The organism is Lysobacter sp. Root690 (genome assembly GCF_001427785.1).
GTDB lineage: Bacteria > Pseudomonadota > Gammaproteobacteria > Xanthomonadales > Xanthomonadaceae > Lysobacter.
Genome location: NZ_LMHM01000016.1, coordinates 74,652 through 158,967, shown reverse-complemented (window position 1 = coordinate 158,967; position 84,316 = coordinate 74,652). Strand labels below are relative to the sequence as shown.

At 66.7% G+C, this 84,316-nt stretch carries 59 protein-coding genes; 28 read left to right on the top strand and 31 right to left on the bottom strand.

Annotated features, from left to right (window positions below; translation table 11 throughout):
• Positions 1-413 precede the first annotated feature (413 nt).
• The 3 genes from ASD86_RS18370 to ASD86_RS18365 all read right to left on the bottom strand — a co-directional run bounded on the left by ASD86_RS18370 (position 414) and on the right by ASD86_RS18365 (position 2,649).
• The gene (locus ASD86_RS18370; RefSeq protein ID WP_056113905.1) at positions 414-593 is read right to left on the bottom strand and encodes a hypothetical protein; all 180 of its coding nucleotides are present in this window, start codon (positions 591-593) and stop codon (positions 414-416) included.
• A gap of 146 nt (positions 594-739) precedes the next feature.
• A complete protein-coding gene (locus tag ASD86_RS26930) occupies positions 740-970 on the bottom strand; it encodes a hypothetical protein (protein ID WP_157476828.1) in 231 nt (76 codons plus the stop codon).
• Positions 971-1,158: 188 nt separating this feature from the next.
• Positions 1,159-2,649, bottom strand: a complete 1,491-nt coding sequence (locus ASD86_RS18365; protein ID WP_082578483.1) for a class II fumarate hydratase — start codon at positions 2,647-2,649, stop codon at positions 1,159-1,161.
• 366 nt (positions 2,650-3,015) lie between these two features.
• On the opposite strand from ASD86_RS18365, the gene purB reads away from it, so the two are divergent.
• The 3 genes from purB to ASD86_RS18350 all read left to right on the top strand — a co-directional run bounded on the left by purB (position 3,016) and on the right by ASD86_RS18350 (position 6,185).
• On the top strand, positions 3,016-4,392 hold the full coding sequence (gene purB, locus ASD86_RS18360; protein WP_056113902.1) for an adenylosuccinate lyase: 1,377 nt from the start codon (positions 3,016-3,018) through the stop codon (positions 4,390-4,392).
• A 375-nt stretch (positions 4,393-4,767) separates the two neighbouring features.
• Positions 4,768-5,718 carry a subclass B3 metallo-beta-lactamase gene (gene bla, locus ASD86_RS18355; RefSeq protein WP_056113899.1) on the top strand — a complete coding sequence of 317 codons (951 nt, stop codon included), beginning with the start codon at positions 4,768-4,770 and terminating at the stop codon, positions 5,716-5,718.
• A 68-nt stretch (positions 5,719-5,786) separates the two neighbouring features.
• A complete protein-coding gene (locus ASD86_RS18350) occupies positions 5,787-6,185 on the top strand; it encodes a VOC family protein (RefSeq protein WP_056113896.1) in 399 nt (132 codons plus the stop codon).
• A 13-nt stretch (positions 6,186-6,198) separates the two neighbouring features.
• On the opposite strand, the gene ASD86_RS18345 is transcribed toward ASD86_RS18350, so the two are convergent.
• On the bottom strand, positions 6,199-6,879 hold the full coding sequence (locus ASD86_RS18345) for a YoaK family protein (RefSeq protein WP_056113893.1): 681 nt from the start codon (positions 6,877-6,879) through the stop codon (positions 6,199-6,201).
• 285 nt (positions 6,880-7,164) lie between these two features.
• On the opposite strand from ASD86_RS18345, the gene ASD86_RS18340 reads away from it, so the two are divergent.
• The 9 genes from ASD86_RS18340 to ASD86_RS18300 all read left to right on the top strand — a co-directional run bounded on the left by ASD86_RS18340 (position 7,165) and on the right by ASD86_RS18300 (position 18,935).
• Positions 7,165-8,436 (top strand): cupin domain-containing protein, encoded by a 1,272-nt coding sequence (locus tag ASD86_RS18340; protein ID WP_056113890.1) that lies wholly within the window; start codon positions 7,165-7,167, stop codon positions 8,434-8,436.
• A complete protein-coding gene (locus tag ASD86_RS18335) occupies positions 8,433-9,335 on the top strand; it encodes a GNAT family N-acetyltransferase (RefSeq protein WP_056113888.1) in 903 nt (300 codons plus the stop codon). The genes ASD86_RS18340 and ASD86_RS18335 overlap by 4 nt, the downstream gene beginning before the upstream one ends.
• A 477-nt stretch (positions 9,336-9,812) precedes the next feature.
• Positions 9,813-12,647, top strand: coding sequence for a 2-oxoglutarate dehydrogenase E1 component (locus ASD86_RS18330; protein WP_056113885.1), 2,835 nt, complete (start codon positions 9,813-9,815; stop codon positions 12,645-12,647).
• 65 nt (positions 12,648-12,712) lie between these two features.
• A complete protein-coding gene (sucB, locus tag ASD86_RS18325; RefSeq protein WP_056113882.1) occupies positions 12,713-13,936 on the top strand; it encodes a dihydrolipoyllysine-residue succinyltransferase in 1,224 nt (407 codons plus the stop codon).
• Between the two features lie 120 nt (positions 13,937-14,056).
• A complete protein-coding gene (gene lpdA / locus ASD86_RS18320) occupies positions 14,057-15,481 on the top strand; it encodes a dihydrolipoyl dehydrogenase (RefSeq protein WP_056113879.1) in 1,425 nt (474 codons plus the stop codon).
• Between the two features lie 154 nt (positions 15,482-15,635).
• The gene (locus ASD86_RS18315) at positions 15,636-16,229 is read left to right on the top strand and encodes a TIGR00730 family Rossman fold protein (RefSeq protein WP_056113876.1); all 594 of its coding nucleotides are present in this window, start codon (positions 15,636-15,638) and stop codon (positions 16,227-16,229) included.
• Between the two features lie 137 nt (positions 16,230-16,366).
• Positions 16,367-17,353 (top strand): hypothetical protein, encoded by a 987-nt coding sequence (locus ASD86_RS18310; protein WP_056113871.1) that lies wholly within the window; start codon positions 16,367-16,369, stop codon positions 17,351-17,353.
• A gap of 157 nt (positions 17,354-17,510) precedes the next feature.
• A complete protein-coding gene (locus ASD86_RS18305; RefSeq protein ID WP_056113869.1) occupies positions 17,511-18,503 on the top strand; it encodes a YhdH/YhfP family quinone oxidoreductase in 993 nt (330 codons plus the stop codon).
• A gap of 60 nt (positions 18,504-18,563) precedes the next feature.
• Positions 18,564-18,935, top strand: coding sequence for a response regulator (locus tag ASD86_RS18300; protein ID WP_036104242.1), 372 nt, complete (start codon positions 18,564-18,566; stop codon positions 18,933-18,935).
• A gap of 987 nt (positions 18,936-19,922) precedes the next feature.
• Here the strand turns inward: ASD86_RS18300 and ASD86_RS18295 are convergent.
• On the bottom strand, positions 19,923-20,831 hold the full coding sequence (locus tag ASD86_RS18295; RefSeq protein WP_056115128.1) for a DnaJ C-terminal domain-containing protein: 909 nt from the start codon (positions 20,829-20,831) through the stop codon (positions 19,923-19,925).
• A 161-nt stretch (positions 20,832-20,992) separates the two neighbouring features.
• On the opposite strand from ASD86_RS18295, the gene ASD86_RS18290 reads away from it, so the two are divergent.
• Both ASD86_RS18290 and ASD86_RS18285 read left to right on the top strand, forming a co-directional pair.
• Complete coding sequence (locus ASD86_RS18290) at positions 20,993-21,469, top strand: peroxiredoxin (RefSeq protein WP_056113867.1); 477 nt, start codon at positions 20,993-20,995, stop codon at positions 21,467-21,469.
• A 109-nt stretch (positions 21,470-21,578) separates the two neighbouring features.
• Entirely contained in the window at positions 21,579-22,166 is a 588-nt protein-coding gene (locus ASD86_RS18285) for a ferritin-like domain-containing protein (RefSeq protein ID WP_056113864.1), read from the top strand.
• A 104-nt stretch (positions 22,167-22,270) separates the two neighbouring features.
• On the opposite strand, the gene ASD86_RS18280 is transcribed toward ASD86_RS18285, so the two are convergent.
• A complete protein-coding gene (locus ASD86_RS18280; protein ID WP_235567810.1) occupies positions 22,271-23,323 on the bottom strand; it encodes an adenosine deaminase in 1,053 nt (350 codons plus the stop codon).
• A gap of 236 nt (positions 23,324-23,559) precedes the next feature.
• Here ASD86_RS18280 and ASD86_RS18275 point away from each other — a divergent pair, with 236 nt between their 5' ends.
• Positions 23,560-24,228 carry a hypothetical protein gene (locus ASD86_RS18275; RefSeq protein WP_056113861.1) on the top strand — a complete coding sequence of 223 codons (669 nt, stop codon included), beginning with the start codon at positions 23,560-23,562 and terminating at the stop codon, positions 24,226-24,228.
• A 40-nt stretch (positions 24,229-24,268) separates the two neighbouring features.
• Here ASD86_RS18275 and pbpC read toward each other — a convergent pair whose 3' ends face one another.
• From pbpC to ASD86_RS18255, 4 genes are all read right to left on the bottom strand, one after another.
• A complete protein-coding gene (gene pbpC, locus ASD86_RS18270; RefSeq protein ID WP_056113858.1) occupies positions 24,269-26,662 on the bottom strand; it encodes a penicillin-binding protein 1C in 2,394 nt (797 codons plus the stop codon).
• Between the two features lie 175 nt (positions 26,663-26,837).
• Positions 26,838-27,842, bottom strand: a complete 1,005-nt coding sequence (locus tag ASD86_RS18265) for a hypothetical protein (protein WP_056113855.1) — start codon at positions 27,840-27,842, stop codon at positions 26,838-26,840.
• Positions 27,843-27,951: 109 nt separating this feature from the next.
• Entirely contained in the window at positions 27,952-29,037 is a 1,086-nt protein-coding gene (locus ASD86_RS18260; protein WP_157476826.1) for a hypothetical protein, read from the bottom strand.
• A 5-nt stretch (positions 29,038-29,042) separates the two neighbouring features.
• Positions 29,043-33,956, bottom strand: a complete 4,914-nt coding sequence (locus ASD86_RS18255; RefSeq protein WP_056115123.1) for an alpha-2-macroglobulin — start codon at positions 33,954-33,956, stop codon at positions 29,043-29,045.
• Between the two features lie 1,096 nt (positions 33,957-35,052).
• On the opposite strand from ASD86_RS18255, the gene ASD86_RS18250 reads away from it, so the two are divergent.
• Positions 35,053-36,975 carry a M4 family metallopeptidase gene (locus ASD86_RS18250; protein ID WP_082578480.1) on the top strand — a complete coding sequence of 641 codons (1,923 nt, stop codon included), beginning with the start codon at positions 35,053-35,055 and terminating at the stop codon, positions 36,973-36,975.
• Here the strand turns inward: ASD86_RS18250 and ASD86_RS26925 are convergent.
• A complete protein-coding gene (locus tag ASD86_RS26925; RefSeq protein WP_157476824.1) occupies positions 36,965-37,285 on the bottom strand; it encodes a hypothetical protein in 321 nt (106 codons plus the stop codon). The genes ASD86_RS18250 and ASD86_RS26925 overlap by 11 nt on opposite strands.
• A 434-nt stretch (positions 37,286-37,719) precedes the next feature.
• Here ASD86_RS26925 and ASD86_RS18245 point away from each other — a divergent pair, with 434 nt between their 5' ends.
• The 3 genes from ASD86_RS18245 to ASD86_RS18235 all read left to right on the top strand — a co-directional run bounded on the left by ASD86_RS18245 (position 37,720) and on the right by ASD86_RS18235 (position 42,684).
• Positions 37,720-39,270, top strand: a complete 1,551-nt coding sequence (locus ASD86_RS18245) for a M4 family metallopeptidase (RefSeq protein ID WP_056113849.1) — start codon at positions 37,720-37,722, stop codon at positions 39,268-39,270.
• Between the two features lie 801 nt (positions 39,271-40,071).
• A complete protein-coding gene (locus ASD86_RS18240) occupies positions 40,072-41,964 on the top strand; it encodes a M4 family metallopeptidase (RefSeq protein ID WP_082578479.1) in 1,893 nt (630 codons plus the stop codon).
• Positions 41,965-42,339: 375 nt separating this feature from the next.
• On the top strand, positions 42,340-42,684 hold the full coding sequence (locus tag ASD86_RS18235) for a hypothetical protein (RefSeq protein WP_056113847.1): 345 nt from the start codon (positions 42,340-42,342) through the stop codon (positions 42,682-42,684).
• Positions 42,685-42,828: 144 nt separating this feature from the next.
• Here ASD86_RS18235 and ASD86_RS18230 read toward each other — a convergent pair whose 3' ends face one another.
• Together ASD86_RS18230 and ASD86_RS18225 are read right to left on the bottom strand one after the other, a co-directional pair.
• Positions 42,829-43,182 carry a DUF1428 domain-containing protein gene (locus tag ASD86_RS18230; protein WP_056113844.1) on the bottom strand — a complete coding sequence of 118 codons (354 nt, stop codon included), beginning with the start codon at positions 43,180-43,182 and terminating at the stop codon, positions 42,829-42,831.
• Positions 43,183-43,248: 66 nt separating this feature from the next.
• Positions 43,249-44,715 carry a DHA2 family efflux MFS transporter permease subunit gene (locus tag ASD86_RS18225; RefSeq protein ID WP_056113841.1) on the bottom strand — a complete coding sequence of 489 codons (1,467 nt, stop codon included), beginning with the start codon at positions 44,713-44,715 and terminating at the stop codon, positions 43,249-43,251.
• A 381-nt stretch (positions 44,716-45,096) separates the two neighbouring features.
• Here ASD86_RS18225 and ASD86_RS26920 point away from each other — a divergent pair, with 381 nt between their 5' ends.
• Together ASD86_RS26920 and ASD86_RS26105 are read left to right on the top strand one after the other, a co-directional pair.
• On the top strand, positions 45,097-45,336 hold the full coding sequence (locus tag ASD86_RS26920) for a hypothetical protein (protein WP_157476822.1): 240 nt from the start codon (positions 45,097-45,099) through the stop codon (positions 45,334-45,336).
• A 101-nt stretch (positions 45,337-45,437) separates the two neighbouring features.
• Complete coding sequence (locus tag ASD86_RS26105) at positions 45,438-47,648, top strand: S8 family serine peptidase (protein ID WP_082578478.1); 2,211 nt, start codon at positions 45,438-45,440, stop codon at positions 47,646-47,648.
• Positions 47,649-47,828: 180 nt separating this feature from the next.
• Here ASD86_RS26105 and ASD86_RS18215 read toward each other — a convergent pair whose 3' ends face one another.
• From ASD86_RS18215 to ASD86_RS18170, 10 genes are all read right to left on the bottom strand, one after another.
• Complete coding sequence (locus ASD86_RS18215; protein WP_056113839.1) at positions 47,829-48,410, bottom strand: YceI family protein; 582 nt, start codon at positions 48,408-48,410, stop codon at positions 47,829-47,831.
• Between the two features lie 385 nt (positions 48,411-48,795).
• Positions 48,796-50,106, bottom strand: coding sequence for a carbohydrate porin (locus ASD86_RS18210; protein ID WP_157476820.1), 1,311 nt, complete (start codon positions 50,104-50,106; stop codon positions 48,796-48,798).
• Positions 50,107-50,191: 85 nt separating this feature from the next.
• Positions 50,192-51,715, bottom strand: coding sequence for a CoA-acylating methylmalonate-semialdehyde dehydrogenase (locus ASD86_RS18205; RefSeq protein WP_082578477.1), 1,524 nt, complete (start codon positions 51,713-51,715; stop codon positions 50,192-50,194).
• Positions 51,716-51,741: 26 nt separating this feature from the next.
• Positions 51,742-52,539: a 5-deoxy-glucuronate isomerase gene (iolB, locus tag ASD86_RS18200; protein ID WP_056113833.1), complete on the bottom strand. Its 798-nt coding sequence runs from the start codon at positions 52,537-52,539 to the stop codon at positions 51,742-51,744.
• Positions 52,536-53,453 (bottom strand): myo-inosose-2 dehydratase, encoded by a 918-nt coding sequence (gene iolE, locus ASD86_RS18195; RefSeq protein ID WP_056113831.1) that lies wholly within the window; start codon positions 53,451-53,453, stop codon positions 52,536-52,538. Before iolE ends, iolB begins: the two co-directional genes overlap by 4 nt.
• Positions 53,446-55,389, bottom strand: a complete 1,944-nt coding sequence (iolD, locus tag ASD86_RS18190) for a 3D-(3,5/4)-trihydroxycyclohexane-1,2-dione acylhydrolase (decyclizing) (RefSeq protein ID WP_056113829.1) — start codon at positions 55,387-55,389, stop codon at positions 53,446-53,448. Before iolD ends, iolE begins: the two co-directional genes overlap by 8 nt.
• The gene (gene iolC, locus ASD86_RS18185; RefSeq protein WP_056113826.1) at positions 55,386-57,341 is read right to left on the bottom strand and encodes a 5-dehydro-2-deoxygluconokinase; all 1,956 of its coding nucleotides are present in this window, start codon (positions 57,339-57,341) and stop codon (positions 55,386-55,388) included. Before iolC ends, iolD begins: the two co-directional genes overlap by 4 nt.
• 40 nt (positions 57,342-57,381) lie before the next feature.
• Entirely contained in the window at positions 57,382-58,173 is a 792-nt protein-coding gene (locus tag ASD86_RS18180; protein WP_056113823.1) for an ATP-binding cassette domain-containing protein, read from the bottom strand.
• 10 nt (positions 58,174-58,183) lie between these two features.
• On the bottom strand, positions 58,184-59,293 hold the full coding sequence (locus ASD86_RS18175) for an ABC transporter permease (protein ID WP_200957263.1): 1,110 nt from the start codon (positions 59,291-59,293) through the stop codon (positions 58,184-58,186).
• Between the two features lie 171 nt (positions 59,294-59,464).
• The gene (locus ASD86_RS18170; protein ID WP_200957262.1) at positions 59,465-60,544 is read right to left on the bottom strand and encodes a sugar ABC transporter substrate-binding protein; all 1,080 of its coding nucleotides are present in this window, start codon (positions 60,542-60,544) and stop codon (positions 59,465-59,467) included.
• Between the two features lie 217 nt (positions 60,545-60,761).
• Here ASD86_RS18170 and ASD86_RS18165 point away from each other — a divergent pair, with 217 nt between their 5' ends.
• The 3 genes from ASD86_RS18165 (at position 60,762) to ASD86_RS18155 (ending at position 63,704) form a co-directional block, all read left to right on the top strand.
• Positions 60,762-61,628, top strand: coding sequence for a MurR/RpiR family transcriptional regulator (locus ASD86_RS18165; protein WP_036104288.1), 867 nt, complete (start codon positions 60,762-60,764; stop codon positions 61,626-61,628).
• Positions 61,621-62,613 (top strand): inositol 2-dehydrogenase, encoded by a 993-nt coding sequence (gene iolG / locus ASD86_RS18160; protein ID WP_056113814.1) that lies wholly within the window; start codon positions 61,621-61,623, stop codon positions 62,611-62,613. Before ASD86_RS18165 ends, iolG begins: the two co-directional genes overlap by 8 nt.
• Before the next feature lie 68 nt (positions 62,614-62,681).
• Positions 62,682-63,704 (top strand): Gfo/Idh/MocA family oxidoreductase, encoded by a 1,023-nt coding sequence (locus ASD86_RS18155; protein ID WP_056113811.1) that lies wholly within the window; start codon positions 62,682-62,684, stop codon positions 63,702-63,704.
• A gap of 127 nt (positions 63,705-63,831) precedes the next feature.
• On the opposite strand, the gene gyrA is transcribed toward ASD86_RS18155, so the two are convergent.
• The 8 genes from gyrA to smc form a co-directional block, all read right to left on the bottom strand.
• Positions 63,832-66,600, bottom strand: a complete 2,769-nt coding sequence (gene gyrA / locus ASD86_RS18150) for a DNA gyrase subunit A (protein WP_056113808.1) — start codon at positions 66,598-66,600, stop codon at positions 63,832-63,834.
• A gap of 850 nt (positions 66,601-67,450) precedes the next feature.
• Positions 67,451-68,509: an S-methyl-5-thioribose-1-phosphate isomerase gene (gene mtnA / locus ASD86_RS18145; protein WP_056113806.1), complete on the bottom strand. Its 1,059-nt coding sequence runs from the start codon at positions 68,507-68,509 to the stop codon at positions 67,451-67,453.
• A gap of 160 nt (positions 68,510-68,669) precedes the next feature.
• A complete protein-coding gene (locus tag ASD86_RS18140) occupies positions 68,670-69,437 on the bottom strand; it encodes a DUF3011 domain-containing protein (RefSeq protein ID WP_056113801.1) in 768 nt (255 codons plus the stop codon).
• A gap of 200 nt (positions 69,438-69,637) precedes the next feature.
• On the bottom strand, positions 69,638-70,366 hold the full coding sequence (locus ASD86_RS18135; RefSeq protein ID WP_056113797.1) for a DUF3011 domain-containing protein: 729 nt from the start codon (positions 70,364-70,366) through the stop codon (positions 69,638-69,640).
• Positions 70,367-70,470: 104 nt separating this feature from the next.
• Positions 70,471-71,469: an EF-P lysine aminoacylase EpmA gene (gene epmA, locus ASD86_RS18130; protein ID WP_056113795.1), complete on the bottom strand. Its 999-nt coding sequence runs from the start codon at positions 71,467-71,469 to the stop codon at positions 70,471-70,473.
• Positions 71,466-73,829 carry an NAD-dependent DNA ligase LigA gene (ligA, locus tag ASD86_RS18125; RefSeq protein WP_056113792.1) on the bottom strand — a complete coding sequence of 788 codons (2,364 nt, stop codon included), beginning with the start codon at positions 73,827-73,829 and terminating at the stop codon, positions 71,466-71,468. Before ligA ends, epmA begins: the two co-directional genes overlap by 4 nt.
• 651 nt (positions 73,830-74,480) lie before the next feature.
• On the bottom strand, positions 74,481-75,251 hold the full coding sequence (gene zipA / locus ASD86_RS18120; RefSeq protein WP_056113789.1) for a cell division protein ZipA: 771 nt from the start codon (positions 75,249-75,251) through the stop codon (positions 74,481-74,483).
• A 244-nt stretch (positions 75,252-75,495) separates the two neighbouring features.
• Positions 75,496-78,999, bottom strand: a complete 3,504-nt coding sequence (smc, locus tag ASD86_RS18115; protein WP_056113788.1) for a chromosome segregation protein SMC — start codon at positions 78,997-78,999, stop codon at positions 75,496-75,498.
• A gap of 326 nt (positions 79,000-79,325) precedes the next feature.
• On the opposite strand from smc, the gene ASD86_RS18110 reads away from it, so the two are divergent.
• The 4 genes from ASD86_RS18110 to ASD86_RS18095 all read left to right on the top strand — a co-directional run bounded on the left by ASD86_RS18110 (position 79,326) and on the right by ASD86_RS18095 (position 84,134).
• The gene (locus tag ASD86_RS18110; protein WP_056113785.1) at positions 79,326-79,718 is read left to right on the top strand and encodes a BlaI/MecI/CopY family transcriptional regulator; all 393 of its coding nucleotides are present in this window, start codon (positions 79,326-79,328) and stop codon (positions 79,716-79,718) included.
• Positions 79,719-79,729: 11 nt separating this feature from the next.
• Positions 79,730-81,265 carry a M56 family metallopeptidase gene (locus ASD86_RS18105; RefSeq protein WP_162253693.1) on the top strand — a complete coding sequence of 512 codons (1,536 nt, stop codon included), beginning with the start codon at positions 79,730-79,732 and terminating at the stop codon, positions 81,263-81,265.
• Positions 81,266-81,382: 117 nt separating this feature from the next.
• Positions 81,383-82,951, top strand: coding sequence for a serine hydrolase (locus ASD86_RS18100; RefSeq protein ID WP_056115116.1), 1,569 nt, complete (start codon positions 81,383-81,385; stop codon positions 82,949-82,951).
• 169 nt (positions 82,952-83,120) lie between these two features.
• Entirely contained in the window at positions 83,121-84,134 is a 1,014-nt protein-coding gene (locus ASD86_RS18095) for a LacI family DNA-binding transcriptional regulator (RefSeq protein ID WP_056113779.1), read from the top strand.
• Positions 84,135-84,316 lie beyond the last annotated feature (182 nt).

Below are 84,316 nucleotides of genomic sequence, written 5' to 3'. Positions count from 1 at the left end.
CCCTGCCGATAACCATGAATCGCTGTCGCCTATGCACAGCGCTGCCCCCGGCGCTGAAAACGCGAGGCAAATGGCGAATGGCAAACAACCGGCAGCCTAGGGTTATCCCTGATTCGTCGTGATCTGCCGAATCGATAAGCGCCGCTGCGGAACCGATCGAACCGCAGCGAGTTACGAACGGCGACCGGCAACCGCCGCGCGATGCGCGCGGCGAAGTCAACGCTGAAAAATTGCGCCCGCAACGGGCGTCTTGGGCGGCCGCGACGATTGCGAAATCGCAATGCGGGCGCGCTCAGGCTTGCACTTCATCGACACCGCAGACCGAGGGTCTGCGATGGCGGGGCTGTCCGAATCCGCCGACAGGCGGAACCGGTCCCCGGGCCAGGCGTGCCCCCGGGCCCGGGGCGGGTGGATCAGTGCGCCGGCTTGACGCTGGCGACGGCGGCCTGGGCCGCGTCGGCGGCGACCGGGGCGACCTGGGAGGCCACATCGGCCTTTATGTCTTCGCCGATCGGCACGTCCTGCGGCGCGCAGGCGGCACAGGCGAACAGCGACAGGACGGCGGCGTACCGAAAGAAAGTCTTGGACATCATGAGCGAGGCTCCATGGTGATGGCTGACCGGATCGGGGCGATCCGGGGTTCGGGGGAAAAACACGTTGCACGGACGCATCCGGCGGCTCGAGCAACGATGCACATAAAACCGCAAACATAACCCTGGCATTACGGACCGATTACCGCTCAATAACCGCCCATCGCTACCCGGCGTTCGCGGACCTGCCCGGCGGCCTGAGCCGCCGGATTCGCGATAAACCCGCGCAACGCGGGCCTGTCGCGAAATCGGTCACGCGCGGGAAAGACATCGAAACCCGAGAGTTTCTTGGTGCGCCGCCCGCTTTCGCACGCCGCGCCGCCGCTTTCCCGCCGCAGCGGGAGATTATCGCGCACTAACGCGCGAATATCCCCGAACACGCCCCGAGCATATCCAAGCGCCAGCGCCTGAAAACCCCACCCCGGTCGCGAAACTAAATCCTGGAACAATTCGATCCACCGGGGCCGCGGGCCGTCCCTTCCCCAAGGCACGGCCGCGACGACGGCATCCGGAGCCAGACTTTAATCACACTCTGACATGAATTGAAGCGGGCGACGTTCACTCAGGCTCAACCGCCCCCGCCGCCGGCCCCGCCGGCCTGGATGCCGCCGCGGGTCAGCCGGGTCGGATCGAGCAGCCGGCGCAGTTGTTTTTCCGGCAGCCCGGTGACCTCGATCGCCACCTCCAGCACCGGCCGGCCCTCCTTATAGGCCTGCTTGGCGATCGCCGCGGCCTTCTCGTAACCGATCAGCGGATTGAGCGCGGTGACGAGGATCGGATTGCGGTCGAGCGCCTCGCGCACATGCGCCTCGCGCGCGCGCAAGCCGGCGATCGCGCTGTCGGCGAGCAGGCGCATGGCGTTACCGAGCAGGCGGATCGAATCGAGCAGGTCGTAGGCGATCAGAGGCAGCATCACGTTGAGCTGGAAATTGCCGCTCTGCCCGGCCACGGTGATCGCCGCGTGGTGACCGATCACCTGCGCGCAGACCATCGCCATCGCCTCGGGAATCACCGGGTTGACCTTGCCGGGCATGATCGAACTGCCCGGCTGCAGCGCCGGCAACTCGATCTCGCCCAGGCCGGCCAGCGGGCCGGAATTCATCCAGCGCAGATCGTTGGCGATCTTGGTCAGGGCCACCGCAAGGGCGCTGAGCTGGCCGGACAGTTCGACCGCATCGTCTTGCGCGGCCAGGCCTTCGAATTTGTTCGCCGCCGATTCGAAGCGCGTGCCGGTCGCGGCCGACAGCGCCTTCGCCATCGCCTTGCCGAAGCGCGGGTCGGCGTTGATGCCGGTGCCGATCGCGGTGCCGCCGATCGGCAGCCGGCGCAGGCGCTTGAGGCTGTCTTCGATGCGCTGCTGAGCCGAATCGAGCTGCGCGGCCCAGGTGTCGAACTCCTGTCCGAACGTCAGCGGCATGGCGTCCATGAGATGGGTGCGGCCGGTCTTGGTGGTCTTGGCCAGTTCCTTGGCGCGGCGCTGAATGGTCTTGCGCAGATGCGCGAGCGACGGCAGCAGGGATTCCACTACCGCCAACTGCGCCGACACCCGGATCGTGGTCGGAATCACGTCGTTCGAGCTCTGGCCCAGATTGACGTGATCGTTCGGATGAATGGTGTGCTTGCCCGCGCGCGAAGCCAGGGTCGCGATGACCTCGTTGGCGTTCATATTGCTCGAGGTGCCCGAGCCGGTCTGATAGACGTCGATCGGGAAATGCGCGTCGAAGCGGCCGTCGGCGACCTGCGCCGCGGCGGCGCCGATCGCCTTGGCCACGCCGGCGTCGAGCAGGCCGAGCCCACCGTTGACCTGGGCCGCAGCAGCCTTGACCAGCGCCAGCGCGCGGATGAATTCGCGCGGCATCGGCACCCCCGAGATCGGGAAGTTCTGCACCGCGCGCTGGGTCTGCGCGCCCCATAAGGCGTCGATGGGGACGCTGAGCTCGCCCATGCTGTCGTGTTCGCGGCGGAAACCCGGGGCGGCCGGGGCTTGCGCGGGCTTGGCCGAGGTGCGGGTCGGGGGTTTGCCCGGAGTCTTCGCCGGATTCTTTGATTTGGACGCCATTGCCAACTCCATTGAGTCGTGGGGGAGACGCGCGGCGCAGGGGCCGTGCATCACATCGAGAGGTCGGGACGCGGCCGAGCTTCGCAAGAGCGAAGGACCGCGCCGTGCTGGCATTACGATTCCGCTGGCGGACGTCATGATCGCCGTGGTCGCACCGCGCGTCGAGTGCACGCGGGCGTTTCGCCCGATCCGGCGAGGTCGGACTCACGCAAAGCTTCCTGTAGCAGCGGCNNNNCGCGGAGTGACAAGTTTGCGCCGCGACCCTGCAACCCCGCGGTCGCGGCTCGCGCCGCTCCTACAGGGAGCGCCCGGCACGCCACGGACCGTAAGGTAGAATGGCGGACTGTTTCCTGCCCTGCGTGTGCCATGTCCGCCGACCCCCAGACCGCTCTGCTCGCCCTGTCCCCGCTCGATGGCCGCTACGCCGGCAAGGTCGATGCGCTGCGGCCGATCTTTTCCGAATTCGGCCTGATCAAGGCCCGCGTCAAGGTCGAGGTCGAGTGGCTGCTGGCGCTGGCCAACGAGCCGGGCATCGTCGAGCTCAAGCCGTTCTCCGACGCGGCCGCGGCGCGCCTGCGCGCGCTGGCCGACGGGTTGTCGGTCGAGGATGCGGCGCGGGTCAAGGAGATCGAGCGCACCACCAATCACGACGTCAAGGCGGTCGAGTACCTGATCAAGGAACGGCTCAAGGACGACGCCGAGCTGGGGCCGGCGCTGGAGTTCGTGCATTTCGCCTGCACCAGCGAGGACATCAACAACCTCAGCTACGCGCTGATGCTCAACCAGGCCCGCCAGCATGTGCTGCTGCCGCGGCTGGACGAGCTGATCCAGGCCCTGCGCGCTATGGCCCATGCCCACGCCGCGCTGCCGATGCTGTCGCGCACCCACGGCCAGACCGCGTCGCCGACCACGGTCGGCAAGGAATTGGCCAACGTGGTCGCGCGTCTGCAACGCCAGGGCGAGACCCTGGCCGGCGCGCAGATGCCGGGCAAGATCAACGGCGCGGTCGGCAATTACAACGCCCACGTCTCGGCTTATCCGGACATCGACTGGCCGGTGTTCTGCGAGCGTTTCGTCGCCTCGCTGGGCCTGGACTGGCAGCCCTACACCACTCAGATCGAGCCGCACGACGGCATCGCCGAGCTGTGCGACGCGCAGCGCCGGATCGATACGATCTGCATCGACCTGTGCCGCGACGTGTGGGGCTACATCTCGCTGGGGTATTTCAAGCAGGCGGTCAAGGCCGGCGAAATCGGCAGCTCGACCATGCCGCACAAGGTCAACCCGATCGATTTCGAAAACGCCGAAGGCAACTTCGGCATCGCCAACGCTTTGTTCGAACATTTCGCCGCCAAGCTGCCGATCAGCCGCTGGCAGCGCGACCTGACCGACTCGACCGTGCTGCGCGCGCTCGGCACCGCGTTCGGCCACGCCTTGATCGGCATCGACGCGCTGATGCGCGGCCTGGGCAAGCTCAGCGTCAATCCCGAGCGTCTGGCCGCCGATCTCGACGCGTCCTGGGAAGTGCTGGCCGAAGCGGTACAGACGGTGATGCGCCGCCATGGCCTGCCGAACCCGTACGAACAGCTCAAGGCGCTGACCCGCGGCCAGGGCATCAACGAAGCCTCGATGCGCGAGTTCATCGCCTCGCTGGAACTGCCGGCCGAGGACAAGCAGCGGTTGCTGGCGATGACCCCGGGCAGCTACACCGGCCTGGCCGAGCGGTTGGCACGCGAGATCTGATCCGGCGCGCGTAACTTGCGCCGCTTCGCAGGTGAGTTCCTCGCTGTAGGAGCTGCGCAAGCCGCAATCGCGAATACTCAAGTACGACGAAACGTGCGTCGCAACCGCAGTTTCGTGGTCGCGNGCCGCTCCTACAGTCGCTCGGACGTGGCTACGTTTCTCACTGTAGGAGCGGCGCGAGCCGCGACAGCGAATACTCAACTACGGCGAAACTTGCGTCGCAAACGCAGTGCCGCGGTCGCAGTTCCAGCCACTCCAAAAGTCACTGCGACACAGAAACAAAAATTCCTCTTTCTGCTGCCACAATTTCTTTTTGCTTCGCGGGGCATCCGAATCGGAGATAGTGATCGCCACTGTTCCGCAAGGGTTTCGCACATGCGTTTTCGCACCGGCGTATTGGCCGCTTCGCTCATCTCATCGATTCTCGCCGCCTGCGCAAGCGCGCCGCGCGCCGACAATGACCGCATCGCGAACGTCGCTGCGCCCGCGCCCTGCTCCGCCGATCCGAGCTGGGACGAGCCGACCGCGCCGCGCCATATTTACGCCAACACCTGGTACGTAGGCACCTGCGCGATCAGCGCGATCCTGATCACCTCCGACGCCGGCCACATCCTCATTGACGGCGTTACCGACAAGGCCGCGCCGCGAATCGAAGCCAACATCCGCGCGCTCGGCTTCGAGCCGAAGGACGTGCGCTACATCGTCAGTTCGCACGAACATATCGATCACGTCGGCGGCATCGCGCGCCTGCAGCGCGACACCGGCGCGCGCGTGGTCGCGCGCGAACCCGCCGCGACCGCGCTGGAACGCGGCCACAGCGATCGCGGCGATCCACAGTTCCTGAGCGTGGCGAAGTTTCCGCCGGTGGTTTCGGTGCAGCGCATCGGCGACGGCGAGACTCTGCGCGTCGGGACGGTCGTGCTGACCGCCCACGCCACGCCCGGCCATACCGCTGGCGGCACCAGTTGGACCTGGTCCTCGTGCGATGGCGCGACCTGCCGCGCGACGGTCTATGCCGACAGCGTCACTCCGTTCTCCGACAAGGTGTATCGCTACAGCGACAACGCCGAGATGGTCGCGGCCTTCCGCAACAGCCTGGCTTCCATCGCCGGACTGCCCTGCGAGATCCTGCTGACGCCGCATCCGAGCGCGAGCCGATTACTCGAACGCCTGGATCCGGCCTCCGGCATCGCTCTGGTCGATATCGGCGCGTGCCGCGCCTACGCCGCGACCGGCACCGAGAAGCTCGACGCGCGCCTGAGCAAGGAACGGGCCGACCGGCCCGGCAACGTCCCGAGCCATGAAGAGCCTGCGCCCACTCATTGAAACGCGCCGCCACATCGCCTTAGCGCGAACCGCGCGACACTCCGCCCTCGATCCCCCGGAGCGTGACGATGCAGCAGCTGATCAATATCGACGTCCCCGACCTTGACGCGGCCACGCGTTTCTACACCCACGCGTTCGGCTTGCACGTCGGGCGCAGACTGGGCGTGGAGGTGATCGAACTGCTCGGCGGACAGGCGCCGATCTATCTGTTGCGCAAACCCGAGGGCTCCGCGGCCGCGGGCGACGACATCCGCCGCTACGCGCGGCATTGGTCGCCGCTGCATCTGGATGTGGTGGTCGACGACCTCGACGCGACCCTGCGCAGTGCATTGACCGCCGGCGCGCAACAGGAAGGCGCGATCCGCAGCGCGAACTGGGGCCGGATCGTGCAGATCGCCGATCCGTTCGGGCATGGCTGGTGCCTGCTGCAATTCCTGGGACGCGGCTACGACGAGATCGCCGACTGAAACTCGCCCGGCCTCATCCGTCTCGCACGGGCCTGCGCAGCGCCCAGTGCCGATACAACGCGTACGACACCCCGGTGATGCCGGTCAGCATCGCCGGGACATACAAGGCCCGATAACTCCATGCCTGAAACAACACCGCGCCGATCGCCCCGCCGGCCAGGAAGCCGCAGATCACCACCAGGCACAGCCACACCCGCCGCGTGCCGACCGGAAGCCCGCGCAGCCAATGGCCGAGCGCGACGCCGACGTCGGTGAACAAGCCAGTCAGATGGGTGGTCCGGATCAGCGCGCCGCTGTAGGTCGTGGCCATCGCGTTCTGCAGGCCGCAGGCGACCGCGGCGAGCATCACCCCGGCATGCACGTCGCGTTCCATCAACGGCACCGCCGCGAACAGACAGGCCGCCTCCACGGCCAGCACCACGCCATAGCGACGCCCCAGCTTCAAAGTGCTGTCCTGGATGATCAGGCCGCTCAGCACCGCGCCGAACACGAACGACAATCCGACCAGGGCCAGATCGATCGCCACTCGGCCCTGGCCGTGAGCGAGCGCGATCCCGAGCAGGGTCGTGGTGCCGGTCAGATGCGTGACCGCCTGATGCTCATAGCCGAGATAGCCGATGGCATTGATCATGCCGGCGATCGCGGCCAGGCAGGCCGTGCCGATCCAGACCCATCGCGGCAGTACGATTCCCATTGCGTCTCCCTGGTTGTCGGCAGTCTAGCCGCCACGGTTGGCGTTCGAGCCTTGGCGTCGCCTTCGTTCGGATTGGATCGGATCGGGCCGACCCACGTCCGGGCAGGCACGAACACGCAACAGCCGGCCGGCAAAGTCCGAACGGCGGCGAATCGCGATCACCGCGCAGGCCGATTCAAAGCGGCCGAACGGACCGGTTCGGTGACGCACGCGCCTCACCACGCATCGTCACATCGGCGACAATGGCGTTATCCGCGCGAACCGAGCGCGATCCGATCTGTACCCATGGCAAAGAAACCCGTCGCAAGCCCCGCCCGCAGCCAGACCTCCGCTCCGGCGATCGAGGTCGACGCCGCCACCCATCCGCCGCTGGGCATGAGCCCGGCCGTGTTCCTGCGCGACTACTGGCAAAAGCGCCCGCTGCTCATCCGCAACGCCTTCCCCGGCCTGCAATCGCCGATCCAGCCCGAGGATCTCGCCGGTCTGGCCTGCGAGGAAGGCGTGCTGGCGCGGGTGATCGAGCACGATCGCGACAGTGATGTGTATGCATTGCGGCACGGGCCGTTCGAAGAATCCTTTTTCCCCGGCCTGCCGCGACAGGACTGGACGCTGTTGGTGCAGGACGTCGACAAATGGGACGCCGACGTCGCCGCGCTGCTGCCGGCGTTCGATTTCCTGCCGCGCTGGCGCATCGACGACATCATGGTCTCGTTCGCCGCGCCGGGCGGCTCGGTCGGCGCGCACGTCGACCAGTACGACGTGTTCCTGCTGCAGGCCCAGGGCCACCGGCGCTGGCAGATCGACGCGCGCCCCGATGCGCCGCAGGATTTCCGCCCCGACGCCGACCTGAAACTGCTGCGCGAATTCGACCCCAGCCACGACTGGGTGCTCGGCCCCGGCGACATGCTGTACCTGCCGCCGGGCGTGCCGCACCACGGCGTCGCCGAAGACGCCTGCCTGACCTTCTCGGTCGGCATGCGCGCGCCGTCGGCGGCCGAGCTGATGGGCGATTACATCGACACCCTGGCCGGCGAGGCCGACGACAGCCTGCGCTACCGCGACCCCGACCTGAGCCCGCCGCGCGATCCCAACGAGATCGACGCGACCGCGATGGGCCGGGTGGTCGAGGCCTTGAACGCGATGCGCATGAACGATCCCGATCGCCTCGGCGACTGGTTCGGCCGCTTCATTACTGTGTACCGCGCCGCGGGCGAGGTCAGCGCCGGCAATGAGGAGCCGCGCTCGCGGATCGAGATCGAATGGGACCTGGAACGCGGCGCCTCGCTGTGGCGGCACCCGTGGTCGCGGATGGCCTGGCGCAAGGCCCACGCCAAGGGCAAGGCGGCGCGGCTGTACGTCAGTGGCCAGGAATTCGCCCTGCCCGCGCGCGACGCCCAGACCATCGCCGCGGCGGTGGAGATCGATGCCGAAACCTATTCGGCGCTGTCGGAGACCGGCCGCGCCTGCGTGCAGGAACTGATCGCCGGCGGCCACTACCGCCTCGGCCTGGACGATGACGGCGACGACGACAGCGAGGACGCGGGAGACGAGGCATGAGCGCGGGGTTCCAGGTGGTCGCGGTGCTCGATTACGCCGCCGCCCTGCCGGCGCTGCGGCAGGTGCGCGAGACCGTGTTCGTGCAGGAACAGAACGTCCCGGCCGAACTGGAACTCGACGCCCACGACCCGTTATGCCAGCACGTGCTGGCCTTCGCCGACGACGGCACCCCGATCGGCACCGGCCGGCTGACCCCGGACCGGCGCATCGGCCGCATGGCCGTGCTCGCTGCGTGGCGCGGCCGCGGCGTCGGCGAGGCTCTGCTCGCGGCGCTGCTGCAACGGGCCGGTGAGCTGGGTTGGCGCGAAATCACCCTGCACGCGCAACTGCCGGCGCAACGGCTCTACGCGCGTCACGGTTTTCTGCCGTACGGCGAGCGCTTCTTCGAGGCCGGGATCGAACACCGCTCGATGCGCTTGCTGCTGGGCGCAGCCAACCCGGTCGAAACCCGCGACGCCGCTCTGGCGGCCATGCTCGGGGTGATCGCCGGCGCCCGCCGCGGCCTGTCGATCTATAGCCGCGAGCTCGACCCGGGCCTGCTCGACCGTAGCGACGTCACCACCGCGCTGCGCCGGTTCGCCACCGGCGGCGGCGTCACCCGCATCGTGCTGCACGAACCGGCCGCGCCGCAGCGCGCCCTGGCGCCGCTGATCGGGCTGGCCCAGCGCCTGCCGAGCGCCTTCGCGTTCCGCGCGATCGAGGAGCCGGTCGACCAGACCTATGCCTCGGCCTATGCGGTCAACGACCGCGACGGCTGGTACTACCGCACCCTGGGCAACCGTTTCGACGGCGAGACCCGGCTCGACGGCGGGCCGCGCGCGCGCCAGCTGCGAGCGCACTTCGATCCGGTGTGGGAACGCGCGCGGCCGTGCAGCGAGTACCGGGCGCTGGGCATCTGAGCAACCTAAGCCGGCTGACCTCAGCTCCCGCGCATGAACAAGGCCGCCTGGAACGGACAGGGCCACTTTCGCGAAAACGACCTCCACCTCAACGGACCACGTCGCCCCGCGCGCGGCCACGGCATCGCGGACCGGCCCGTGTCGGCGAACGGCCTGCTACAGAAAACCTCCGCGGCTTGGTCGAGAGATATCGTTTTCATCGACCTGCCCCGAGGCTCGCAGACCTGCCCGCCCTACCCTCGGCGCTTGAAACGCCGCCGCCCCGGCCCAAGACCTGAGCGGCATTGCCGGAACGGTCCGAATCGCGCTTATCGGCCCCGCGATCGACGAAATCGAACCGAATCGGCCACTTAGACATAAGTAGTTATGCCGCTGGGCTTAACACTACCGCTATAATTCTCAGCCTTGTCCGCGCCCAGCGCCTCCGTGCGCCCGCGCGACGCCACTTCCGCCCCCAAGAGTTTCCCGATAGCCATCGTGGACAGCCTCCTCAAGCAGTTTTCGCAATCCTCGCAACTCGGCGCCAACGCCGCCTTCATCGAAGACCTGTACGAGCAGTACCTGGTCGATCCCGACAGCGTCGGGGCCAAGTGGAAAAGCTACTTCGACGGCTTCAAGGGCCGCGAAGCCGGCGATGTTCCGCATTCGGCCGCGATCGAGAGCATCGCCCAGGCCGGCAAAGCCGCCGCCCGCGGCGCGATCGCCTCCCCGGCCGGCGGACCGAGCGGCAGCGACGAGCGCGAACGCGCCGTCGGCAAGGTCATCACCGCCTACCGTTCGCGCGGCCACCTGGCCGCCGACATCGACCCGCTGGGCCTGCTGGCCAAGCCCGACGCGCCGGACCTGGCGCTGGGCTTCCACCGCCTGTCCGAGAGCGACCAATCGGTCGAGTTCTCGACCGGCGGCGTGGCCGGCCAGGAGCGGATGAAGCTCGGCGACCTGCTCGCCCTGCTCAAGGCGACCTACACCGGCCCGATCGGCGCGGAGTTCATGCACATCGCCGACGCCGAACAGCGTCGCTGGATGTACGAGCGCCTGGAAACCGCGGCCGGCAAGTACGGCCGCAGCGCCGAAGACAAGAAGCGCATCCTCGAGCGGCTTACCGCCGCCGACGGCCTGGAGCGCTACCTCGGCACCAAGTACGTCGGCCAGAAGCGCTTCTCGCTGGAAGGCGGCGACGCGCTGATCCCGCTGATGGACGTGACCATCCGCCGCGCCGGCGAACAAGGCGTGCAGGACGTGGTGATCGGCATGGCCCACCGCGGCCGCCTCAACGTCCTGGTCAACACCCTGGGCAAGCCGCCGCGCAAGCTGTTCGACGAGTTCGAAGGCAAGTTCGAGCACGACGAGCACGCCCACACCGGCGATGTGAAGTACCACATGGGCTTCAGCGCCGACGTCGCCACCCCCGGCGGCCCGGTCCATCTGGCGCTGGCGTTCAACCCCTCGCATCTTGAGATCGTCAACCCGGTGGTCGCCGGCAGCGTGCGTTCGCGCCAGACCCGCCGCGGCGACAAGGGCCGCGCCCAGGTGCTGCCGATCCTGCTGCACGGCGATGCCGCGTTCGCCGGTCAAGGCGTGGGCATGGAGCTGTTCCAGATGTCGCAGGCGCGCGGGTTCGCGGTCGGCGGCACGGTCCACATCGTCATCAACAACCAGGTCGGCTTCACCACCAGCGAGCGCCAGGACGCCCGGTCCACGCTGTACTGCACCGACGTGGCCAAGATGGTCGGCGCGCCGATCCTGCACGTGAACTCCGATCACCCCGAAGCGGTGGTGTTCTGCGCCGAGCTGGCGCTGGACTTCCGCCAGCGCTTCGGCCGCGACGTGGTCATCGACCTGGTCTGCTACCGCCGCCACGGCCACAACGAGGCCGACGAGCCGGCCGCGACCCAGCCGCTGATGTATCAGGTGATCCGCAAGCACAAGACCCCGCGCGAGCTCTACGCCGAACAACTGGTCGGCGAAGGCACGCTCAAGGCCGAGGACGCGCAGGCGCTGGTCGACCAGTACCGCGACAAACTCGACGCCGGCGCGGTCACCACCGAATTGGTCGAGGTCAAGCCGGACGAATTCACCATCGACTGGTCCAAGTACCTGTCGGGCAAGCTCAGCGATCCGGTCGACACCACCTTCGATCGCGCCAAGCTCGACGCGCTCGCGACCCAGATCAACGCCGTCGCCGACACGGTCAAGCTGCACCCGCGCGTGGCCAAGATCTACGAAGACCGCCGCAAGATGGCCGCCGGCGAGCTGCCGGGCGACTGGGGCTTCGCCGAGAACCTGGCCTACGCCAGCCTGATCAGCGAAGGCTACAAGCTGCGCCTTGTCGGCCAGGACAGCGGCCGCGGCACCTTCTTCCACCGTCACGCGATCCAGCACGAGCAGACCAGCGACGAGTACATCCTGCCGCTGCGCCAGCTGGTCAAGAACCCGTCCGACGTCACCATCATCGACTCGCTGCTCAGCGAAGAAGCGGTGATGGCGTTCGAATACGGCTACTCGACCGCCGATCCCATGACCCTGGACATCTGGGAAGCGCAGTTCGGCGATTTCGCCAACGGCGCCCAGGTCGTCATCGATCAGTTCCTGTCCTCCGGCGAAGCCAAGTGGGGCCGTCTGTGCGGCTTGGTGCTGCTGCTGCCGCACGGCTACGAAGGCCAGGGCCCCGAGCACAGCTCGGCGCGCCTGGAGCGCTTCCTGCAGCTGTGCGCGCTTGAGAACATGCTGGTCTGCGTGCCGACCACCCCGGCCCAGGCCTACCACATGATCCGCCGGCAGATGCGCATGAGCACGCGCAAGCCGCTGGTGGTGATGACGCCCAAGTCGCTGCTGCGCCACAAGCTCGCGGTGTCGTCCCTGGAGGAACTGGCCGAGGGCGAGTTCCAACACCTGATCCCCGACGCCGCGGCCAACGTCAAGAAGGTCAAGCGCGTGGTGCTGTGCTCGGGCAAGGTCTATTTCGACCTGTACGAGCAAGCGCAGAAGGATGGGCTGAACGATGTGGCGATCGTGCGCATCGAACAGCTGTATCCGTTCCCGCGCGAAGCCCTCGCCGCCGAGCTCAAGCGTTTCGGCACGGCCACCGACGTGGTGTGGTGTCAGGAAGAGCCGCAGAACCAGGGCGCCTGGTACCAGATCCGCCATCACCTGACCGCCTGCCTGGGGCCGAAGCAAGCGCTGCATTACGTCGGACGCGCGCGTTCGCCGTCGCCGGCCGCCGGCCACCTGGCCGACCATATCGCCGAGCAGACCAAGCTGGTCGCCGACGCGCTGGTCAATTCGCTGCACGGAGAGTCCAGCGCCGAATAAGGCGCTGGTGCTTCGACGACCCCACTACGCATACCCACATTCAAGCACTCCAGGATGCCTGCCCCATGAGCACCGAGATCAAAGTCCCCGTTCTGCCCGAGTCGGTCTCCGACGCCACCATTGCCACCTGGCATAAGAAAGTCGGCGATGCGGTCAAGCGCGACGAGAACCTGGTCGACCTGGAAACCGACAAGGTCGTGCTCGAAGTGCCCTCGCCGGTCGACGGCGTGCTCAAGGAAATCAAGTTCGAGGAAGGCGCGACCGTGACCAGCTCGCAGCTGCTCGCGATCGTCGAAGCCGGCGCCGCCGCCAGCGCGCCCGCGGCCGAAGCCGCTCCGGCCGCGGCCAAGGTCGACGCGACCCCGGCCGCCGGCGCGCAGCCGATCACGCCCAAGGCCAATGCCGCCGAGGCGCCGAAGGCCGCCGCCCCGACCTCCAACGACCAACTGCCCCCGGGCGCGCGCTTCACCGCGAACAAGGAAGGCATCGACGCTTCGCAGGTCGAAGGCACCGGCCGCAAGGGCGCGGTGACCAAGGAAGACATCCTCAATTACGCCAAGAACGGCGGCGTCGGCAACGCCGCCGGCGCGCGTCCGGAAGAACGCGTGCCGATGACCCGCATGCGCGCGCGAATCGCCGAGCGCCTGATGCAGTCGAAGAACTCGATCGCGATGCTGACCTCGTTCAACGAAGTCAACCTCGGCAAGGTCATGGCCATGCGCAAGGAGCTGGGCGAGTCGTTCGAGAAGGCCAACGGCGTCAAGCTGGGCTTCATGAGCTTCTTCGCCAAGGCCGCGGCCAACGCGCTGCAGCGTCACCCGGTGGTCAACGCCTCGGTCGACGGCAACGACGTGGTCTATCACGGCTACGCCGACATCTCGATCGCGGTGTCGACCGAGAAGGGTCTGGTCACGCCGGTGCTGCGCAATGTCGAGCGCATGGGCTTCGCCGACGTCGAGAAGGCCATCGGCGACTACGCCAAGAAGGCGCGCGACGGCAAGCTGGCGCTGGAAGACCTGCAGGGCGGCACCTTCACCATCACCAACGGCGGCACCTTCGGCTCGCTGATGTCGACCCCGATCGTCAACCCGCCGCAGTCGGCCATCCTCGGCATGCACGCGATCAAGGAACGCGCGATCGTCGAGAACGGCGCCGTGGTCGCCGCGCCGATGATGTACATCGCGCTGAGCTACGACCACCGCATCATCGACGGCAAGGACGCGGTGCTGTTCCTGGTCGACATCAAGAACCAGCTGGAAAATCCGCATCGCATGCTGCTGGGCATGTAATGCCACGAGCCCCTCTCCCNTGAGGGCCTTCCGCAGCAGCGACGCCCTCCCCGCCCCCTCATCCGCCCTTCGGGCACCTTCTCCCGCCAGCGGGAGAAGGGAAAAGGAAAGGAATATCTGATGTCTGAACAATTCGACGTAGTCGTCATCGGCGCCGGCCCCGCCGGCTATCACGCCGCCATCCGCGCCGCCCAGCTCGGTCTTAAGACCGCCTGCATCGACGCGGCACTCGGCAAGGACGGCAAGCCCGCCCTCGGCGGCACCTGCCTGCGCGTGGGCTGCATTCCGTCCAAGGCGCTGCTCGACAGTTCGCGCCAGTTCTGGAACCTGCAGCACCTGTTCGGCGAACACGGCATCAGCGCCGACAACGCCAAGATCGACGTCGCCACCATGGTCGGTCGCAAGGACAAGATCGTGAAGCAGTTCACCGGCGGCATCGCGATGCTGTTCAAGGCGAACAAGATCACCCCGTACTACGGCTTCGGCGTCCTGCACCCGGGCAACATCGTCAAGGTCAAGCAGCACGACGGTTCCGAGGTCGAGCTCAAGGGCACCAACGTCATCATCGCCGCCGGTTCGGATTCGATCGAACTGCCGTTCGCGAAGTTCGACGGCGACAAGATCGTCGACAACGTCGGCGCGCTGGATTTCACCGAAGTGCCCAAGCGTCTTGGCGTGATCGGCGCCGGCGTGATCGGCCTGGAACTGGGCAGCGTGTGGAAGCGCCTGGGTTCGGAAGTCACCATCCTTGAAGCGCTGCCCGAGTTCCTCGCCGCCGCCGATGCCGAGGTCGCCAAGACCGCTGCCAAGGAATTCAAGAAGCAGGGCCTGGAGATCAAGCTCGGCGCGAAGGTCAGCAAGGCCGACATCCAGAAGGACGGCGTGCACCTGACCTACAACGATGGCAAGTCCGATCAGGAACTGGTCGTCGATAAGCTGCTGGTGGCCGTGGGCCGTCGCGCGGCGTCGAAGGGTCTGCTCGCGGAAGGCACCGGCGTCAAGATCAACGAGCGCGGTCAGATCGAAGTCGACGAACACTGCCACACCGGCGTCGACGGCGTGTGGGCGGTCGGCGACTGCGTGCGCGGGCCGATGCTCGCGCACAAGGGTTTCGAAGAAGGCATCGCGGTCGCCGAACTCATCGCCGGCCTGCCGGGTCACGTCAACCTCGACACCGTGCCGTGGGTGATCTACACCGAGCCGGAAATCGCCTGGGTCGGCAAGACCGAGCAGCAGCTCAAGGCCGAGAACATCCCGTACAAGACCGGCAGCTTCCCGTTCGCGGCGATCGGCCGCGCGGTGGCGATGGGCGAGCCGGCCGGCTTCGTCAAGGTCATCGCGCACGCCGAGACCGATCGCGTGCTGGGCCTGCACCTGGTCGGCGTCGGCGTGTCCGAACTCGTCCACGAAGGCGTGCTGACCATGGAGTTCAACGGCTCCGCCGACGACCTCGCGCGCATCTGTCACGCCCATCCGACCTTGTCGGAAGCGATCCACGATGCGGCGATGGCGGTGGACAAGCGCGCGATTCACAAGGCGAATTAAGCCGGGAATCGGGAATGGAGAATCGGGAATCGGAAGAGCGCAACGCGCCCGTCCGGTTCCCGATTCGCTTTTGGGCCTCCCGAAACCTGCCTCGCCGCTCTTGCCGTTCCGTTTTTTTCCTATTCCCCATTCCCCATTCCCGATTCCCGTCCCCATGAAAAGCATCTGCATCTACTGCGGCTCCAACGCCGGCGCCAAGCCGATCTATACCGAACGCGCGATGGCGCTCGGCAATCGCCTGGCCAAGGACGGCATCGCCCTGGTCTACGGCGGCGGCAACGTCGGCCTGATGGGCGTGGTCGCCGACGCCGTGCTCGAGGGCGGCGGCGAAGTGATCGGGGTGATCCCCGAGCAACTGGTCAACTGGGAAGTCGCCCATCGCGGCCTGAGCAAGCTCGAAATCGTCGGCTCGATGCACGAGCGCAAGGCGCGCATGTTCGACCTGGCCGACGGCTTCGTCGCCCTGCCCGGCGGCTTCGGCACGCTCGACGAAATGTTCGAGATGCTGACCTGGCGCCAGCTCGGCATCGGCAACAAGCCCTGCGCGTTTCTCGACATCGACGGCTTCTACGCGCCGCTGATGACGATGCTCGATCGCATGGTCGCCGAGCGCTTCGTGCATGCCGATCAACGCAACGACCTGTGGCACGGCGACGACATCGACGCGATGCTCGGCTGGATGCAGGGCTACACCCCGGCTGCGGCCTCCAAGTGGCTGGACGAGAAGCGCCGCAACGCCTTGCGCTGACGGCACGACCGCGTCGACGGCGTTCGCGCCGTCGCTGCGGATGCGTTCGATCATGAGTTGCGCATCCGCGATCGGCGCCCTCGGCAGTTCGCCGGGCGACCCCGTATAGTCGGCCCAACCCCAGAAAGGATTCGAGGATGGCCTTCACCACCCGCCGCGGACTGCTGGCCGCCTGCCTCGTCCTGGCGTTGCTGCCGACCGCCTCGCTCGCGGCCGAGCCGTCCAAACCGGCCGCGCGCGGCGGCGATTGCGACCTGGCCAAGGAACTGCCCGCCGATGCCGACGCGCGCAGCCGCCGCATCGCCTGCGACATCCCGCTCAAGTACCAGAGCGACGTGCTGATCGCCGAGAACGTCGGCAGCCTGATCCGCCGCCACGACATGGCCGCGTGGCTGACCAGCGGCGAGTTGCTCAAGATCGGTGCCTTGAAGGATTTCCCCGGTTCGCCCAAGGGCTGGTTGACCGATGACCGCGGCGACCGCGTCGATGTGAACTACTTCAGCCAGGACGGCGACACACTGATCTCGTTCGCGCAGTCCAGCCTGCACATGCAGCCGTTCGGCGTGCGCGGCACCAAGCGCCTGGACCCGCCGCGCCCGGCCAATCCGCGCGAACAAAAGCTGATGGCCGCGCAGACCCTGGCGCGCACGCAAAAACCGCTGTACTGCAGCGACACCCCGCCCAACCTCGTCGTGTTCGACGTCGAAGAAGACCACAAGCCGCAGATTTTCGTGTTCATGATGCCGCCGTGGCAGGACGACGACGTGCCGATGGGCGGCTACACCATGTTCCGCATGGACGAACGCGGCGAACGCATCCTCGATCACTACGAGCAGACCCGCAGTTGCCTCAACTACGACGGCAAGCAGTTGAAGAAGGCCGAGGCGTTCTACGTCAGCCACCTGACCTCGGCCGCGCCGACCATGTTCCACGTGTTCATGAGTCTGCAATACCGCAAGCCGCTGATCGTGTTCACCACCCAGAACCAGTTGCTGTGGAAGGTCGAACTGGGCCGCATCCAGTTGCTCGACAGCGACGACAAGGAATACAAGCGCGCCCGGAAATGGTCCAAGCGGATCAAGTCCGAGCGCGAGGTGGTGCCTACTTCCAGCGATATTGGTTGAGGGCCGGGATTCGGGATTCGGGATTGGGGATTGGCAAAATCAAAGTGCTGTCGCACTCGCAACTCCGCCTCCCGCTGTGCTTTCACTAATCCCGAATCCCCAATCCCGAATCCCGGCCCTCAGCTATCATCGCGCCGTACACCACGAGTCCGCGCCGATGACCACGCCCAGCACCTTCAACGCCTTCCGCATCCACAACGACGACGCCGGTTATCGCAGCGGCATCGAGCAGGTGACGCTGGACGATCTCGCACCGGGCGAGGTGGTGATCAAGACCGCGTTCTCCTCGGTCAACTTCAAGGACGCGCTGGCCGGCACCGGCGAGGGCAAGATCCTGCGCAGATTTCCGCTGGTCGGCGGCATCGACGTCGCCGGGCATGTGGTCGCCTCGCGCGATGCGGGCTTCAAGGAGGGCGATGCGGTCCTGGTCACCGGTTGCGGCCTCAGCGAGACCCGCGACGGCGGCTACAGCGAGTACGCGCGCCTGCAGGCGCAGTGGGTGATCCCGCTGCCGGCCGGCCTGAGCCTGCGCGAGAGCATGATCCTGGGTACCGCCGGTTTCACCGCCGCGCTCGCGCTGCATCGGCTGCTCGACAACCGGCAGACGCCCGAGCACGGCCCGCTCGCGGTCACCGGCGCCACCGGCGGCGTGGGCTCGCTGGCGCTGGACATCTTCAGCCGCGCCGGTTTCGAAGTGCACGCGATCAGCGGCAAGGCCGATCAGGCCGATTATCTGCGCTCGATCGGCGCCAGCCAGGTGCTCGACCGCGACGCGCTGGCGACCGCGCGGCCGATGGAATCGGTGCGTTTCGGCGGCGGCCTGGACAACGTCGGCGGGCCGATGCTGGCCAGCCTGCTCGCGCAGACCGCGCCCTACGGCAACGTCGCCACCGCCGGGCTGGCCGCCAGCGCGGAACTGGACAGCACGGTCATGCCGTTCATCATCCGCGGCGTGTCCCTGCTCGGGATCGCCTCGGCCGGCACCGCGCGCGACATCCGCGACCGCGTCTGGCAGCGCCTGGGCAGCGACTGGAAACCCGCGCACTTGGACCGGATATGCACCCGCGAGGTCGGTTTGGCACAGTTGCCGCAGGTGTTTGGTGGCATGCTGGCAGGCGGTTCGGTGGGCCGAACCCTGGTCGTGATCTAGTTGGCATTGCAGCCGCGCGCCGCGTCGCTACAATCGGCCGCAGATCCTTGGGGGAAACACATGGCGCGTATTTTGATCGTCGACGATTCGCCGTCCCAGTTGATGGGCATCCGTCGCATCGTCGAGAAATTGGGGCACGAAGCACTGACCGCGGAAGACGGCGCCGCCGGCGTCGAGGCGGCCAAGCGCGAGCTGCCCGACATGATCCTGATGGACGTGGTCATGCCGAACCTCAACGGCTTCCAGGCCACCCGCTCGATCTGCCGCGAGGCAACGACCAAGCACATCCCGATCGTGCTGGTCACGACCAAGGACCAGGACACCGACCGCGTCTGGGGCATGCGTCAGGGCGCCAAGGCCTACATCACCAAGCCGTTCAGCGAGACCGACCTGTCCGAGATCATCGGCCAGTTGTTGCCCTCGGCGGGCTGAATGGGCGAAGCGGGCGATCCGCGCGGCTTTGGGTAGAGACGATCCCGGCTTCGGCCGGGATTATTTTTGCGTGGTCGTGTGCTGGGCCAGGACTCTGTGGGTGGTTCTGTGCCCGGTCGGGATTGTTTTCGGTCGGGATTGTTTTGATTGGTGCCGGGCGACGCTGCGTGCCTGGGGCGCTATGCGCCCAAGAGCAAGTGCCGCGCAGTGCGCGGCTTCATCTGGCCGGCGTACTACCCAACCGTCATCCCCGCGAAGGCGGGGATCCAGGGCCTCACCGCGACATGTCTCTGAAGTCTCTGGATCCCCGCCTTCGCGGGGATGACGAGCAAGAGCAACTGCCGCGCAGTGCGCGGCTTCATCTGGCCGGCGTACTACCCAACCGTCATTCCCGCGAAGANNNNGGGCTTCACCGCGACATGACTCTGAAGTCTCTGGATCCCCGCCTTCGCGGGGATGACGAGCAAGAGCAACGGCCGCGCAGTTCGCGACTTCATCTGGCCGGCGCACTACCCAGCCGTCATTCCCGCGAACGCGGGAATCCATGGCTTCACCGAAGCAGGACTCTGAAGTCTCTGGATCCCCGCCTTCGCGGGGATGACGAGCAAGAACGAGCGCCCCGCTGACGCGGCTTCATCTGACCGGCGTACTACCCAGCCGTCATTCCCGCGAACGCGGGAATCCAGTGACTTTCGTGCTGGCGCAGCAGGGAGCGCATATGCGATTCGTGGCAATCCAAGCTGCATCGCATCGGAAGCGTAAGTCGCTGGATTCCCGCGTTCGCGGGAATGACGGGCTGGAAGTTGCGGCAAGGGGTGAGCAATTGAATCGTGTGGGAAACATGCAGGCATCAGCGTCAAACGGTCTGTGCATCAGAGAAATGCAGTCACAACGACCAACATGAGCCGACCGCGCATCAACCGCAGATCACTACACGACGGCGCACGAACGATTTACCCGCGCATCGCCCCCACCGCCATCCCACCCTCACTCCCTTCGCCAATCCTCACCAAACGCCAACCGCATCGTCTCGTACGCCTCATGCTGCGCGTCCGTCTGCGGCCGCGGCGCCAGCACTTCGAGCTCGACGATCTGATCGCCCGCCGGCGTGCCCGGCAGGCCACGTCCGCGCAGGCGCAGTTTGCGGCCGGCTTCGGAATTGGCGGGAATCTTGAGATCGACCGGCCCGCCCAGGGTCGGCACGCTGATCGTCGCGCCCAAGGCCGCTTCCCACGGCGCCAGCGGCAGCACATGGATCACGTTGCGGCCGTCCACTTCGAACTGCGGATGCGCGGCGTATTCGATTTCCAGCAGCAGATCGCCATGCGTGCCCTGCCCCGCGAGCCGGATCAGCTGGCCCGGACGGATGCCCTTGGGCACGCGCACGTCCAGGGTCTTGTTGTTGACCGAAATGCGGACACTGCCGCCTTCGTGGACCAGTTCCAGCGAGATCGCCAACTTGGCGCGGGTGTCGCCGCGCGGCGGCGCCGGACGCGCGCCGGGGTTGCCGCCGAAGCCGCCACCGGCCGAACGGCCACGACCGAACAGGTTCTCGAAGAAGTCGCTGAAGCCGCCGCCCGCGCCGCCGCCGGCGAAGATTTCCTCGAAATCCGGATTGCCGCCGCCATAGCCGCCACCGAAGCCGCCCGGAGGCGCCTGCACCTCGTCGCCCGGCCGATAACCGCGCGCGCGCAGTTGATCGTAGGCGGTGCGCTTCTGCGGATCGCGCAGCGCCTCGTAAGCTTCGTTGACCGCCTTGAATTTTTCCTCCGCGCCGGCCTCCTTGCTGACGTCGGGATGGTACTTGCGCGCAAGCCGGCGATACGCCGTCTTGATCTCGGCTTCGCCCGCGCTGGGCTCAAGACCCAAAGTTTCGTAGTAATCCTTGAACTGCATCGATCGCTCCGGCGGCGTCGCGCGGCCGCGGCGCTGTCCGCCCAGCCCGCCTTGACGCATCATTAACCCGACAGCATGGCGACTATGACCGCGATTTCAAGTCGTTGACGCGGTGTTTAGACCCGCCTGCCTAGACTCGCACCCACTATCAGGAGAACCCCATGAGCATCCAGGTCGGCGAACGCCTGCCCGAAGTCGTACTCAAGCGCATCAACCAGGGCATCGAAGCGGTCGACACCCGGGCCCTGTTCGACGGCCGCAAGGCGGTGCTGTTCGCGGTGCCCGGCGCCTTCACCCCGACCTGCTCGGAAAAGCACCTGCCCGGGTTCGTCCAGCATTTCGAGGACTTCCGCGCCAAGGGCATCGAAGTGGCCTGCCTCGCGGTCAACGACCCGTTCGTGATGCAGGCCTGGGCGCAGAGCCAGCACGTGCCCGAGGGCATGATCATGCTGTCCGACGGCAACGGCGACCTGACCCGCGCGCTCGGCCTGGAACTCGACGCCAGCGCCTACGGCATGGGCACCCGCGCCAAGCGCTTCGCGCTGTATGTCGACGACGGCGTGGTCAAGCAACTGCATGTCGAGGAGCCCGGTGAGTACCGCGTGTCCTCGGCCGAGTACATGCTCGAACAGGTCTGACTCAAACAGGTCCGATCACCGCGGGCCCGGAACGCATCCGGGCCCGCTTCTTCCCACCCATCACGCAAGCCGAGGTTCCCTGCCCTTCCCCCGACTGCCAGGAGACGTCATGTCCGCCAAGCCCGTCAGCAAGCTATCTGCTCACAAACCCGCCGCGAAACCGTCGGCCTTCGTGACCGATATCGCCGCCATCCGCGCCCGCGCCCGCAAGCACATCGAGGACGGCGCGATCACCGACAGCTACACCGCCGACCGCGAAGCGGTGATCCGGTTGCTCAACGAGGCCCTGGCGACCGAGATCGTCTGCGTGCTGCGCTACAAGCGCCACTACTTCATGGCCAGCGGGCTGATGGCCGACGCGGTCAAATCCGAATTCCTCGAGCACGCCAACGAAGAACAGGCGCACGCCGACCTGATCGCCGAACGCATCGTGCAACTCGGCGGCGAACCCGACCTCAACCCCGATGTGCTGTCCAAGCGCTCGCACGCCGAATACGTCGAGGGCAGCGACCTGCGCGACATGGTCAAGGAGGATCTGGTCGCCGAACGCATCGCGATCGACAGCTACCGCGAGATCATCAACTTCATCGGCGACAAGGACACCACCACCAAGCGCATGATGGAAAGCATCCTGGCGCAGGAAGAAGAACACGCCGACGAACTGGCCGACATGCTCGATGGCTGGACCGGCCGCTGAGCGACGCACCCAGTCGCATCCGGATGCATCAAAAAAACAACCCCGCCGAACTCGGGGTTGTTTGTTTGCGCGCAGTGTTTGCCTAGCCCGAAACCGCTTGCGGATCAGAACGTGGCGAACACCTGATCGAGCCGGTCCATGTAAGCGCGCTTGGCCGAGGCCTCGATAAAGCTGCCCTCGAAGCTGTTGGCCGCGAGCTGCCACGCCTGCCGCGCGCCCAGGCCGGTGGCGGCGAAGGTCTCGGTGAAGTTCTGGTTGACGTAACCGCCGAAGTAGGCCGGATCGTCGGAATTGACCGTCGCCACCAGGCCGGCGTCGAGCAACGCGCCGAGGTTGTGCTGGCGCAGGTCCGGGAACACGCACAGTTTCAGGTTCGACAACGGACACACGGTGAGCGGGATGCGGTCCTGCGCGAGCCGCTGCATCAGCGCCGGGTCCTTGACGCTCTGCACGCCGTGATCGATGCGCTCGACCTTGAGCACGTCGAGCGCGCTCCACACATAGGCCGGCGGCCCCTCTTCGCCGGCATGCGCGACCAGGCGCAGGCCCAGTTCGCGGCAGCGCGCGAACACTTGCGCGAACTTCTCCGGCGGATGGCCCAGCTCGCTCGAATCCAGGCCCACGCCGATGAACTTGTCGCGCAATGGCAACGCCTGTTCCAGCGTTTCGAACGCCTCGCGTTCGCTGAGATGACGCAGGAAACACAGGATCAACAGCGCGCTGACGCCTAACTGCGCCTGCGCGTCGACGCAGGCGCGATGCAGGCCGTTGATGACCGTCTCGACCGACACGCCGCGCGCGGTGTGGGTCTGCGGATCGAAGAACATCTCGGTATGCACGACGTTGTCGGCGGCGGCGCGCTGCAGATAGGCCCAGGCCATGTCGTAGAAGTCCTGCTCGGTGAGCAGCACGCTGGCGCCGGCGTAGTAGATATCGAGAAAGCTCTGCAGGTTGCTGAAGGCATAAGCCTTGCGCAGCGCTTCGACATCGGCGTACGGCACGCTGACGCCGTTGCGCTGGGCCAGGGCGAAAATCAGCTCGGGTTCCAGCGAGCCTTCGATATGCATGTGCAGCTCGGCCTTGGGCATGCGGCGCAGCAGCTCGGGCAGACGCTGCGCGTCGATGCGACCGAAGTCGTGGGTAGTGCTGGTGGCCACTGGATTCTCCCTGTCGGCGCTCGATGTAGTGCGAATCGGGCGAGAGCGCCCGATTCCGGCATTGCGGCGGCCATTGTCGCAGGCCGGGCCGTCTGTTGCGGCGATGTATAGCATCGCCCGGCCCCATGCTGCTTGTCAGGCAGTGCCCCATCCCTGACCCCACGCGCCTGCGGCACCGCTCGCAAGCTCGCGCTACCATGCCGCGGTGAACCCGACCCCCTCGTTTGTGAACGCCGATGTCGACCGACCGTAGCGAACCGACCTTGTTCCGCCTGTTCGGCGCGCCGGTGAGCTTTCACTGGTCGGTGTTGCTGATCGTGTTGCTGGCGCTGTTGTTCAGTCGCGATCCGGCCACGGTGATGAGCGGCATCGCCGCTTATCTGTCGCTGATCGTCGCCCACGAGGCTGGCCACGCCTGGGTCGCGCGGCACAACCGCTTGCGGGTGTACGCGCTGCGGATTTTTCCGTTGCACGGCCTGTGCAGCTACGAAGCCGCGCGCACGCCCGGCCAGGAGATCGCGGTCGCCTGGGGCGGCGTCGGCGCGCAGATGCTGCTGTTCGCGCTGGCGATCGCGTTGTCGCTGCTGAGCCCGCACCTGGCCGAACCGCTGCGCTTGCCGCTGGGCGCGGTCGTGCTGGTATGGGGGCCGATGAACCTGTTGAACGCGATCCTCAACCTGCTGCCGATCGCGCCGCTGGACGGTCGCACTGCCTGGGGCGTGCTGCCGTGGGCGTTGCAGCGGTTACGCCGCAAACGTGCGGATAACAAGCCGTCGGTTACGTCGGGGACATCCGCGCCATCGGCAAACGCATCGTCAAAAAAAGCGGCGTCGAACAACGCAACGTCGCAGAGCGGTTCCGGCGACAAAGTCGTGTCGCTGGACGAACGTCGCAAACAGCGCTGAGCCTAAGGTCTTAGCGCGCGATCACCTCGAGGATCGCCACTCATCGCAACACCCGGAACCTGATCCGCGACCACGCGCCGGTATCGGCCAATGCGGTCAAGGTGTGATCGCCGACCTCGCCGAAATCGTGATCGAAACGCGCGCGGCCCTGCGATTCGCCGATCAGCCGACCGTCGAGCAGCCAACGTACCCGCGCGTCGCTGCCGAGCGCGCGCAGCGACAGGCGCAGCGGCGTCGCATTGCCCGGCGCGCGCGCCAGGGTGGCGAGATCGTCGATGCCTTCGATACGCAGCTCTTCGATCGCGTCGCGGCCGTCGTCGATGCAATCGGGCGACAGCGCCGGCAAGCGCGCGGCCTTGCGCGTATCGGCGGCGAGCCAGGGCGACGCCAGCGCCGGCCAGCGCGCCAGTTCCAGCGCCTTGCGTTCGTGAGGCTTGGCGCAATCGGCCGACACTCGCAAGCCGCTGCGCGCATCGACCTCGTAGCGCTCGACCCCGGCATTCCAAAGCCGCGCGTCGCGCTCGGCCAGGGTCGGCGGCACCGAGCCGTCCAGCGTCCAGGCCTGCATGCGCCGATGGCATAGCTGCGGCGCGCTCGGATCCGGCGGCAGGCCGAGCGGCCAGCACACCTCGATCTGTTCGACATCGGCCGGCTGCGGTCGCGGCGTCGCGTCGCCGCGCTGGCGCGGCAGACTGTCGATCACTTCGAACAACAGCGGCAGCGCGGTCACCGCGCCGTACTGGCCCGGCAGCGGCGTGCCGTCGGGCCGGCCGACCCAGACTCCGACCGTGTAGCGCCGCGTGCTGCCCAAGGCCCAGGCATCGCGGAAGCCGTAACTGGTGCCGGTCTTCCAGGCCACGCGCGGGCGGCCGCTCGCATCGAGCGTCTGTTCGACGCTGCCCGGGCGCGGATTGGCTTCGAGAATCTCGCGCACGATCCAGGCCGCGCCCGGCGACATCAGCCGCCGTTCCAGCACCGGCGCATCGGGTTGATAGCGCACGCGTCCGGCGACGCCTTCACGATTGAACGCCGCATACGCGCCGACCAGATCTTCCAATCGCGCGCCGGTGCCGCCGAGGATCATCGCCAGATTCGGCTGCGCGCCGCGCGGCCATTGCAGGTCGATGCCGGCATGCGCGAGCCGCGCCGAGAATCGCACCGGGCCGACCCGATCGAGCAGATCCACCGCGGGCACATTGAGCGACAGCCGCAACGCGGTCGCCGCGCCGACCGGGCCGTTGAAGGCGGCATCGAAATTGCCCGGCCGATAACCGTGGAAGGATTGCGGCGCGTCGACGAACAGGCTTTCCGAATGGATCAGGCCGTCGTCGAGCGCGAGTCCGTACAAAAACGGCTTGAGGGTCGAGCCCGGCGAACGCCAGGCCTGGACCATGTCGACGTGGCCGAGGCGCGCGGCGTCGCCGAAGGTCACCGAACCCACGTAGGCGCGCGCTTCAAGACTCGCGTTGTCGACCACCAGCAGCGCCGCTGAGGTGCGTTCGGGCAAGCTGGAAAAGTACGCCGCGACCCGATCCTCCAAGGTGCGCTGCAACGGCAGATCGATCGTCGACAGCACCCGCGCCGTCTTTGGATCGGCGAAGCGCAGGCGCTGCGCGAGCAAGGGCGCGTAGCGCGGCGGTTGCAGCGAGCGCGCGACCACCGGTTCGACCCGCGCATCCTCGACCTGCGCGCGCGACCACACACCCAACGCGGCCATGCGCGCGAGCACCTTGTCGCGGGCGACACGCGCGCGTTCGGGCTCGCGATCCGGACGCAGCCGGCTCGGCGATTGCGGCAGCACCGTCAGCAACGCGGCTTCGGCATGCGACAGACGCGAGGACGGCTTGCCCAGGTAGGCCCAACTCGCCGCTTCCACGCCTTCGACGGTGCCGCCGAACGGCGCGCGATTGAGGTACAGGGCGAGGATCTGCGGCTTGCTCAGATGCACCTCGAGTTGCAATGCGCGCAGCATCTGCCGCGATTTCGACCACAGGCTGCGCCGGTTCTGCCCCGGCTGCGCATCGAGAATGCGCGCGACCTGCATGGTCAAGGTCGATCCGCCCGACACCACCCGCCCGCTGCGCGCCCATTGCCCGGCCGCGCGCAGCATCGCCACCGGGTTGATGCCCGGATGCTTCCAGAACCAGCGGTCTTCGTAATTCAACAGCGCCTGCAGATACAGCGGCGACACCTTGGCCGCATCGACCGGATAGCGCCACACGCCGTCGCGATCGGCGAACGCGCGCAGCGGCGTGCCGTCGCGCGCGACCACCACCGCGCCGGCATCGCGCGCTTTCGGCAACGGTAACGGAAACGCGAGATCGAGCAGCATCGCCGCGATCGCCAGCAGCAACAGCGCTAGCAGCGCTTTCAGGCCACGACGTCGCCAACGCCGCCCGCCCACCGCGGCGGGCGCGGCATGGCGCGCGGCCATGGCGACGTCAGGCGATGAAGAGGACGGCATGCGGCGCTCGTTGCGTTTCGCGATGCGCGCGCCTCAGGCCCTCGCGGGCCCGGGCGCGAATGCGATCGCGTGGTGGGTCGATGGATCGATCGCGAATGTCCGCCTGCATGAGGCGTCCATCCGCGGCGATGCGAATCGACATCGATCAGCCGGCGGTATTCATCGCGACGATCTTCAACTGGCCTTCGATGAGCAACAGCACCAGGTTCTGGCCGCCGTCGCCCTCGGCCATGCCCAGGTCGACGCGCGCATCGATGATGCGGTTGTCGTTGCTCTCTTCGCGGTCTTCGTCCGGATCGGGCTGCACCACCAGCCCGTAGGTGATGCCGTCCTTGCCCGGCGAGCTCGACGAGGTCGAACCGCTGGAATCGGTCTTGAGCGGCCGGCCCTGCAGGTCGGCGATCGCATCGGCGTACAGGTCGGCGCGGTCGTTCGGGAACAGGTCGGTGTAGTGCTTCTCGGCCATCGCGCGGTCGATCTTGCCGCCGGCCGCCTTGGCCGCCTTTTCCAGTTCGGTGTCGTACACCGGCCAGTTCGACGCTTCCAGCGGGAAGGTCATCGCATCCAGCACGACCTTCTTGTCGCGCGCGCGGAACGCGGCGCCGAGCGGCTTGAGATCGGCGAGCACGCGCTGCGGCATGGTCTGGTGTTCGGCCTGGACGATGGTCTTGCCGTTCCACTGGTACACGTAATAGTCGGTGGCCTTGGGCCGCGCCGCCGAGCAGATGTCGATCTGATGCAGGTACAGCTTGCCGGCTTCGATCTTGTCCAGCTGCGGGCAGAAATCCGGCATGTCGGACTGCGGCAGCGCCTGCGGGCCGCCCGGACGGGTCATCAGCACGACCAGTTTCTGCGACGCGGCCATGGTCGCGTCCGGGGTGCCGGTGCCGTACAGCACGGCGACGTCGTCCTGGCCGTCCTGATCGATGTCGCCGACCAGTTCGCTATAACCCAGGCGTTCGAATTGCGGCTCGATCTTGCGCAGCGCGGCGAAGGCGCGCTCGGCGGTCTGCTTCGGATCGGACGGCGCCGCCGCGGCGGGCGGCGGCGTCGCGGTCGCGCCGGTCTGCGCCGCGGCGGCGGCCTTGTCGCCGGACTGGCAGGCGGCCAGGGCCAGCATCAGCAGGGACGGCATCAGGGTCTTGCGCATGTTCACTCCTTGAAGGATTCGGGTTCGGGGGCGACCCTGGTTACTACTGTGATTCGAGATTGGGGATTCGGGACTCGTCGGCGGCGCCGCGTCGGACGCGGACGCGGCTTCAACGTTCCTCGTCCATGTCGAAGGCGCCGTGTTCGGACAGATACAGGTCGCCATCGATCAGGTTGAACCTGACTTGATGGCCGCCGCGCGTGCCCGGATCCGGCCAGCGCACCAGCACGCTCGCATCGAGGACGTAAGTGTAGCCGTCGGACTCGATCATGGAATTGCCGTCGCCGGGCTCCAGATCGATATACAGGGCGCGTTCGGCCGACTTGCCGTTGCCCGGCGTGGTCATGGTCGCCTTGCGTTCGTGCTCGCCGTCGTCGCGGAACTCGACATGGCTGAGCATGCCGACGGTGTCGGTGAAGCCACGGCGCAGCGCGGCATCGGCGAAGATCTGCTCGGGCGCGGCGCGCGGCTTGTCGCGCTCGGTCGGCGCGATGGGAGCCGGACCGGCGCGCAGATGCGGGTCGATCGCGTCCTTGCGCTGGGCCAGCAGCGCTTCGCGCAGTTGCTGCAGGCGCATGACCACGCGCTCCTCGGCGTCCTGCTCGGACACCTGACGCAATCGCTTGCGCGGGGCATCCCATTCGAAGGTGTAGTAACCGATGGTCTTCGGGAACGGCACGATGCACGCTTCCAGCGCATCGGCCAGCAGCTGGCCGCCGACGATTTCGCGCACCACCGGGCAGCCCGAGAACGCCTCGGTGGCCTCGGGCTGCACCTGCAAGCCGCCATCGCGAGCGAGCAGCACGTAGATGCTTTTGGCGACATGACGCATCGCGCCCTCGTCGCCGACGCCGTACTCGATCGCCACGTCGTCGCGGCCGTCGCGGTCGAGATCGCCGGTGGTGTAGTTGACCTCGAAGCGGTCGAAGTCGGGATCGGCCTTGCGCATCACCGCTTCGGCCTGCGCCAGCAAGGGGTTGGAAACCGGCGGCGTGTCGTGCGGCGTGGTGCCGCCCCAGTTCAGCGCGGGGTCGGTGGCGTTGTTGCTCGCGGCCGCGGCCGGTGTTGGGTTCTTGGCGACACCCTCGCCTTCACCGCCCTTGCCTTTGTCGACACAGCCCACCGCCGACAGCAGCGCCACCGCCAGCACCGCCATGCGCGCGGCGGGAAGCACGAAGCTTCCCGCCCTGCTCATCGAACTCACGGCTGACGCACCGACAGGCTCGCCGGCGAGGCCTTGCCGACGCCGCGCATCTCCGGACGGTACATGTCCTCGACCAGCGACGGCGGCACGGTGTACGTACCCGGCGTCACCGCGCGCACCAGATAGAACACCCGCGCGGTCTGGTTCTGACCGAGCTTGAGCGCGGCCACGTAGCGATCGTCGCGGAACTCCTCGTGCTTGACCTCGGCGGCGCTGGAACGCTCGGACAGTTCGATCCCGTCGACAACCACGCCGGCCCACTGCTTGGCGTCGCCAAGATTGAAGTTCTCGATTTCCAGGCCCGCCGGCAACAGATCGGTCAACAAGGCATCGGGCATCGCGCTGTGCGCCTTGATCGTGACCTGCACGATCAGCGCCTCGCCTTCGACCAGACTGCCGCCCGACCAATCCTTGCCCTCGGTGGTGTAGAACTTGCGGCCCACTTCGATCTGCGAAGCGTCGGCGGCCGGCGCGGTGCGCGGCACACCGGCCACTTCCAGGCTCGCGTACAGCGGCGGCTGGCCGTTCGGAGTGAAGCTCACTCCGCTCGCCAGCGCGGCGAAGTCGAACACGCGGCCGATCAGCTTGGCCGGATCGGCATCGGTCGAGGCGCCGGCGATGGTCCAGCGGCCGGAGATCTGCTTGCCCTGATCGGCCATCAACGCCTTGCCCAGACGCGCCAGCGCGACCTGTTCCTGCGTGCTCAGGTACAGCCAGCCGCTGTTGCGGCGCGCGTCGAGATCGCGCCCCATCGACACGGTGCGCGCGTCGTACTCGGGCTGCGACAGCTTGTGCTCGTGCACCAGCGCGATCATCAAGGCGTCGTCGCGCAGACGACTGCCGTAGTCGCCCAGGTATGGCGGGCGCTGCGAGGGATCGCGGGCGAAGCCTTCCTTGATCGCCTTGCCGCCGCGCGACTTGTCGCCCTGCAACGACAACGCCAGGCCCAGATGCACCAGCGGCAGGCCGGTCAGGCTCTGCTTGCGATCGTTGTCGTACAGCGCGCGCAAGGTACCCAGCGGAGCGCGGTTGACCCGCGCCAGCACGTAGCCGGCATGCGCCTGATAAGCGAACTTGAGATGTTCGCGGCGATCGTAGCCGTAGAACGAGGCATTGCCCGAAAGCAGATCCTCGTTGAGCACCTTGAGCGCCTTCTGCAGCATGCCGTCGGGCACGGCGAAACCGGCGTCGCGCGCATCGAGCAGGAACTCGACCACGTACGGCGTCAGCGCCGGATTGACCGAATCGCCGTCGCTGTCGCCGCCCCACATCGAGAAGTGACCCGAAGCGATCTGCATCGCCGCCAGCCGCCCGAACGCGCCTTCCATGCGGGTGCGGCGTTGCTTGGCGTCGATGCCCTTGACCCCGAGCATCTTCGCCGTGGCTTCGTCGAGTTCGAGCGCGGCATAACCCTTGCTGGTGGTCTGCTCGGCGCAGCCGTACGGGTATTCCAGCGCGCCTTGCAATGCGCTGGCGAACGGAATCGGCGGCAAGGCGCTGACCACCATGCGCGCGTTGACCGAATCGGGCATCAGGCCGTCGGCGAAATCGGTGCCGAGCTGGATCGCGCCGAGTTCGTCGAGCACCCGCGTGCGCGAACGCAGCACCGACGGCCACGCCGGACGCACCGGCACGTCGTAGCGCCGATCGACCTTGTAACCGTTGCCGTCGACCCGCACCCGCACCTGCGCGGTGGTGTAGCCCTCGCGCGCCACGATCGGGAAGGTCAGGGTCTTCTTGGCTTCAACGCCGAGCGTGAGCGTGTGCTCGCCGTCGCTCAGCGACAGCGGGCCGATGCCCTCGACCTTGACCGCGAACTCGCCGGGCTTGCCAGTGAAGTTCTGCACGTCCAGGGTCACGTTGCTCTTGTCGCCGGGCGCGAGCACGCGCGGCGTGCTGGCCTCGGCGAGCACCGGCGCGCGCACGATGGTTTCGGCGTCCTTGTTGCCGTAGCTGCCGCCGGAGTACACCAGTGCCGAGACCCGCAAGGTGCCGTTGAAATCCGGCACCGCCAGTTTGATCCGGGCGATGCCCTGGGCGTCGAGCTTCACCGGCCCGGCGAACAGATCCACCGTCTGCACCCGCGCGGTCGGACGCCGCGCCTGCGGTAGCGCCTGCAAGGCCATGTCGCCACCGAAGCGGATCTTGGCGACATCGCCTTCGTAGCTTTCGATCACCCGCCCGTACACGTCGTAGGCATCGACCCCGAGCCGGCGCTGAGCGAAGAAATGCGCGGCCGCGTCCGGCACCGGGAAGCGGGTGATATTGAGAATGCCCACGTCGACCGCGGACACGGTCACGTACGCGTCCTTGCCGGCCAACTGCGGCGCGCTGACCGTGACCGGCAAATCCTGCTCGGGCTTCATCAGCTTGGGCACGTTGATGCCGACCGCGATCTTGCGTTCGCGCCGGTCCATCGGCACGTGCGCCACGCCGACCGCGCGCGCCGGAGTGATCTTGCTCGGCGCGCTGCCGCCGCGGAACACCAGCGCGGTCACGTAGACGTCGTGGCGTTCCCAGTCGGCGGTGACCGGAATCTTGAACTTGCTGCCGGCCTTCACCTCGATCGCCTGCACGTACAGCATGCGGTCGGCCTCGACCATCAGCAGGCCGGAGCCTTCGTGCGGCGGGGTCAGGGTCACTTCCAGCGTGTCGCCGGCCTTGTACGCGGTCTTGTCGAGCGCGAGCTTGACCTTGTCGGGACGCGCATCGAGGCCGCGGTTCTGATCGTCCCAGCTCCAGCCGGCGCGGAACGGATAACGGCTGGTGAGCTTGGTCGCCGGGTCGTACACGTCGACCCGGTACTCACCCCACTTGACCGCGAAATTCAGCTTGGCCGGAGAGGTGCCGACATCGACGTTGCGCACTTCGACATCTTCGAAGCGACGGGTGAAGTCGTAATCCCAACCGCCGTCGTCGGCGTAATTCCAGTGGTAGTCGCGATGTTCGCGCACCAGGGTCACGCGCAGGCCGGTGGCCGCGCGCGGCTTGCCGTCGCTGCCGACGCGGGTGATTTCGAAGCCGGCATTGCTGTCGGCGTCGCTGCCGTCCTTATCGTCGAACAACGGACGCACGCCGACCAACGCATCGGCCGGCCACAGCACCCGCTTGACGCTGCGGTTGACGCTGCGCCCGCCGGTTTCGAACACGCTGCCGGTGACGATCGCGGCGATCGGAGTGACCGGCTTGGCTTCGTCGGGCAACGCGATGTCCTGGGTCAGCTTGCCGTCGTCGCCCAGGGTGGTGTCGACCACGTCCTTGGCTTCCTTAGGCAAGCTCAGGGTCGGGTCGCCGAAGAAATAACCCGGCAACTGTTCCAGCGGATGCTGTTCGACCATCACCGCGAGCTTGGCGGTGAAACGATTGCCCGCGGCCGGCGCGCCGTAAAGATAGGCCGCGTCGACGCCAAGCTTGAACGGCTGGCCGGGCTTGAGCACCTGTTGCGCGGTCAGGTCCAGCTTCAGCCGCTCGGGCAGGAACTCCTCGATCCGCAGGGTCATGCCCTGCACCGCTTCCTTGCTGCTCGGATCGGTGCGGAACTCGACCCGCCAACGGCCGGTCGCGGCATCGGCCGGAATCACCTGCGCATGGCGCACATAGCCCTGCGCATCGGGTTGCAGACGGGTTTCCAGGAAGGTCTTGCCGTCGGGCTGGACATAGCGCGCGAACACCGGCTGCAGCGCCTTGCCCTTGTTGTCGATCGGCTTGCCGTCCTGATCGCGCAGCAGCGCCGACAGCCGCACCGTCTCGCCGGGGCGATACAGATCGCGGCCTGACCAGGCGAACACGTCGAACCAGGCCTGCTCGCGGCCGGCGACCGCGAATTCGGACAGATCCAGCGCCGGCTGGTTGAACGGCAGCATGGTGACGTCGCTGCCCTTCTTCGCGATCAACACCTGCGCCGCGTCGAGCTTGTACGGCAGCATCGCGTTGCCGTTGCCGTCGGTCTCGCCCTTGAGCACCGGCTCGCCTTCGGCGTTGAGCACCTTGAGCTCGACCCCGCTGACCGCGCCGCCCTTTTCCAGCGAGGCGACATGCACGAACAGCTTGTCCTTGTAGGCGCGCGCATGCAGGCCCAGGTCGCTGACGGTGAAGAACGCGGTCTCGAACTCGTCCTTGAACTGGCCGGCGCGCTTCATCACCGCGAAGTACAGGCCGGGTTCCTGCAGTTCCTTGATCTCCTGCAGCGGCAGATAGGTCAGCACGCGTTCGTTGGGCTTGCCGCCGAGCACGAAGCGATTGACGTAGACCGGTTCGGCCAGCTTCGACAACGGCTTCTTGTCGTCCCAGTCGCGTTCCAGGTCCCAGCTGCCCTTGCGTCCGCCGCGCTGGTACTCGGCGAAGAACTTCGGCAGTTCCTTCTCCTTGACCCGCAGGAATTCGACGTCGACTTCGGCCACGTTGATCGACACCACCGGCAGGCCGCGGCTGTCGCGCGCCGGCAGCACGCTGCCCTGCGAGGCGAAACCGACCACCGGGTCGAGCGGGCCGGTATAGACCTGCTTGGTGACCGGCTGGGCGATGCGGTCGCCGGCCGCGGCGGTCAGGCCGGGCTTGATCGTGACCGTGTAGTCCTTGCTCGCTTCCACATGCGGGAAGCGCAAAATCTTGCCGCCGTCGTCGAGCACCCAGCTGCCCTGCACCGCCGCGCCGTTCTTGTCGGTGACCGCGAGCAGTTCGTCGAAGCTCTGGGTGCCGACCAGCGGCTGGCTGAATTCCAGGGCGATGGCGAGTTCGTCGCCGCGCTTGCTGTCGGGATAGGCCGCGATCAGGGCGAAGCCCTTGACCGCCTCGCGCTTGGCGACGATGGCTTCGCCGCTGACCTCGGGCAACTGCCCGGTGGTGTCGCGCTTGCAGCCGGCGACCACGAGCGTGGCCGCCACCAGCACGCCAACCAGCGCACGCGCCAGCCATCGCGGCGCAGAAGTTGCCCGCTTCACGGCCTGCGTGCTCGCAGCAGGCGAGTTCGGAGCAGTCGTGCCCATGTCGGGCCGGCTCGAGTCAGGGGTATCCAAGATCGCAGTTCCATCCAGGGGGTGCGCGCGCTTCATGCGTATCTCTCCGAAAACTGCGACGAGTATAGAACGAGCTTGTGTGATCCACGACCGACTTGGGCATGTCTGGAGCTTGCCTGTCCGGGCGCAATGCGCGACCGCGCGCCTGGCGTGCGAGCTCCTCGCCAATCATCCCGGTCGCTTATGGCGACCCAGCGTCCACCACGATCGCCACCGGCCCAACGCCGATCGTCGTCGCTACACGGTTCGTCGACTCCGGCGACTACGCCATTGCCGTAGTCGCGCCGCCTGGATCTCGCCGGTACGGCCGTTTGACCACCGTCGTTCGGCGGCATTTGCGATCGCCCAAACCATCGCCCACGCGGCGGGCGGCTCAATGCCTTCCGCCGCGATGAGTTGGCGGCCACGCGCCCGAACAGGCCCGCCGCCATATCGTTCGCCCAATCGCAATCGCATATTCAAAAAGAACTGAATCACATCGCAGTCGATCGCCAGCCGATAAATATGCTTGCACTGCGGAAAATCGTGAATAAATACCGATAAATAATCGAAATCCGTCGTTCGCCGACTCCATACGCGGCCCTATGTGCAAATAAAACATCGCTGCGGCACATCGATTATATTCTTTAAACACAACGACTTGCGGCATTATTGTTGCAACGCATCAAATTCCTTGGAACTGTATTACAAAACTCGGCGAAACCAATGACATCGATTACTTCGATGCCGCAGCGCTTGTTTTCGGACATTTCGAATCAAACCCAGTCGACAGGCGAAGCCGACCCAGTTTGCATTTTCTTTGTGAAACCCATCGACGGCGTTGACGCTTTCGCGATCGCGCTTCCACGTTCCCTGCGCCGCGCCGCAACCCGTGCCGCGGCTTTCGCGCCGGACACCGGCCGCATGCGTCCACGCGTCGTCTCCCATCGACGCCGCCTGGTTCCGTGCTTCGTGTCTGCCCGGCCTTATCAATGCTTCGGGGAACCCACCTATGAATCGCAATCTGTCCATCCTGGCGGTCGCCATCTCGCTCGCTTCTATCGCCGGCGCCGCCGGCGCGGTGCAACGCGTCGACCTGCATCGGCAAGACATGACCCAGCTCAACCGGCAGTACCGCGCCGTCGCCGGCATCGCGACGACCGCCGCCGCCCAGGTGCGCCATGCCGAGATGATCGCGCTCGATGCGAAGTCGGCTCTCGCTCCGCTGAAGGCCCGCAGCGACGAGTCCGGTCATCGCCAGCACCGTTACCAGCTCACCTATCGCGGATTGCCGGTGCTGGATCAGCACGTGGTGATCAGCGAAGACGCGAACGGCAACCTGCGCACGATGTTCGGCGAACTGATTCAGGGACTGGACGCCGAGGTACCGAGCACCACCGCCAAGCTGAGTTCGGCCAAGGCGCTGGATATCGCCAAGCGCGCCGCGTTCGGCAAGCGCCTGGGTCAGATGAAGATCGATTCGCAGAAGGTGGAACCGACGATCTACATCGACGGCAACGACCGCGCTCGCCTGGCCTATCTGGTCACCCTGTCGGCCGATAGCGCCAAGGGCGGCGACATCACCGCGCCACAGCTCGTGATCGACGCCGACAACGGCAAGGTCCTGCGCAGCCTGGACAATCTGCAGCACGTCAAGATCGGTACCGGCCCCGGCGGCAATCAGAAAACCGGCCAGTACGAGTTCGGCACCGACTTCGGCTTCCTCGACGTGACCCAGAACGGCAGCAGCTGTGTCATGCAGAACGCCAACGTCAAGACCATCAATCTCAACGGCGGCACCAACCCGAGCGGCCAGGCGGCGCACGGATATACCTGCCCGCGCAACACCGTCAAGCAGATCAACGGCGCGTTCTCGCCGCTCAACGACGCGCATTTCTTCGGCGGCGTGGTCTACGACATGTATGCCGCCTACCTCAACATGCCGGCGCTGACGGTCCAGCTGACCCTCGGCGTGCATTACTCGACCGGCTACGAGAACGCGGGCTGGAACGGCACCACCAAGACCATGGTCTTCGGCGACGGCGCATCGCGCTTCTACCCCTTGGTCAGCCTCGACGTGCTCGGCCATGAGGTGTCGCACGGCTTCACCCAGGAGCAATCGGGGCTGATCTACTCCGGCCAGTCCGGCGGCATCAACGAAGCCTATTCCGACATGGCCGGCGAAGCGTCCGAGTACTTCATGCGCGGCAGCAACGACTTCCAGGTCGGCGCGCAGATCTTCAAGGCCGCCGGCGCGCTGCGCTACATGGACGATCCGACCCGCGACGGCGTCTCGATCGGGCATGCCAGCAACTACCGCTCGGGCATGAACGTGCATCACTCCTCGGGCGTCTACAACAAGGCGTTCTCGCTGCTGGCCAAGACCTCCGGCTGGGACACGGTCAAGGCGTTCAAGGCGTTCGCCAAGGCCAACATCGACTACTGGACCCCGAACACCGACTTCAACAGCGGCGCCTGCGGCGTCGAACAGGCCGCCACCGATCTGGGCTACGCCGTGGCCGACGTGTCGGCCGCGTTCCTCGCGGTCGGCGTGGATTGCCCCGGCGGTCCCGGCCCGGGCCCGGGTCCGGGCACCCAGACCTACAGCAACGGCACCGACGTGGCGATCCGCGACAACGCCACCGTGGAAAGCTCGATCGCCGTGTCCGGCCGGACCGGCAATGCGCCGAGCAATGCCAGCGTGTCGGTCAACATCGTGCACACCTACAAGCAGGACCTGAAGGTCGACCTGGTCGCGCCGGACGGCTCGCTCTACAACATCCACAACCGCACCGGCGGCAGCGCCGACAACGTCGCCGGCACCTTCACCTTCAATCTGTCGAGCGAAACGCTCAACGGCACCTGGAAGCTGCGGGTCAACGACGACGCCGGCGGCGACGTCGGCCGCATCGACACCTGGAGCATCACCTTCTGATCGAGGGCGCGGCGTCGGCCTGAACCAAAACCCCGGCTCCGGCCGGGGTTTTCTTTTGGTTCGGCGACGGCGGCGCGATGCGGCCGCGCCATGCAGGACGGTTAGCCAACGGGGTTTCCCTTGTCACCGGCTGTATTGGCGCGTCGTTTTGTGCCGGCGCGCCGGTTTCGTCCATATAACCCCAGCCATGACGAAACGTTATGCCACGACATAATGATCCGATATTGCCAGGATTGGTCACATGATTCGACGGATATGCATCACGCGGCGCTATTGACGAATGCCGGCGGCGATGATTTTCGATTTTCAAGCGCCCTCGCCTCACTCATGTCCGCGCTCGCGGCGACGACGGAAACTGGTCGCGGTCACAGTATCGAGCGCCGACGAATACAAAACCGACCAACGAGTGCATTCAAATTATGTTGCAGTGCAACATAGGCACTGAAACATTATTACCCGGCGCGGTTTTAGCCCTGAAAAATCGGAAAATAGCGCGATCCAGGCAGCGCGCGGCTTTCCGCCCCAATCCCCGATACGACGCGGAAATAGCGGTCTCACCGCGTATGTGATCGCGGTGCGCGGGTTTGACCGTTATCGCCGGCGATCCCTAGCGTCGATTCCGCCGCACGGGCCATCCGCGCGGTATCCGCCTACATCCCTCCCCCATGTCGGATGCGGATGCGAAACGCCGCAAACCGGTCGCCCGACCGGCCCTCATTTACTCACTCACTTTTGGGGTTACAAATGAAGCGCAACGTATCGGTACTGTCCTTCGCTGTTTCGATCGCCCTCGCCGCCGGCGCCGCCGGCGCCGCCCAACGCGTGGATCTGCACAGCGTCGACGTCGTCAAACTCAACCAGCAGTTCCAGGCCGCCAGCGCCAAGTCCGGGGTCGCCGCCAAGGCCAATGTGCGCCACGCCGAGCTGATCGCGCTCGACGCCGACTCGACCCTGACCTCGCTCAAGAGCAGCCAGGACGCCGACGGCTCGCAAAACCATCGCTACCAACAAAGCTTCCGCGGCGTACCGGTGTTCGGCGAACACGTGGTCGTGCGCGAGGACGCCAAGGGCAACGTACGCGCCCTGTTCGGCCGCTCGGTCGCCGGCATCGGCGCCGATCTGCCGAAGCTCGACGCCAAGCTCAGCGCCACTCAAGCGTTGAGCCTGGCCAAGGGCGCCACGCTCGGCAAGCGCGCGGCCACGCTGCAGGTCCGCAACGAGAACAGCCGCAAGGTGATCTACCTCGACGACGCCGACCGCGCCCATCTGGCCTACGCGGTGGATTACTTCGCCGATGCGCCGGGCGGCGGCGAACCCAGCCGTCCGTTCGCGATCGTCGATGCCAACAGCGGCAAGGTGCTCAAGCAGTGGGAAGGCCTCAATCACGAGCAGGTCGGCACCGGCCCCGGCGGCAATCAGAAGATCGGCCAGTACGAATACGGCAGCGGCGGCCGCCCGTTCCTCGATGTCACCCGCAGCGGCAGCACCTACACCTTCAACACGCCGAACGTGAAGACGGTCAATCTCAATCACGGCACCAGCGGCAGCACCGCGTACTCGTACGCCGGCCCGCGCAACACGGTCAAGACCATCAACGGCGCCTACTCGCCGCTCAACGACGCGCACTACTACGGCAAGGTGGTGTTCGATACCTACCAGTCCTATCTGGGCATCTCGCCGCTGACCTTCCAGCTGACCCTGCGCGTGCATTACAGCAACAACTACGAGAACGCGTTCTGGGACGGCCGCGCGCTGACCTTCGGCGACGGCCGCACCACCTTCTATCCGCTGGTCTCGCTCGACGTGGTCGCGCACGAAGCCTCGCACGGCTTCACCGAACAGCAGTCGGGCCTGATCTACTCCGGCCAGTCCGGCGGCATCAACGAATCGTTCTCCGACATCGCCGGCGAAGCGGCCGAGTTCTACGCGCGCGGCCGCAACGACTTCCTGGTCGGCGCGGACATCTTCAAGGCCAGCGGCCGCGCCCTGCGCTACTTCGCCAACCCGCCGCAGGACGGGCGCTCGATCGGCCACGCCCGCGACTACACCAGCGGGCTGGACGTGCACTACTCCTCGGGCGTGTTCAACAAGGCCTTCTACATCCTGGCCAACAAGCCGAACTGGGGCACGGTCAAGGCGTTCAAGGCCTTCGCCAAGGCCAATAAGGACTACTGGACGCCGAGCACCAACTTCAACCAGGGCGGCACCGGCGTGCGCCAAGCCGCGGCCGATCTGGGCTACAGCACCGCCGATGTGGTCAACGCGTTCTCCCAGGTGGGCGTGACCGCGCAATAAGTCGGTATTGCCGGGCGCTCGCCGAGCGCTCCACCGGCATCGGCCATGCGGTCGATCGCTCACGATCGCCGGCCGTGCCGGCCGATGGCAGCCAGACTTGAAAAACCCCGGCCAAGGCCGGGGTTTTCTTTTTCGGCGCCGGAACGGTCGTTCGCCAAGCGGACGCCTTATGCAAAAACATAATAAATACGTATTTGGGAGTGCGCTCGCAGAACCGTGCGTGCATGGGTCACAGGCGGGACTGGAATTTCCATAACGCGCTAAAAAACCGGAAACGCCGCGGTTCATGCATGAATCAAGCAGCCATCTGACAAGCCGCCAGTACCGGGGCGAGCGCCTTCGAACGGCCTGCGACGGGTATATCCAACGCAATATGTGATCGATTACCCCACCCCGACGACGCAGGAATCTGCTGCATTGCAGCAATAATCCTGAAACATTATTACGCTGCGAAATTTCGTGACGCGCAAACGTGAAAACGTTTCAAGCCTGATCGTAGAACGATCTCAGACGAAATCATTTGTCGCCGCGATCCGCGCACGTCGCATTCGACGTGTGACCGGCGTCAGTCGCGTTGACTCAAATTTTGGGCGCGGCCAGCGTGCCTCCGCCGTGCTACGCGTCAGCACGGTATCCGCACGGAGTTCGACCACGCGAACGTCCTCGGGCACGGAATGCCCCGGGCCGGACGCGCGAACGACGGGGGAGCGGATGTACGAGCACTGAGAGCCGGCCGCGAACGCGGCCACCATCCACACTCGTTTGGGGGTAATACCAGTGAATCGCAATGAATCGCCGTCCATGCACGCTCTGTCCTTCGCCCTGTCGCTCGCCCTCGTCTCCGGCGCTGCCGGCGCCGCGCAGCGCGTAGACCTGCACGGTCAGGACGTCGCCAAGCTCAACCAGCAGTACCAGTCCGCCGTCGCCAAGTCCGGCGCCGCCGCCAAGGCCAACGTGCGTCACGCCGAACTGATCTCGCTCGACGCCGACTCCGGCCTGAGCCAGATCAAGAGCAGCCAGGACGCCAACGGCACCCGCAACTACCGTTATCAGCAGACCTTCCGCGGCGTGCCGGTGTTCGGCGAGCACGTGGTGGTCAGCGAAGACGCCAAGGGCAACGTGAAGACGTTGTTCGGCCGCTCGGTCGCCGGCCTCGCCGCCGAACTGCCGGCCACCGCGCCGAAGCTGAGCAGCGCGCAGGCGCTGGATCTGGCCAAGGGCGCAGCGCTCGGCAAGCGCGCTGGCGCGCTGCAGGTGCGCAACGAAAGCAGCAAGCAGATGATCTACATCGACGACGCCGGCCGCGCGCACATGGCCTATGTCGTCAACTACTTCGCCGATTCGGCCAAGGGCGGCGAGCCGACCCGTCCGTTCGTCATCGTCGATGCGAACAGCGGCAAGGTGCTCAAGCAGTGGGACGGCCTGAATCACGCCCTCGTCGGCACCGGCCCCGGCGGCAACGCCAAGACCGGCCAGTACGAATACGGCACCGACTTCGGCTTCAACGACGTCGCCCAGAGCGGCAGCACCTGCACGATGAACAACGCCAACGTCAAGACGGTGAACCTCAACGGCGGCACCAGCGGCTCGACGGCGTTCTCGTACACCTGCCCGCGCAACACGGTCAAGGCCATCAACGGCGCGTATTCGCCGCTGAACGACGCGCATTACTTCGGCAAGGTCGTGTTCGACATGTACAACAGCTACGTCGGCACCCCGCCGCTGACGTTCCAGCTGTCGATGCGCGTTCACTACAGCAGCAACTACGAGAACGCGTTCTGGGACGGCTCGGCGATGACCTTCGGCGACGGCCGCACCACGTTCTATCCGCTGGTGAGCCTGGACGTGTCGGCGCACGAAGTCTCGCACGGCTTCACCGAACAGCAGTCGGGCCTGGTCTATTCGGGTCAGTCCGGCGGCATCAACGAAGCGTTCTCGGATATGGCCGGTGAGGCCGCCGAGTACTACATGAACAACACCAACGACTTCCTGGTGGGCGCGCAGATCTTCAAGGGCACCGGCGCGCTGCGTTACATGGCCAACCCGCCGCAGGACGGCCGTTCGATCGGTCACGCCAGCAACTACACCTCGGGCATGGACGTGCACTACTCGTCCGGCGTGTACAACAAGGCGTTCTACACCCTGGCCACCAAGGCCGGTTGGGATACGGTCAAGGCGTTCAAGGTGTTCGCGAAGGCGAACAAGGACTACTGGACCCCGAGCACCGACTTCAACAACGGCGCCTGCGGCGTCGAGACGGCCGCGACCGACCTGGGCTTCACCAAGGCCGACGTGACCGCCGCGTTCACCGCGGTCGGCGTCACCTGCCCCGGCGGCCCGGGCCCGGGTCCGGGCACGACGTACACCAACGGCACCGACTTCGCGATCAACGACAACGCGACCGTCGACAGCCCGATCACCGTGTCCGGCCGTACCGGCAATGCCCCGACCAACGCCTCGGTGTCGGTCAACATCATCCACACCTACCGCGGCGACCTGAAGGTCGACCTGGTGGCGCCGGATGGCTCGCTGTACAACATCAGCAACCGCGCCGGCGGCAGCGCCGACAACCTCAGCGGCACGTTCACTTTCAACCTGTCGAGCGAACCCCTCAACGGCACCTGGAAGCTGCGCGTGAACGATAACGCCAATGCCGACGTTGGCCGCATCGACACCTGGAGCATCACGTTCTAATTGGTACGCAACAAGTAAGGCGATGCGCATGATCGCCCTGAAAACCCCGGCTCAGGCCGGGGTTTTCTTTTGCGCGCCGCCCGCTGCTGCGCAAGCACGATGGCGGCGATTGGCCCGCACCATCGGGCCGCGCGGAAGCTCGGGCGGCATGCGAGCAGCGGCGCTTGCCGCGTCCGCGCCCAGGGCCACTCCCGATCGATGGCGGGAAACTTGTGCTATCGACTTGGTTTGCGCTCCGCGCCGAGGTAATTTCAGGCGAGCGCATGAGCAGGCCAAACCGCGAAGCCAGACCCGCCTCGCGCGGTGGTGTCGCTCAGACCTCAGCTGCGCGTATAAGCAAGACAGCCAACCCCGCAAACGCAACGGGATCGTGCCATGACCGATTTCGCTTCAAGCTTCGCCTCGCTTTCCGGCATTCTTCGCAAGCACACCGCCGGCATGTCCATCAAGACGGACGAACCCGGCAATTTCTACGTCGAACTGGCCGCGGCCACACCCAAGGCGAAGCCCAGGTTTTTCGGCGCCGTGCAGACGAAGAAGTCCTACGTCAGCTATCACCTGATGCCCGTGTATGAAAATCCGTCCTTGCTGGATGGCATCAGCGACGCCCTGCGCAAAAAGATGCAGGGAAAATCGTGTTTCAACTTCACCGCGAACGAGCCGTCGCTGTTCGAGGAACTGGATACGCTCACGAAAAAATGCGCGGCAGCAGCCAGATGACCCGGCGCCGCGCCGGAGCATTCGTTCAAGCCGGACGTGCCGGGGTTGCAGCCACAACCCGGCAGCAAGCGCCCGGCATGGGTTCGCCCGCGTGCGCGCCGCCTCGCCCAGGCGAAGGCGGCACGCCTCACGCGACGGATCGGATCAGAACTCGACCAGCTTCTTGAAGCCGCCGAAGATCATCCGCTTGCCGTCGAACGGCATGGTCTCGCCCTGCATCTTCAGGCGCGGATCGTTCATCACCTGCTTGTTGATCCGGTCGCGCGCCGCGCGGGTCTTGTAGACGATCCACGCGAACACCACGACTTCGCCGGGCTTGAGCTTCACCGCCTGCGGAAACGAAGTGCTCTTGCCGGGCTTGACGTCGTCCTCGACCGCTTCGACATACGACAGCGCGCCGTACTCCATCCAGATCTTGCCGGCCTGTCGCGACAGGCGCCGGTAGGCGGCGAGGTTCTGCTTGGGTACCGCCAATACGAATCCATCCACGTAGCTCATGCGTCCTCCTTCGGGCCAGGCCCGTTGCTGGGATTGAAGCCGTTCGAACTTATTCGTGGGCAACGCTCAATGCAGCGCCGGCTGCGCGCCCTCGGCGGCCTGGTTGGCCGGCGTGCGCAGCAGCAGGCCGCCGAGCAAGGCCGCGGTCAAACCGAATACCGCACCGACCAGAAACGCGAGGTGATAACCCTCGGCCTGCGCCGCAATCAGATCAGCGCCCGCTGCGACCTGCGCCGAGGTGCGCGAGGCGGCGAGACTGGCCAGGATCGCCAGCCCCAACGCGCCGCCCATCATGAAAGCGGTGTTGACCATGCCCGAGGCCAGGCCCGATTCGGCCGGCGAGACATCGCTCATCGCCGCCAGCAACAAGGGATTGAAGGCGATACCGGCGCCGAGCCCGAGCAACAGCATGCCCGGCAACACATCGCTGACGAAATCGCCGCCAACCGGCGCGCGCGCGAACAGCAGCAGGCCGATCGTCGCCAGGCCCAGGCCGATCGCCAGCGGCCAGCGGATGCCGAAGCGCATCACCAACTTGGCCGACAGACCCAGCGAGAACGCCGCCATGATCAGGTTCGACGGCAAGAACGCCAGCCCGACCTGCATCGGCGTGTATTTCAGCACCAATTGCATGTACAGCGCCGACAGGAAGAACCAGGCGAACATCGCCGCCGCCCACAGCACGCCGACCGTATTCGCCACCGCGACATTGCGCAGGCGGAACAGGCTCAGCGGCATCAGCGGCGCGCTGACCCGCGATTCGATCCACAAGAACGCGAGCATTAGCGCCACCGCCACACCGAGCAGGCCGAGCGTATGCAGCGAGGTCCAACCGGCCTCGTTGCCGTTGACGATCGCGTACACCGCGAGCATCAGCGACGCGGTCACGGTGATCGAACCGGCGATGTCCAACTGGCCCTCGCCCGGCCCGCGCGATGCCGGCAACAGCTTCAGCGTCGCCGCGATCACGATCAGGCCGATCGGAATATTGACCAGGAAAATCCAGTGCCAGCTCAGCCCGCCAGTGAGCAGTCCGCCGAGCAGCACGCCGACGCTGCCGCCGCCGGCGCAGACGAAGCTGTACACGCCCATCGCCTTGGCCCGGTCGGCCGGTTCGGTAAACAGGTTCATGATCAGCGAAAGCGCTACCGCGGTGACCACCGCGCCACCGAGCCCCTGCACGCCGCGCGCGGCGACCAGGAAGGTCTGACTGCCGGCCAGTCCGCAGGCCAGCGAGGCCAGGGTGAACACCGCGATGCCGATCAGGAACACGCGGCGATGGCCGAACAGATCACCGAGTCGCCCACCCAGCAGCAGGAAGCCGCCGAAGGTCAGCAGATAGGCATTGACCACCCAGGCCAGCGAACTTTCGCTGAACCCCAGGTCGGTGCGGATCGACGGCAATGCGACATTCACGATGGTCGAGTCGAGCACGATCATCAGCGCGCCCATGCACAGCACGGCCAACGCGGCCCAGCGGTGGTCGTGGGGCTGGCGCTCGGCGTGCTCGGCGGAAGGCGATGGATCGGTCATGCTCGCTGGCGTCCTTTGGTGCGCGGATTCTGTGCTGCGCGGATGCGGCGCTGCCGCGGGGTCGATCGATCCCGAAACGATGGATCGTTCGGTTCGGGCGCGCGTCGATTGCGGTATTCGATGCAAGCGACGCGGGTTGCAATTGGCTGACGATTTCACGGCGCGACGATCGCGGTCAGTGCCGGCTCGATCCGATCCGCAGAAAAATCCGCGGTCGAATCCGGCACCGGCGCGATGATGCCGCGCAAAGCCACGGTCATCTTCGGCATGCCTCGCGACCGAGCCCGATCCGAGCCGCGCAGGCCCGCGCAAGCCCCGATCCGCCGCCGGCTCGCAGGCGACTATCGCCCGCGTCTAGAGCCGCTCACAGTGTGATTTGTCATGCCTGATCCTGACCGGAATCAAGCGAATGTATGTTCTCTGGCACTCGATGACGCCGCACCGGCACACGCGTTGTCGCATCCGCATTCAGCCACCGTCGCCATCATCATCATCGTGGCGACGAGCGAAGCCGACACCGCGCAATCGATACGATCGCGTATCGATGCGGAACTCGCGAACGATCTCAGTTTCATCGATCGCCGGCCTGCACAATCGGAAGCTCGCGTCGCTGCCGGCTGATCGCCTCGCAGTTCGCACGCACTTCGTTCGTGGATCGAAGCGTACGACCGGTCCCGGATCGCCCCCCAACGCCTGGGGATGCCATTGGAGAAGGATTCTCTATGCGCTACGTCAACACCCGCTCCCAACCCACCCGCTCGCACGGCCTGAGCCTCGCCATCGCCGCCTCGATCGGCCTGTGCGCGCTCGCCCACGCGCCTGCGTTCGCCGGCGAAGCCCGGCTGTCCGGCCTGGATGCGCAGCCCTCGTTCGATCGCTTCATCGTCCGCTACGTGCCCGGCGCCGCCGCGCGCGCAGCCGCGTCGGCCAAGACCGCCGCGTTGAATCGCGCCGCCGAACGGGTACGGCGCGGCGCCGAACCGGCGCTCGCGCTCAAGACCCTGCGCTCGACCGCGCTGGCCGGCACCGATGTCGTCATCGCCGACCGTCGTCTCGACCGCGATCAAGCCGCCGCGTTGATGCGCCGGCTGGCCGCCGATCCGCAAGTCGATTACGTCGAGATCGATGCGCGCATGCACACCACCCTGACCCCGAACGATCCGAGCTACCCGTTGCAATGGGGTTACAACGACGCCGACGCCGGCATCCGCGCCGAGCAGGCCTGGGACATCGGCAACGGCGCCGGCGTGGTCGTCGCCGTGCTCGACACCGGCATCACCTCGCACGGCGATCTCAACGCCAACCTCGTCGCCGGCTACGACTTCATCAACGACGCGGTCACCGCGCGCGACGGCAACGGTCGCGATCCCAATCCGAACGACGAAGGCGACTGGCAAAGCGCGGGCGAATGCGGTCCGTTCGCGGCCGCCAATTCGAGCTGGCACGGCACCCATGTCGCCGGCACCGTCGCCGCGGTCACCAACAACGGCTCCGGCGTCGCCGGCACCGCGTTCGGCGCGCGGGTCCAGCCGGTGCGCGTGCTCGGCCGTTGCGGCGGTTATCTGTCCGACATCGCCGACGCGATCGTATGGGCGTCCGGCGGCGCGGTCGCCGGTGTACCTGCCAACGCCACGCCCGCCAACGTGATCAACATGAGCCTGGGCGGCTCGGGCGTGTGCAGTGCGACGTATCAGAACGCGATCGACGGCGCGGTCGCGCGCGGCACCACCGTGGTCGTCGCGGCCGGCAACGGCAACGTCAATGCCTCCAACGCCAACCCCGCCAACTGCAACAACGTGATCGCGGTCGGCGCGGTCGACAGCAACGGCGCGCGTTCGGTCTGGAACGCCAGCCAGCAATCCAACTTCGGCGCCCTGGTCGATCTGGCCGCGCCGGGCACCAATATCTACTCGACGCTCAACTCGGGCGCGACCACGCCCGCGGCCGCGAGCTACGGCTATATGAGCGGCACCTCGATGGCCGCGCCGCATGTCGCCGGCGTGGTCGCGCTGCTGCGTTCGGTATCGTCGCAGCAACGCACGCCGGCGCAGATCGAAAGCCTGCTCAAGTCGACCACGACGCCGTTCCCTAGCACGCCCTCGCAACCGATCGGCACCGGCATCGTCAATGCCGCCGCCGCGGTCAACGCCGTCGCGAGCGGCGCGGCACCCGGCACCATCGTCGGCATCGGCAACAAATGCCTGGACGTACGCGGTGGCGCCACCGCCAACACAAGCGTGGTGCAGGTGTTCGGCTGCAATGGCTTTGCGCAGCAGAACTGGTCGCTCGGCGACACCTACGCCAATCTGCGCGGTGTGCCGAGCGGACGCATGCTCGACGTGGTCGGGATCAATCCCGAAAACGGCGCGCAGTTGCAGATCTACGATGCCACCGGCGCGAGCAATCAGGCCTGGAGCTTCACCAACACCACCATCCTCAGCCTGGGTAGCAAGGCGGTGGACGCGATCGGGGGCAGTTCCGCCAACGGCACGCTGCTGCACCTGTGGGACAGTTCCGGCGTCGCCCAGCAGATCTGGAACTTCAATCCGCAGAGCGGCGCCATCACCGGCATCGGCGGCAAATGCCTGGATGTGATCGGCGGCAACAGCGCCGACGGCACTCCGGTGCAGTTGTGGGATTGCAGCGGTGTGGCCCAGCAGAAGTGGCGGCTCGGACCCGGCGGCCGCATTCTCGGCATCGGCGACAAGTGCCTGGAAGCGGCCAACGGCAGTTTCGCCAACGGCACCCAGATACGGATCTGGAGCTGCAACGGCCTGCCCCATCAGTCCTGGCGTCTGCGCGGTGAAATCCGCAGCGGGCTCAACGGCAAGTGTCTAGACGATCCGAACCTGGGTCAGCAAGACGGATCGCTGGTGCATATGTGGACCTGCCACGGCGGGCCCAATCAGCGCTGGGAATATCGTTCGAACTGAGCCGGCCGCGCGCTTGCGGCGACTGGCGACATGCGCCTGGGCGACATGCCCGGGCGCGACGCTCAAGCGTCATCCAAAACCAGACGCGCCGCCCGAGGGCGGCGCGTTTTGTTTCTGGCTTGCGCGCGCACATCGCGCGGTTCCGATCGCGCCAACGCGACGCGGATCGGCCGCGCTAGATCACTCCGCCGCGACCGCCTCGATCTGGATGCGCAGGCTCACATCCATGTTGAAGCCCCAGTCCTTGCCGGCGGCGATGCCGAACTGGTCGCGCTGGAAACTCGCGCTGGCGTCGGCGCCGCAGACCTCGCGCTTGAGCATCGGATGCGGCATGCACTTGAACTTGTTGATCTTCAGCTCCAGCGGCTTGGTCACCCCGTGCAGGGTCAGCTCGCCTTCGACCTTGCTCGGCGCGCCGTCCTTGAAACCGGCCAGCTTGCCCTTGTAGGTCGCGGTCGGGAACTTGGCGGTATCGAACAGATCGGCCTTGTTGGCGTGCTCGTTCATCGCGTCCAGACCGAAGTCGATGCTGGTGGTGTCGATGCTGACCTCGACCGTGCCGGCGCCGGCCTTCTTGTCGAGCGTCACCGTGCCCTCGGACTTGTTGAACTTGCCGCGCCAGGTCGACAGACCGCCCATGTGGTCGGCTTCGAAGCTGGGATAGGTGTGGGACGGGTCGATCTTGTAGGTGACCGGCGCGGCGAAGGCGCTACCGGCGAACACGGCCAGCGAGGTCACGGCGCAAAGCGTCAGCTTGTTCATGAGGCGGTCCCATTGGCGGAAGTCGGGGCACGCTACCACCGCGAGCCGGCGGCTCGCAATCGTGGCGATGCGGGGCGGCGTGAACGCGTATCACAACGTCGCCATGGCGCCACGATGCGCGACAGCGATGCCCACGCAACGCGCTCGACGGACGAATGCGTCGCGCCCCGACCAGACCAGACCCAACCAGACCGCGACGCAGCACCACCGCGGTACACGTCTTGGATCGATCTCGGTGCGTCCGCCGGGCAACGGCGCGCGTTCGACCACTGCGGCCCGGCGAGAAACGAACCTGTGCGCCGCCGCGCCGGCGCACGGCGACGCTCGCAAATTCCGCTTGACGGCGCATCGGCTCGCCCGCGACGCGACGAAGCGGATGCGACGATCAGAAATCGATATTGGTCTTCAATCCCACAATGAACGCATCGCGATTCGCATCGGTACCGCCCGGATGACGGATGTACTGCAGATTGGGCCGCAGCGACACTGACGCGATCGGCGACCAGTTGTAGAACACCTCGGTCACGTACTCGTTGCCGTCCTTGACCGGCGCCGCCGACTGCGGGTGCAGCCGATTGAACAGACGCTGGTGATCGGCCGCGCGCGCACCGGCATGAGTGGCGCCGAACGCCAGGCCGACGTAGTCGTTGGGCCGCTGGAACACGCCCTTGTAGGTCACGCCGAGCGCGATCTGGCGATCGGTCGCCGAGGTGTTGCGGTCGGCCTGGGTCAGATTGAGGAACACGCTGGCGCCGCTGCGGTCGCTGTCGCCGCTGAGTTGTTGCCGCAACGACAGAAATCCGCCGTAACGGCTGCCGCGCTGCAGGGGATCGCCGCCGGTCAGCGCGCGCGGCTGGCGGTCGCGGTCGTAGAACAGGTCGGCGCCGCCGGCATTGCTGTACCAGCCGCCGATCTTGTAGCTGCCCGGGCGGCCGCCGAGCTTCGGCGTCCAACCGAACTCGACCGGAATCAGCGCGCCGGTGGTGCCCGACGGGAAATCGGGTTTCCAGCCGTTGCGTTCGGCGTAGGCGTCGTCGACGTACTTCGGATTGAGCTGGTAGGCGCCGATTTTCAGATAGGTGTCGGCGCCGGTGTCGAGCTTGATCCGCGCCGCCCATTGGCTGGTCGGCCAGTTCACCCAGTAATCGCCGGCGATGTTGCCCGGGGGCGCGCCGCAGAAGGTCAGGCTCATGAAATCGCAGCTGAAACCGGCGAAGTCCTCGCCGACCGGCAAGCGGCCGATACGCAGGTTGGCCTTGCCGCCGAACAGGTCCTGGCTCAAGGCGAACACGGTCAGATGCCAGGTCTGGCCGCGGCCATAGACTTCCTGGATGAGCTGGTTATTGCCGATGCCGGCATCGGCGCCGAGGTTGTCGCCGCCGCGATGGGTGAACATCACCTGGAACGCGCTGCCGGTCCAGCCCCAGGTCTTGTCGAGGTCGACCACGGCGCCGAGTTTCCATTGGTCGGTGTAACGGGTCAGTTCGCGCACGCCGCCGCTGCGGTTGCGCGCGGTTTCGCTGGTGTGTCCGAACTCGAAGCTCACACCGCGGTCGGCGAGCGCGCTGCGTTTGCCGCCCCAGTCGCCGAGCAGGTACGGACTGTTCTCCCCGGCGTTCGCCGGCGCATGCGCGACGACGCCGAACAGCGCCAGCAACAAGGAAGCGTGAAGCGGATTTTTGAGTAAAGCAGGCATAGCACGCCTCCTGAAAGGCATGGGTGGGAACAAGGATCGAAGGGCGCCTATCGCGACGCGGACCTCGGTCCGCGACGCGACAGCGTCAGTGGGTCGGCATGACGAACTGGGCTCCGCCGCTGGCGCCGCCGGCCAGCCAGCGTTGGGTGACGGCTTTCTGCCGGGTGTAGAAACGCACCGCTTCCGGGCCGTGCGCGTGGTGATCGCCCATCAGACTCTTCTTCCAGCCGCCAAAACTGTGGAAGGCCATCGGCACCGGGATCGGCACGTTGATGCCGATCATCCCGACCTGCACGCGGTGGGCGAACTCGCGCGCGGCCAGGCCGTCGCGGGTGAAGATCGCGGTGCCGTTACCGAACTCGTGCGCGTCGATCAGCGCCAGCGCCGCGGCGAAATCGGGTACGCGCACCACGCACAGCACCGGCCCAAAGATTTCTTCGCGATAGATGCGCATGTCGATGCCGACGCGATCGAACAAACTGCCGCCGAGGAAGAATCCGTGTTCATGGCCAGCCACGCGATGGCCGCGGCCGTCGACCACGAGCTGCGCGCCGGCGGCGACGCCGTCGTCGATGTAGGCGACGATCTTGTCGCGATGCTGGGCGGTGACGACCGGGCCCATTTCGCTGGCAGGATCCATGCCGTCGCCGATGCGCAGCGCGCGCACCTTCGGCGCGAGCCTGGCGACCAGCGCATCGGCGGTGGCCTCGCCGACCGCGACCGCGACCGAGATCGCCATGCAGCGTTCGCCGGCGGCGCCGTAGCCGGCGCCGATCAACGCGTCCGCGGTCGCGTCCAGATCGGCATCGGGCATCACCACCAGATGATTCTTGGCGCCGCCCAGCGCCTGCACACGCTTGCCGCGCGCGCAGCCGCGGGCGTAAATATATTCGGCGATGGGGGTGGAACCGACGAAGCTGATCGCCTGCACGTCGGGATGGTCCAGCAGCGCGTCGACCGCGACCTTGTCTCCTTGAACCACATTGAACACGCCGTCGGGCAATCCGGCTTCCTTGAGCAGTTCGGCCAGGCGCAGCGCGGTGGACGGATCGCGCTCGGACGGCTTGAGCACGAAGCTGTTGCCGCAAGCGATCGCCATCGGGAACATCCACATCGGCACCATCGCCGGAAAATTGAACGGGGTGATGCCGGCGCACACGCCCAGCGGCTGGCGCATCGTCCAGGCGTCGATGCCGTTGGCGATCTGCTCGGTGTAATCGCCCTTGAGCAATTCGGGAATGCCGCAGGCGTACTCCACCACTTCCAGGCCGCGGATCAGCTCGCCGCGCGCATCGGACAACACCTTGCCGTGCTCGCGGGTGATCAGCGCGGACAAGGCGTCCAGTTCGCGTTCGATCAGCGCCTTGAAGCGGAACATCACCCGCGCGCGCTTGAGCGGCGGCGTGCGCGACCAGGCGGGAAACGCGGCGCGCGCGGCGGCGACCGCCACATCGACCTCGGCCGCGGTCGCCAACGCGACCGCGCCGATCACCTCGCCGCTGGCCGGGTTGTAGCAGGCGGCGCTGTCGCCGTCGCCCGCATGCGGGCGACCATCGATGTAATGGCCGATGCGCGCGGGGCCGGCGTGTGGGGACATCTGGGCGGACATGTTCGGTCTTCCTGTCGTAAGCGGAATCAGGGCTTCATCAGCCAGTCGTGAGCGGGATCGTTCTTGAAATGCCAGACCCGGCGCGGACCGGCCATCACGTTGAGGTAGTAGCCGCGATAGCCATGCGGCATCACCACCGGGTGGTAACCGCGCGGCACCATGACCAGATCGCGGTCGCACACGGCCATGGATTCGTCGAGCTCGCGATCGTCGGTGTAGACGCGCTGGAACGCGAAACCCTGCGGCGGATCGATGCGGTGGTAGTAGGTCTCTTCCAGCGAACTTTCCAGTGGAACGTTGTCGCTGTCGTGCTTGTGTGGGGGATAGCTGGACGAATGCGCGGCCGGCGTCACCACCTCCACCACCAGCAGGGATTCGGCCGCTTCGGTCTGCGGCAGGATGTCGCAGACGTAACGGGTGTTGCTGCCCTGCCCGCGCACGCTGCGCTGCATCGAATCGGCGGCGATCAACCGCAGCGGATGGCGACCCTGGCCCGGCGCGGTGGCCAGGGCCAGTTCGACCTCGTCGTGAGCGTGGATCCGCAGCGGCGTCGCCGGTGGCGCGTACACCGCGTCGGGCGAACGCGGCTCGAACACGCTCGCGCGTCCGCCGATGCGTTCGAACAAATGCGCGCCCGCGCTGAGGTCTATGGTGCCGGTCAACACCACCAGACAGCCTTCGCGTCCCGACGGCAGATCCAGGGCGGCGCTTTCGCCGGCGCGAAGCCTCAGGCTTTCGAAACCGACATGACGCCAGCCGGCGGATTCGGGCGTGACCTGGACGATCCGCCGGCCTTCGGCTTGAGCCTTGACCAGCAGGCTCATGCGACCTCCCGCATCGCGGCGCCGTCGACCAGCGCGCGCAAGGTCCGATAGCCGCGCTCGGCAAAGGCATAACTCGGCGCCACCGCCGGATCCTGTTCGGCCTCGACCACCAGCCAGCCGGCGTAGCCGTGTTCGCGCAACACGCCGATCAGCGCGGCGAAATCGATCGCGCCGTCGCCGGGCACGGTGAACACGCCGTTGAGGACCGAGTCGAGAAAACTCCAGCGGCGATTGCGCGCGAGTTCGATCAGCTCCGGCCGCACGTCCTTGCAATGGACGTGACAGACCCGGCCGATATGACGGCGCAGCAGCGCCAGCGGATCGCCGCCGCCGAAATAGGCATGGCCGCTGTCGAACAGCAGGCCGACTTCCTCGCCGGTCGCCGCCATCAGCCGGTCGATATCGCCGGGCGACTCGACGTAGGCGCCCATGTGATGGTGATAGGCCAGGCGCACGCCGTGTTCGAGTAGATAGCGTGCGAACGCGGTCACCCGCTCGCCGTAACCGGCGAACGCGGCTTCGTCGGCGAAGCGCGGTCGCTTGTGCAAGGCCACGTCGCGCTCGCCCTGGATCGCGTCGGCGACTTCGCCGTAGACCATGACCTTGCACCCGTTGCCGGCCAGCAGGCGCAGGTGCGCCTGCACCGCGGCGATTTCCTCCTCGACGCTGCGCCGCGCGAGCCGTCCGGAATACCAGCCGGAAATCACCTCCAGCCCGTAGCCGGCCATGAGTTCGCGCAACGCCTCGGGTTCGCGCGGAAACTTGTTGCCCAGTTCGAAGCCCTGGTAACCGATCTGACGGCCTTCGAGCAAGGCCGTCGACAACGGGATTTCGCCGCCCAGCGAGGGCAGATCGTCGTTGCTCCAGCCGATCGGGTTGATGCCGATCTTGACCGCGAACGCGCCGTCAGACATCTGAGTCCACCTGTGCGGCCGGCGGCCGCGGTTGCTGTCGTTGTTTGGCGATCTCATAACTGCGCCGCGCCTGCCGCACCGCTTCGCGCTCGGACACTTGCGGCACCGCGACTTCCCACCAGCAACCGCCGTGCTCGGTGGTGCGGCGATGGTCGGTGTCGATCGAGATCAGATAGGTGCCGCGCGCGGCGCGCGCGCGCCGCATTGCCTGCTCCAGCGCGTCGATGTCGGCGACATGCTCGGCCTGCGCGCCCATCGCACGGGCATGCGCGGCGAAATCGATCGCCGGGGCGCCGTCGCCGGCGTGCAGGCAGTCGTCCCACATATTGTTGAACGGCGCGCCGCCGCAGGCCTGCTGCAGGCGGTTGATGCAGCCGAACCCGCGGTTGTCCAACACCACGATAATCAGCTTCATGTCCAGCATCACCGAGCTGGCGATCTCGGCGTTGAGCATCAGATAGCTGCCGTCGCCGACCATCACCACCACTTCGCGCTCCGGCCGGGCCATCTTCACGCCCAGGCCGCCGGCGATCTCGTAGCCCATGCAGGAGTAGCCGTACTCCATGTGATAGCCGCCGGGCGTGCGCGTGCGCCAGAGTTTTTCCAGTTCCGCCGGCAAGGTGCCGGCGGCGCAGACGACGATGTCGTCACTGTCGGACTGCGCGCCCGAGCGTTGCACCGCGCCGATGACTTCGCCGTCGTACGGCAAGGTGCCCGCGGGCAGTTCGCGTCGGCCGGTGACGGTGTCGACGATCGCGCGCCAGGCCTGCGCCTGCTCTTGCGCGCGCGCGCTCCACGACTCAGGTGCGCGCCAATCCGACAGCGCCGCCGACAGCGCGTGCAGGCCGAGGCCGGCGTCGCAGATCAGTTCCGGGCCGCCGCCTTTCAAGGCGTCGTGCGGGTTGACGTTGAGCGTGGCGATGCGCGCTTCGGCGTACAGCGCATTCGAACCAGTGGTGAAATCCTGCAGCCGCGTGCCCACCGCCAGCACCAGATCGGCCTGCGCGAGCAGCGCGTTGGCGGCGCTGGAACCGCAGACGCCGGCCGCGCCCAGTTGCAAGGGGTGATCCCAAGCCAGCGCGCCCTTGCCGGCCTGCGTTTCAGCCACCGGCACTCGGTGCAGATCGGCGAAGCGGCGCAGTTCATCGCCGGCGCGGCCGTACAACACGCCGCCGCCGGCGATCAGCACCGGCCGCTGCGCCTCACGTAATGCAGCGGCAAGCGCGTCGACCTCCTCGGCCTGCGGCGCCAACGCGCGGAACGCATGCAGACGCGGCGCGAAGAACGCTTCAGGCCAATCCCAGGCTTCGGTCTGCACGTCCTGCGGCAAGGCCAGGGTGACCGGGCCGCACAGGGCCGGATCGGTTAGCACGCGCATCGCCCGCGGCAAGGCGCGCAGCAGTTGTTCGGGCTTGACGATACGGTCGAAATAGCGCGACACCGGACGCAAACAATCGTTGACGCTGACCGTGCCGTCGGCGAAATCCTCCAGCTGTTGCAGCACCGGATCGGGCGCGCGCGAAACGAAGCTGTCGCCCGGCAACAGCAGCACCGGCAGACGATTGACGTGAGCCAGCGCCGCCGAGGTGACCAGATTGGTCGAACCCGGCCCGATCGACGCGGTCACCGCCATCATGCGTCGGCGCATGCACGCCTTGGCGTAAGCGATCGCGGCATTGGCCATGCCCTGCTCGCTGTGGGCGCGGTAAGTCGGCAACGCGTCGCGGTGCTGATACAGCGCTTCGCCCAATCCGGCGACGTTGCCGTGGCCGAAGATCGCGAACACGCCGCCGAACAGGCGCACGCGTTCGCCGCTGTCGGGATCGATCGTGTATTGCGCGGCGAGGTAGCGCACCAGGGCCTGAGCCATGGTCAGGCGCACCGCGCCGCCGGAACCGGATGCCGTCGCCGACGCGGGGGAGGACGTGGTGTTCATGCGGCATGCTCGACGGTTCCGGCGGCAGGCGCGGAACGGATTTGACGCGACCGCGCCCACAGCGCGGCCAGTTCGGCGAAACCCGCGCAGGCGCGCGCCACCAGGGCGTCGTCGTCGATATCGCCGCGCAGCCAGGCGCGCGCGGGCTCGACGAAGATGCTGCGTCCTACCGCGAAACCGCGACAGCTACGGCTGCGCGAGGCGGCGGCGAAACCCTCGGACAGTTCGGCGAACGGCGCGTTCAAACCGAGCAGCAACACACCGCGGCAGTACGGATCGCGTTCTTCGATCAACGCGTCCAGCGCCTCCCAGTCGCGCATCGTCAGCGGCGCCAGTTTCCACCAATGCGGGCGGATGCCGAGGTTGTAGATCCGCTTGAGCGAACGCAGCACCCGCTCGCCGCCGCGCCGGCCTTCGCTGTCGGCCGGCGGTATCACTTCCAGCAACAGTTCGTGCCCGCTCGCGCGCACCGCGTCGTACAAGCCGCGCAACTGGGTTTCCTGTTCGATCCTGACCAGCGCATCGCCGTCGGGATCGAACTGCACCAGGCACTTGACCACGTGTTCGAGCGGCCAACGCGACAACTGCGTGCCGATCGAGCGGCCGTACTCGAACTCGAGCGGGTTCGAACCGGGCATTTCCACTGGACGGCCGATCCACCAGCGGCGGCCGGTGGCGGCATCCAGCGCATCCTGGCCGTAGGTCTCATCGCATAACAAGCCGATCCGTCCGTGCAGATCCAGACCGCGCTCGGCGCGATCCACCGCCTGCACCAGCAAGGACTTGAGCCGCGGCAGACGCGATTCGGGCGCGTCGCATTCGCGCGCCAGGTCGAACAACTGGGTGCGATGGTCGAACGCGAACACATGCAGATCGTCCCAATGCGCGCGCGCCACGCTGACCCGATGCAGATGGGTCAGCTGTTCGTCGCGATCGGGGCGCTGCAGGCGATCGGCGTTGGCGAGAAAATAATCCAGTTCGGCGCGGCTCGGCATCGCCGGCGCACAGCCGTGGCGCGAAACCACCAGCGCGCCGCAGGCGTTGGCATAGGCGCAGCAACGTTCGATCGGCTCGTCGCGCAACCAGCCCGACAGGAAGCCGGCCATGAACGCATCGCCGGCGCCGAGCACGTTGAGCACTTCGACCCGGGTGCCGCGACAGGTTGGCGCATCGTCGATATCGGCCGGCACCGCGGCTTCGATCACGCTGCAGCCCTGCGCGCCGCGCTTGACCACCAGCAAGGCCGAGGTGACCGCGCGAACCGCGCGCAGGGCCGCGATCAGATCGCTGCCGCCGCCGGAGACCAGGAATTCCTCTTCGGTGCCGACCACCAGATCGAACAACGGCAGCACCGATTGCAGATGCCGGGTCACGCCGTCGTCGGCGATGAAACGGGTCTCACCGTCGCCGCGTCCGGTCAGGCCCCACAGCACCGGCCGATAATCGATGTCGAGCACCGTGCGCACACCGTGGCGGCGCGCGTATTCCAGGGCGCGCAGGCTCGCCGCGTGCACGCCGGCGGTCGACAGATGGGTGCCGGTGATCGCCAGCGCGCGGCTGGAGGCGATGAAGTCCTCATCGATATCGGCCGCGCTCAACGCCATGTCGGCGCAGTTCTCGCGATGGAAGATCAACGGAAACGTGTCGCGGTCCTTGATGCCGAGCAGCACCAGCGCGGTGAGCCGGTCCGGGTCGGTGCTCAACCGGCTCACGTCGCAGCCTTCGCGCGCGAGGGTTTCGCGCAGGAAGCGGCCCATGTGGTCGTCGCCGACGCGGCTCAGCATCGCGCTGCGCAGGCCCAGCCGGGCCAGACCGAACGCGGCGTTGGCCGACGAGCCGCCCAGGTACTTGGCGAAACTGGCGACGTCCTCCAGACGCGCGCCGGTCTGTTGCGCGTATAGATCCACGGCCACGCGGCCGAGGAAGATGGCATCGAGAGCGCGATCGGTCATGAGCGGGTTCCGGAAAACGGTGGGGGCCGGCGTGCGCGGTTCATGCGGCGCTGCGTCCTTCGAGCCGGTCGAACAAGGTCTGGATCTCGCTGCCGCCGGCCATCATGTCCAGCACGCGTTCCTTGCTGATCTCGTGCTTGGCGAAGCTGCCCATCGACTGGCCGCGGTTGAGCACGGTGAAGCTGTCGCCGATCGGATAGGCGTGATGGACGTTGTGGGTGATGAAGATCACCGAGATGCCGCGCTCGCGCGCCTGATGGATCAGCATCAACACGTTGCAGCTTTGCTTCACCCCGAGCGCGGCGGTGGGTTCGTCCAGGATCAGCACTTTGGCGCCGAAATGGATCGCGCGCGCGATCGCCAGGCATTGCCGCTCGCCGCCGGACATGGTCCCCACCGGCTGGTGCGGCGAGCGCACGTGGATGCCCATCTCGGCGAGTTTGGTCATCGCCGTATCGGCGGCGAAGTCCATGTCCATCACCGGGATCAGGCCCATCAGCTTGCGCCGCGGCTCGCGGCCGGCGAAGAAATTGCGCGCCACGCTCATCAGCGGCACCAACGCCAGATCCTGGTAGACCGTGGCGATGCCGCGATCGAGCGCTTCGCGCGGCGACTTGAAGCACACCGGCTGGCCTTCGACCAGATAACGGCCCTCGCTGGGGCGGTGAACGCCCGCCAGCGTCTTGATCAGCGTGGATTTGCCGGCGCCGTTGTCGCCGAGCAGGCAATGCACCTCGCCGCGGCGCAGGCGCAGGCTCACGTCCTTGAGCGAGATCACGCTGCCGAAGTACTTGCTGACGTTTTCCAGTTGCAGGATGCAGTCGTCGTTCATGGCCAGGTCCTCACTTCGCGCCGGTCGCGCGCAGGCGGATGTAGTGGTTCAACAACACCGCGAGCAGCAGCATCGCGCCGAGAAATACGCGGTACCAATCGGAATTGATGTCGGTGTAGGAGATGCCGATCTGGACCACGCCGAAGATCAGCGCGCCGATGCAGGCGCCGCGGATCGAGCCGTAGCCGCCGGTCAGCAAGGCGCCGCCGATGACCGCGGCGATGATCGCCTCGAACTCTTTCTGCAGGCCGCGATCGGCCGCCGCCGAACCGATGTCGGCGACCTGCAGCACGCCGAACAGGCAGGCGCACAAGGCGGTGACCACGAACAGGCCGATCTTGACCTTTCGCACCGGCACGCCGACGTTCTTGGCCGCGTTGGCGTCGCCGCCGACGGTGAAGATCCAGTTGCCGGTGCGGGTCTGCGACAGCACGAAACCCGCGGCCGCGGCCAGCGCGCCCCACCACAGCAAGACCTTGGGAATGCCCTCGACCACTGGCTTGCCGTTGGGCAGGCGATCGATAACGCCGCTGTTGGCGAGCCATTCGAACAGCCCCGGCCAGGCTGCGCCGCGGAACAAGCCGCTGATCAGCGGATCGCGCGCGACCGCCTCGCCGACGCCGCTGACCACGGTGCTGTTGGAGAAATGCGTGGACAGCACCAGGGTCAGCCCGCGCAGGATGAACATGAAGGCGAGCGTGACGATGAAACTCGGCAAGCCGGTGCGCACCACCAGATAACCGTTGAGCCAGCCCAGCGCGGCGCAGCACACGAAGGTGAACAACACCGCCGCCCACATCGGCCAGCCCAGGAACATCGCCGGCACCGCCATCAGCATGCCGGCGAAGCCGATCATCGAACCGATCGACAGATCGAACTCACCGGCGATCATCAGCAGACACGCGCCGACCGCGATGATCCCCAGATAGGCGGCGACCTGCGACCAGTTCATCACGCCGTCGAGATTGAACATGCCCGAATCGCCGGCGAACACCCCGAACAGGGCGAACACCAGCACGGCGCCGGCCAGGGATCCGAATTCGGGCCGGGCCGCGAACGCGCGCCAGAAGGGGATGGGCCGCACGCGCTCGTCCTTGCGCTGGCCGGGAAGGTCGTTCATGGAAGTCGCCATGTGAGGGAACGTCGTACTCATCGGGATCTCCGTGCGAAAGCGGACGAGCGCCGTCGACGCGAGCGCGGCTCCAGGCCGGCTCGCAGGCGGTGATCGGACTCGCTCGGCGCTACGTATTCGGCGCCAGCTATTCAGCGCCATGAACTCAGCGATAGGTTCTCAGCGGTATTGGCCCGCGTACTTCTTGATCACATCGAGCCGCTCGCGGGTGACGAAGCCGGGGCCGGAACTGACGCCGTCGGCGGTGTATACGGGCTCCAGCGCGTACTGCTTCAGCCGCGCCTGGATCTTGGGATGGACGCGCAGCTTGGCGACGATCACGGCCGGATCGCGGCTGCCTTCGTCGTGGGCGATCTTCAGCGCGGCGATCGCCAGATAGCCCTGCAGATACGGCTGCTGGTCGATGGCGAAATTCAGTTCGCCGTCCTCGATGCCCTGCACGATGGTCGGCGACAGATCGAATGTGGCGAAGAAGATCTTGCCGGCCAGGCCCATCTGCTTGAGCACCTGCAGGGTCGGTTCGGCCGAGTTCGGGCCCAGCGCGAGCACCGCGCCGGTCTTGGGGTTGTTGCGCAGGTAGGCGCCGACCTTGCTCGAAACCACGGTGGGATCCACGCCGGTGTCGAGCATCGAAGCGCGCAGGTCGGCGCCGAGCGCGTCGGCGAAGCCCTTGCAGCGCTCCACCGAGGCCAGATTGGTCGCGTAGTGGTTCACGCACAGGAACGAGGTCACCCCGGCGGCCTTGGCGCGTTCGCCGGCGGCCTTGCCGGCGTCGTACTCGGGCTGGCCGATGTGCATGATCGCGTCGAGCTGCCTGCTCTGTTCGCGCGTGCCGGAATTGATCGTGACCAGGGCAATGCCCTTGCCGGTGACGCGCGAGGCGGCCTTGGACAGCACACTGAAATCGGCGATCGAGGTGGCCACGCCGGCGTAATTGCGCGCGGCCGACTGCTCGATCAGCCGCGCCATGTCGGCCAGGTCGCCGTTGGGCGGATTGCGGTAGTCCACCGCCACGCCGAAATCCTCGCCGGCATCGACGACCGAGTTCTTGATCGTGTTCCACCACGAATCCGAATCCGGCGCATGGCTGACCAGCACGTAGCGTTCGTTGCCGTTGCCGCTGGCCGGGCCGCCGCCGGCGGGGGCCGCCGCGGACGGCGCGTCGCCGCCGCCCGAGCACGCGCTGAGCGCCAGCGCCAATGCGATCGAAGCCGAGCGCAGGCCGAATCGCCCGTTCACAAATGCCGCTACAACCTGCATACACCCCACTCCCCTATGGGCCGGCCGGGCCGGCTACGGACCGCCGCTGCGACCGCGGAACGGCGGCAACGACTCGATGGGGGCCGAGCATAGGGGCAAGGAATTCGGTTTTGCAACCCGCAGTGCAACATTTTTAAAACTGGAATTTAAATTCCATTTCAGGCATAAAGACACCCACACCACTCCAGGAGCCCGCATGTCCACCTACCAGGGAGTCGATGAGCTGATGCAAGGCATCGCCGCCGAGTTCGACAACCTGCCGCGCCAGTTGCAGAGCGTGGCCCGCTACATCGAACAGCAACGCGCCAACCTGATGGTCCAGCGCATCAACGAAATCGCCGAGGGCAGCGGCGTGCACAGCTCGGCGGTGGTGCGTTTCGCCCAGCGCTTCGGCTTTTCCGGCTTCACCGAGATGCAGGCGCTGTTCCGCAACGCCTACACCGAGCAGGTCGCGCCGGCGCGCAGCTATCAGCAACGCATCCGCCGGGTGATCGAGGACGACGGCGGGCGCATGACCAGCGCGCAGATGGCATTGCGTTTCATCGACGCCAGCCGCCTGGGCCTGGACGAACTCGCTGCCGAATTCGACGCCGAACGCTTCCAAAGCGCGGTCGACCTGCTGGTCAAGGCCGAGAACATCTACGTGGTCGCGGTGCGCCGCAGTTTCAGCATCGCCAGCTACATCGCCTACGCCCTGCAGCACACCAACAAGCGCGTGCACCTGATCACCGGCCTGGGCGGCATGCATCGCGAACAGATCCGCAGCATCGGCAAGAACGACGTGCTGATCGCGATCAGCTTTCCGCCCTACGGCAAGGAAACCCTGTTCTGCGCGCGGGTGGCGCGCGAGCGCCACGCCAAGGTGCTGGCGGTCACCGAAAGCGAACTCGGGCCGCTGGCCAACTACGCCGACGTGCTGCTCAAGGTGCAGGAAGGCAGCGCGTTCGCGTTCCGCGCGCTGACCAGCACGATCTGCCTGTGCCAGGCCTTGTTCGTCGCCCTGACCTACGAGCTCGAACTCAAGGTCGAAGAAACCAACCGTCCCGGGGAATACGATGATTGAAGTGGCTTTGTTCGGCGCCGGACGCATCGGCAAGATCCACGCGTCCAATCTGGCCCGTCACCCGAGGGCGCGCCTGCGCTATGTCGTCGACGTGCACGAAGCGGCCGCGACCGAGCTGGCGCACGCGCATGGCGCGCGCGTCGCCACCGCCGAGCAGGCCCTGGCCGATCCGGCCGTGGCCGCGGTGGTGATCGGTTCGAGTACCGACACTCACGCCGATCTGATCCAGCGCTCGGCGCTCGCCGGCAAGGCGATCTTCTGCGAGAAGCCGGTCGATCTGGACGTCGGCCGCGCGCGCGCCTGCGCCGACACGATCGCGCGCACCGGCGTGGCCTGCATGATCGGTTTCCAGCGCCGTTTCGATCCGACCTTCCGCGCGCTCAAGCAGCGCCTGGACGCCGGCGAGATCGGCACGCCGGAAGTGTTGCTGATCACCAGCCGCGACCCCGGCCCGCCGCCGCTGGACTACATCGCCCGCTCCGGCGGCGTGTTCAAGGACATGCTGATCCACGACTTCGACATCTTTCGCTGGATCCTCGGCGCCGAAGCGGTCAGCGTCTACGCGACCGGCGCGGCGCCGGAGTTCGCCGACATCGCCGCCGCCGGCGATCTCACCACCGCCGCGGTCACCTTGCGCACGCGCGACGGCGCGCTGTGCCAGATCAATACCTCGCGTCGCGCGGCTTATGGTTACGACCAGCGCTTCGAAGTGCTCGGCAGCCGCGGCCTGCTGCAGGCCGGCAATCAGCGCCCGACCGAAGTGGTCGCGTGGAGCGCGCAGGCGATCAGCCAGGACACCCCCGAGGCGTTTTTCCTGGAGCGCTATCGCACGGCGTACGCGCTGGAAATCGAGCATTTCTTCGATGGCTTGAGCCACGGCACGCCGCTGCATCCGAACATCGACGACGGGATCAAGGCGCTGGAACTGGCCGAACTGGCCACGCGCTCATGGCGCGAAGGCCGGGTCCTGGACTGCTCGATCTGAACACGACGGCGGCCCGATTGCGCGCATCGCCGCCGCGCTCATCCGACAGCGCGCCAACCGAGGTAGTCATGAGTCAGAAGTTGCTGAAAATCGGGGTCGCCGGGCTCGGCCGTCTGGGCCGGCGCTATGCCGAGAATCTCGCCAGACACGTGCCCAGGGCGCGCCTGGACGCGGTCTGCAGTCCGATCGCGGACGAAATCGACTGGGCGCGCGAGCATCTGGGCGTGCAGCGCGCCTATGCCGACTACGCCGCGATGCTGGCCGATCCGGAACTGGACGCGGTGTTCCTGATCACCCCGACCTCACTGCATCCGCAACAGATCGAACAAGCGCTGGACGCGGGCAAACACGTGTTCTGCGAGAAGCCGCTGTCGCTGCGGATGGACGAATGCCGGCGCACGGTCGAACACGCGCGGCGCCATCCGGGATTGCGCGCGATGGTCGGATTCGTCCGTCACTTCGACGCCAGTTACCGCCAGGCCAAGACCCGCATCGACGACGGCGCGATCGGCAAACCCTTCCTGATCTACTCGCAGACCGCCGATCTGTTCGATCCCACGGGCGCCTTCGTCAAATTCGCGCCGACCAGCGGCGGCCTGTTCCTCGATTGCAGCGTGCACGACGTCGACCTGGCGCGCTGGCTGCTAGGCCGGCCCAAGGCGCGGCGGGTTTACGCGATGGGCACGATCGCCGCGTATCCGGACCTGCAAGGCATCGGCGACATCGACAACGGCGTGGCCGTGTGCGAGTTCGACAACGGCTGCATGGCCATGTTCTACGCCTCGCGCACCCAGGCCCACGGTCACGAAACCTGCACCGACGTGGTCGGCACCGCCGGCAAGCTCAGCATCGGCCGCAATCCGCGCCTGGACCGGCTCGAGATCGCCGACGCGCACGGCGTGCGCAGCCTGTCGACGGCGAACTTCTTCGAACGGTTCGGCGACGCCTTCCTGAGCCAGTGCTCGCATTTCGTCGATGCGGTGCTCGACGATCGGCCTTTCGACCTCGACCTCGAGGACGCGGCCGAAGCCACCCGCATCGCGATCGCCTTGCGCGAATCTCTGCAGACCCGGCAACCGGTGGACCTGTGATCGGTTCCGGCCGAACTGCCCGCCCCGCCTCGTAGCGGCCGAGTCGAACGGCGCGCCGCTTGAACGCGACCGCAAAAGAAAACGCCGCCCGAAGGCGGCGTTTTCTCAAGGCTCATTCAAACGGCGATCAGGCGTCCGGCGACGGTGTTTCCACCGGATCGCCGGCATCGGCCACCGGCGCGACCGGCACCTCGCCTTCGATGCCGTCCTCGACCTCGTCCAGCGACGCGTCCACGCGCTCGATGGTCTGCAGGGTCTCGTCCTCGGCCAGACGCATCAAGGTCACGCCCTGGGTATTGCGGCCGACCTGGGAGATTTCCGCCGCGCGCGTACGCACCAGGGTCCCGCCGTCGGAAATCATCAGCACTTCGTGGTGATCGCTGAGCTGGATCGCGCCGACCAGCGCGCCGTTACGCTCGGTGGTCTTCAGCGCGATCACGCCCTGGGTTCCACGACCCTTGCACGGGTACTCGTCGACCGGCGTGCGCTTGCCGTAACCGCGCTGACTGGCGGTGAGGATGTCGCCATCGCCGTCGATCACGATCATGCTCACGACCAACTCGCCCTTCGCCAGCTTGATGCCGCGCACGCCACGGCTGTTGCGGCCGGTGGAACGCACGCCGCCCTTGCCACGACGCGACCGGTCGGCGCCCTCGGCTTCGGCCACGGCTTCAACGCCGGCCTCGGTTTCGATGCCGTCTTCGCCGTTGTCTTCGGCGCCATCGATCTCGGCCGATTCCTCGGCCGCGTCGGCATCGTCCTCGCGACCGCTCTCGGCGAAACGCACGGCCTTGCCGTTGCTCGCGAACAGCATCACTTCGCGCTGGCCGTTGGTCAGCGCCACATCGACCAGGGCATCGCCGTCGTCGAGATTGATCGCGATCTTGCCGCGCGCCAGACGGTAGGCGAACTCGGTCAGCGGAGTCTTCTTGACCATGCCGTTGCGGGTGGCGAAGAACACGAAGTGGCTGTCGTCGTACGAACGCACCGGCAGCACCGCCTGCACCTGCTCGCCGGCTTCCAGCGCCAGCCAGTTGATGATCGGACGGCCGCGCGCGTTCGGACCGGCGTCGGGCAGCTGATGCACAGGCAGCCAGAACACCCGGCCGGTGCTGGTGAACGTCAGCAGCGTGTCGTGGGTGTTGACCAGCCACAGCTTGTCGATGAAATCCTCGTCCTTGGTCATCGCCGCGTTGCGGCCCTTGCCGCCGCGCTTCTGCGCGCGATAGGCGCTGACCGGCTGACGCTTGGCGTAACCCGAATGCGACAGGGTCACCACCACGTCTTCCGGCGCGATCAGGTCAAGGATGTCGAGATCTTCTTCGCTCGCGCGGATTTCGCTGCGGCGCGCGTCGCCGAACTCTTCCTTCAGATTAAGCAGTTCGGTGCGGATCACCTCAAGCAGGACGTCGGGATTCTCGAGAATCTCGATCAGGCCGCGGATGGCCTCCAGCAGCACCTTGTATTCGTCGGTGAGCTTTTCCTGCTCCAACCCGGTCAGGCGGTGCAGGCGCATTTCCAGGATCTGCGTGGCCTGCGTCTCGGTCAGCTGATACCGGCCGTCGTGCAGGCCGAACTCGGCCGCCAGGTCCTCCGGACGCGAGGCCTCGGAACCGGCCGCGGCCAGCAGCGCGCCGACCAGACCCGGTTCCCAGGTCTTCTCCAACATGCGCTCGCGCGCTTCGTTGGGGTTGGCCGAGGTCTTGATCAGCTCGATCATCTCGTCGATGTTGGCGAGCGCGACCGTCAGACCTTCGAGGATATGCGCGCGCTGACGCGCCTTGCGCAGTTCGAAGATGGTGCGGCGGGTCACCACTTCGCGGCGGTGACGGATGAAGGCTTCGAGGATCTGCTTAAGGTTCAGCAACTGCGGGCGGCCGTCGACCAGCGCCACCATGTTGATGCCGAACACCGACTCCATCTGGGTCTGCTGATAGAGGTTGTTGAGCACCACCTCGGCCGATTCGCCGCGCTTGACCTCGATGAAGATGCGCATGCCGTCCTTGTCGGACTCATCGCGCAGCTCGCTGATGCCTTCCAGGCGCTTTTCCTTGACCAGCTCGGCGATCTTCTCGATCAGACGCGCCTTGTTGACCTGGTACGGAATCTCGGTGACCGCGATCGCTTCGCGGCCGGTGTCCTGATTAACCTCGATCTCGGCGCGCGCGCGCATGCGCACCCGGCCGCGGCCGGTGCGATAGGCGTTGATGATGCCGGCGGTGCCGTTGATGATGCCCGCGGTCGGAAAGTCCGGACCGGGGATGTATTCCATCAGCGCATCGACGTCGAGCTCCGGCGCGTTGATCAAGGCGATGGTCGCGTTGATCACTTCCGACAGATTGTGCGGCGGGATGTTGGTCGCCATGCCCACGGCGATACCGGCCGAGCCGTTGATGAGCAGGTTCGGCACCCGGGTCGGCATGACCGTGGGTTCGAGTTCCTTTTCGTCGTAATTGGGCTGGAAATCGACGGTTTCCTTGTCGATATCGGCCATCAGCTCGTGAGTGAGCTTGGCCATGCGCGACTCGGTGTAACGCATCGCCGCGGCGGAGTCGCCGTCGACCGAACCGAAGTTGCCCTGCCCGTCGACCAGCATGTAGCGCAGCGAGAACGGTTGCGCCATGCGCACCAGCGTGTCGTAGACCGACTGATCGCCGTGCGGGTGGTACTTACCGATCACGTCGCCGACGATACGCGCCGACTTGAAATGCGGCTTGTTGCTGTGGGCGCCCAGCTCGCTCATGGCGTACAGGACGCGGCGATGCACAGGCTTGAGGCCGTCTCGGACGTCGGGAAGCGCGCGTCCGACGATCACGCTCATGGCGTAATCGAGGTAGCTGCGGCGCATCTCGTCTTCGAGATTGACCTGGATGATTTCCTTGGCGAGTTCGGCCATCAGGGTTCCGTTGCGGGCGGTGAGTCGAACAACCCGGGCGAACGGCGTCGGCGTCCCTTACGGAACGCCGCGGATATGGCTGAAAACAGGGTCCCTGCGGGCCTGTCCTGCAGCTCGCTCGGGGCGGCATCAAAACGACAGGAAATCATATCACAAAACGCGGTTTCACGGGAGCCTGATTCTCACGCAGAAACAAGCACTTGGCGGGGTTTTTCAGCTGCATTGCAGCATTGGGCGCGGGGTTGGATTGGGGTTGTCCGCGCCGGGAGTTTTGACGGGCCATGGAGGTGGCGGTGAAATGGCCTTCGGCGGCCGTCGCGCGCCACTGCTGGCAGGCCTTCGCGATATACCCCGGGGACCGGCACGAGACGGCTGCGCGCTCAGGAGACCTGCCCGAAATCGGGACTGCTGCGCTCAATCAATCGAGACTGCCGCACTCAATCAAAAGAGCCGCGCACTCACAAGCCGTCATTCCCGCGAACGCGGGAATCCAGCGACTTTCGTGCGAGAACGCTTGAAGTCACTGGATTCCCGCGTTCGCGGGAATGACGACCTCGGAAGATGACGCTGAAGTCTCTGGATTCCCGCCTTCGCGGGAATGACGTTCCGGGAGGATGGCGCCAAAGGCTCTGGATGTTCGGCTTCGCCGAGATAAAGCAGAGCCAGCCCTCGCGGGAATGACGGCCTTAAAAAATGGCGCTGAAGGTATTGCCGTCCGCAGACACCACGCCAACCAAACACAATCGCGCCGACACGAGTCACGCTCACGCGGTCTTGGTCACCTCAGGTCGGCCGAAGCGACCGCCACCGGCGTGTTGGTCGAACCCTCAGCCGGCAACCGCCGAAACCCTCACCTCCCGAACGCCACCGTCATCGCCGCCGCATCCGGCCGCTCGATCACCCCGCGCTCGGTCACGATCGCGTCTATCAGCTCGTGCGGGGTCACGTCGAACACCGGGTTCCAGGCGCCGACCCGCTCGGCCGCGGTGCGGTTACCGCCGACCGCGAACAACTCGCCCGGGTCGCGTTCCTCGATCTCGATCAGGTCTCCGGACGCGGTGTCCATATCGACCGTCGACGACGGCGCGGCGACCATGAACTTGACGCCGTGGTGGCGCGCGGCGATCGCGAGTTGGTAGGTGCCGATCTTGTTGGCGGTATCGCCGTTGGCGCAGATGCGATCGGCGCCGACGATCACCCAGCCGACCTTGCCGGTCTTCATCAGATGCGAGGCGGCCGAGTCGGCGATCAGGATCGGCGCGATGCCGTCCTGCTCCAATTCCCACACGGTCAGGCGCGCGCCCTGCAGCCACGGCCGGGTCTCGCCGGCATACACCTGGGCGATGCGGCCCTGGGCGACGCCGGCGCGGATCACGCCGAGCGCGGTACCGAAACCGGCGGTGGCGAGTGAACCGGTATTGCAGTGAGTCAGCACGCCGTTGCCCGGTTCGATCAGGGCCGCGCCGAGCGCGCCCATGCGCCGGTTCGCGGCAAGGTCTTCGTCGGCGATCGCCTGCGCTTCGCGCGCCAAAACTTCGCGCCAGTCGGCGCCTGCGGCGGCCAGCACGCGGCGCATGCGCGCCAGTGCCCAGGCCAGGTTGACCGCGGTCGGTCGGGCCGCGTTGAGGCGCTGCATGGCCGGTTCGATCCGCTCCAGCGCGGTGGCGCCGTTATCGGCCTCGATCGTCTTGGCCGCCAGCACCACGCCCCAGGCCGCGGCGATGCCGATCGCGGGCGCGCCGCGCACGGTCAGCGCATGGATCGCCGCGGCGACCGCATCGCTGTCTTCGCAGGACACATACTCCACCGCGAACGGCAGCTTGCGCTGATCCAGCAGCTCCAGGGCCTGCCCGGTCCAGCGGATCGGGCGGATGCGGTCGTAACGGTCGAAATCGATGGTGTCGTTCATGGCGTCGAGTTTAACGGATGCAGGTGTCGGGCCTGAAACATCCGCATCGCGACCCGGTCCATCGCACGCGCCGCCGCCACGAACGACATCGCCCCGACCTTGCGGCCGGGGCGATGGATACGAGCGTCAGCTTGGATCGAGCGCGATCAGTGCAACGCGATCAGTTGACCTGGAAGCGACCGCGGCAACCGTTCGACACCCACACGCCGTTGCGGTCCCAACCCCAGGTCTGGCCTTCGATGCACGGCGAACCCGAGCTCTGGCGCAGCAGGCGCACGTCGCGGCGCACGCTCATGTTGCAGCGGTTCTGACGGTTGTTGTTGGATTCGCAGGAAATCTCCTGACCGCCGCCGCCACCCCAACCGCCGCCGTTGTTGCCGCCGCCGCCGTTCCAGCCGCCGCCACGGGTGGCGATGAACTCACCGCGGCAACCGCCGGACACCCACACCTGGCCCGGACGCGAACCCCAGTTCTGGCCCTCGACGCAGGTCGTGCTGGACAGCTGACGCTGCAGACGCGCGCGGTTGCCGCTGATGCTGCAGCTGCGCTGACGGCCGCCGTCGGATTCGCAGCGCACCACGTCGCCGTTGCCGCCGCCGTTCCAGCCGCCGCCACCGCCACCGCCGTTCCAGCCACCACCGCGGCCGAGCGCGAATTCGGCGCGGCAACCTTCCGACACCCAGATGCCGTTGCGGTCGTAACCCCAACTGCGGCCCTGGATGCACGAAGAACTGGACAGTTGCCGGCTCAGTTGCACGCCGCCTCGCGTATCGGCATCGCAACGGCGTTGACGGCCGCTGTCGGATTCGCAGCGGATGACGCCGTTGTTGGAACCGTAATCGTTGTACTGCGGCGCCGCCTGGGCGGCGCCCGCGGACAACCCCAAGCCCACCATCAGACCCAGACTGGAAAGAATGCGTGCGGACATGCTTGTGCTCCTTGTCGATTTGTCGAGGACTCTAGCCGAAGCCGCTTAACGCCAGCTCAAGATTTCGCCGTGTTCGCGAATCGCGTTGATGATGCAACGGTCTTGTTCATGACACGCTTAGTTTGCGCTTTGTTTCGCGGCCGATCTCCGCCGTTGGTCGCATGACGTCTGGCCCATGGCCGCATGCTCTCGCGCGGCGATCAACCGCCGCCGCGCCGATAATCGAGTTCGAATTCGGCGCGGCAGCCGTCCTCGACCCATACGCCATGCGCGTCGTAGCCCCAACTGCGGCCTTCGACGCATTCGGTGTTCGACAGTTGCTTGACCATGCGCACGCCCATGCCGGTTTCGCCGTCGCAACGACGGGCCTTGCGATCGCGCGATTCGCACAGCAGCAATTTGCCCTGCGCCTGCGCGACCGGCTCGGCGCCGAGCAGGCGGAACTCGCCGCGGCAACCACCGGAGACCCACACGCCGTTGCCGTCGGTGCCCCAGGATTGATTGCGCAGGCAAGGTTGTTTGGACAATTGCTGGGCCAGGACCACGCCGGCGTCGGTCTTTGCGGCGCAGTGATTCCAGCGCCCACCGACCGACTCACACTTGATCACGCGCGCGCCGGTCCTGCTGTCGCTGCCGCTGCCGCCACGCCCGAGCACGAAGTCCGCCGAACAGCCCTGCGAAACCCACACGCCACCGCGATCGGCGCCCCAGCTGGTGCCTTCGACACAGGGCTTACCGGAGGTGCGCCGGACCAGACGCACGCCGCCGCGGGTATCGGCCGGGCAACGCACCGTCTGCTCATCCTGCGATGCGCAACGCAGCACGTCGCCGCCGAACATCCGTTCGCCGGCCGGTTCCGCGCGCACACCCGTCGCGTATGCCGCGGCGGTGAACGCAAACAGATGGATCGCGGCTTTCACACTGCGCATGCATGGCCCCCAGCACCCGATGCGAGCACTCTAACCGTGATCGATGAACTTGCAATCAAAAACGCGCAGTGAGCCGATCTTGTGAAGCGCGTGGTTCATCGCGGTCAAGCGCGCGTGAAATCGAAGGCCAGGACGTCGGCGATACGCGCGCTGTCGAGCATCGCCATCAATAGCCGATCCATGCCCAAGGCGACCCCGGCGCAATCGGGAAATCCGCGGTCTAAAGCGTTAAGCAAGGCCTCGTCGCGCGGTGGACACACCGCCCCGCGCTGGCCGCGCAGGTCGCGATCGCGATCGAAGCGCACGCCCTGCTCGGTCGCATCGGCCAGCTCGTGATAACCGTTGGCCAATTCCAGCGGCCCCAGGTACAGCTCGAAACGTTCGGCGACCGCGACGCCGTCGGCGTCCTCGCTCACTCGGGCCAGCGCGCATTGCGACGCCGGATAGGCGTGGATCGCCAGCAGTTCGTCGCGGGAAAAAAGCGGCTGCAGGCGATGGGTCATCAACAGATCGAGCCAATCGTCGCGGTTCAATCCCTGCGGATCGATCACCACTTCGCCGAGCGCCGCGCGCAACTGCTCCTCGTCGGCAAACATCGGATCGAGCCCCAGGCGATCGCGGTACAGATCGCGATACGCCACCGTGCGCACACGCGCATCGCGCCCGACCAGGGCCAGCGCGGCGCGCACCAGATCGGCGGCTTCCTCGATCAGACGACGATGATCCCAACCGACCCGATACCACTCGAGCATGGTGAATTCGGGGTTGTGGCGACCGCCGGCTTCGCCGTCGCGGAACACTCGACCGAGTTCGTAACAGTCGCCGAATCCGGCCGCGAGCAGACGCTTGAGCGGGAATTCCGGCGACGTGCGCAGCCAGCGCGTGCGCGGCGCGCCGTCGGTGCGGCCGCTGAACTGCAGCGAGAACGAGGCGATGTTCGGATCGGTATTGCCGGCCACCGACATCAGCGGAGTTTCCACTTCGATCACCGCACGTTCGGCGAAGTAGGCCCGAACCGTGGCGTTGAGCCGCGCCCGCAGGCGCAGCGTTTCGAAGCTCGCCGACGGATGCCAGTCCGGCGGCTGCGAGGCTGAAGGGTTCATTCGTTCTGAGCCAGGAACGCCAGCAGTTGTTCCTCGTCCCAGACCTCGATGCCGAGTTCCTGCGCCTTGTCGAGCTTGGACCCGGCTTCGGTGCCGGCGACGACGAAACTGGTCTTCTTCGACACGCTGCCGGCAACCTTCGCGCCGAGCGCTTCCAGACGGGCTTTGGCTTCATCGCGGGTCAACGCGGCCAGACTGCCGGTCAACACCGCGGTCTTGCCGTCGAGCACGCCAACCGAAGACGCAGAGGCCGCAGGCGTCAACGCATCGAGCTGCTTCAACGCGTCGCCCACCCGCGTCAACAACTGCGCGTTTTCCTCAACGCTCAACCACGAAGTCAGCGCCTGCGCGCTGTCGGCCGGCAAACCGGCGGTGATGTAGGCGTGCTCGGGCGCATCGCGCAATTTTTCGGCATCGGCGAACGCGGTGGCGAGTTGCTCGGCGCGGATCTTGGTGACCTTGGGAATTTCCATGTCGACCAGCAAGGTCGCCAGGGTCAGGCCTTCGCGCAGTTTCGGCGACGGCAAGTGGGTGTCGGCGATCAACACGCCGCGTTCGAGCAGGTCGTCGATCACCTGCTGATTGCCGGGCTGATCGAAGAAATGCCCGAGCGAGCGCGCGACTTCGCCACCCACATCGGGCAGCCGCTTGAACACCGGCCACGGCAGGCGACGGATCAGTTGCAGATCGCCGAGCCAGCCCGACAAGGCCTTGGAGGTGTTTTCGCCGACGTGCTGGATGCCGAGCGCGAACAGGAAACGTTCGAGCGTGGTCTTGCGGCTTTGATCGATCGCCTCGATCAGGTTGTCGGCCCACTTGGTCGCGACCTTGCCGGCCTTGACCGTCTCCGGCGTGGTGCCGTCGCGCTCGTCGGCGCGGCGTTTCATCTCGAGCAGATCCTCGAGCTTGAGCTTGAACAGGTCGGCGACCGATTGCAGATAGCCCAGGTCGGACAAGTCCTCGATATAGCGATCACCGAGGCCTTCGATGTCCATCGCCCGGCGCGAAGCGAAATGACGGATGGCTTCCTTGCGCTGCGCCGGGCAGCTCAGTTCGCCCGAGCAACGCCACGCCGCCTCACCTTCTTCGCGCACGATTTCCGAACCGCACACCGGGCACGCGGTCGGCATCTGCCATTGCGGCGCATCCGGATTGCGGTACTCGGGTACGACCCGCACGATTTCCGGGATCACGTCGCCGGCGCGACGCACGATCACCGTATCGCCGATGCGCACGTCCAGGCGCGCGATCTGGTCGGCGTTGTGCAAGGTCGCATTGGTCACCACCACGCCGGCGACCTGCACCGGCTTGAGCCGCGCGACCGGGGTGGCCGCGCCGGTGCGGCCGATCTGGATGTCGATGCCTTCCAGCACGGTGGATTGTTCCTGCGCCGGGAACTTGTGCGCGATCGCCCAACGCGGCGCGCGCGAGACGAAGCCCATTTCGCGCTGGCCGGCGTAGTCGTCGAGCTTGTAGACCACCCCGTCGATATCGAACGGCAGCGAGTCGCGCTTGGCGCCCATCTGCCGGTAATAACCCAGCAAACCGTCGGCGCCGGCGACCACGCCGCTCTCGGCGCTGACCGGGAAACCCCAGTCGCGCAATTTCTTCAAGGTCTGGGAATGGCTGGCCGGCAAGCTGTAGCCCTCGACCACGCCGACCGCATAGGCATAGAACGCCAGCGGCCGTTGCGCGGTGATGCGCGGATCGAGCTGGCGCAGCGAACCGGCCGCGCCGTTGCGCGGATTCGCCAGCACCTTGCCGCCGTCCTTGAGCGCTTTTTCGTTGTAGGTCTTGAACGCGGCCAGCGGCATGTAGACCTCGCCGCGCACTTCCAGCACGGGCGGCCAGTCCTTGCCGCGCAGCTTCATAGGAATCGCCTTGACCGTGCGCAGGTTGAGGGTGACGTCCTCGCCGGTGGCGCCGTCGCCGCGGGTCGCGCCCTGGACGAAGCGGCCGTTCTCGTAGCGCAGGCTGATCGCCAGGCCGTCGAGTTTGGGTTCGACCGAAAACTCGGGGTTGGCGGTGTCCAGGCGCTCGACGATCTTGCGCACGAAGTCGGTCACTTCCTCGTCGCTGAAGGCATTGCCCAGCGACAGCATCGGCACGACGTGGGTGACCTGGGCGAAGGTGCCCGACGGGGTGTTGCCCACGCGCTGGGTCGGCGAATCGGCGCTGGCCAGCTCGGGATGCGCGGCTTCCAGCGCTTCGAGTTCGCGCAGCAGCCGGTCGTAATCGGCGTCGGTCAGGGTCGGGTCGTCGAGGACGTAGTAACGGTAGTTCGCGTCGTCGAGCTGGCTGCGCAGTTCGGCGGCGCGTTGGGCCGCCTGGGCGGCGTCTTGCTTGGATTGGGTCGTCACGGGCGGTTTGTCCTTGCGCTGCCGTTCGTGCGGAGCGGATGCATTTTGAACGGATTGGCCGTGATTGTGGATGCCGGGTGTGTCGCCGGGTGCGACCGGACGTCAGACGGTTATTGCGGGGTACCAGTGCCGCAGGCGGGTTACGCTTGCCGGTGTTATCGCTATCGGTGGCTGGAATCAGGCTCACTTTGAAAAAGGGGGCGGCGCGTTGCGGCGCTTTAGGCCTGAACATACAGCGGCGCGCGGGGGATTCGCTTTCAGCTGCGGATAGCGCGGCGCTCAGGAGCAAAAGCGAATCCCCCTACTCCCCCCCTTTTGCAAAGGGGGAAGCAACCCCGGCGGGACGATCACTTCGGGCAGACAATCGCGCCCACTTTGAAAAAGGGGGCGGCGCGTTGCGGCGCTTGAGGCCTGAACGTGAAACGGCGCGCGGGGATTCGCTTTTAGCTGCGGACCGCGCGGCGCTTGGGAGCTAAAGCGAATGCCCCTAGCCCCTTTCGCAAAGGGGGAAGCAACTTGGGTTAGGCGGGATACGAAATACCCCTGCAGTGGGGCGATCAGATCCCATGCTTCGACCTGGGGAGAGGATCAGACTCGGATAAAGCGCGGTTCCCGCATGCGATCCGCGCTTCGCGGCTTACCTGCCCGCGCTCACCAACGCGTCGGCTTGCTCAAAGGCGGCGCTTCGCGCTGACGATCGTAGGCGCGCAATTCGTCGCGCAGGTGGGCGATGCGCTGGCGGCCGAGCGCGTTGCGCTGTTCGTCCAGCACCACCGCGTCGAGCAGTTCGGCCATGCGCTGGGCGGTCGGTAGCATGGTTTCCCAGGCATCCAGCGCCGCCACCGGCGCGGGCAGAGTCAGGAAGAACGCGATCGCCGGCGTTTCCAGCGACTGGATCGTGGCCATGTCGAAACTGCCGGGCTTCATGATGTTGGCCACGCTGAACACCGGGCCGCGTTCGGGATGGCCTTCGACCAGGCGGTGGTAGACGCCCATGTGGCCGTAGACCAGGCCGGCCTTTTCCGCGGCGACCACGATGTCGGGCCCGTGCAGCTTCTGCCCGGCGCGCGCGGCCAGGTACAGGGTGACGATCTTGTCGAATTCTTCGCTGACCCGGCGGCCCAGCTCGCTGTTGGCCGCGTTCGCGTTGCCTTCCAGAGTCTTGTCGAACAGTTCCAGTTCGGCCTGGGTGGTCGCCTCGCCGGGCGCGCCGGTCTGGTCGAGTTCGCTCTGGATCTGCTCGCCCAGGGTCGGTTCCTGGCGCGGCCCGCTCTTGCGCGGCTCGGCGCTGCGCGCGGCGTCTTCGCGCGCGACGCGCTTGCCCTGCCCCGGCTTGCGCGGGCGGCCGAAGAATACGATCGCGCCGATCAGGATCAGGCCGGCGATCAGGATGCCGATCCTCATCAAGGTCACGTCGGACATTCGTTGCTCCTTTTGGTGCGGGGATTCGGGATTGGGGATTCGGGATTCGTCATGGCGGCGACGCCGACCATTGACTCCCTGCCCGCTACCGATTCCAGAAAACTATGGAGAGATGGGCATTCGTAACAACGGCGGACGCACCGACGTTCGACTGCTTACGTTGCACCAACTCAGAAAAAATTTGCTAAGGACTCGTTACGCCTTGGCGTTTGCTAATCCCGAATCACCAATCCCGGGTGCGGCCTCAAGCCGCACCAGCCAACCGCGTCGCCTCGGCCAGGTCGACCGACACCAGCCGGCTCACGCCCGGTTCGCGCATGGTCACGCCCGACAGTTGCTGCGCGGCTTCCATCGTCGCCTTGTTGTGGCTCACGAACAGGAACTGTACCTGCTCGCTCATCTCGCTGACCATCGCGGTGAAACGACCGACGTTGGCTTCGTCGAGCGGCGCGTCGACCTCGTCAAGCAGGCAGAACGGCGCCGGGTTCAAACGGAAGATCGCGAACACCAGCGCCACCGCGGTCATCGCCTTCTCGCCGCCGGACAGCAGCGAGATGTTCGATACGCGCTTGCCGGGCGGTCGCGCCATGATCGCCACGCCGGTGTCGAGCAGGTCTTCGCCGGTGAGTTCCAGATAGGCGTGACCGCCGCCGAACAGGCGCGGATACAACTCCTGCACGCCGGAATTGACCCGGTCGAAGGTGTCCTTGAAGCGGCCGCGGGTTTCGCGGTCGATCTTGCGGATCGCTTCTTCCAGGGTTTCCAGCGCGGTGTTGAGGTCGAGGAACTGCGCGTCGAGGTAATCCTTGCGCTGCGCGGCCTCGGCATGCTCGGCGATCGCGGCCAGGTTGACCGGCTCGAGCCGACGCAGCTTGTTGTCGAGTTCGATGACGCTGCGTTCCCAGGTCTGCGGCTCGGCGTTTTCGTCGAGCGAATTGACCACGTCCTGCAGCACCGCGCCGGCCTCGGCGATGGCCTCGGTCAGGGTCTCGGCCTTGAGCACCAGCGCCTGCTGCTCCAGACGGCGCTGACCGATCGCTTCGCGTTGCTGCAGCGCCTGTTCGTCGCGTTGCTGGCGGGTCTGTTCGAATTTGCGCAGGTCGTTGTCGATGCCATCGAGCGCGCTGCGCGCGGCGGTCAGGTCCTGCTCGGCGAGCACGCGCTGTTCCAGCGCGACCTGGCGCTGTTCTTCCAGCGCGACCACCGGTTCGTCGCCGTCGCTGAGTTGGGCCGACAGTTCGCTCAGGCGCGAATCGAGCTGGCCGCGTTGGCCGCCCATGCGTTCGAGGGTCTGGCTAAGGCCGGCGATCTGGGCGCGCTGGGTTTCCAGGGTCAGGGTCAGTGCGTGCGCGGCATCGCGCGATTCGCGCGCAGCATTGCGCGCGGCGTCGCGCGCTTCCGACAGCGAACGGCGCTCGGATTCGAGCTGCAAGCGCGAGTCTTCCAGTTCGCCCATGCGTTCGACCGCGGCTTCCTGGCGCATGCGCGCCTCGCGCGCCTGCTCGCGGCCGGCGTCCAGGCCGATCAGCAACTGCTCCAGGTCGGCGTCGATCTTCTCGATCCGGTTGCGCGCCGAATCCAGGCGGCCCTGGTGGCTTTGCAACTGGCCGGCCAGTTCGGACACGCTGCGGTGGGCCATGTACAAGGCGCGCTGGGCGTCTTCGCGCTGCTGTTCGCCGGCCAGCGAGCGGTCGCGCAACTGGATCTGGGTCTGTTCGAGTTCGCGCTCGCGGGTCAGCAGTTCCTCGATCTCGACCCGCAGGGTCTGGATCTCGCGCTCGCGCAGCAGCGCACCCTGCTTGGCCGCGCCGGAGCGCAGCACCCGTACCCAACCGGCGCCAAGGCGCTCGCCATTGCGAGTGATGATGGTTTCTTCCGCGCCCAGCGACGGCTGCAACGCGCGAGCCGCGGCCAGATCGTCGGCGCCGTGCAGGCGCGCGAGCAGGCGGCGGATCGCGGCCGGGCCCTGCACCTTCGATGCCAGCGAGGTCGCGGCGTAAGTGGCGTCGTCGCGCTCGGGCGAGACCAGGGTCAGGCGGCCTTCGCCGAGTTCGCCGATCGCATCGACCAGGGTCTCGGGTGATTCGACCAGCACGCCTTCGATCAACTGGCCCAGCGCGCTTTCGACCGCGTTTTCCCAGCCCGATTCGACGCTCAAGGTTTCGCCGACGCGCTGCGCCGAATCCAGGCCGCGCGCCTTGAGCCACGTCAGCGCGGCGCCCTGCTCTTGTCCGAGCGCGGCGTGCTGCAAGGTTTCCAGCGACGACAAGCGGCCGCGCGAGGTCTGCGCCTGCTTGCGCACTTCGGCGAGCTGGTTCTGGGTCGCGCGCTGCTGTTCCTGCAGGTCCGAGACCGCGGTCTTACGGATTTCCAGTTCGTCGGTCAGGCTTTCCAGCGATTCTTTTTGCAGGTCGTGCTGGCCCTGCAATTGTTCGAAGGCCTCCGACAGCGCGCCCAGGTCCAGGCCGGCGCGTTCGCTGGCCAGCGATTCGCGGCGGCGGTCGGCGTCGAGCGTCTGCCGGTCCAGGCCCTCGATGCGGGTGCGTTCGACCTCGGCCGCGCGCGCAGCTTCGGATTGCTCGCGGCTGTGCGCGTCCCAGCGCTGCTGCCAGTCGCTGAGCCGGTTTTCGGCGTCGCGCAGCGCGTCCTGACGCGCTTCGTCGTCCTCGCGCATCGCCTCGATGCGCGGCTCGGCGTCGGCGACCGCGGCCAGCAGCACGTCCAGGCGCGATTGATCGCTGCCGATGTGCTCGCCGATCTCGGCCAATTGATTCATCGCTTCGTCGCGCGCCTTGAGCAGGCGGCTCGACATCTCGCGCTGATGCTGGATCTGCTGTTCGATCCGCGCCAGGGCGCCGCCGACTTCGTAGCTGGCGGCCTGGGTCTTGTTGAGCTTCGCCGCGGCTTCTTCGCGACTGACCCGTCCGGTCTCCAGCTCGCGCTCGGCTTCGCGCTGTTCGGCGATCAACTGCTGCAGACGGGTTTCCTGCTGCGACAGCTTCTCGCGCTGGACCTGCAGTTTCTGGTCGAGGGCGCGGTACTCCAGCGCCTTCCACTCCACGTCCTTGATCTTGCGCTCGGCCTGGATCGCCTGGTACTGCTCGGCCTGACGGGCCTGACGGCGCAGGTGTTCGAGTTGCTTGCCGACTTCCTCGCGCAGATCGTTGAGGCGATCGAGATTTTCGCGGGTGTGGCGGATGCGGGTTTCGGTTTCCTTGCGCCGTTCCTTGTACTTGGAAATGCCGGCGGCTTCTTCCAGGTACACGCGCAGATCTTCGGGCTTGGCCTCGATGATCTGGCTGATCATGCCCTGCTCGATGATCGAGTAGCTGCGCGGGCCCAGGCCGGTGCCGAGGAACAGGTCGGTGATGTCGCGACGGCGGCACTTGCCGCCGTTGAGATAGTACTGGCTGGTGCCGTCGCGGCTGACCGTGCGCTTGACCGAGATTTCGTTGAACGCGGCGAACTCGCCGGTGATGGTGTGATCGGAGTTGTCGAAGATCAGTTCGACCATCGCCTGCGACACCGGCTTGCGCGCGGAGGAGCCGGCGAAGATCACGTCGGTGAGCGAGTCGCCGCGCAGGCGGCTGGCCGAGCTCTCGCCCATCACCCAGCGCACCGCGTCGATGATGTTCGACTTGCCGCAGCCATTCGGACCGACCACGCCGGTCATATTGGTGGGCAGGTGCAGCGTGGTCGGATCGACGAAGGACTTGAAACCGGACAGCTTGATCGTGGACAGACGCATGCGGCGTTGGGGCCTCTGGGTGCGGCGGACGCGGCCGTGAGTAGGTTGTTATGCAGGTTATCAAGTAATGCGGCCAAGTGATTGAATCGGCTGGGCCGGGCGCGGTTCTTGGCCGCGCTTACCCGGGAGTATAGCGGGCTGGCGCCGAGCTCGCCGTCGGTGCGCCGCGACGAGCCCGGGCGACGCGCGATCGGTGGCGGCGCCAAGGGATCGTCGGCCGCCTTTGCAGCGCCTTTCGCCGGCGACGGGACCACTACTAATTCGATAGTTGACAGACCGATCCAGGCCATGCTCCCATCAGTCAACTAATAAACCAGTAGACGCCCATGGCCCGACCCGCCTCGCCCACGCTCACCCAGTCCGAGCAAGCGATCCTGGAGGTGCTGTGGGACAAGGACGAGGCCTCGGTGCGCGAGGTCGCCGACGAACTGTCCCGGCACAAGCCGACCGCCTATACGACGGTGCTGACGATGTTCAACGTCCTGGCCAAGAAAGGCTTCGTGACCCATCGCCAGGAAGGCCGCGCCTTTATCTACCGCGCCGCGATCAGCCGCGAGCAGGCCCGCAAGCAGGCCCTGGACCATCTGCTGCTGCAATTCTTCGACGGTTCGCCGAACCTGCTGGCGCAGCATCTGCTCGACCGGCACGACGTCGATCGCGCTGAACTCAAGACGTTGCGCGACAAAGTCAGCGCGGTCAAGGCCCGGGGGGACGCGTGATGGAGAGCCACGTGATCGAAAGCCTGATCGACGCCGCGCCGGCGTTCGCGGCCCAGCATCTACTGCAAAGCGCGCTGTTGTTCGCGCTGGCTGTGGCGTTCATGCGGATGCGCGCGCTCGACGCCGAATTGCGCTCGTGGTTGCTGCTGGCGGTGTTCGCGCTGGCGACGCTGTCGCCGTTGGCGGCGCTGCTGCCGGGGCCGCCCTCGCCCGCGTTCGCGGCGCCTGCCGAGCAATTGGCGCCGCTACCGGACGAAGGCCCGACGCTCGATGAAGCGGTGTACGAAGCGGGGCAACGCTCGGACGTGTTGTATCTGGAGATACCGCAATCGTTCGCGACCGTGCTGACCCTGGCGTGGGCGCTCGGCGCGCTGTGGCAGCTGATGCGTTTGGTCGAAGGCGCGCGCCAGGCGCGTCGGCTGCGTCGCTCGGCGCATCCCGCATCGGAGTTAGAAGCGCTGCTTGCGCAAGAACTGCCGCGCCATGCGCGGATCGCGACCACGGCCATCGACGGGCCGATGGTGGTCGGCCTGCTGCGTCCCACCATCCTGCTTCCGCGCGCATTGGCGAACACGTTGGACACCGATGCGCTGCGCGACATCCTGCGCCACGAAATCGCGCATATCCGCCGCGGCGACCTTTGGCTGACCGCGGCGGTCCGCGCGGTGCTGGCGGTGTTCTGGTGGAGTCCGTTCCTGCGGCTGATCCATGCGCGCCTGGACCTGGCGCGCGAGATGGCCTGCGATGCGCGCGCCGCCCGCGGTTGCGGTGCGCGCGTGGATTACGCCGGTTCCCTGCTCAGCAGCGCCGAGACCTTGCTGGACCTCGGCGAACGGCCAACCTGGCTGGCGGTCGGCATGCTCGAACGCCGCAGCCATCTCGCTCAGCGCATCGACGGACTGATCGAACCCGGCACGAGCGATGTACCGCGACGCCGGCTCGCGGCAGTCGCTGTGTGCGTATCGGCGCTGCTCGTGTTCGCAGGCGTGTCGCTGGCGAACACGCCGCGACTCGATGTCGCCGGGCGCCATGTCGCCGAACCCGACACTCAGGTCGTCGCCCTGCTCGCGGCGGCGAAGGCCGGCGATACCGCCATGGTGCGCAAACTCGCCGGCAGCGGCGTCGACATCGACGCACGCGTGCTCGGCGACGGCACCGCGCTGATCCAGGCCGTGACCGCGCGCAATCTGAGCACCGTCGACACCTTGCTGGCCTTGGGCGCCGATCCGAATCGCGCCGCGCTCGGCGAAGGTAATCCCTTGATCGTCGCCTCGCGGCTCGGCGCGCAGCCGATCGTCGAACGGTTGGTGCGTGCCGGCGCCGACGTCAACCGGGTGGTGACCTACGACGAAACGCCCTTGATCAATGCCGCCCGCGCCGGGCATCTGGCGACCGTCGAGTACCTGGTCGCGCGCGGCGCCGACGTCAATCTGGGCATGGTCGCCGATGGCTGGCTGGGACGCTGGCGCTCGCCGCTCAATCAAGCCCGCGATCCGGCTGTGCGCGCTTATCTGATCGGTCGCGGAGCGGTCGCAGGGCATCCCTGACCAACGCGGCTTCCGCTGCATCCGTTCGACTATTTCCGGCGCGGGCCATGACCGTTCGCGCCCGGCCCCGCTTTGCCTGCATTCCCACCCACACGACCGCCACAGGGTATGACCACGATGAAATCCATGATGCTCGCCTGCACGCTGGCGATCGGTTTGCTCGGCGCCACCGCCCACGCGCAAGCGCCGGCCGATCGCGACACGGCCCAGCTGAAAGCCGCGATCGAACGCGGCCTGCGCCCCAGCATCGTCAAGGCCGGCGAGACCCTACCGACCTGGACACTGCAGGAGCGCATGGCGCATCACAAGATCCCCGGCGTCGCCATCGCCATCGTCAAGGACGGCAAGCTGCTGTACGCCGCCGGCTACGGCGTGCGCGAAGCCGGCACCCACGACGCGGTCGATGCCGACACGCTGTTCTCGGTCGGATCGGTCAGCAAGATGATCGCCGCGGCGACCACGCTGCAACTGGTCGCGCAGGGACGCATCGATCTCGACCGCGACATCAATGGTTATCTGAAATCCTGGCGCATTCCGCACGCGCCCGCGATCAAGAACCCGACGGTGACGATGCGCATGCTGCTGTCGCATACCTCGGGCCTGGGCGTGCATGGGTTCCAGGATTATCTGCCGCAGGAAACCCTGCCGACCCTGGTGCAGACCTTGAACGGAACCCCGCCGGCCAAGAACGATCCGGTGCGCCTGCAGTACGAACCGGGAACGCGCAGCGATTACTCCGGCGGCGGCATCATGCTCGAGCAGCAGATCATCGAAGACCTGACCGGCCAACCGCTCGACGCGGTCGCGCGCGCGCAGGTGTTCGAACCCGTGGGCATGCGCCGCAGCACCTACGAGAATCCGCTGTCGCCCACGCGCGGCAACATCGCCAAGGCCCACGACGGCAACGGCGCGCTCACCGCCCTTCCGCGCGGTTGGCAGACCTTTCCGGAGCAGGCCGCCTCGGGCCTGTGGACCAGCGCGAACGATCTGGGCGCGTTCGTCGGCGCGCTGATCCGCAGCTATCGCGGCCAGGGCGGCTTGCTGCCGCAGGCCATCGCGACCCAGATGATGAGCGAGGTCTCGCCGGGCGTGCGCGGCCTGGGACCGGAGCTCAATGGCAGCGGCAAGGCGCGCAGGTTCTTCCACAACGGCGACAACGACAGCTATCACGCCGCGATCGAAGGTTATCCGGAAACCGGCTACGGCTTCGCCATCCTCACCAACGGCGAGAACGGCGGCCGCATCCGCGGCGAGATCCGCAACGCGATCTCCGATGCGCTGGGCGATGGCATGAAACCGCCGATCCGCACGATCGCGCTGGACCTGAGTGCTCCCGTCTACGCCGATTACGCCGGCAGCTATCGCCTCGATCCAACGATTCCCATGGATATCCGCAGCGCGCTCGCCGACTGGTTCGACGTCGACTCGATCACGGTCAAGGTGGCCAACGGCGCCATCACCATGGACGTAGCCGACGGTCCGTCGGCCTCGCCGTTGCTGCCGCTGAGCCCGACCCGGTTCTTCGCCTCGGCCGCAGGCGCCGAGTTGGAGTTCCATCGCAACGCCCGCGGCGTGGTGCATGCGGTGAGCGTCGTGGCCGGCAATTCGCGCGCTTACTACCGCCGGCAGGTCGCGAAAGCGGCGGGCGCCGGCGCCCTGCCCGATCGCAGTCGCCCGAAGCCTTGAGCACGAGCGCCGCGGCGCGAACGCGACAATCGCCGCGTGCAGCAAGCGCATTCGGCGACTGCGTGCGTGTTTCGTGCCCGCGGTACGCCCGCTTTCGCAGCCGCGACGCGCGACGTGGTACATAGGCACGACCCGTCTTCGATCGCGATCCTGGAACGATCAACCCCGTATGAGCCGACCGCGCGCATCCAATCCGGCCCGCAAGGCCGGCGAACACCTGACCATGGCCGACCTGGCCGAACTGGCCGGGGTTTCGGCGATCACCGTCTCGCGCGCCCTGCGCGACAGCCCGCTGGTCAACCCGGAAACCCGGGCCAAGATCAAGGAACTGGCCGAGCGCGAGGGGTATCAGTTCAACATCAGCGCGCGCAACCTGCGCCTGCGCCGCAGCATGACCGTGGCGGTGGTGGTGGAAATGAAACCCACGATCGAGCGGCAGATGTCCGGCCCCTACCCGCTCGACCTGCTCGGCGGCATCAGCCAGGAGCTGACCTCGGCCGGCTACAGCGTGCTGCTGACCTCGCTGCAGGGCGGCGCGCTGCCCAGCGTGCAGGCCGCCGATGGGGTGATCCTGCTCGGCCAGGGCGCGCACGAAGACGCCATGCACGAGGTGCGCCGCTGGGGCCGGCCGATGGTGGTGTGGGGCGCGGTGAGCCGGCACGAATCGCAGATCGTGGTCGGCAGCGACAATCATCTCGGCGGCCGGTTAGCTGCCGAACGCTTCCTGGCCCTCGGCCGGCGCCGGCCGGTGTTCCTGGGCGACAGCGCGCACGGCGAATTCGCCGAACGCCTGGAAGGTTTCCAGCGCACCCTGGCCGCGCACGGGATCGAGCCCTTGACCCCGACCGTGGCCAATTTCACGGTCAGCGCGGGCGCGCAGGCGGTGCATGCGCTGCTCGATCAACATCCGCAGTTCGACGCCTTGTTCGCGGCCAGCGACTTGCTGGCGATCGGCGCGATCCGGGCCTTGATCGAACGCGGCCGGCGCGTGCCCGACGACGTGTCGGTGATCGGTTACGACGACACGCCGTTGGGCGCGACGTATCTGCCGCCGTTGACCTCGATCCATCAGAACTTCGTCGATGCGGGGGTGTCGTTGGCGCGCAAGATTCTGGCGATGATCGAGGGGGAGCCGGCGCAGTCGGAGATTTTGCCTACGCATTTGGTGGCGCGGGTTACCTGAGGGGCGTTGGTTGTGGGGTTTGGCGACGCGTCGGCGGTTTATCGGAAGTAGACGGTTGCGACGTTGATGCGGATTCGCGGTCGCGGCTTGCGCCGCTCGTACAGGTAGATGGCGTGGCATCAACCTGTGCTCTGCTTTAGCTCGAGCCTGAAGCCGCGCAGTTCATCCAGCGCTGCGAGGCA

Coding starts and splice junctions, on each gene's coding strand:
- ASD86_RS26105 (WP_082578478.1), top strand. CDS start 45,438: ATGCGCTACGTCAACACCCGCTCCCAACCCACCCGCTCGCACGGCCTG.
- ASD86_RS18365 (WP_082578483.1), bottom strand. CDS start 2,649: ATGGCGTCCAAATCAAAGAATCCGGCGAAGACTCCGGGCAAACCCCCG.
- ASD86_RS18340 (WP_056113890.1), top strand. CDS start 7,165: ATGGCAAAGAAACCCGTCGCAAGCCCCGCCCGCAGCCAGACCTCCGCT.
- epmA (WP_056113795.1), bottom strand. CDS start 71,469: ATGAACCCTTCAGCCTCGCAGCCGCCGGACTGGCATCCGTCGGCGAGC.
- lpdA (WP_056113879.1), top strand. CDS start 14,057: ATGTCTGAACAATTCGACGTAGTCGTCATCGGCGCCGGCCCCGCCGGC.
- ASD86_RS18245 (WP_056113849.1), top strand. CDS start 37,720: ATGAAGCGCAACGTATCGGTACTGTCCTTCGCTGTTTCGATCGCCCTC.
- ASD86_RS18225 (WP_056113841.1), bottom strand. CDS start 44,715: ATGACCGATCCATCGCCTTCCGCCGAGCACGCCGAGCGCCAGCCCCAC.
- ASD86_RS18285 (WP_056113864.1), top strand. CDS start 21,579: ATGTCCGCCAAGCCCGTCAGCAAGCTATCTGCTCACAAACCCGCCGCG.
- ASD86_RS18370 (WP_056113905.1), bottom strand. CDS start 593: ATGATGTCCAAGACTTTCTTTCGGTACGCCGCCGTCCTGTCGCTGTTC.
- ASD86_RS18135 (WP_056113797.1), bottom strand. CDS start 70,366: ATGCGCAGTGTGAAAGCCGCGATCCATCTGTTTGCGTTCACCGCCGCG.
- ASD86_RS18110 (WP_056113785.1), top strand. CDS start 79,326: ATGGCCCGACCCGCCTCGCCCACGCTCACCCAGTCCGAGCAAGCGATC.
- purB (WP_056113902.1), top strand. CDS start 3,016: ATGTCCGCCGACCCCCAGACCGCTCTGCTCGCCCTGTCCCCGCTCGAT.
- ASD86_RS18335 (WP_056113888.1), top strand. CDS start 8,433: ATGAGCGCGGGGTTCCAGGTGGTCGCGGTGCTCGATTACGCCGCCGCC.
- mtnA (WP_056113806.1), bottom strand. CDS start 68,509: ATGAACGACACCATCGATTTCGACCGTTACGACCGCATCCGCCCGATC.
- ASD86_RS18290 (WP_056113867.1), top strand. CDS start 20,993: ATGAGCATCCAGGTCGGCGAACGCCTGCCCGAAGTCGTACTCAAGCGC.
- ASD86_RS18205 (WP_082578477.1), bottom strand. CDS start 51,715: ATGTCCGCCCAGATGTCCCCACACGCCGGCCCCGCGCGCATCGGCCAT.
- iolD (WP_056113829.1), bottom strand. CDS start 55,389: ATGAACACCACGTCCTCCCCCGCGTCGGCGACGGCATCCGGTTCCGGC.
- ASD86_RS18350 (WP_056113896.1), top strand. CDS start 5,787: ATGCAGCAGCTGATCAATATCGACGTCCCCGACCTTGACGCGGCCACG.
- ASD86_RS18295 (WP_056115128.1), bottom strand. CDS start 20,831: ATGCAGTTCAAGGATTACTACGAAACTTTGGGTCTTGAGCCCAGCGCG.
- ASD86_RS18155 (WP_056113811.1), top strand. CDS start 62,682: ATGAGTCAGAAGTTGCTGAAAATCGGGGTCGCCGGGCTCGGCCGTCTG.
- ASD86_RS18235 (WP_056113847.1), top strand. CDS start 42,340: ATGACCGATTTCGCTTCAAGCTTCGCCTCGCTTTCCGGCATTCTTCGC.
- ASD86_RS26920 (WP_157476822.1), top strand. CDS start 45,097: ATGCCTGATCCTGACCGGAATCAAGCGAATGTATGTTCTCTGGCACTC.
- ASD86_RS18165 (WP_036104288.1), top strand. CDS start 60,762: ATGTCCACCTACCAGGGAGTCGATGAGCTGATGCAAGGCATCGCCGCC.
- ASD86_RS18305 (WP_056113869.1), top strand. CDS start 17,511: ATGACCACGCCCAGCACCTTCAACGCCTTCCGCATCCACAACGACGAC.
- ASD86_RS18095 (WP_056113779.1), top strand. CDS start 83,121: ATGAGCCGACCGCGCGCATCCAATCCGGCCCGCAAGGCCGGCGAACAC.
- ASD86_RS18345 (WP_056113893.1), bottom strand. CDS start 6,879: ATGGGAATCGTACTGCCGCGATGGGTCTGGATCGGCACGGCCTGCCTG.
- sucB (WP_056113882.1), top strand. CDS start 12,713: ATGAGCACCGAGATCAAAGTCCCCGTTCTGCCCGAGTCGGTCTCCGAC.
- iolE (WP_056113831.1), bottom strand. CDS start 53,453: ATGTCTGACGGCGCGTTCGCGGTCAAGATCGGCATCAACCCGATCGGC.
- iolB (WP_056113833.1), bottom strand. CDS start 52,539: ATGAGCCTGCTGGTCAAGGCTCAAGCCGAAGGCCGGCGGATCGTCCAG.
- ASD86_RS18140 (WP_056113801.1), bottom strand. CDS start 69,437: ATGTCCGCACGCATTCTTTCCAGTCTGGGTCTGATGGTGGGCTTGGGG.
- ASD86_RS18240 (WP_082578479.1), top strand. CDS start 40,072: ATGCACGCTCTGTCCTTCGCCCTGTCGCTCGCCCTCGTCTCCGGCGCT.
- ASD86_RS18310 (WP_056113871.1), top strand. CDS start 16,367: ATGGCCTTCACCACCCGCCGCGGACTGCTGGCCGCCTGCCTCGTCCTG.
- ASD86_RS18210 (WP_157476820.1), bottom strand. CDS start 50,106: ATGCCTGCTTTACTCAAAAATCCGCTTCACGCTTCCTTGTTGCTGGCG.
- ASD86_RS18315 (WP_056113876.1), top strand. CDS start 15,636: ATGAAAAGCATCTGCATCTACTGCGGCTCCAACGCCGGCGCCAAGCCG.
- ASD86_RS18275 (WP_056113861.1), top strand. CDS start 23,560: ATGTCGACCGACCGTAGCGAACCGACCTTGTTCCGCCTGTTCGGCGCG.
- ASD86_RS18100 (WP_056115116.1), top strand. CDS start 81,383: ATGAAATCCATGATGCTCGCCTGCACGCTGGCGATCGGTTTGCTCGGC.
- ASD86_RS18230 (WP_056113844.1), bottom strand. CDS start 43,182: ATGAGCTACGTGGATGGATTCGTATTGGCGGTACCCAAGCAGAACCTC.
- ASD86_RS18300 (WP_036104242.1), top strand. CDS start 18,564: ATGGCGCGTATTTTGATCGTCGACGATTCGCCGTCCCAGTTGATGGGC.
- ASD86_RS18175 (WP_200957263.1), bottom strand. CDS start 59,293: ATGAACGACCTTCCCGGCCAGCGCAAGGACGAGCGCGTGCGGCCCATC.
- smc (WP_056113788.1), bottom strand. CDS start 78,999: ATGCGTCTGTCCACGATCAAGCTGTCCGGTTTCAAGTCCTTCGTCGAT.
- zipA (WP_056113789.1), bottom strand. CDS start 75,251: ATGTCCGACGTGACCTTGATGAGGATCGGCATCCTGATCGCCGGCCTG.
- ASD86_RS18180 (WP_056113823.1), bottom strand. CDS start 58,173: ATGAACGACGACTGCATCCTGCAACTGGAAAACGTCAGCAAGTACTTC.
- ASD86_RS18260 (WP_157476826.1), bottom strand. CDS start 29,037: ATGAGCAGGGCGGGAAGCTTCGTGCTTCCCGCCGCGCGCATGGCGGTG.
- iolC (WP_056113826.1), bottom strand. CDS start 57,341: ATGACCGATCGCGCTCTCGATGCCATCTTCCTCGGCCGCGTGGCCGTG.
- bla (WP_056113899.1), top strand. CDS start 4,768: ATGCGTTTTCGCACCGGCGTATTGGCCGCTTCGCTCATCTCATCGATT.
- ASD86_RS18250 (WP_082578480.1), top strand. CDS start 35,053: ATGAATCGCAATCTGTCCATCCTGGCGGTCGCCATCTCGCTCGCTTCT.
- iolG (WP_056113814.1), top strand. CDS start 61,621: ATGATTGAAGTGGCTTTGTTCGGCGCCGGACGCATCGGCAAGATCCAC.
- pbpC (WP_056113858.1), bottom strand. CDS start 26,662: ATGGCCGCGCGCCATGCCGCGCCCGCCGCGGTGGGCGGGCGGCGTTGG.
- gyrA (WP_056113808.1), bottom strand. CDS start 66,600: ATGGCCGAACTCGCCAAGGAAATCATCCAGGTCAATCTCGAAGACGAG.
- ASD86_RS18265 (WP_056113855.1), bottom strand. CDS start 27,842: ATGCGCAAGACCCTGATGCCGTCCCTGCTGATGCTGGCCCTGGCCGCC.
- ASD86_RS18215 (WP_056113839.1), bottom strand. CDS start 48,410: ATGAACAAGCTGACGCTTTGCGCCGTGACCTCGCTGGCCGTGTTCGCC.